The following is a 115,343-nucleotide window of genomic DNA, read 5'->3' as shown; positions in this document are numbered from 1 at the left end:
ATTTTTTAGTATACTCATGTATATAGTATTAAGACTCCCTGATTATTTTTAGCAATCAAGATATTGTTATGATTCAATTTTAGTTTGTATTGCTTGAAGCCATACTTGTGGTTCGTTAACAACAAATTTAAATTTCATTTTCCCTTTCGTTTGAATGATTATTCCATAATCAAACCAACCCAAAAAACGATAAACACGAACCTCTTCTACCGCTTTCCAATCAACCATCCACTGATTTTCAACAAAATTCTTTGTTTTAGGTTCAAAGATCAATTGTTTATCTGTGGCATATAATACCCCTATATGAGAAAGTGTCTTTATGGCTTGATAAGCAACTCCATAAAAGGCAACTGACTCTAGATTTTCTTTTGAAAAGGTAACTTTCTGCTTTCGCTGCAACAGTTTAAAACAAATTAAATACCAACAAATGGTAAAAATGAGCGCGCGAAAAACAAAAGGAACTACCTGTATATCTTCTCCAAGCAAGAAATAAAAACAACTAAGAATCAAGCTATACACAAATCCAGCACAAAGGCTAAAATAGAATTGGTACTTAAATTTTATCTGTACTGTTTCTCCTCCTATTTTCATATGAATACGGTCGATTTATAAAGATACCAAAAATATCATCGTTGCAAAATACTCTTAGTTCTGTTTCTTCATTTTAGCCTTAATAAATTCGAAAATAATAGGTAAAATGGAAATAAAAATAATAAGTAAGGCTATTTTTGAGAAGTTATTTTTAACGATAGGTAAATTTCCTAAGAAGTATCCTGCCAAAGTTAATCCCACTACCCAAACAATACCGCCAATTACATTATATGTCATGAATATTCTATAACGCATGTTTCCCACTCCAGCAACAAAAGGAGCCAAGGTGCGAACAATAGGAATAAATCGCGCAATCACAATCGTGCGTTCTCCATATTTTTCATAGAAAGCATGGGTTTTATCTAAGTGTTCTTGTTTAATTACCTGCTTGCCAAATAAGCGAATATTGGTCATGCTCATCCCTACTTTTCTTCCGATATAGTAGTTGAGTGAATCACCAGAAATGGCGGCAATCAAAAGCAAGACAATAGCCACAGTAATATCTAATTCTGACGATTGAGCCACAAGCATTCCCGTAGCAAAAAGCAAAGAATCACCAGGTAGAAAAGGCATAATTACTAAGCCTGTTTCCACAAAAATGATCAAAAATAAAATGGCGTAAATCCAAGCCCCGTAGTTCTCGATTAGCGTGTGTAAGTACTGGTCAATGTGAAAGATAAAATCTAGTAACTCCATGTTTTCTTTAAAGTGAGTATAAAATTGAACAATTTAGTTTGTCTCACAAAGATGTAAAGATTATTCTAATTAGAAAGAAAAAAATTGCGTATTTACCTCTTCTATATTTTGATTCCTTTTAATTGATTATTCACTTAACAATCAAGGTAATGCTAAAATAAAATCACTTAAAATAGTATAAAATTCAATCATATATCTAAATAAACTCAGCCTTTAATTTGAGACATGATAAAAAAATCACTTTCTTTATTTCTGTAACACGCTTGTTTTTCAGCACAATGGAGAAAAAAAGTATAGAAACTACTTGCACTGTCCTACAACTTAATGTTTTTATAGCATCTAATCTTCATTCCTATCCTATCCCTTTTTTGATCTAAATTGTCTATCTTCGAAATTTCAATAAAATACTACTTATGTCTCCATTCATCTGGCAATTATTCATCCTCAGCCTACTTGTTTTTATCCTATATAGTTTATATCACGTAGCCCAATCTAACAATACTTGGGATCGAAAAATAATTTATTGTGTACTAATTTTAGTATTCCCTTTATTCGGCAGTTTCGTTTATTTCTTTATGAATCGAACAACAGCCAAGAATAATCAGTAGTTCTAAGACTAAATCGCTATTTTTTCAATATCCATGTGTTTGATTAAAAAAAATTAAATATTTTTATATATTCAATAGCAGATTAAATCGAAACTATTATGCTGTCATACTTGCTGGTACATACAACCCTAGGAACACACCTTGCTTCATTGCAGACCATTACGGTCATGTTGCATCTCTGCTTCTGGGTTGCCTTTTTGATTATTTTCTTGCGCTTCTGCCGAGATTATTTCATTTACAAGCACCGTTTTCAGCAAGCATTCCAAAGACGAAAAGCACCTTTACTCGTATTAGCTATCGTATATGCGGTAACCATGATTGCCATTTACTTTTTATGGTAAAGAGAAATAAGAGGAGAAATCAGGCTATTTTTTAATTTACGATTATCACTGCTTTTATAGAAAAGAAACGAAAAACAGCTATACAAAAAAAAGGAAGGCTTATAAGCCTTCCTTTTTTTGTATTATTATGTGAGATTCTGTCAGTTTACTTCTTGTAAAATGGGTAAAAGCTTTTTTGTAGTTTTGCTTTTTGCCCGTTATTAGATTTTCGTATACTAGAAAATACTACTGTAAACCGTTCACCGTAAACTGCCCACAGTAAACCAATTAATCTTCTTCCTCTTCGTCGTCGTAGAAATCAAGCCATTCTACATCCTCGGCCATCGTTTTATCCACAAACATATCTAACGCCTCTACATAGTCTTTACCAAAGTAAATACGTTGTGTTTTTCCAATACTTTCAGATAATCGATACAAACGCGGTTCGTGTCTGTTTCTCAATTGTTGATCTATATCGTCAATAATATACATTTTCAATTGATTCACATCGAATCCAGCACCGCTAAACATTAAGTTTAATCGCTCTGCTGTTCCAATCAAAATATCGTTTCCTAATGACATTTGATTCTTGTCATCATCTAAATCGGTATAATCGTGAACCCCATATACTCGGATATTCATTTTATCGCCAATGCGATCAAACTCTTCCATTAGGCGTTCCACTTCAAATTTATCTTTTACAACAATCAATACACGTGTAGAGATCATATCATCCACAGGTGCTTCTGCGCGTTGTAAAGCAGCAATAATTAATGCTGTCGTTTTTCCTTCTTCTTTAGGTGCAATCAAGACAAAATCCTGTCCGCTTTTAATACGGCCAAAAGTAGATTTTTGTAATATAGTTGGTTCTTCAAATCCTAATTGACTTAAATTGTTCTGTAGAACCGGGTGTATTTTTTTTAATTTCATATTATTTTGTAGCAAATAGCTTTACGTCTTCTAATGTTACTTCGTTTCCTCCTAAGATAATCAGTCGTTCAATGACATTGCGCAACTCTCGTATATTTCCACTCCAATCATATTGCTGTAATAGCGCTATGGCCTCCGCAGTAAATTTCTTAGGCGTTGTTCCTTGCTCTGCCGCAATTTGTTTGACAAAGTGTTCCAGCAGCAAAGGTATGTCATCTCTGCGGTCATTCAAAGCAGGTACTTTGATTAAAATAACCGCTAGGCGATGATATAAATCTTCTCTAAAGCGTCCTTCTTCAATTTCCTTGCGCAAATCTTTGTTGGTCGCAGCTAATACGCGGACATCTATTTTTTGATCTTTCTCTGCTCCAACGCGTGTAATTACGTTTTCTTGTAAAGCGCGTAATACCTTTGCTTGAGCAGGCAAGCTCATATCGCCAATTTCATCCAAGAAAATGGTTCCCTTATCCGCTAGTTCAAACTTTCCAGGTCGATCCTTAACTGCTGAAGTAAAAGCGCCTTTCACGTGACCAAATAGTTCACTTTCGATTAATTCTGCCGGAATAGCCGCACAATTCACCTCAATCAACGGTTTTATGGATCGTGGGCTTTGCGCGTGAATCTGATGCGCCACTAATTCCTTTCCTGTTCCATTAGGTCCAGTAATTAATACACGAGCTTCAGTAGGTGCTACTTTCTCTATCATCGCTGTAATCTGCTCAATAGATTCGCTTTTTCCTATAATCTCGTATTTCTTGGAAACTTTTTTCTTTAAAATGGTATTTTCAACAACCAAATGACTCTTATCTAACGCATTGCGAACCGTAGTCAAAAGGCGATTCAAATCTGGTGGTTTTGAGATATAATCGAAAGCCCCTAATTTCATTGTATTGATAGCTGTCTCCAAATCACCATGTCCTGAAATCATCACGAAAACAATCTCTGGTTTGATTTTTTTAGCTTCTACCAAAAGTTCATCCCCACTCATTTTAGGCATTTTGATATCCGAGATAACCAAGTCGTAGTCTTCTTGGGTAATCATTTTCAATCCTTCTTCGCCATTCTCAGCAGTGTCTACTTTATAAGAGGGAGATTCATCTTCTAATATACGAGTTAGAACGCGGCGAATTGCTGCTTCATCCTCTACAATTAATATTCTAGATTCTTTACTCATAACCTTTTTATTTTAGCACCTAGGCTTAATATTTTAACCACTTATATAGTTCTTTCCATGATGGGCGTTTCCCATACATCAAGATACCAATTCGATATATTTTTGCCGCTAACCATACCGTCAAGATAAAAGTAGCAAATAATAATACGATAGATACAATAATTTGCCAAATAGGCACACCAAAAGGAATACGCATTAGCATTACAATTGGAGAAGTAAATGGAATCATTGAAAATACTGTAGCTACTGTTCCATGAGGATCTTTAATTACAGTAAAGAAACCAATATAAACCCCTAACATCAACGGTAACATTACAGGAAATAAGAATTGTTGTGTATCTGTTTCATTATCTACAGCAGCACCAATTGCCGCATACAAAGAGCTATATAAAAAGTACCCACCGATGAAGAAAATAATAAAATAAACAAACCAAGACAACAAAGGTAAACTCATAATCTCAGTTATGTAATTTTGGATATTACTCATCACACTTGGATCCATAGTCGTAGCCATTTGAGCCGCTTCCATATTAGCAGCACTTCCTGCATTTAATCCAAAAACGGAAGTAGCAACCAACATCAAAATTCCTCCTACAACGCCCCAAATTAAAAACTGTAATAACCCAGCCATAGAAGTACCAATGATTTTTCCCATCATCAATTGGAAAGGTTTCACAGAAGAGATAATCACTTCGATAATTCGATTGGTTTTTTCTTCAATCACAGAGCGCATCACCATATTTCCATAGATAATAATAAACATCATGATGCAGTATCCAAATAAAGATCCGATGAATATTTTAATCTCATTCAACCCTTTTACCGTTTGTTCTCCAGAAGCTTTTTCCAAATGAAGGTTTACTTCGGCTTGATTTTCCTTGATAATCTGCGGGTCAATTCCCTTCTCTATTAAATTTAAGCTAGAAACTTTATTTTCGATCGTCGATTCGATTTTACTGATAAATGCAATTCCTGGGCTTTCATTTGAAATATAGTAAATCGAATTTTCATAGGCCGTCATTTGCTCCTGTTTAGGAATGTACAACAAACCATCGTATTTTTCAGCTAAGACGCTGTCTTTTAAAATAGCAATAGGTACAGCGGATAAATTTTGATATTCATATTCTTCTGAATTCTCAAAATCCCCACTAAAGATGCCGCTTTCATCGTGAATAGCAATTACTTTAGTTGTCGATTTCATTGTACTTAAATACCCGATAAGTACAGCAATAGCTACGAAAAAAAGAGGAGCTAAAAAAGTCATGACAATAAAAGCTTTATTACGAGCTTTAGCGATAAATTCTCTTTTTATAATTAGTTTTAAAACACCCATACTTATTGACTTACAGTTTGAATAAAAATATCATTTGCCGTTGGTAATTTTTCGACGAAATGCGTTACTTGTCCATTATTTGATAAAATATGCAACAGCTCATTTGGCATTGCTTCTCCCAAATCAATCTCCAATTGCAATTCATCATTTAGAGATTTGAACGACGTAGGTTGAACAGTAAATTTCTGAGATAATTCAAACATTAATCGGTGTACATCGCTAGATAGGATTCCCACTTGGTATAAATTGGTACGAAAATCGCGTTTCACATCTACTAGGCGTCCTTCGATCAGCTTATTCGATTTGTGAATCAAGGCAATATAATCGCACATTTCTTCCACACTTTCCATGCGGTGCGTTGAAAAGATAATCGTTGCTCCTTTTTCTTTAAGTTCTAGAATTTCGTCTTTAATGATATTGGCATTCACCGGGTCAAAACCAGAAAACGGTTCATCAAAAATCAGCAATTTAGGTTTGTGTAAAACCGTTACCACAAATTGGATTTTCTGTGCCATTCCTTTTGAAAGCTCTTGAATCTTTTTATCCCACCATCCTTTGATGTCCAATTTATCAAACCAATAGTCCAATTGTTCTTTGGCTTCCACTTTACTCAATCCTTTTAATTGAGCTAAGTAAAGGGCTTGTTCTCCCACTTTCATGGTTTTATACAATCCTCTTTCCTCTGGCATATAACCAATATCTTTAATATGATGGGGGCTTAGCGCCTGCCCATCGAGGATGATTTGCCCTTGATCAGGATATGTGATTTGATTTATAATTCGGATTAGGGATGTTTTTCCAGCCCCATTAGGACCTAATAAACCGTAGATAGATCCTTTCGGCACGGTTAGAGAAACATTATTTAAAGCTATTTTATCAGAATATCTTTTTTCTACATTCTTAACTTCTAAGATAGGTTGCATCAATCGATCTTTTATATTTCTTGTAAAAATAAATCATTTATTTCAACTTGCGAAGAACAAGGTATATTTTGATTGCGAATAGGCATAAAAAAACCCAACCTTATATTGCTATAAGGTTGGGAAAAATTGCTATGAAAAAGAAAATCCACTGTTTAATAAGTGTGCATCAAATGTATGACTTCTTTTCTAATTATGAAAACATTTCTTTGACTTTTTCAAAAAAAGATTTATCTCCCTTGCCAGGAGTAGGTTTGAAGTTGCCATCTTCTTGCATTTTCTCGAAAAATTCCTTTTGTTCTTTTGTCAGTTTTTTAGGTGTCCACACGTTGATATGAACGAGTAAATCACCACTGCCATAACTATTTAAATGCGGCAATCCTTTTCCTCTTAGGCGAAGTATTTTTCCAGATTGGATTCCTTCTTCTAATTTGATGCGCACATTTCCTGTTACGGTATAAATTTCTTTACTTCCTCCTAATGCAGCTTCAGAAAAGCTGATATAAAGGTCATAATGTAGGTTATCCCCTTCTCTTTTTAGCGTCTCGTGTTCTAATTCTTCCACAACCACCAATAAATCTCCTGCTACGCTGTTGTTTCCAGGTGCTTCATTTCCTTTACCTGCAACTTTCAATTGCATGCCTTCTGCTACACCTGCAGGGATTTTAATTGATACGGTTTCTTCTTGTTGAATCATTCCTTCTGCATCTGATCCTGCTGGCTTTTGATCAATCATTTGACCTGTTCCCTGACATGTATGACAAGGAGATGCCGTTTGCATACGACCAAATACAGTATTCGCGATTTTTGTTACTTGTCCTGTTCCATTACAAGTAGCACACGTTTTATAGGTAACACCTGCCGCTTTTATTTTGCGTTTTACTTTTACTTTCTTTTCTACGCCATTAGCAATATCTTCTAAAGTAAGTTTCACTTTAATGCGTAGACTCGTTCCTTTGGCTCTACGTTGGCCTCCGCCAAATCCACCGAAACCACCAAAACCTCCGCCACCAAAAGCACTTCCGAAAATATCTCCAAACTGACTGAAGATGTCGTCCATGTTCATATGACCACCGCCATATCCACCGCCACCTTCAAAAGCAGCATGTCCATATTGATCGTAACGCGCTTTTTTGTCAGCATCACTCAATACTTCATACGCCTCTGCAGCTTCTTTGAATTTTTCTTCCGCTTCTTTATCTCCCGGATTCTTATCAGGGTGAAATTCAATCGCTTTCTTGCGGTATGCCTTCTTTATAGCAGCAGCATCTGCTCCTTTATCAATACCTAATATTTCGTAATAATCTTTCTTCATTTGGATTCTGAGTTTCTATTAATAAATTGGTGCAACTATTTGTCTTATTGACCAATAACAACTTTTGGAAAACGAATAATCTTATCTCCCAATTTATACCCTTTTTCTACTACGTCAACCACTTTTCCTTTTAGTTCATCACCTGCAGGAATTTGTGTAATAGCTTCTGATAAATCCGCATTAAATACATCTCCACTTTGGATTACTACTTCTTCTAATCCTTTAGCCGCCAAAGTGTCAATTAATTTCGTCGAAATTAAACGCACTCCCGTTAGATGCTCACTTTCCCCTTGCTTTTCTAATTCTGATAAAGCACGGCTGAAATCGTCTAAAATCGGTAGCATGGCTGACATAACTTCTTCATTTGCCGTTTTAAACAATTCTAAACGCTCCTTAGAAGTACGGCGTTTGTAGTTTTCAAACTCAGCAAATAAACGCAAATACTTGTCTTTCTCTTCTGCAATTTTAGCATTCAACGTTTCCTCTACTGACGCTGTATCTGCAGCCGTCGTTTCAGTTTCTTGCGTATTTTCTGTGTTTAAATCCACTTCTTCCTTATTTATATCTTTATTTTCCATACTGATCGCATACTATTTATGTTGCTTTCTTTTAATCAAATCCTTTGCCAACTGTGTTTTTGTGTCATATTGACAGAAATAGTGACAGAGGTTTTTTTGGAGGTGAGGGGATGAGAAGGTGAGGGGGTGAGTTTTTTTTGCTTTTTTGCGAGAGGCTTTTTTGCAAATCGTCTTTAATCGATAAATCTTACAACTTCACGAAAAAACAAAAAAGCGACCTACATGTCATATAAGTTATGAGATAATCTTTTTCATAACAGATAATAGAAAACCAATTTACTTAAAAGCAAAAAACATCTTTACAAAAGAGAATTCACCCCAACGTAAGTCAAATAAAGAGTATCAAAAGAAAGGGTTGTACTTCGTGAGGTTTGCTCTTCGTGAGGTTTGCTCTTCGTGAGGTTCGTGCTTTGTGAGAGGCTTTTTGTGTGTGTGGTTATCGTCTCGTAATCCGCCCCCAGTATTTCTCCCCGACGAAGGAGGAACCGCATCTGTCACTCAACGTTAGTTATTCCCGTTCAGTAATAGGTGAGCGCTGGATGCGACCCTTCCTACGTCAGGGAGACATACTATTCGTGAGCGCGATCGGACTGGTAATTCCTTATAAAAAAGGAATGAACTTTCTATCACAGCGAATCTTACGACTTCACAAAAAACAAAAAAGCAACTTCACACTTTGTTAGGTTTGTGCTTTGTTTATCTAGTTACTTGGCAAATTGCCATTTGCCACTACGGGATTGTACCTCTCATCGTCTCATCATCTCATCATCTCATCATCTCATAACCCATCCCCCCTTCATACAGATTTTCAAGCGCTTGAGGCAAAATTGAAAAATGAAAAGTAAAGTCTAATTTCAGCAATTTAGCACAACTAATATATTGTCCTTCAGTGACCAACATTGCTTTTTCGCCTAATACTAGACGCAAGACCCATGCAGGAACAGCAGGCAACAACATTTTTCGTCCTACTGCTCGACTTACTTGTTTTGTAAATTGTTTATTGGTTTCTGGATTGGGTGCAACTGCATTAAATGCACCTTGTAGGTGATTATCCATGACAAAGAGGAAGATTCGTGCCAAATCTTGTAGGTGAATCCACGAATAATACTGCGTTCCTCTCCCTAAAGGTGAGGCGAGATAATATTTTGCCATCTGTTCGATATGGGGTAAAGCACCTCCTGCTCGTGACAAAACTAGACCAATGCGTAAAATCGCTACTGGTATGCCTAAGTTTTCAAAACGCCTGTTTTCTCCTTCCCATTGTTGAACTACTTTTCCCAAGAAATTCGTTGCGGGGGTATACTCTTCTTCTGTTTGGATATCGTCTAAAGTATCGTAAATACCTACTGCAGAAGCACAGATGATTTGCTTCACTTGATGGGGATGTTCACTGAGGAGTTGATAGAGGGTTTGAGAAGCCTCTACCCTACTATTGATAATCATTTTCTTGCCTTCTTTTGACCAAGAACCGTCAATCGAGCTACCAGCCAAATGGATGATGACCTCCACACCTGCTAAACAGGCCGGATCAATTTGACGTGTTTGGGGATTCCAATAAAAACCTTGGCAATTGGGTTGTGCATTAAGCTTATTTTGGGCTGTCGTCAAGAACACCACTTCGTCCCCCTTTGCCTGCAATTGCTTCAGCAATTCACTTCCAACTAATCCTGTGGCTCCTGTAACTAAAACTTTCATACCCTATGCTTTAAAAACTTATTTCTTTACTCGAACTTTTAACGTCCACTCAAAATTGAATACTGAAACTTCATCTCCTTTTTCATCTACTCCAACCGATTTCATCCATACTGTCACTCCTTCTTGTGTTTCAATTGCCTTTTGAATAGCCTCATCTAACAAATGTCCTTCGTTACAAGTAAACGAAATTTTCCCTGTGGCTTTCTTCACAAAAACAGAATTATTCTGTGCCACTAACATGGAAATGCGCTGACCGCTTTCACTGATCTTCTTCATAACTAAAGCGCCAGTAGACAATTCAGCAGCCATTGCTTGTACAGCGAAATACATGGAACGAAATGGATTTTGATTGACCCATTTGTGTCGTACCGTAGTCGTCGCAATCGTATCTGAAATACGTCGCAATCGCACGCCTGTCCAATAGGCCGATGGCAACTTAAAGAATAAAAACTTATTGATGGATGAAACCGAAAATTCCATAGTATGTCTATTTTTTTAATTCCCCTAAATATACAAAATTATACGGTTGATTGTAGTTTCAATGAAAATATAGCCTCCTGTTTTTCTTTTTCTTTCTAACGCACACCCTTAATTCGATTTAACAAATCAAGTTTAAAAACAAACATAAAACACTACAAACAAACCAATTACACCTATTTCAACTATACTATCACAAAACACTAATTGTTAAATTAAAGTTAATAATTAGTACTTTGCAATACATAGTACATGCTTTTAGCCATATCTTTGCATAAGATAAATCATTGAACCTATGAATAGTGAAAATACAAAAGCTCAAATGCGCAAGGGTATCTTGGAGTTCTGTATTCTATCCATTCTAAAAGAGCGCGATTATTATACCTCTGAAATATTAGAGGAGCTTAAAAAAGTAAAGCTTTTAGTGGTAGAAGGAACGGTATACCCTTTATTAACAAGACTCAAAAACGGAGATTTGTTAACCTATAGATGGGAAGAGTCCAATGCGGGACCACCGAGAAAGTATTACAAATTAACCGAAAAAGGGGAATTGTTTTTAGGAGAACTAACAGAAACATGGGAAGAATTAGCAAATGCTGTTCAAGAGATAACCACAAAAAATCAAGACAATGAATAGAACATTAACAATAAATATCGGTGGTTTAGTTTTTCACATTGAAGAGCAAGCCTACCAAAGACTGGATCAATACATCAAAGCGATCCGCAGATCGATTGCTATTGAAGAACAAGATGAAGTAGTGCAAGATATTGAATTGCGTATTGCTGAAATATTCAACTCTAAAATAACGACTACCAAACAAGTAATTACCTCTGAAGATGTAGAAGAAGTTATTCAAATCATGGGGCGTCCAGAAGATTACTCTATTGATGATGAGAACAATTACCAACATACTGAACAAACCTATTACAGAGAGAAGAAGTTATTTCGCGATACAGACAATCGCATTTTAGGTGGTGTTTTAGCAGGATTGGCTCATTACTTCAAAATCGATACGATTTGGGTTCGTCTGATCTTTATCTTCTTGGTTTTCTTCTATGGAACAGGAGTTCTCTTGTATTTTGTCTTGTGGATTATCATTCCCAGTGCAAAAACGGCTAGTGAAAAGCTGGATATGATGGGAGAACCTGTCAATATCGAAACCATTGAGCGCAAAATACGCGAAGGAGTGGACTATACGACAAGTAAGATCGATTCTATTGACTATGGTAAGTTCAAAACGCAAACGCAAAGAGCAACGAATCAAGGAACAAAAGTAATCCGTTATATCTTGGGAATTGGTTTTATCATTGTCTCTGTCATCGGTATGTTGATTAGCTTTTTTGTCAATTTGATGATTATTGTCAATACGAGTTTTATAATGAATGAATTCGATATCCCGTCTGACTTCATTGATCCCAACATCCCAAGATGGATACTGCATACCTTTATCAGCCTTATCACGTTCTTGCCCTTTATCATTATGTTGTTGTTAGGATTAAAATTACTCTACACCAATATGAAATACATTTGGATTACCGCCATCTCTATTTTTGTACTTTGGATTGGTAGTTTAATTGGATTATCCTTTATGATTATTAATGGAAACACAGACAAATTTATACGAAACGAGACGCGTTATGGATACACCTATACCTACTCTTCTGACGATAAAAACAGTACATTTGATGATGCCTTTTTATTTACAACGAGTAAGAATGTTGTTTTAGAATTGGATAACACTGTTCAAAACACAAGTGATTTAATGAATAAAATAGAAATTGTACCTTCATATCAAGAGGAGATTTATGGCAAACTAGGTAATACAGGACATCAGTACAAAAATGTAATACAAACTAAAGAAGAGGATACAACATTCACTATTGTAGTGACAGAAGAGCAATTAAAACTCAATCCTACTTTTACACTATATTTACCTATAGGAAAAAAGATTCAGCTGAACGACAAAGTAAAACCTTATTTATTTCAGGATCTTCAATCCAACATCAAACCAGGTACACACTGGTATGAGATGAAAGATGATTTTAATTTACACTGCACCGATTGCAACTAAAAAAAGGGAGCCAAATGGCTCCCTTTTATATTTTTAACTTAGATTACATCGTAGCTGCTTCATTTTGCGCATCGATAATCATTTGTTCATTCGCTTTAATTGCAAATTCTACACGGCGGTTTTTTGCTCTTCCTGCATCTGTATCATTACTTGCAATTGGATCAGCAATTCCCATTCCTTCTGTAGCTAAACGCTTATTTGAAACTCCATTTTGCATTAAATACGTCTTCACCGCATTTGCACGTTGTCTTGATAATTTCAAATTATACTCTTCTCTACCTGTATTATCTGTATATCCGAAAATACTGATATTTGTATTTGGATTTTCTTTGAATACGACAATCAACTTATCTAAATTTTGTTTCGCCTTGTCTGTCAAAGTAGCTTGATTCAAGTTAAAGTTCACTGAACTCTCCCCTAAGATCAATTTAATTCCTTCTCCTACACGTTCTACTTGAGCACCAGGAACGGTTTGTTCAATTTGACGTGCTTGCTTGTCCATATTGTTTCCAATAACACCACCAGCAGCTCCACCAATAACACCACCTAATACGGCTCCTAAAGCACTATTTCCACCTTTTCCGATATTATTTCCTAATATTCCTCCAATGATAGCGCCTCCAGCAGCTCCAATTGTAGCTCCTTTTTGTGTATTATTCGCATTTTTGACAGACTCACAGCTTGTCAGCGATAAAGAACCTACTAGCAAAGCTCCTGCTAATAAGGTTGTAGTTGTTTTTTTCATAATATTACCTTCTTGTTGATTCTTAATTTTTTACAAAGTGATATGTTACATCATACCCTTGTCCATCTACGTAAAAATAATCAATCAAATCAAAACTAGTAGCGGTTTGATTTTTAACCTTCATTTTATAACCTGTGGTTACGTTTTTTGCTTTTAATCCAGCATCGACAAATTTAAATTCAAATTCACCATTTGGATTAACGAACCACTTAAAGTTACTTTCAAACATAGGACATGAATTCCCTCCCATTAAACTCACCACGCCAGAGTTGTTGTTTGAAACAAATTTCCACTGACTTCCGTTGAAGCAATGAGCATCAGCAATATTAAAAGAAGTAACTTTCACAAATTCACCTCCGATATGAGAAACAGAAGTCAGTGTCCAATCTCCTTTAATTCCGTATTGCGACTGTTTATCCATCGTCGGTTTACAAGAGGCTAATGCCAAGCCTACAAAACTTAATAAAACTAACTTTTTCATAATTCTTCTATTTTTTACAATAATACAAACTTTCTAGGTATTAACAGATTTTACTGCCTAAAAAAGAATCAAATGACAAATTGACATCTATTTTTAGGTTGGTATCTTTTTTGTCTATTTTGTTGTACATAAATTTATTAAAAATAATAATACCAAAATAAATATGACATCTGGAAAAATTAATGTTACTGTAGAGAATATCTTTCCTCTGATTAAAAAGTTCTTGTATAGTGATCACGAGATATTCTTAAGAGAGTTAGTTTCAAATGCAACTGATGCTACATTGAAGTTAAAACACCTAACGAGTATTGGTGAGGCAAATGTAGAATATGGCAATCCTATTATTGAGGTTAAAATCGACAAAGACAACAAAAAACTTCACCTCATCGACCAAGGAATTGGTATGACGAAAGAAGAAGTTGAGAAATACATCAATCAGGTTGCTTTCTCTGGTGCGGAAGAGTTCTTAGAAAAATACAAAGACAGCGCCAAAGATACAGGAATCATCGGGCATTTTGGATTGGGATTCTATTCTGCTTTTATGGTAGCAGACAAAGTAGAAATCATTACTAAATCGTTCAAAGATGCACCAGCTGCACATTGGACGTGTGATGGAAGTCCGGAGTACACCCTAGAAGAATCGGATAAACAAGAAAGAGGAACAGAAATTATTCTGCACATTGCAGAAGATTCGCTTGACTTCTTAGAGGATTACAAAATCCGTGAGCTTTTAACGAAATACAATAAATTCATGCCTGTGCCAATTAAATTTGGAACGCATGAAGAAGGAGAAGGTGATGATAAAGTAGAAGTGGATACCATCATCAATAACCCTACTCCAGCTTGGACAAAACAACCGGCTGATTTAACGGATGAAGACTACAAAAACTTCTACCGTGAATTGTATCCGATGCAGTTTGAAGAGCCTTTATTCCATATTCACTTGAATGTGGACTATCCATTTAACTTAACTGGAATCTTGTATTTCCCTAAGTTAAGTGTGGATATGCAAATGCAAAAAGACAAAATCCAATTGTACCAAAACCAGGTATTTGTAACGGATAATGTAGAAGGAATTGTTCCTGACTTCTTAACGATGTTAAAAGGGGTAATTGATTCACCAGATATTCCGTTAAACGTGTCGCGTTCGTACTTACAAGCGGATGGTAACGTGAAGAAAATCTCCAACTACATCACGCGTAAAGTTGCGGATAAATTAAAATCGCTATTCAACGAGAATAGAGCTGATTTTGAAAGCAAGTGGAACGATATTAAAGTGGTGTTGGAATATGGAATGTTGTCTGAAGAGAAATTTGCTGAGAAAGCAGGTGCTTTTATGTTGTATCCAACAACAGACAATACCTACTATACGATAGAGGAATTAAAAGAAGCAACGAAGGATTTACAAACAGACAAAGACGGTAACCTTGTTGTTTTATATACGTCAAATAAAGATGCGCAACACAGCTACATCAGTGCTGCCAAAGAAAAAGGATACCAAGTAATCGTTATGGACTCTCCTATCGTTTCTCACTTAATTCAAAAATTAGAAAGTGAGAATGAGAAAATGACCTTTGCTCGTGTGGATGCGGATCACATCAATAACTTAATTAAGAAAGAAGAAAACTCAATTTCTAAGTTATCAGAAGAAGAGCAAACTACGTTGCAATCGTTCATTGAACAAGTGGTACCGAAAGAAAAATACACGGTAAAACTAGAATCAATGGACAGTCAGGATGCGCCATTAATCTTGACTCAACCTGAATTCATGCGTCGTATGAAAGAGATGAGTCAATCAGGTGGTGGTGGAATGTTCGGTATGGGTAATTTCCCAGAGATGTACAATTTAGTGGTGAATACCAACTCGGAATTTGCTTCTAAAATCTTGAACAATACCAATGAAGCAGAACGTACAACGGCTTTCAGTCAAGCCTTAGATTTAGCGAAATTATCGCAAGGATTGTTGAAAGGAGAAGAGCTTACGGCATTCGTGAAAAGAAATTTTGAAAAACTGTAAGTAGTTGAAAAAACTATTTTCAAGTATACTTAAAAACCCCGTCTCAAAAAGGCGGGGTTTTATTTTTCTAGGCTTTTTAGACTTATTTATTTTAAAAATCATTTAAAGTTTTGAACTTGCCTTTGATAGAACTTCAATTGCCTCACAGTAAAAACCAATGCAGTCATTTTCATATTCCTCAATTTGAAAATTGACATTCTCCCAACCATTAGCTGAGACATCTAGAATTTCAAACCCAAAAGCGGGTTGCAAGGAATCACCTTCAAAATTCAATTTAACCTGTGTACAATTTTGAAATTGTACTTCAACGGCAACGAATACCTCTTCTCTATTGGGCCATCCCTTTCCTTCTTCCTTTTCTTGACACAAAAACGTAATGATTATATCTTTTTTGGACCAAACAAGAGACTGAATAAAAGCTACAGTTGTTGGTCGCCAATTGTTATTTTTAAATGTTATCATTTTAAATGAACTTAAATCTATATTTATTCTCGATTCCCTGTACTTATATAACTCAAAACTTGATACAAACCTTGAAATGGTTTTCCTTTTTCTACTTGTATGATATAGTCAATGCCAGATTTAACTTTGACTAACATAAATCAATAGGGACTAAACCAACTAAATTAACCATTTCAAACTACAATTTGATAAAAACAGAAGAACAAAAACTACATTTACACTCTTTTTTCTCTTTCCCCCTCCCTAGACATTTGTCCTATACCTCCAAAAAAATAATACCTACCTTTGCGCGGTTAAAAGTAGAGCAATGAAAGAACAAAATTTGATAAAAGGCGTATTTTTAGTAGCCATTGGAGCATCTAGCTTTGGTATGTTGGCTTCCTTTGTAAAATTAGCCTATTCTCACGGTTATACAACAGCCGAGGTAACCCTATCTCAAGTGTTACTAGGGTTAATTGGTATGTTTATCATCAATCTGATTCGCAAGAAACAACCCAATGAAGTAACCGCAACCAAAAAAGACATCCGCAACCTTATTTTAGCAGGTACCTCTATGGGGTTCACTTCGGTATTATACTATATGGCGGTAAGTTATATTGATGCTTCTATCGCTGTAGTATTATTAATGCAATCGGTATGGATTGGCGTAGTCATAGAAAGTGTGGTAACCAAACAATTCCCAAGCTTGCTTAAAATTATAGCTGTTGCGTTAATCTTATTCGGAACAGTACTAGCAACCAATGTATTAGCCAATGAAATTGAATTGGATTACAGAGGAGTTATCTTTGGTTTTCTAGCTTCGTGTTCTTTTGCCACAACCATGTTTGCTTCTAATGTAGTTGCTAATCATTTGGCGGCTCCTAAGCGAAGCTTATTCATGTTATGCGGTGCTACAGCCATCGTTTTAATCTTTTGTTTTATTACGCAAATCGGTCCTAACAACTCCAATGCAATGCTGTCTTTTTATCAGCTATTTACAGATAATACTACAGGAATTCGCGACTTTGATTGGAGTATTTTTTACTCTTGGGGATTATTATTAGCTCTTTTTGGTACCATCCTGCCTCCAATTTTCTTGAATATGGGATTCCCTCATACAGGAGTTGGTTTAGGAAGTATTGTTGCTTCTATTGAATTACCCGTATCCGTAACCGTTGCCTTTATGGTCTTACAAGAACAAGTAGTTTTAATTCAATGGTTGGGGATTTTATTGATTTTAAGCGCTATTTTCTTAATGAATAGTCGTTTAATTTTCAAGAAAAAACAGGCCTTAACCTAGTCTTTATACACCTAAAAAAATATATAGAAGTCTTTGTATCAAATACAAAGACTTTTTTTTATTTATACTATACACTATTTTACATTCACTAAAAGTAGTGATATTGTTTTTCTGTGGTTTTATCTACATTTGTTGTACAATAAAAACACACAGTAAGATGTACAAAAAATTATTACCTATTGCCTTGTTATTCTCTTCTGCTATCTACAGCCAGACAGCAAAAGACACCTTATGGGTAAATGCTTATGATGAAACAACCACAAAAGCATTGGCTTCTTCCTTTAGAGTTTCGAAACCTTTCAAACAAAAAAAGGGATATGAAGAAATTACGACCTACAACAAAGAAACAAAAGCAATTGAAATCAAAGGAATCGGTAGTTTTGATTCCAATAAAACGATTTCTTATGATGGGAAAGTTACCTACTATAATGCAGATGGATCGATTAATTTCGATATGTTTTTTGAAGAAGGAAATGCAATAAAAATTACTTCTACTGATCCTTTTACACAAGAAGAATATACGTTAACCTATGAGAATGGTTACCCATACGATGGAACGATGGTTCAGTTATACAAAAATTCGTATTTCTACTATGTGATTAATGAAGGCGTGTATTTGTCTTACATCTATGTCAACAAGGACAATGCAAATGAGAAGTACTTATTTACATTTGATGACGACAACAATATCATTGATGAGCAATTTATCAATGCAGCAGGAGAAACTATCTTTTCTGCTAATTATGAAGGGGGAGCTGTTCAAGATGGTACCTCTATTATTTTAGATTATGATACATTCCGTCCTCTTGCTACAAATACTTATGTGGATGGTGTTAATACAGCGTCGACGTACTATTTTAAATCAGGAGAAGTAAAATACAAAACAACAGCTACATCTACTCAAACGACTACTGTTTTCTATGATGAGAAAGGCAAAGTAATCGGTACATACAAAGCGGATTTAGATACGTATGGTTCAGAAACGAATCAAGAGGGAATCTATTTGTTCTATAATGAATATACAGAAACTCCAGATACGCCAACAAGCCAATCTGAATACAAGAAAGGAAGTCTAGTAAAGGAAACTATTTTCTATGATCAACCGACTGCTTTCGTTCCTAAATCAACTAAATTCTACAAAGGAGATTACTACCTTGAGAAAATTGAATATTTCAATACGGACGGAAGCAAAAAAGGAGAGTTAATCTACAATGAAGATGGTTACACTCCTCAAAACGGTGTTTTATATGATGATGAGTCAATTACAACCTATAAAGACGGTATTTTAGTGGAGAAAAAATCTTTTTATTCATCTGGAGAAATTTTTGAAGATGCAACAGAATTTACTTCGACTTACTACAACAAAAAAGGAGCAGTCATTGGTAAATTACAATCTAAAAAAGGAACGTATGGCTATACAGAACCTTTCCAAGGGGATTTCATTACATTGAGTAATGACGAAATTGGCACTAAAATTTCGTATGACAAAGGTCGAGTTGTTTATTCAGCTACTTATGAACCTTATCCATCGTATGACAGTAAACCAATACTGAGAGAGGAAGTATACACACCATTAAATGGAACTTCGAAACGTGTATTTTATACCAGACAAGGGAAAAAAAGTAGAGAAGAGTTATTCAATAAGAATGACTATGATGAAACTATTTTAAAAGTGACTTACTTTGATGCTAAAGGTAAAGTAACTGGTGTTTTTGACAACATTGAAAAAGAAGGAACTTATTATACGTTCTTTGACAATGATGCCATTGAATCTACAAGTACATATAGCAAAGGAGAGTTGGTTTACAAAAAAGAATATGCGAACAAAAACGGATCTTATAGTACCGAAATTGATCCTTATTTAGCTTCTGAAATCAACTACAACAAAGAAGGTGTTTTCTATGATATGGAAGGCAATCAAACAGCCAAAGCTTCTTATAAAGCAGGAAAACCATATACAGGAACGGTTAGCGCTTATGATGGTTATGCTACGACAATCACAACTTATGAAAAAGGATTAAAAGAGGGAATTGAAACCTTCAAAAGTGATTATGCAGATTATATAGCAACAAAAACCTACTATAAAGCAGGGGAAATTGTAAAAGAGGAAAACTATGTAGATAGCTACTTACAATCCTCTAAAGTATATAAAGATGGTGAATTACATGGGCCTGCAAAATTTTATGATGAAGAAGGAGAACTAGTTGCTACGTTAGAATACAAAGAGGGTTATGCGCACAACGGAACTTCAATTTCGTATGGTTATGAGGGCAATACGTACACAACATATGAAAATGGATTAATTACCTATGACAAAACGGTTAGTACGTTAACAGGATTAATACTATCTGAAGAAACCGTAGCAGCAGATGGAACGATTCAAAAAAACATATACGATGAAAACGAATCTTTAGTTTACCAATATGGTTTGAAAGATTACGCATTACACGGTACTTGTACGTACTTTGAAAAAGGAAAAGCAAAATACAAAAGTACTTTTAAAGAAGGTCGTTTCGTAGAAGGAACAGTTGCACTAAAAACATGGGGAGATCCATATAGTTACTACGACTATGATGATACTACTTATTTTGTGTGTACTCTTCAAAAAAACAGCATGACTATCCAACGCGTAGCGAAGGATACAAACAAAGTTGTTTTTGAATTAACAAGTAAGCTTAAAAAAGGAAAAATGGAAGACAATCCTGTTTTCCAAAATAAGATTGACAGTACAAATCTTTATCCAGACGATAATAATACTGCGTATTAAAACACAAAGGTCATCCCTAGGGATGACCTTTTTTTATGCTAGTAATTCTTTGATGAATTATAATAATCATAGGTTCTTCTTTCATTCAGTTCTTTTTGTTCTTCAATAAATTCTTGTGGAAGAACTTTCAAGAAAGAAGGATGTTGTTCAATAGCCATTTCAATTTGTTCTACAATTTGATCAATGCTATCATTTTCATAATTAATTTGCAAAGGTTCTTTAATCACCATGGATTGCAATATTCCTTTCTTTTTCAGGTGTAATCCTTTCTTGTCAAACGATCGTCGGAAACCATCAATAACAATCGGTACGACAATCGGCTTATAATTCTTAATAATGTGCGCGGTTCCTTTTCGGATTGGTTTGAATGATTTGGTCGTTCCTTGTGGAAATGTAATCACCCAACCATCATCTAGGGCTATTTTAATATTCTCGACTTGACCTTGATCTACTTCTCTTTTTTCATCAATATCCACCCCTTGACTTCTCCACGTACGATCCACCTTCACTGCGCCTACATAAGCCATAATACGCGGTAAAATACCCGATTTCATTGTCTCTGCTGCCGCTACATAGTACAGGTTTAATTTGGGTTTCCAGATATACATGATGTTTTTAATCGAATTATCTCGCCCCTTTAAACTGGCATTAAACACGTGATACATCGCTACCACGTCAGCAAAATAGGTTTGGTGATTGGATATAAACAATACATTTTTATCGGGTAAACGGCGTAAAATCTCTGAACCTTCGATTTGTAAATCGTTAAACCCTCTATAACGTTGATGGGTTAAAAATCCAAACGTTCTAATGATCCATTTTTTTAGCCATAAAATATGTCCAAATGGATTCCTCTTAAATAATCCCATACTCCTTCATCCTGATTAATGAACAACAAATTTAATGCTTTTCCGTGTTGCTTATGGTTAAAATTTGCTAATTGCATCTTAACGTGGTGTTTTAAGCGCTATTTTCAACGTTTCTTTGAGTTCACTCAACATCATCGCTGTAGCCCCCCAGATGGTATAGTTCTTGTAAATAAAGGCCGGTACATGCGTCCAAGACGCATAGCTTGTTTTCATTTGCACCTCTTGGATTAATTGATCTTGTAACAAGATATCCAAGGGCAGTTCAATAATATTCGCTACTTCAAAGTCATCCGGAGTAAAAGACAGCTCCTTCTGTGAAATACCCAAATATGGTTGTACATAGAAATTACTAGGTGGAATATAAATTTTAGTATACGGTTGAATAATTTGTATATCTCGGTCTACAATCCCTACTTCTTCCTGTGTTTCTCGCAGTGCTGTATGCACTAAATCGACATCTTCTTGTTCGTACTTTCCTCCTGGAAATCCTACTTGCCCTGAATGAACGCCTTTGTAGGTCGCGCGTTCAATGAGAAGCACATGGGTTTTCTGTCCTTTGGGATACAACAACATCATCACAGCAGATTCTCTGGGGTTGCGTTCCTCAAAATCATCTGCATACAAATAAGGGATCCTTTCTACGGGGATCATCAGGCGATGCGCATCAATACCCGCAGGGGTTGCACCTTTAATTTGCTCGATCTTATGCAAAAAAGAATCAAATGTCATAGATTTGCTTTATCAAATAAACATGTACCTAAATTTACGACTTTATCAATCATGTATAGTAAAGAAGATGCTAAAAGAATAAAAAAAGAATTTTGGATTCAATTTGCCGCTGAATATCCAAGAAAGTGGTTGTTGCACAATACCAAAATTAAAGATGTTTCTTTTAAGTTTTATGCAGACAATAAAAAAGCAGAAGTACTCCTTGATATTGAACCAAGAGATGAAGAGAAGAGAACCATTTATTACGAGAAAATAGAATCGCTTCGAACAATCCTATTGGAAGAGCATCTACCTGATGCCCTATTTGAACGCAACTACTACCTCGAAAACGGAAAATTAATCAGTCGCATTTGGGTTTCATTAGACCATGTTTCTATTAATAATCCAAAGACTTGGGAAAATATTTTTGAATTTTTCAACGAAAAAATGACAGCATTCGAAATTTTCTTTTACGAATACGAAGATTATATCCGAGATTTAGAAATAAATACTTAACTTTTCCGTTACAATACTAGTTCGTTCGAAAAAAACTCCATGCTAAGATTTATCTCGTTTTTCGTTTTCATTTGTCTCGCCTTGCAAGTCAGTTTTGCACAGGTTAGACCTGTATTGAAAGTAGATACTGTCATACCGAAAGTGGATAGTCTTCAAATGAAAAAATTACCTTTTCAAGTAGAAAAGGATACAACACAAATTTTTTCTAACTTAAAAGAGAAGAACAAAGGAAGTAAGATTGGTCGTTTATTCAACAGGCTAGTATACAAAAGCAACAAGCGATTGGTTGCACATGCGCCGGAAGTTCAGGTCAATCGACACTTGGATCGTGGAGAGGGAAAAATCATTCGCAACATCAATATTACAACGTTAGATCCTTTTGGCTATTCCGAAAAAGACTCCCTCAAAAAACCAACAAAATCGTTGGAAATATGGGGGAATCGCGCACACTTGAAGACGAAGAAATTTACAATTCGAAACTTTTTACTCTTTACTGAAGGGGATGTTTTTGACTCCTTGAAGGTGAAAGAATCGGAGCGTTTAATTCGTACACAACGCTATGTTCGCCGTGTATTAATTACTGCTGTCCCAACCTCATCACCGGATTCCGTTGATGTATCCATTCGAGAATTGGATTCTTGGACTATTTACCCAAGTGGATCTATCTCTACTTCTTCCATGCGACTTAAATTAACTGATCGAAACTTCGGAGGTTTTGGACATGATGTAACCGTACAATACATTACGCGTTTCAAAGAAAATCGCCAAGGGGCTTATTTTAGTTATTCCGTAAATAACATTCAGAACACCTTTATCCGCTCCAATATTTTATTCAATCAAGATGCTTGGGGTAATTATGTCAAGGGAGTTTCACTCAATCGTCCTTTCTATTCCCCTTATGCCAAATGGGCAGGAGGTGTAAGTGCACAGCAGCGCTTTAGGCGTGATTCACTCCCCGATCAGAATATGAAATACAGCTTGGAGTCTGTCAAATACAATACCTATGACTATTGGGCTGGGTATTCTATTCCGGTAGAAACCAAGAGTCCTATTATAACGAATTTGCGTACTTCCCTTCGTTTTGTCAAGGAAAACTACCACAAAACGCCAGGGAAAGAATACGATCCTTATGATTACTACCGCGATCAACGCTTGTATTTAGCTTCGGTCAGCTTAACCTCCACCAATTATATCCAAGATCGATTCATTTTCAATTACGATATCATTGAAGACGTTCAAGTAGGTAAGATCTTAGCTTTAACAGGTGGGATGCGCGATAAATACAATAAAAGACGCGCTTATTTTGGTGCTCGATTTGCTATGGGTGGGTACACCAAATTAGGCTATTTTGCCGGTAATATCGAATGGGGAGGCCATTTTCACGGCGGAAAAACGGAACAGGCCGCCTTCCGATTGGAAGGAACTTATTTCACTCGACTCTTTGTTTGGGGCGATTGGAGGTTCCGTCATTTCTTTGTTCCTCAATTGGTTGTCGGATCACATCGCTATGATCACATTGGAGATGAACTGAGAATAGAAGGTATTATTCAAGGAATACGCGCACAAAAGATTACAGGAACAAAGCGACTTTCGCTGGCCTATCAATGGCAATCTTACGCTCCTTATGAGTGGAAGGGATTTCGCTTTAACCCCTATTTTAGCTTCGAAGGAGCTTTTATCGGAGATAGTAGTAATCGCTTGCTCGATCCTAAGCTTTACTCTCGCTTTAGTTTAGGTTTGGTAGCGAATAATGATTACCTCGTATTTAGTAAAGTAACGGTGTCGTTGGTGTATTATCCAACCATGCCTGATTCTGGGAATAGTGTATTCCGCGCAAATTCTGTTCAATATAACATGGAACTGCCTAATTTCAATTATGACAGACCGCAAACGGTTTCTTATTATTAGGTTGTGGGTTATGATGAGAGGGTGAGATGATGAGAGGGTGAGTTAAGAGTTAAAGGTTATGATTGAACGTCTCTAAATAGGGATTGACCGTTTTCAAACATTAATTTCATTATTAAATATAAAAACAAATGGTTTGTAGAAAGTACTTTCTACAAACCATTTGTTTTTATATTCAACAGGAGATATTTTTCTTATTGAATTATGTGGTCTTTTATTATAGTATTAATTGGTTACTTTTTTACAGTTTTTTTAATTCCAATAAATTTTACAGGTTTTCGGTATTATAAATAATCATTTGTAATGGTTCTTTTAATACGCTCAGCGTAAACGTTATCTTGAGCAGAAGCAGAAAGAGCCATATTTATTTGATTATTAGTGTTTTTTATGGAGTTAGAGGTCATGGAACTCTTAACCCATAACTCTTAACCCATAACTCTTAACCCTTAACTCTTAACTCTTAACCCTTAACCCATAACCCACAAACTATCTACCCAATTTCGCTTGAAAGCGTTCTAATTTATTTTCTTCAGCCAAATGGCGAATAATTTTTTCTTCTACTGCGGTCCATTCAATATGACGGCGACTCATCACAATTTGCATCGTTTTGATGGCTTTATCAACATCATATACATCGTCTAAGTCTTTGCCTCCCCAAGTAAAGCTTGGTAAAAACGTTTTTGGAAAACCTCCTCCAAAAATACTACAAGCTACTCCAACTACGGTTCCTGTATTGAACATGGTATTGATTCCACTTTTACTGTGGTCCCCCATCATCAATCCACAAAACTGCAAACCTGTATTTTCAACCGCCTGAGTTTCATAGCTCCATAATTTTACTGGTGCATAATTATTCTTCAAGTTTGAATTATTTGTATCTGCTCCTAGGTTACACCACTCTCCAAGTACTGAATTCCCCAAGAAACCATCATGTCCTTTATTTGAATAACCAAACATTACAGAATTGCTCACCTCACCACCTACTCTACACTCGGGTCCGATTGTCGTAGCACCGTAGATTTTAGCTCCCATTTTTACTTGAGCCCCTTCACACAAAGCAAAAGGTCCGCGAATAATAGCCCCTTCCATGATTTCAGTATTCTTTCCAATGTAAATAGGACCTGTAGTTGCATTTAGGGTAACAAAGTTCAATACCGCTCCTTCTTCAATGAATACCTGTTCACGACCAAGTACCTGAACGGTTGCAGGAATAGGTTCTGAAATACGATCTTCAGTCAACAAGGCATAATCTTGACGGATAGCTGCGTCGTTGTATTGAAAAATATCCCAGGTATGTTCAATCTTAATCAATGAACCTGAAAAATCAAGGATTTCATATTCATCAAAATCAATATCCTCTTGTTCTTCTTCTGTAAAGAAAGCTACAATATCTTCCTGGTATCCAATCGCTTGATTAGGCTTTAGTTCTTGAATCAACTCCACCAACTGCTCATTAGGCAAGAACGCGCTATTAATCATAATATTTTGTTCTGTTTCAACCATGGGAAACTTAGCTTCTAAGTATTCCTCCGTTACTGTAGTCGTGGTATATCCCAAATATTTCTCCCATTTCTCGCGAATGGTTAAAATTCCTACGCGGATATCCGCTACGGGTCTTGTAAAAGTGAAAGGCAATAAGGCATTTCTTACCTCTCCATCAAATAAAATATAATTCATAACACTTTGTATCAATTCATAGATTAGTCAAAGTTAATCGAATCTGTTAAAAAAACAGCACTTTTTAATCAGATATAAGCAAAAAAAAACCTTCCAATTACTTGGAAGGTTTTCGTTATCTTAAATAAATTCAGACTATTTGTTGAATTTAGCGTATTTGTTTTTGAATTTATCGATACGTCCTGCAGTATCAATAAGTTTAGATTTACCTGTGTAGAATGGGTGAGATGTACGAGAGATCTCCATTTTGAACACTGGGTATTCTACTCCATCAACTTCAATTGTTTCTTTTGTATCAACTGTTGATTTTGTAATGAATACGTCTTCATTTGACATATCTTTAAATGCTACTAATCTGTAATTTTCTGGGTGAATACCTTTTTTCATGATAAATCTTGTTTAAAAAATTGAGCTATTCTCTATTTCGAAGCTTCCTGTTCTCAAGAAAGGTGTAAACGTTGAATAACTTTTGGGTTATACTTATTTTATTAAGCATGCAAATTTACAATTTAATTTGAAACTACAAATTTTTTTATTGGTTTTTTTGTTGGGTTGGAAGTTAGAAGTTATGGGTTAGAAGTTAGGAATTGGAAGTTATGGGCACTCTTAACCCTTAACTCTTAACTTCTAACCCTTAACTCTCTACAAACTTTCCGCTTTAAATCCTTTTTTCTTAATGATGTTTACCACTTCCTCTGCAGTTAACGAATCATTTTTTATGGTTAGAATTTTATCGCTAACTGTCGTATCTACTGTCCATTGTCCTTCTCCTACTGCTTCGTTTAGATCAGCTGTTACTTTACCTACACAGTTTGAGCAATTTAAATTAGTCTTGAATTGAATATTTGTATTGTCCATTTTTATATCTTTTTAATGATTATTACTAAAGCAAATGTCCTTCTTTTTCTGTTATAATCTGTTATACTATTCTTAGTATATTTTGTGAGATTTATCGTTTTCCTTTTTTTTCATTTCTTATTTACGCCTTAAACAGTAAGGCATTTCGCTGTGTTTTTATTCTTTCTTTACTAAACTTGATTTAGAATTTACTACTCCTTAGCTTGAAGTTTGCTTGGGGTTTGCTTGAAGTTTACTTGGGGGTTCTTCGAGTTTCCTTCGAGTTTCCTTGGAGTTTTACTCGATAAAAGCCCTTTTTGTCGAAGGATAGTCGAAGAAAGGTCGAAGGAAACACCTAGAAAACACCTAGAAAACTCCAAGGAAGGCCAAAGTATCTATTAATCATCCCCTACGAACGTCCGTATAAATACTCTTCTATTCTTTTTATCTTCTATTTCCTTTTTCAGCCTAGTTCTGTCCATCACACCAATAAAAAAAGTGTCTCTTTATACCAGAGACACTTTTTAAAACAAATTATAGATGAATCAAACTGTACTACATTTCTATTTTTTTCCATTTTAAGCGCAAACTATTACTCACCACACTAACACTACTTAATGCCATGGCAGCACCTGCAATCATTGGATTTAATAAGAATCCATTTACCGAATACAAGATTCCTGCGGCAATTGGAATACCAATTAAGTTATAAATAAAGGCCCAAAACAAGTTTTGTTTGATGGTGCTAACCGTTTGTTTAGACAATCGAATCGCTTGAGGAATTTTAGTCAAGTCTGAAGAAATGATTGTCATTTTTGCAACATCCATCGCAATATCACTTCCTTTCCCCATGGCAATACTCACATCTGCTGTTGCTAAGGCCGTACTGTCATTAATTCCATCTCCAACCATAGCAACCACTTTTCCTTGTTGCTGTAATTCTTTTACAAAATCAGCTTTATCCTGTGGCAGTACCTCTGCTTTATAATGTTGAATTCCTGTTTGTTTAGCGATCGCTTGTGCAGTTGCCTCATTATCTCCTGTAAGCATATACAATTGAATCCCCATGGCTTGTAACTCTTGAATAGCCTGAACTGACGTTTGCTTGATTTGATCGGAGATTGCAATAACCGCTAAAGCTTGTTTACTATCTGCAAACCAAACCACCGTTTTAGAGGCTGCCCCCCATTGAACCGCTTGTTCTTGTAAGCTATTCGCAATAGTAATCTGATGCTCTTGTAATAATTTTTTATTTCCGACATAATAGGTTTCCCCCTGATAATCCGCTTTCGCTCCTTTTCCGGTGATACTATCAAAAGCCGTAATTGTCGTTTGTTCTTCTGTTTTAAAATAAGCGACTACCGCTTCTGCCAATGGGTGCTCTGATTGTTTCTCAATACTGAGTAACACCTCTTTTCTCTCATCATTGTCCTCTAGCCATTTCATGCCTGTTACTTGAGGTCTTCCTTCTGTGATAGTTCCTGTTTTATCCAATACAATAGCAGATACATTTTTAGCCAATTCTAAACTCTCTGCATCTTTAATCAAGATTCCATGCTCTGCTCCTTTACCAACTCCTACCATAATAGCTGTTGGCGTAGCTAATCCCAAGGCACATGGACAAGCGATAACCAATACCGTTACAGCAGCCAATAAACCTTGAACAACCCCGTGTTCTCCTCCGAGTAACAACCATAAAACAAAAGTCAATATAGCGATTCCTATTACTACCGGAACGAATATCCCTGCAATCTTATCTACTAATTTTTGTACGGGTGCTTTACTTCCTTGTGCATCTTGCACCATGCGGATGATTTGCGCCAACATCGTTTCTTTCCCTACTTTAACCGCTTCAAACTGAAAACTTCCCTTTTGGTTAATTGTTCCAGCAAAAACCTTTTCTCCTTCTTTTTTCAATACTGGTACAGGTTCCCCACTCAACATACTTTCATCCACATACGAATTTCCAGTCAACACCATCCCATCTACGGCAATCTTTTCTCCTGGTTTAACAAGAAGCACCGCACCAACCTCTACTTCCTCGATTGGTATTTGTTTTTCTGTTCCGTCCGCCTGAATAACGAGTACCGTTTTAGGTTGAAGTCCCATTAATTTTTTAATTGCAGAAGAAGTATTCCCTTTCGCTTTCTCTTCCAATAATTTTCCAAGTAAGATAAAAGCGATGATTACCGCTGCCGCCTCAAAATAAACGTGTGCTTCTAATCCTCTACGCGCCCAGAAATCGGCAAATAGCATATTGAATACACTGAAAATATACGCAATTCCCGTACTCAATGCCACTAATGTATCCATATTGGCTGAGCGGTTTTTCGTTTGTTTCCATGCATTAACGAAGAAATCTTTTCCAAAATACAACAAAACTGGCGTGGAGAATAACCACATGATTTCATTACCATATGGCATATCCATAAAAAACATCCCAATGATCACCACAGGGATAGACAGGATCACTGCCCCAAACGTTTTTCGCTTTAATTGTTTGAATTTTTCAGCGTGAATCGCCTCTAAAGATTCTTGTTGTTTCGTTTCATCTACGAGTAGTAAATCATACCCAGCACCTTGTACGGCCTTTTGAAGTTGTACCGCATTCGTCAAGGTAGGTAAGTACTCTACCGTTAAATTTCCTGTAGCAAAATTCACTGAAGCATCTACAACTCCTTCTTCAAAGCTGACAATGCTCTCCGCACTGCCCGCACAAGAAGCACAAGTCATCCCTAAAACGGGAAAGGTTTGTTTTACGGTTGGTACATCATAACCTAAATCGCGCACCTTTTTTACGGCTTGTCCAATAATTTCAGGATCGGCAATTGAAATCGCTACTCGTTCATTATTCAGCTCAACCTTAGGTGACTCAATGCCTTTCACTTGAGTCAATCCTTTTTCTACAATTAAAGCACAATGTTCGCTGTGAACTTGCTCCAACGGTAGGTATACTATTTTATGTTTACTATTCGTCGTCATAATTCTACTGGTATTTGTATGATACAAATTTGGCAATTATCGACTAATAAACTGTTATGTAATTTCGGGTTTGATTTGTAACTTTTACTTATACCTCGTCTAGTGGTTTTCTTTTATTCTCGCGTATTTTCTTGAAATGACTAGGCGTTAACCCCGTTACTTTCTTAAACTGATTGCTCAAATAAGCCACGCTCGAATAGTTGAGACGTTGTGCAATTTCACTCAAAGACAATTCATCATACACCAATAATTCTTTGATTTTTTCCACTTTCTGTGCAATAAAATACTTCTCTATGGTGTTGCCTTCAATTTCAGAAAACAAGTTGGATAAATAATTGTAGTCGTGTCCTACTTCCTGACTCAAGAAATCAGATAAATTCATTTTTAACTCATTATCTTGGTAATGCACCAACTCCACAATACTCGTTTTAATACGCGCAATGAGTTGACTCTTCTTATCGTCAATAAGATAAAACCCCAAGGCAACCAAAGCTTCACTCAAGGCTTCTTTCTGTTGATTTGTTAGTTCTTCTTCCAATTCAACTTCTCCGAGTTTAATCTCTTTAATGGTCAAACCTAGTTTTTCAACTTCCTTTTGAACCATTAAAGTACAGCGATTACACACCATATTTTTGATAAACAGTACACTCATACTTTATTTTTTTGCGCAAGAATTCACCCTTCTTCTGTTGTTGTAAAAATAGTAAAAACAAGACAAGAAAGAAAGCTATTCCTCTTCCAGTACGAAATAAGCAAGAAGTAAAACGAATGCTATTTTTCTAAAATAGTTACACATTTCGCTATCTTTTACCTTTCTTCCCTTATCACAGCAAACTAAAAGGGTATTTTAGTATATTTGTAACTTACATTTTTTTGAAAACACACTGATGAAGAACCCACTCAATAAAGTAGGCATAACATTCGGGATTGTACTAGCACTTTATTACATCCTATTTAACTGTACCTTATTTTTTACAGACAAAACCCTTTTTGCAAACAAATTCGTAGGCTTTTTTAATATGGCCGTTATCATAATCATTGGCGTATTATGTGTATTTATTGCAAGAAGAAAAGTGGGCGGTTATGTAACATTTCGAGAGGCTTTTACGCCTTATTTAATTACAATTGCCATTGGTGTAACAGTAAATTACCTGATGTACAACATTTTGTTCAACCTTGTTGATCCTTCTGCGAAAGAAGTAATTAATACTGTTTTACACGATATGTTGGTTGATACTTTAAATAATTCAGGATTACCACAAGAGCAAATCAATGAACAGCTAAGTAAATCACAAGAACTCAATCAGTTTGAACCTAAGTCTCAGCTTTTTATGTGGGCAGGTAGTATTTTACGCATGTCTATTTTAGGTTTATTATTGGCTGCTATTTTCAAGAATAAATCGGAGTTCACCAATATGAATAATGACGAAGCTCAGGAAGCATCAACAGCTACTGATCAAAATAGTTAATACATGAGTATCAATATATCGATTGTCATCCCTTTGCTGAATGAGGCAGAATCTTTACCTGAGTTGTATACTTGGATTAGTAAGGTTATGCAGGAACACAACTTTACCTATGAGGTTTTATTTGTGGATGATGGTAGTACAGATAACTCGTGGAACATCATCACAACTTTATCACAGCAACATCCTGTTGTAAAAGGAATCAAGTTTCAGCGCAATTTTGGAAAATCCCAGGCGTTACATGCTGGTTTTGCACAGGCGGAAGGGGACGTTGTCATTACGATGGATGCGGACTTACAAGATAGTCCAGATGAGATTCCGGGGTTATATCACATGATTACCCAAGAGCGCTTTGATATGGTATCAGGTTGGAAGAAAAAGCGATACGATTCTGTACTCGCAAAGAATCTACCTTCTAAACTATTCAATTGGGCGGCTCGTCAAACCTCAGGGGTACAGCTTCACGATTTCAATTGTGGATTAAAAGCATACCGCAAGGAAGTCATCAAAAGTATTGATGTATCTGGTGAAATGCACCGTTATATTCCTGTCCTTGCCAAGAATGAGGGGTTTGATAAAATTGGCGAAAAAGTAGTACAACATCAAGCGAGAAAATACGGTACAACTAAATTTGGAATGAGTCGTTTTATTTATGGCTTTTTAGATTTAATCACCATTTGGTTTTTATCTAAATTTGGTAAAAGACCGATGCATCTTTTTGGTACCTTAGGGGTAATTACTTTTATGATTGGATTTTTAGCTGCTGCTGGAATTGGCGCAAGTAAACTAATCAAATTATATCAAAATAAACCGGCGATTTTGGTTACCCAAGATCCTTGGTTTTACATTGCACTGGCAACTATGATTATGGGAACGCAATTGTTCTTGGCTGGTTTCTTAGGCGAACTTATTTTACAAACGAAATCAAATACAAATAGATATAAAATTGCTGAATACAGTGGTTTAAACGAACGCTAAATTAGAAGGAAATGCAAATAGAAAAAGAAATTTTAGCAAAAGTAGAACAGTGGTTGCAACAACCCTTTGATACTGAAACGCAAGCTATTGTACAACAATTGCTTGACAGTGATCCTGTTCAATTGCAAGATAGTTTTTACAAAGACTTAGAATTTGGAACAGGTGGAATGCGTGGTGTTATGGGTGTAGGTACCAACCGCATCAATAAATACACCCTAGGAAAAAACACCCAAGGTTTATCCAACTTCATCAAACAGTCCTTTCCTAATCAAGAATTAAAAGTCGCAATCAACTATGATTGCCGTCACAATAGTAAGGAATTAGCCAAAGTTGTAGCAGATGTATTTACTGCGAACGGAATCCACGTGTATCTTTTTGGAGATATGCGTCCGACGCCTGAGTTATCTTTTGCTGTGCGCTACTATGGTTGCCAAGCGGGAATTGTTTTAACCGCTTCTCACAACCCCCCAGAATACAACGGATACAAAGTATATTGGTCTGATGGCGGACAAATTGTACCACCAGAAGATGCCGCAGTCATTGATGAAATCAATCAATTGACGTATGAGCAAATAAACTTCACTGGAAATGACACTTTAATCACAACAGTTGGAGAAGAATTAGACCGTGCATTTATTCAATCTACCATTGAAAATGCAAGTTTTAATACGCCTCAAGCCGTTAAAGACGGATTAAAAGTTGCTTATACTTCGCTTCATGGTACTTCAATCAAATTGATTCCAAGAACCTTAAAAGAAGCCGGATATAACCAGGTTTATATTGTAAAAGAACAAGAAGAACCGAATGGGGATTTCCCAACGGTAAAATCGCCAAATCCAGAAGAGCCAGAAGCCTTAACTATGGCAATGGCATTAGCGGACGAAAAAGGAGCGGATATCGTTATTGGTACAGATCCAGATTCTGACCGTATTGGTATTGGTGTTCGCGATTTAGATGGTCAGATGATTTTGCTTAATGGAAATCAAACCATGGTGATGATGACAGCGTTCTTACTAGAACAATGGAAAGTAAACCGCGGTTTTACAGGCAATGAATTTATCGGATCTACGATTGTTTCTACACCAATGATGCTAGATGTAGCAGAGAGTTATGGCGTAGAATGCAAAGTGGGATTAACTGGATTCAAATGGATTGCCAAATTCATCAAAGAATTTCCAAACCAACAATTTATTGGTGGAGGTGAAGAGAGTTTTGGCTATATGGTTGGCGATAATGTACGCGACAAAGATGCCGTAGCTTCTGCCCTACTCGTTTGTGAGATTGCAGCCCTTGCTAAAGCAGCAGGTAGCTCTTTCTACCAGGAGTTGATGAATTTATACATCGATCACCGTTACTACAAAGAGCATTTGATTTCCCTTGTGAAAAAAGGAATTTCAGGTGCACAAGAGATCAAACAAATGATGGTAGAATTACGCGAAAACCCGTTAACTGAGATCATCGGACAACGTGTGGTTTGCGTAGAAGACTATCAAACTAGCCAAGCGAGAAATCTAATCACAGGTGATACAGAATCGATTAATATTCCGAAGTCCAATGTATTGATTTACTACCTAGAAGACGGCACAAAAATAGCGGCACGTCCTAGTGGAACGGAACCAAAGATCAAATTCTATTTCAGTGTCAATGAATGGCTAGATAGCTTGGATGATATCAAAGAAGTAGAACAATTCTTAACCGATAAGATTCAGGCCATCATTGATGAAATGAAACTGAACTAAACAGCATCAAAGGACTGGTTATACCAGTCTTTTTCTTTATTTTTTGCTTTTTATATTGAACAAATATGAACGAATATTTTAAAAAAATAATCTATTTCGCTAAGCCGTATAAATCGTACGCTTATCTCAATGTTTTTTTCAACATTCTATACGCGCTTTTTAGTGCTTTAGGTTTTTTAGCCTTAATTCCCATGCTGACTATTTTGTTTGGCGATGGTAAAAAGGTACTAGTAGAACCTACTTATACGGGTATTGGGCATTTAAAGAATTATTTAGAAGACTATATGTCGTTTTTTCTAACCCAATATACAGCTGAACACGGTGCTCAAGATACATTGATGGTTATGGCTTGTGTCGTAATTTCAATATTTTTACTTAAAAACCTATTCAACTATTGGGCGATGTATTTCATCACCTTTTTGCGCAATGGAGTATTAAAAGACATTCGCAATGCGATGTATAAAAAAGCTGTGGATTTACCCTTGGCTTTTTTCTCTGAAAAACGCAAAGGAGATGTGATTTCGAGAATGACATCCGATGTATTGGAAATCCAACACTCTTTCTTATCTATTTTAGAAGTTGTAGTAAGAGAACCGTTGACCATTGTATTTACCATTATTGCTATGTTTGCCATCAGTACAGAGTTGACTATATTTGTTTTTGTCTTTGTACCAATTGCAGGAATCATCATCTCTCAAGTGGGAAAAACACTAAAGAAAAGTTCACAAAAAGCATCGGAAGAGCAAGGGTATTTTCTTTCTATTATTGAAGAATCCTTGTCTGGATTAAAAGTTATTAAGAGTTTCAATGCGGAGAAGAGATTCAACAAAAAATTTCAAGATTCAACGCAGTCTTTCTACGAATTAAATAATACTATTTTAAACCGTCAAAACTTATCCTCTCCGTTGAGTGAGTTCTTAGGAATTGTTACAATTGCTGTTTTATTGGTTTATGGTGGACACTTAGTATTAGGTGAAGGCACCCTAACAGGGGCATCATTTATTGCTTATATTGGTATGGCTTATAACATTTTAACGCCAGCTAAAGCCATGTCTAAAGCATCTTATGCCTTGAAAAGAGGAAACGCAGCTGCAGAACGTGTATTGGAAGTATTAGAAGAAAACAACCCTATTATGAGTCCGGAGCATGCGATTCAAAAAGAGAGCTTTGACGATAAGATTTCTATTGAAAACATCAGCTTTAAGTATGAGAATGATCTTGTATTAAGAGATTTTAGCTTGACGATTCCCAAAGGAAAATCGGTTGCTTTAGTTGGACAATCTGGAAGTGGTAAAAGTACATTGGCAAACTTATTGACTCGTTTTTGGGATATCAATGAGGGATCAATCAAGATTGACAATGAAGATATCCGCAATATGGACTTACACAGCTTGCGCAATTTAATTGGTTTAGTTACACAAGATAGTATCTTATTTAATGATTCCATCAAAGCCAATATGCTATTGGGCAATGAAAATGCAACCGATGAAGACATCATTGCAGCCTTGAAAGTAGCGAATGCCTATGAGTTTGTTCAGGATTTACCGCAAGGTATTGACACGAATATTGGTGATTCGGGGAGTAAGTTATCTGGTGGACAAAAACAGCGTTTATCGATTGCTCGAGCGGTATTGAAAAACCCGCCAATCATGGTATTGGATGAGGCGACTTCTGCTTTAGATACAGAAAGCGAGAAACTGGTACAAGACGCATTGGAAAACATGATGAAGAACCGTACTTCTGTCGTGATTGCCCACCGTTTATCTACCATTCAAAATGCGGACTTAATCGTTGTGATGCAAAAAGGAAAAATTGTAGAACAAGGAACGCATGAAGAATTAATGAAACAAAATGGAACGTATATGAAACTCGTTTCTTTACAATCCTTTGAATAAACAATCAAAATTCAACCCGCTTTTATCTCATTTAACAGCGGGTTTGTTTTTTTTATCTCTAATTTAAGATATATCCTTACGACTTTTCGTACCTTGTATGTTTGCGCTTTAATCTGATGTACAAGTCGATCGATTAACCCAATAAAGCTATGGAAACAACAAACACTCCTCAAGTCATTCCTTCTATTTTAGATAATGACTTCTATAAATTCACCATGCAACATGCTGTGGTAAAGCAATTTCCCTATGCAAAAGCATCGTATATTTTTATTAACCGCGGGCAACATAAATACCCTCCTGGATTTGCAGAAGCGCTACGAGCAGCCGTAGATGAAATGGCGAAGCTCAAGTTGACCAAACAAGAGAAATTATTTCTTCAAGTGACTTGTCCCTATTTAGATCCGACTTATTTGGATTTCTTACAAGGATATCACTTTGATCCGTCGGAAGTGGAAATCACACAAGAAGGAGAAGATTTAGAAGTAGCCATTAAAGGTTATTGGTATCGAACGATTCTTTGGGAGGTACCGTTGATGTCTATGATTTGTGAATTGTATTACAAATTGACTGGATCTGAGAGAGAATCAGATGACATCATTCGAGCAAAGACGAAAGAGAAAATTGAAAATTATAAAAAATTAGGAATTACCATTGCTGAATTTGGTACGAGACGAAGACATTCGTATGCGGTTCATCAAGTTGTAGTGGAAACCTTACAACAGTATGGCGGAGGAACGTTCATCGGAACGAGTAATGTTCATTTAGCGATGAAATACTGCACGAAACCTATTGGAACGCATGCACATGAATGGTTTATGTTTCACGCGGCTAAATATGGCTTTAAAATGGCGAATTCCATGGGATTAGAACATTGGGTTGACACGTATAGAGGAGATTTAGGAATCGCCTTAACGGATACGTATACAAGCAAGGTGTTCTTTGAATCCTTTGACAAAAAATTTGCTAAGCTTTTTGATGGGGTACGCCATGACAGTGGGGATCCTATTGAATTTGCCAATCAAACCATCGCTCATTACAAGATGATGAATATCGATCCGCTATCCAAAACCATTATTTTTTCGGACGGATTAAACCCTGAAAAAGTGGAACGCATTGCGACATATTGTAAAAATCGCATTGGCATGTCCTTTGGTATTGGTACCGATTTCACGAATGACGCAGGATTACCTGCCTTGAATATTGTCATCAAAATGTCGCAAGCCTTCCCAGAAGGTGGGCCTTGGACCGATGTAGTGAAACTTTCAGATGAGCCTAAAAAACATACTGGGACGCCTGAAATGATCGATTTAGCACAGCGTTTATTGGATATTCCAACGACGTAATACAATTACTTCACGTTGAACGTGAATATTTTGAATTAAAACATATTATATTAGACATAAAAGTCTATTTTTGCAAAAAATTTAATTTTAGAACAAATGGCAACGAACAGAACTTTTACAATGATTAAACCAGATGCAGTAGAGGCTGGTCATATCGGTGGAATCCTTAACATGATTACAGAAGCAGGATTTAAAATTGTTTCTATGAAGTTAACTCAATTAACAGTTAGAGACGCACAAAAATTCTACGAAGTACACGCTGAAAGACCTTTCTATGGTGAATTAGTTGAATTCATGTCAAGAGGTCCAATCGTAGCAGCTATTTTAGAAAAAGATAACGCTGTTGAAGATTTCAGAAAATTAATCGGAGCAACTAACCCTGCTGAGGCAGCGGAAGGAACAATCCGTAAAAAATACGCTAAATCAATTGGAGAAAATGCTGTTCACGGATCTGACAGCGATGAAAATGCAGCAATCGAAGGTGCATTCCATTTCTCAGGTAGAGAGCAATTCTAATTCATTTAGAAGCTAAAAATTACGAAACCACGAACTATGTTCGTGGTTTTTTTGTGTTTTTATTTTTGAAATCAAAACAACAAAATGCATAAACAATTCAAACAAAACAATAAAATTTAACATTTAAATACAAAAATACATAGAAAAATAATCATAAATTAGGTTTATTATCAATTTTAAACCTATACCCTAATGAAAAAAAAATTATTATTTTTAGTTGTATTGAGCTCCTTAATAGGCTGTTCAAATGATTTCTCTTCTTCCAAAGTTAAATTCGAAAATGATAAGTAAAAAATCCTTTGATGAAAACAGTACATCTCAAACTTTTCTTTCCAAGAAATTGGTATCACGCTCGAAAGCTCAAGATTTATGCTAATAATAAAAAACTAGCTTGGATTATGCATAATCAAACGATTGAGATTCAAATTCCAAAAGAGACTCAATCCTTAGAGTGGAAACTTGATTATTTTAAGAATACTATTTCTCTACCGAATAAGAAGCAGCCTCTCTACATTCTTTTATCTATGAATGTCGGAAGAGGGACGCTACAGCTGTATTTAAAAACACTCAAACGAAAATGTATCCAAGGTAAAATTGTAACTCAAGAAGAATTTGAAAATAGTACGAGTACTACCATTTATCAAAATGACCAAGAATGGTTTCCTCGCATTCAACTAGATAAATCCATTCTTTTCATTGGGCTTCTAATAGGTATTATCAGCTTAGTGTATGCCGTTTTCATGCAAACCGAATGGAGAGACATTGTATTTCTATTAGGAGGTGGAACCATCCTATCGCTTTTGATTTTAATCTTTGAAAAGAACAAGATTGCTCTCGGCGAATATAAAAATCGAATGTGGGCTTCCATTGGTAGCTTTATCTTAACCATCTTTCTGATTCCTACCCATGATTTTGCTATTCAAATGCTACTAATTATCCTAACGATTGGTTTTATTCTGCGTTTTTTACTTCACATAAAAAAACTACAAGCTAAATAATGGACTACTTCCATTATACTAAAAGCGCCAATACATAGGTCGTATTGGCGCTTTTAGCTTATCTGTTTTTACTTAATAATTGTGATACGATCATCGTGATGCGATTGATCCCACATTACTACATCGTTATAGAACAGTTTATCTTTAACAAAACTATTTTTTCCTCTCTTTGCATGAACTTCAATTTTATCTGTATCTCCATTTGGTAAAGCAATATAGACGATACTCTTTGTTCTATCATTTGAAAAATAGTTATAAATAAACCAGATAAAATACTTCTTTTGTCCCCTCTCCTCCATCATAGTTACAAAATGACTGGTTTTCTCATCTGCAATCGAAATGGAATTTCCATCTTCATCCATAGTGAAAATTGTAATTTCGTCCGTTTTCCATGCTTCTGGTGTCAAAGGGTTTAGCAAATCCTCTCCCCTTTTATTTTTGTATTCAATTTTAAAACCCAAATCTACATTGGTACTAGAATTAGTATTTACATCCTCACTACCGCATGAAATCAACCCTATGGTACTCAAAAAAACAAATAAAATAAATAGTTTTTCTTTCATATTGAAATATTTTTAAAAGATTAATAATCAATACATTAAAATCAAAAACTATACCGTATTTAACATTATTTTATATAAACAGGCTAATCTGTATATCTTTTTATAAAAATACCTTTACAAGGTTCTTCTCATTTTATTCAAATCCAAACGATCCTTCCCTCAAGAAAAATACAGCAATACACATACTCAAAGAAAAAACCCATTTTAAATACAATAAGTAAAGTATTTTAACAATAATATTTTTCATATACCAAACCCAATACGTATATTAGACTGATTTATCATTTTTACAATTCATTATAATGAAACAAAAATATTCTTACTGCATGTATTTTATTTCAAAGTTCAGATAGGCTTTACCTCTATGCGCTCTAATTGAGTGGGTGTAGCTGTTTTTTTGATGAAGGCGTTGCAGTACATTTTTATTCTACTCTACGTTTAATCAAAATTTTCTATTATGAAAACGGTACACCTCAAACTCTTCTTTCCCAAAAACTGGAATCGAACCAAGCAGCTAGAAATTTATCATCAGCAGGAACTACTTGCTTCCGTCAGGCCAAATGAATCTATTGTTATTCAACTCCCCCAGGAAGCAACCTCCATCCATTGGAAACTCAGTCATTTTAAAAACTCCATTGCTCTTCCCGAAGAAGATAGTGTCTATTTACTTTTATCCATGGACTTAGGAGAAGGTTTTATACAACCTTATTTCAAAACCTGGCAATCCAAGTGCATTCAAGGTAGGATTGTTTCGCAAGTGGAGTTTGAACAAAGTAATCAAGCGACCTGTTATCCAAATAAACAAACCTCGCTTCCTATTGCCAAACTAGATCGACCGATTCTTTACATTGGCCTCCTAATTGGCGTAATCAGCTTACTCTATGCCATCTATGCGCAAACGACTTGGAGCGCCTTATTGTTTTTATTGAGTGGTGGAACCATCGTCTCCTTATTGATTTTGATTTTTGAAAAAAACAACGTTGCCTTAGGAGATTATAAAGGGCGTATGTGGGCTTCGATTGGTAGTTTTATTCTTATTATCTTAATGATTCCCAAGCAAGATTACTCCATTCAGATTCTATTATTTATCCTAACGATGGGTTTCGTCCTGCGTTTTTTATATCATATTCGAAAATTACATGCAACCAAACAACTACACTAAACCACTATAAAAAGCCCCAATAAACACATTCATTTATTGGGGCTTTTGTTTTGTATTACCGTTTCCTTTTTCAAGGTTTTTTTCTTTCCACTAAAAGAGACTCAACTCTAATTGATTCACGAAATCATAGAGGATGCGATACCCTACTACTGAGTTTCCATGTTGATCTAACGCTGGATTGAATACTCCAATTCCCATTTTATTGGGTACACTTACAGCGATTCCTCCTCCTACACCAGATTTACTCGGTAAACCCACTGTTCTGGCATATTCTCCACTAAAATCATACATTCCTGCGATTAGCATTTGCGCTTGAATTAATCGGGCTAAATCGCGGTTATAATATGTTTTATCCCCGTCAAAACGCGTGCAGCCATTGGCATAGAAATAACCAATTTTAGCTAAATCTTCTGCAGTTACCTCAATAGAACATTGCTTGAAATAATTGTCTAATTTATTTTCTTCTCCTTCGATTAAACCATTGTTTTTCAATAAATAGAAAATCCCTCTGTTGCGGTGTCCTGTTTCTTTTTCAGATAGATAAACCGCTTCATTCATCACAATCGATTCATTTTTCGTAATATAACGAAGCATGTTTAGTATTTTTTGATAGGCAACCTCCCCTTCTCCTTCAATGAAAGCCGTAGTTAATATAGCCCCTGCATTCATCATGGGATTTAAGGGTTTACCTGCTGTTTCTAAATTCGCATAGTGATTGAACGCCTTTTCAGTTCCATAATATCCAATGCGATCATATAATGCTTTCTCTCCCTTTTCTTGTACTGCAATCATCAAAGCAATTACTTTCGAAATACTTTGGATGGTAAACTTTGCCTTTACATCTCCTACATTGATGATTTCACCATTGGATTTTACAACAGAAAAAGCCACGGCCTGTGGGTTTGCTTTTCCGAGTTCAGGAATATAATCTGCTACTTTTCCTTCTTTGTAATAGGCTTTATCTTGATTTACTATTTGTTGCATCAGCTCCATTGTAATTTGCTGATCTAATTTCGTTTGACTTTTCTGTGCTACACTTTGATTCACCTGACTGATTCCTACCAACATAACCAATAGTACTATTTTTTGTATTCTTACTATATTCATCTTTCTTAAAAGCATTTATTAGTTTATATTTTTACTTCTAATAACCTTGCCTGATTCTGTTTCAATAAATTGATCTACAAATTGAATTTCTTTGGGTCTTTCGTATTTGGTTAATCCATCAAAAACATCCTCTGCCAAGGCATACGGTTGACTTTCAATAACTAATACAACAATAGTACCAAAATAATCATCTGCTTTACCTCCAACAAAAAAACGCGCCTTTATTTTAGTTGCTAATTTTTCTTCTATTTGTTCTGGAAATAACTTGACTCCACCGCTATTAATCACGTGATCAAAACGCCCTAACCACTCAAATTGCTTGGCATTAATCAATCGAACCAAATCATTCGTCACAACGGGATGAGGATTAACCGTTGGTGCATCAATCACCAAACAACCGCGTTCATCCGTTTGAATCGCTGCATGTGGTAAAACGTCAAAATAAGGCGTTCCGATTTTCTTTGCTGCAATATGGGTAATCGTTTCCGTCATCCCATAGGTCTCATATACTTGTGTACTTTTCTCTTGTAATTTTTGTGCCAAAATAGGAGATACTTTTGCCCCGCCAATAATAAGCGTTTCAATTTGATCCATTTCTGCTAAGCTATTTTCCACTTGCATCGGTACCATCGCAACAAAGTTATACGATGTTTTTGTATCAGCTAATGGTCGTGCAGTGGGTCTACAAACGTCTAATTCCCATCCAAATAAAAGGGAACGAATAAACATCAACTTCCCACCAACAAATTGCGTTGACATACACAAAAGCGCTTTACTTCCTTCTTGTACGTCAAAAAAACGAACCGTTGCTTCTGCTGAGGCACGCATTGCTGCTTTTTCTAAGTGGATTTCTTTTGGTGGCCCCGTAGTACCCGATGTACGCTGTATCATATAAGCTTTATCATCGAACCAAGCGCAAATCAATTGTCCCAAATCGCGAAGATAATCTTCTGGTGATTGCAGCATGATTAAGGCTTCTTGTTCAAGAGAATCCACCGTATGTGTCACTCCGTTTAATTTAAATTGGGGGTGAATATAGTTGTTATTCATAAACTAAAACATCATAAAATTTAAGCGACTCTACCCAATAAACGATTTTTCCAATCTTTCCATTGGTATCTTTTGGCGAAAATCACCAATAAAATGGGGTAGAAAATAAATACTTGCCAAATAAATTCCCAAACAGATACTTGTTCTTGTTCAGCAATATTTAAAAATAAGGAATTTGTTTGGAAAACAGTCCAACTGGAAGTCACTAATAGTGCACCGATCAAATTATTAGCTGCATGGAACCCCAATGCTAGTTCTAATCCATCATCCATCAACGTCATAATTCCCAAGAAAAAACCAGTCCCGATATAGTAAACCATAATTCCACCTCCTAATGTTTCCACTTCGGGATTCGCTAAGTGCAATAAACCAAAGATAACAGAGGTAACAATCAGAGCAATTCCTCTATTTCTGGTTGCTAATCCAACTCCTTGCATCAAATATCCTCTAAAAAAATACTCTTCAAAACTGGTTTGAATCGGAATAAAAATTAGCGCAATAACAAAGAATCCGAGAAAAGCGGGTAGATTAAAATTAAAAACAAAGTTCGTTGGGTTTAAAAAATAACTGATAATAAAACTCGTAAGAATCAATATTGTTTGGCAAGCAAAGGCAAATCCAAAGCGCTTCAAATCAATTTTTGTTCGGGATGTAGTTAAGCTAACGAGTGATTGTTTGTGAACAAATAAAACCCACAAAGCCAATAATAGCAAAAAAATAGAAAATGGAACGATTAATTGAAAAAACGCCATATTTTTTCCTAAAATCTCAACTTGGGAATTCAGTAATTCTTTCGTGGAAATCGAAGAATATTTTGTAACTAACCAGTTTACAAACATAATCATCAAATAAAAGAAGGTAAACGGAACATAATACAGTATTTGCCTCTTACTTACTTGATGATGTAGTTGATCGATGTATTTCATTTTTCAAAAAAATTGCTATATTTGAGAACAAACCCTAACACTTATGATTACAATTTATCACAATCCTCGTTGCAGTAAATCAAGAGAAAGTATTGCGTTTATGGAACAACAAGGTGTAGCCTACAAAATTATAAAATATTTGGATGCAAACCTCAGTTATGACGATATTAAAGCGTTACTCCAAAAGTTAAACTACTCCCCTATTGAGCTGGTACGAACCAAAGATGCGTTCTGGCAAGAAAACTTTGCAGCTAAAACACTTTCTGATGATGAAATTATCCAAGCGATGGTTGATTATCCACAGATTATAGAACGACCTGTAGTTGTAAATGGATCCAAAGCAATCGTAGCAAGACCAACAGAAAAAATTTACCAGATTCTTTAATTAACGTTATTTTAACAAATAAGTTATTAAACCAAAGGATCAAATTATAGTCTAAGTTTAAGAAAAGTAAACTAAACGACTATAAATGAAAAAACAAACGCCTTCATCAGTTCTTCTGCTGTTGTTCGTATTTTTAACGGCACTAACAACAGCAGCTCAGAACCGCGCTCAAAGTACTGTCACCGGTACTGTCATTGAAGCAGCGACTAACACCCCTTTAGAATACGCTAGTATTTATGCTCAAAATGAGAGCAATTCCAATATTGTTTCCGGAGCAATGACGGACGAAAAAGGTCATTTTTCTTTTGATGTTCCCGACGGAAACTACTATATCAAAATCGATTTTCTAGGTTTTAAAACACTCGAATTAAAAAATATTTCGGTACAAGGAGATACCTCAATTGGGGTTCAAAAAGTACAGGATGACACTCAAATGTTAGAGGAAGTAACCGTTATTGCGGAACGCTCTACGGTTGATATTAAACTCGACAAGAAAATATACAATGTCGGACAAGATATGATTGTCAAAGGAGGAACAGCAGCAGATGTATTAGACAACGTACCCTCTGTAGTTGTGGATAGTGAAGGGACAATCAGTTTAAGAGGAAATGAAAATGTAAAGGTATTGATTGACGGTAAACCAACAGGATTAGCGAACAACATCCAAGAGGCCATGCGTATTTTACCAGCTGAATCAATCGATCGCGTGGAAGTAATTACCAATCCATCTGCTCGTTATGAGGCTGAAGGTGGTGCTGGGATTATCAATATTATCTTGCGCAAAGGAAAAGCATTGGGTATTAACGGAAGTGTTACGGGTACAATTGGAGACCCACGCAACTATGAATTGAATACAATGTTCAATTTTAGAAGTGAGAAATTCAATTTCTTCACCTCTTTGGGGTATCGAGATTCTAAATCAGAAGGGTACAATTTAAATGACAACCGCTACATTGATCCAACGACAGGAGAACCTACGCAACGCATTTACGAATACAAAGACAACAATAGAGAAAGACAAGGCTACAACGGTACTTTTGGTTTAGAGTGGTACTTAACACCTTCCATCACTTGGACGAATACGGTAACGGCACGTCGCAATACAGGTTACAATCCCAATCGAGTAAGATACGATTACTATGACGCTTCTGATTCTTTTTTATACAATCGATATAGAAATGAAGAGAAAGATGGTACGCGAAACAACGTAGATTACACGACTACTTTTGAGAAAAAATTCGATAAAGAAGGGCATGTATTAACTATCGAGGGAAATATTGCTCAAGATAAAGACAATGAAAATGCAGGGATTGATGATATCAATGAACATTTAAATCAAACTTCTTTTGAGCGTACGTTCAATAAAGAAAAAGAAAAGAGCGGGTTAGCGAAAGTAGATTATACCTTACCTATTGGGGAAAATGGAAATTTTGAGGCTGGGTATTTGGGAACTTTCAAATCAACCAACACGGCTTTTAATCTTCAACGTTTAAATAACAACAGCTGGAATGTAGATTCGCGCTTATCTAATACATTAGAATACAAAGAGAATATTCATGCGCTTTATGCCCAATATGGGGATCGTATTACGTCTCAATTGAGCTTTATGGTTGGATTGCGTTGGGAGGATTCCTCTATCGATGTGAATCAAATTGACACTAAAAGTTACAACAACAAAAAGTACAATGATTTCTTTCCTAGTGCATTCTTAAACTACGAGTGGAATGAAAGTACGAGTACGAGTATTAGCTATAGTAGACGTGTAAATAGACCGCGTGGTTTCTTCTTGAATCCTTTTTCAAATTACACGAGTGATATCAACTTCTTCCAAGGGAATCCAGACTTAAATCCAGCAAAAACACATGCGGTTGATTTAGGTTTTATGAAGCGTTGGACTGGTTTTACGTTGAATGCATCAGCTTACTACAACAAAACGGATGATACTTTCCAATTTGTGCGTAGAATTGCTGGAGAGACTGAAAATGGAACACCGATTTCAATTAGTTCACCTATTAACCTTGCAACAGAACACCGTTATGGGCTAGATATTACCTTAAACTACTCTCCTTTCAAATGGTGGAGATTGAATGGTAACTTCAACTTTTACCGAACAGAAACTAGAGGAGATTATACTTTTACTCATTTAGATGGCACACTAGAAACGCAGAATTTTGATCAGGATGCTTACGCTTGGTTTACGCGTATTTCATCTAAAATCACATTGCCTTATAAAATTGATTGGCAGTTAAACGGAATGTACCGCGCGCCTTATAACACAGCACAGGGAAAAGTTCTGGGTAATTTATCTGGAAACGTAGCGTTGAGCAAAGACATCTTAAAAGATAAAGGAACGATTACTTTCAATATCAGTGATATCTTTAATTCAAGAAAAAGAGAACAGGATTTAGTTTTACCTCAATCTATTTCACATAGTGAAATGCAATGGAGAGGAAGACAAATTAATCTTTCGTTCACCTACCGATTCAATCAAACGAAAAAAATGGATCGCAAGAATATGACTGGTAGCCCAGAAGGCGCTGGTGATATGGAAGGCATGGAGATGCTTTAGTAGAGGGGGTGAGAAGATGAGGTGGTGAGAAGATGAGGTGGTGAGACGATGAGAAAGTAAGGTGGTGAGAGGTTGAGAAGGTGAGGTGATGAGAAGGTGAGGTGATGAGAAGGTGAGGTGATGAAAGGGTGAGATGATGAGGCGATGAAAAAAACCTGTAGTGGCAAATGGCAATTTGCCAAATAACTGGATGATTCTGACAAACCTCACAAATAACAAACCTCACAAATAACAAACCTCACAAATAACAAACCTCACAAATAACAAACCTCACAAATAACAAACCTCACAAATAACAAACCTTACAAAGAGCAAAAAACAGCCCTCACAAAGGGCTATAAATACAAGGAAACAACAACAAAAGACAAAGGCTGAGCATCTGCTCAGCCTTTGTTGATTATTCGAAAATAAACGCTTTCTAAGGGTGATATAGTATAAAAAAAGGCTTGGGATATCCAAGCCTTTTTTTATACTATATTTCTTCTAAACGCTCTTATTTTCTCAAGATTTTCACATCTTGACCTGCGCTATTTGCTTTCATTTCTGGTGCATAAACACTTTGTAAAGAGGTTATTCCGTTTGAGAAGTATCCTGCGTTATTTGCGCGAACATCATATTCAAAAACATACGTTCCTTTGTGCAAATGAGTGATAAAGAAGTTTGTTGCAGCATCGCGTGTTTCTTCGTAATACCCAAATTCTCCTTTTCTCTTGTATCCTGAACGAACATTAATTGGTTCAAATCCACTTGCACGCATATCTTTTAACTGTACATAGTCCATATCGCGATCTATGTTGATCTCTAAGCGAACGGTTACTACATCGCCTACTTTGATTGGCGATTCATTCGTGATTTCACGCAATACTTGTCCTTTATCTGTATTGGCTTTGATAAACAATTGTTTATTAAACGTAATACCCGAACCTGATTTTGACACTTTATTCAAGTCTTCAAAATACTGCCAGTACATTGCTCCATACGCAACTCCCGTGGATTTTTTATCTAATTCAACAATTCCCATTTTTTCTTGAATAGCTGATCCATCCCATACTTTTTTGTAGTATCCGGTATTGAACTGTTCTGATTTAGTAAAGGTCACAGGGTATCCTCCTACTTTCACTTCTACTCCTTGATCGGTATTCATCCAATTTTTACCTAAATACAACAAAGCATATACTGCGCGTGTTGTTGCTTTAGTTGAATTCCATGCTACTGTTTGTTTGTTTTTCAACAACCATACTTTCATATCCTCAATAGCATTGGCATATTTTACTGGATCTACTTCATGCGCTGCTTCAATCAACATCACTTGGGTTTCGATTGGTGCATTATACCACAACCATCCTGCTGCATTTTCTTTCCAGTACATGCCCATTTCGTCGCTCTTCACTGCCAATTCCATCACTGCTTTTACCAGGTTATTGGCTGCTTTACTATCACCAAAACGCTGTAAAGTAACAGCCTTCATTGCTGTTACGTATAAATTGTCAATTGCTTTTTGATTGGCTAATTCTTTGCGGTAATCCGCAATCATTTTCGCGTATTTATCTTGTATTTTCAGTTCATCTTTAAACAAACTACGCACGTATAAATAGTGCATATCTAATGCTGGTAAAGTTGTGCTGTTTTTGTCTTTTTGATAGCTTGCATAATGTTGTTCATCTAAATAAGCTACTGCTTTTTTCAACATCGCCATTGCTGCTGGATGTAACGATCCTGCTTGCTTCATTTGACCAAATCCTTCTAGAATCGTCTGTGTAATGTACACATTCGATTGATCTCCACTAAACCAAGGGAAACCTCCATCGCTATTTTGTTGGTTGCTCAAACGCTCCAATTCAGCTTCTAGCTCCATCTTCATTTTATTCAGATCAAACAAAACAGCTAAGCGCTTCATTTGTTCTGTTTCATCTGCTGCTTGACGAACCCAAGGTGTTTCTTCAATTAGAACTTGTTTCAATTCTTCATTTTGTTCTAATTTTGATTGGATTGCTCCTTGTTTAGACCAATATTCAAACACCGATTGAATACGGAGATTGCTGTTTAATAATTGGCTGGCAATTGTATTCGCGAAAACTTTACTAAACGTTTGTTCCGTTCCGTTATACGGGTATTCTTTCAAATATGGCAAGGCTAAAAGAGCCGTCCACATTGGATTTGCAGTTACCTCTAGCGTTAACTTATAATTGTCGCGTAGTGCTGATCCTGGATGCTCTAATGATTCAAAAGTAAAGATTTTGTTTTGTCCTTCTTTGATGTACAATGGCATGGTTTCAGTCACTAACGTACGGTTTGACAATACTGGAATTGCCGATTCTTCTCCATCACTAAATGTTCCTGCTTTAGCCAATACTCTGTAACCTAAAGCAACGATGTTTTTAGGAACATTAATCGTCCAAGCTACTTCTGTATTTCCTTTTACCTCAACATTAAAGTTTTGTTTAGCCTGACTATTGTTATCTAAAATAGTTGTAATTGGCGTTGAAGTTAATGCATCAAAGAATTGAATTTCTACTTCTCCACTTAACGCTTTATCGTTTAGATTGGCAATTTTCGTTGATACAATAATTTGATCCTCTTCACGCACAAAACGCGGCATATTTGGTTGAACCATTAATTCTTTTTGGGTGCGAACCACTTGCTCTACATAGCTACTTTCTAAGTTTTTTGTATGGGCAAATGCCATAAACTTCCATTGTGTCAATGCTTCTGGTGAAGTAAATGAAAAACTCACATTTCCTTTGTCATCTGTATTTAACACAGGGTAGAAGAAGGCTGTTTCTTTTAGGTTGGTTCTGATTTGAACGTCACCTTGTTTTTTATCACTTCCGCCTTTTGCATCTTGTTTACTTGTTGAAATGACTTCCTCATTCAAGGCATCCGCGCTTTCTTCCATTACATTGTTGGCTGAAAGTCCCATAGCTTTACCTTCTACAGCTGCATTTACACTTCTTTTTGCCATACTAGGAGCTGCTCCGAACGTTGCTCTTACATTTCCATACATAGAAGTACTAAATCCAAATAGATTCAATTCAATTGGTGAATTATATGAAACTAAATTTGGGTATGCGCTGCTATAAAGAATATTTTGAGCATAGCTCTTTCTGCTTAGATTATACGTATTGAAATCTGAATCTTGACCATAGCTAAAGTTATAATCAAAACTCGTTTGGAAAGACGTATTGCTTCTAAATTGATCCAAAGAGGCGTCATACATTGCGGCTACTACCTCAGCAGCAAATTTATCTTTCGACATTCCCGATACTTTTAAACGCCAAGTTTCTTCTTGACCTGGAGTTAATTTATCACGGAATGTAACAAGTTCTAATTTCAAATCTTCTTGTGAAGCATCTAGTACCAACTGTGCTGATTTTTGTGTTGCATAGTTGTGTTTAATGGCGGTAAAACTAACTCTTACATCCCCCATTTCCCCGCTCATTGGGTATTCAAAATAGCTTGCTTTTCGGTTTACTTCAAGCGTTTTCTTTTGTTTCAAGTGTCCATTTACAAAAACAGAAGCAATTACCGTTGTTTGGTTTTCACCACTTTGTAATCGGATTTTTGCTAAGTCACCTACTTTGTATTTTTCTTTATCTGCTTTTACAGAAAGCAATTGGTAAATGATTCCTGGTTCTTCTTTGGTATTGTCATAATAGAAATACTGTTCAACCTCTGTTTTTTCATCTTTCTCCCAAACAAATCCTTTCAATAAGTAAAATCCTGAATTTAGAATTTTAGCATTTGGAAAGGCAATTGTATTCTCTTTCGCTGTATCAAATGCTTTGGTGAATACTACTTTTCCTTGCTTCCACTTGGTGTGATCATTTTCGTTTCCATATGCAACATAAGGGAATTTTGTTGTAAATTCTTCATAAGAATACAACTCATAATCCTCTCTTTTATAGTTATCATAAGGCAGTAGCATTCTACGTGCGTAAGGGGCTTCTAATTCAACGATGCTCACTTCTCCTTTCGCGGCAAAAGTTTCGCCATTCAGGTTATTTGTAGTTACCTTGATTGCTTCCAATTCTTTCGTTGACACCATTTCATTGGTGATAATTGGCAATTGCAAGCTGATATTTTTATCTCCTACATAAATCGTTTGTGTGCTGCTGTGGGTTTCTCCTTTGATATCCATTACATCTACATAAACGGTATAAGAGTCCACGCGTAGTGCATCGGCTTTGTATTCTTTGCGTTCTGGGATAGCTGTAAAATCAATAGCAAATTTTCCTTCCGCATCTGTTTCCACTTCGCCTTGAGCGATTGTCACTGCTTGATCTGGGCGTGGCCATCCATAATACCCACGTACATCATAACGATACCCCGAATTGCGAACAACGCGATAGCTTACCTTACTTTGTGCAACTGTTGCCCCTGAGTAATCTATTGCTTTTCCTTTTGCTTCTACTTTTTCATTGAAGTAATACACGCCTTTTACCGCATCCATTGTCACCTCAAATTTTGGGCGTTTGTATTCTTCTACTGAAATAGAGGCATATTCTTCAATATTGCTGTCTTTTAAAAGTACTTCGAAATTAAAGTTCCCCAATAATCCTGCTGTAGGCAAAATAAATTCTCCTTGAACGGATCCAAACGCATTGGTTTTCAAGGTTAAATTCCCTACCTCTTGTTGGGTTTCTTGGTTCATCAACTTAACCGTTACCAATTGATTTGCCCCTACTTGTCTTGTTTTTCCTTTTTGGCGGAATACAATCGACTTGAAGTACACGACTTGACCTGGACGATAAATGGCGCGATCTGTTAACACCTTCGCATTCCAATTGATCGCTTCTACTCCTTCTTCCGTTCCTTTGTTTTTAGGATAAGCATACGTTGAATAGTAAATCCCTTCTCCCTTTACACCATAAAATAAATTGGTATTTTCTTTGACGAAATCAGTTGAGAACTCTCCATTTGCATCTGTATTTACAAAGGTTTCCCAATACGCTTTACTCAAATCTTTCTGTGGGCCATTTGCCAAAAATACAGGTTGATTTGCTTTCGGTTGTCCCGTTTTACGATCGTATAGTCTAAACTTATTACCGCTAGTTAAAAAAGCATTGGATGTAACATTAATCAAAGCCATGCTCACCACATCTTGTTCTTCTGTTAGGTAATCGAAATCGCGATTAGACAACAAAACAATATAGCGACCTGGAGCTAGAGGTTTCAACTCTACATTGGTGGTATGCGATCGATAATCCTCAAACGGTTTAAGGGAAATCGTATAATCGGTCACCTTTTCGTAATCGGATGCAATCTTTTTATAGCCTGCCAATGTATTCGGTTGGTTTACCTCGAATATCTTAGCATCCCCTTCATATTTTAAAACTTTAAAATGTAGGGTATTTAAATTTTTATGTGTCACTGCCAAAATAGAACTTAAGTCAGGTAATTCATACGAATTATAACTCACTTCTAATCCTGGAGCTTCTACTACTTTCTTTAATTCTAACAAGCGTTTTGCTGTTTCTGTCTCTGGGAATTTCTCAGCCGTTTGATTGATAAAAGCCAATAACGTTGCCCCTGCAGTTTTTTCTAATTCTTTGTCTTGGGTATCGCGATATGTATAGTACATAAATTGGGCAACAGCCTCGTGTACCAAAACAGATTTAGGGTTTTGTTTCAGCAGTTCTTGATAAATTTTATTCAATTCTGCTTCTCCTCGTTGCTCTTCAAAACTATTTAACGTGTAGATACGAACATACGCGGCCAATTCAGCCTGTCCTTTTTTCGTCAAGTCTTGGATAACCTGATTCATTAACTCTTTGGCTTGCGTTCTTTTTAGCTCTCTTTGCTCAGCAGAAGCGCGATATGAAAATCCATTGCTCAGGAAAAGAGCATGATCTATACGCAAAGCATCATACACAGAAAATTTTGAAAAGTCTAAATTAAACGATTCAGTTGTTTGGAAAACTTCATTCCATCCTCCAACTGTAGTTGAAGCTTGTTTCTTAGCCGTTTCTAAAGCTGCTTCCCAATATTGAGTACTTTCTCTTTCAAAATCTTCTTTTGTCCAATAGCGAACATCCGTTCCTTTTTGTTGTTCTACAGCAGTTCTATTGCTAATTTTATACGCATTTTCCTCATAGTATAATTGGTATAAATGAGCAATATAAGCTTGAACAATCGCTTTGTATTCTCCTGTTGCTGTGTTTAATTCTTTTTCAAAAGCTTGGAGTACTTGATTGATATCGTAGTCTTTATCTTCTTGGATTGTAATATTGATTTTTGCTTCATAAAACATTCCTTTTAAGAGGCTCGCATACGCCTTTGATTGACGAGAAAGCGAAATCACCTCTTGTACTTCAGGCAACAGACTTCTCACTTCTTGTTGTTGCTCTTTATGTTCGATACTCTTCCATAACTCCTGTATCTTTTTATTGGGTTGCTGAGCAAAACCTAAGATAGGAGCAAGTATCATTAAATACATATTTAATTTTTTCATAAGAAATAATAAATTGGGTGTATAAATATATGACTATTCGCAATGATATCTGTCGTTTCCTTGCTAAAAAACACAACGTTATAAAAAAGCGAATTGATCCCTTAACACCATTTTATATTATAGCGCATAAAAAAGGCTTTTACTATGTGTAAAAGCCTTGCTCTATTAATACTGATCTGAATTTCGTTGTGGTTCTTTGGACACTGGCCATTGCTGTTGTTCTCCTTTGTCATTTGTTGGTAGAACAATTTTTTCTCTTGAAACCAATTCTGGTTCTTCACTTGCTTTATACACCATGATTGCCAAAAGAATTGCATTGCTTTGTACATCGTCAAAGACAATTTTATCTGCTGTATCGCGGTTGGTATGCCATGTATAATTTCCATATCCCCAGCTGAGTGAACTCATCATGAAACCTGGAATATCATGACTCACAAAAGAGACATGGTCAGATCCTCCTCCTGATGGCGAACCTGGATAATGTGTTTTTAAGTCTTTTTTGTACGCATCAGGAACTGCAGACAGCCATCGTCCTAAAAAGTCATAAGCATGTAAAAATCCTTGACCTGTTATATTGGCAATGCGTCCTGTTCCGTTATCTTGATTAAAAACAACTTGTATTTTTTCTAGCAATTCTGGGTGGTCAGCAACAAAAGCACGAGATCCGTTTAATCCTTGTTCTTCACTTCCCCAATTTCCGATTAAGATGGTTCGTTTTGGATTTGGCAATACTTGTTTTAAGATGCGGGCAGCTTCCATCATAGTGATAATTCCTGTTCCGTTATCTGTTGCTCCTGTTCCACCATCCCAGCTATCTAAGTGAGCAGATAAAATCACATATTCATCTGCTTTTTCTGTTCCTTTTAATTCAGCAATGGTATTATACGTTTGTGCCGTTCCCAGATTCTTCGATTGTACATTCACATTAATTCGCGGTGCTTTTCCTCCTTCTGCCAAACGATATAATAGACCGTAATCTTCCAAAGCGATATCAATGGTTGGCACTTGTGTTGTTTGTGCGCCAAAGATTCTATTCGCCCCCATAATACCCGTCCAAAAAGACATTACTACACCTGCCGCTCCTGCTTTTTCTAGTACTTTAGGCAATTCTTTTACTGTATATCCGGTATTGGCCATGCGTTGATTCCACGCTTGTTCAATCGCTTCTCTTTCTTTTTTCATTTTCTCGTACGACTCTGGAGTGGCGTACTCTTTCCATTGGTAGTCTGGTCGTCCACTAGGAGGCAGTTGAGAAATCATAACATATTTTCCTTTTACCGTTGGTAGCCAAGCTTCGAAATCAGCTTTCGATTGCGCATCAACGAGTACAACTACTTCTCCTTCTACTCCATTTTTCTTTGTTGCTGGACTCCAAGCTAATTGGGTTCCCTCTAAAGATTTCAGGCGAGGAGCAGTCATCGTGATTTGAGAGGTTCCTCTTTCCCAAGCTTTCCATGTTCCATACGCTTCATTACGCGCTTCTAACCCCATCTTTTGATAGGTGTCTTTTACCCAATTGTGTGCTTGCATCATCTGAGGAGTTCCCACCAAGCGTGGGCCTATTCCATCTAACAATTCAAACGCATAGGCTTTGAGTTGTGAATTTGAGGTTCCTTCTTTGATAATGGCATCGACAATAGGATCTTGACTTTGCCCCATCGTTAAACTACTCGAAATAAGAGCAATTCCTATAAAACTATGCTTTAGCGCTTGATTGAGCGAGGTGGTAAACTTCATGGTTATTTGGTTTTCATTTGTTTCTGGCAAAATACTCGAATATCTGCTGTCATACAACTATTTTTTCACCTCCTTTATCAACAAAAAAATAGGCGAGAAAAATCTCGCCTATCTTAACCAAATTAACACATTCACTTCATGAAATTACTTTCACTTCACTTTTTACTTTATTTATTTACTTGAAACTTATTGTTTAGCGCGAGCTTCTACTCTAAATGTCTTAACTGTAGAAAATACACGTTGAAACATATCTTTGGTTCGAACCTCCACTTGGTGTATTCCTACACTTAAATTAGATGGGATTCTCGCACTCCATAAATGCGGACTGTCCACTGGATTGGAAGGTCTTTTTCCATCCACTAAGGTTGGAGATAGATCGTATTTTTGCACTTTAGCATACAAAGCAGGATCCATCGTTACCGCTCGATTCATTTTTTTCCATTCTTGTCCATCGATGCGATAGTCGACCTCATCAAATTCAGTTCCCATAAATATATTGGCGTATACAAAAGAATTCCCTCCTTTTTTATCCGCAACGACCTGAGGCAAGAACACTTCCATTCGATAGTCTTCTGGTTTTCCTGCCACTTTATAATCTAACTCGTACTTATTGTCTTTTACAGTTAAGATTGCGTATCCCTTTGGCGTACCATCACGCATGGTTGAAACAGGTACATTTTCTTCGTTGTATTCTCCAGAGTACCAATCACCTGAAGTAGTCCCAACATTATACTCATGGAGTAATTTTGGTTTATTCCATCCTTGTTCTTTCCCATAAAACTGATGGGTTTGCGTATGCATATGAGCAGATAACAACAAGACATGATCAAATTCTGACAAAGCGTCTAATAGCTCTTGTCTAGCCTGAGCATCAAAGTGTTTTTCATCTCCTACATATAGTGGAATATGGAAGGAAACAACGATTAAGCGATCTTTATCCACTACTTTTAAATTATTTCGAACAAAATCCAATTGGTCTTTTCGAAACCCGCCCCAGTATCCTTTTTTGGTAATAGGATGAGGATAAAGTACATCATCCAATACAATGAAATGTGCTTTTCCGTAATTAAAAGCATAATTAGCCGGACCAAAATTGCGTTCAAAGGTTTCATCAGCAAAACGATCTTCTTCCGCATCATAATTCATATCGTGATTTCCCAATACGTTATACCAAGGCAAGCCCATAGCTTTCATCACCTCTTTATACGGTTGATGTAGACTTAAGTCATCACCTACAATATCTCCCAAACTAATTCCAAAAGAGATTCCCGTTGTTAGTTGTTTCGCTTCATCTACAATGGCTCTTTTATAGTATTCCATTTCTTCCATTGTATAGGGCTGTGGATCACCAAAAACAAAGGCTTTAAACTCGTCATTTTCTACTTGTGGAAGCAAGCCAAAATTGACTTCTTTGGGTAATTTTCCCGTGGGCTCTACTCCTTTATACTTCAAATGCTTGGGTGACCCATTGGGTTTATGCATATAATAGTATCGGGGTAAATTGTATTCATCTAATAAAAAACCATACCCTGCAGGTTTGATTACAAATATGGGATTGTCCTCTGATACTGGCAGTTCATATTTTCCTTGTGCATCAGTCAACACTACTTCTATTCCATTACTTACTGCCACATTGGCTATTGGTTTTTCTTTGTTCTCTTTTTTTCCATTGGCATTGGTATCTTCAAAAACATAGCCTATTACTTTGTTTTGAGCCCCTACTACCAAGCAAGACAAGAATGCAATACTTACTATAAAATTTCTCATATTATTTTTATAACTTAATTAATCGATCTGATATTTTAGCTGCTGAAACGTAGTTCCACGATACGATAGGTTCACCTAAATCGACCGGAGAATCTCCATACCAAGGCGATTCTTTTCCCGTTAACTTCAATTCGTCCGAGGTGATTTGCACCTGTGCCCATAGTGGCTCTTTGTAGTATCCCATATTGCGCAAATAGGGATACTTCTTATACGCTTCCATAGGAAATGACGTATTATTATAGGGTTCTCCCAACCAACGATACACGGCACTGTTGATTTGCACATAGTGAATCCCATTAATAACATTGGTATAATCCATGTGATGATGTCCAGAAAAAACAACTTTCACCTTAGTATACCCCGCTTTTTTATTACAGTTATCTAATAAAATACGCACAGCTTCTCTGTTGTGCACTCCATTGTGATCTAGTCCTTGATGGATAAACACAATAGTTGGTAGTGGCGAACTATTGATATCGTGCTCCATCCATTCCAATTGCGCTTTATGGAAATAAGATGGATAACGCGCTACGTCATTTCCGGGTATTTTTCCATTGCCATCCAATACCACAAAGTGATATCCCTTACGATCAAAGCTGTAGTAATTTTGCTTTAGTTCAAAGAAATCCATGATTTGCTCCAGTGATTTATTTTCGTCAAACTCATGGTTGCCAATCACGTGAAAGGCATCGCCTTGAAAGGAATTCCAAATATCTAAAATGATTTGATTCTCCTTTTTAGGCACGCAAAAATCCCCCAATTGAATAATAAAATCGACTTGCTTCTGGTTCATGTCATCTACAAAAGCCTGTAATCGTTGTGGTGCATCAAAGGTTAAATCTTGATGTAAATCGGTAATAATTCCAAAACTCAACGTTTCTTTTTCCTTTAGTAAACGGCTAGTATCCGCCTGAACATCGAAAGGAATTGCCGTAGCTAATGTTCCTAAAGCTACCGTTCGTAAAAACTCACTTCTTTTCATCTTATTAATTGATCCACCAAATTTTTGAATTCATATTATCTCCTCCTATGCGCTGACTCGCTTCTGTATAATTCGTCGGATTATATACTTTTTGATCCGAATGATACAACAGTCGATACGGCATTTTCCCCTCATTTAACATGGAAGAAGTTGTCGGCAATATGGGTAATCCTGTACGTCTATATTCTGACCATTGTTGGTAATCTGTAAAATATAACGACACGTATTTTTGCAACATAATTTGCGCTAAACTACCGTCATACTTTGCTTTTTCTTGTTCAAAATAAGAAGAAGGGGCTTCTTTTCCTGTCACAAAAAGAATGGCACTTTTTACTCCATTCATGTAATATTGGGCTGCATTACTACTGTTATAGTATCCGCGTTGTGCCAGTTCTGCTTTGATAAATTCTACTTCTGAATGCATCAGGATGGGAATACTCATTGGCGCTACCACTTGCTTGTTATTCATATAAGACGGGGAGAATTTAAATTGAGAATTATCTCCCACATAAGCACTTGGTATTCCGACATATCCTATTGATTTTCCTTCTAGATCTTTAGCTTCAGTTGCATAAACAGCAAGACGAGGATCTTTCAATTCATTTAAATGGTCTACAAAGAAAGCAGCTGTTGCTTGATTCGTAGAGAAATCCAAGGCTCTAGACCAAGGCGATAAATTAGGCGTGATTCCCGTTACTTTTAACGCTGCACTTTGCGTAAAATCAGTAATAATGGGGTATTTATCTTCTTGACTCAGCATCGTTACCATGATTCCAAAAGCTTCTGGATATACATTGGAAATCCTCAATAACAAACGCAAACGAAGAGAATTTGTGAATCGCTGCCAGTTTTTGGTATTGTTATCAAATAGGATTTCTTTTCCATACAACATGGGATTTTCATGGTTATACAACGCATTAGCATCTTCTAAATCCTGTAACAACGTCATGTAAATCTCTTGTTGTGTATCATACTTCGGCTTTACCCCCCCTTCATCTCCTTTGGATGCTTCCGAAAAAGGAATATCTCCAAAAGAATCGGTCAAGTTGGAATAAATCCAAGCGCGTAAAGTCAATCCAATGGCTTTGTAATTTGCATCATTGGGATTGGCTTCCGAAACCGCTAGCATTTCACGGATATTTTTTGCCCATTTATAACTGGCATTCCACTGTGAGTTTCCAGTATTATCTAGGATTTCATAACGATGTCTACCTCCATAAAAACTTGGGTAAGGCAATTTTACCTGCATCAATTCTGCTGTAATATCGTAGTAATTTCGCACGTTGTTATTTGCCATATTATAGATAATCTCATTCACGAGTGTACCTGGGCTAATTTGATCGATAAGGTTGGGATTGGTATTCACTTCTTCAAAGTTTTCCGTACAAGAAATGAAGAAGAAAACCGAAGCGGCTATATAAATTATTCTTTTCATGAGAGTTAAAGCGTATTAAAATTCTACTTTTAGATTAAAACCATAGGAAGCAGTAGAAGGCATTTGCCCTGTTTCCATACCAGGTACAATGACACTTCCGTTCATTGTTGCTGCTTCTGGGTCATAGATTGGAAAGTCTGTAAACGTTTTTAAATCACGACCGTATACTGTTAGTGTCAAACTTTCTAATCCGATGCGTTTCAATTGTTTTTTAGCAAATAAATACGACAAAGAGAGTTCTCTAATTTTCAAGAAAGAAGCATCAAACGTGTTAGACTCCACATTTTGGTATTCATAGTATTTTCTATAGTAATTGTCTACGCGAATTGGCGTTGTATTGGGCGTATAACTTCCATCTGCATTCAGTACTACTCCTTCTCCTACTAATTCTCCTTCTTCACGTCCTCTTAATGTATGTTTCAACTGTCCTGCTTCGGTTGCTTTGTGGTGAGTATGCGAGTAAATCTTTCCTCCATATGATCCGTCAATCGTCAATCCAAAATTCCAATTCTTGTACTTGAAATTATTGACCAATCCTGCTTTCCATTTAGGAGCAACATCGCCTATATATTCAGGATCAGCACCTAAAACAGGAACTCCATTGCTGTAAACCACTTGTCCTTCTGGACTACGCACAAACTTTCTTCCATATAATGCCGTTGTAGTTCCTCCTACTTTAGCAATTAATCGTCCATTTACGACAGTTGCTAATACTTGTTCTTCCAAATTGTCTTTTAATTCAAGTACTTCATTTTTATTTTTAGACCAATTGGCAGAAACATTCCATGTAAAATCACCTTGTTTAATTGGCGTTCCGTGTAAAACTAACTCCACTCCTTTGTTTCTCACTTTCCCCGCATTGATGACCTGAGAACTGAATCCTTCGGCAATATCCATTGGCAGTACTAAGATTTGATTTTTCGTATCGGAATTATAGAACGTAACATCAAATCCCAATCGATTCTGTAGCATTTTCATTTCTACTCCTGTTTCCCAGCTTGAAGTAATTTCTGGTTTTAGATTGGCATTGTACAATGTACTAGGCATAATAGCTGAACTTGGGAAATTACTTTGTGCATAATACTTCGATACTTGATACGGATCTGTATCACTTCCTACCTTAGCGAAAGACACTCTGTATTTCAAGTAGTCAATTACCGTCGGCATCACAAACATGTCGGATAGAATTGCACTGGCACTCACCGAAGGATAGAAATAAGAATTATTTCCACTCGGCAGTGTACTAGACCAATCATTTCTTGCTGTGACATCTAAGAATAAAAAGTTATTGTATCCAAAAGTCATCATCCCGTAGGTACTGTTTACTTTTTTCAACGCATCGGATGTATTGACAATAGGATTATTCACTCCATTTGACAATTTAAATACACCTGGTACTACTAAAGCATCTACAGAAGTTCTTAAGTTTCTATGGGTATACGACATATGGTTTGCTCCCACCATCACTTGATAATCCAATGCTTCTGAAATTTTGTCTTTATACGTCAATAAGAAATCTGCATTGATCTCTCTACTTGATATATCTTGACGTGCATAAAATCCTTCCGCGTGGCGTTTACTCGAAAATCCGCGTTTCGTTTCTCTGAACTGTGTCAGGTTATTAATAGCTAAACGCCCCATGAAGTCTAACTTATCGGTCAATTTAATATCTGCTTTTACATTTCCGATAAATTGATTGCTATCTAACGTATTTTGATCCACATTCGTGATATAGTATGGATTACTAGACCAAGGAGAGAAAGGGTTCAATTGTTCTCTATCTTCTTTTCCGTTTTTCCAGATGGGTTTATACCAATTGATATCCACGTTAGGCAAAAGGAACATCATGAAATAAGCCAGGGATCCATTATTATACCCTAAGACAGGTAAGTTATCACTCTTGCGGTTGTTGTAATTCATCACCGCAGATAATTTGATGCGATCCGAGATTTGATAATTTCCATTAAAGGAAGCTCCGTATTTTTTGTATCCTGTATTCGGTACAATCCATTTATTATCGGTGTGTGAAATATTCAATCGCATCGATCCTTTGTCATTTCCCCCTTGAAAAGCAATGGCATTATTTACCGTTACCCCCGTATCAAAAAAATCTTTTCTGTTATTTTTATAGGGCCTCCACAGCGTTCGTTCTGGTGTTTGTCCTTGAGTTGTGGGATCATATTGATAAAAATACTGATCCGAAAACTTAGGTCCCCAAGCTTCTGGATGGTTTCCTGTATCTGGTCCATCTGCTGAGTTTCCAAACGAATAGTATGGATTTCCATTCTTGTCAAAGTATCCCCCCGATCCTTGTCCGTACTCATATTGATAATCAGGCCATTTGTTAATCACATCGAAAGCTACGGAACTATTATAGGTAATCCCGAAACGATCGTTTTTCTTTCCTGATTTCGTCGTGATGATCAATGCACCATTCGCTGCTCTAGATCCGTATAATGCAGCTGCAGTAGGTCCCTTTAAAACGGTTACACTTTCGATATCATCTTGATTCAAATCTGAAATTGCGTTTCCGTTATCGACTGGAGAGTCATTTCCAAATGCTGCCGAATTATATCCATTCGAATTAATCTCCTGATCCATAGGTACTCCATCAATAACAATCAATGCATAGTTTTTACTTGCATCTAATGAAGTATTTCCGCGTAATTGGATGCGTTGCGAATTGATAGGTCCTGTTCCTCCAGAAGCTATATTTAGTCCAGCAACCTTTCCTTTTAACCCACTCGACCAATTATTTGCTACAGCAGTGGCTAGTTTTTCTGCATTTACGGTTTCTTGTGCATATCCCAATCGCTTTTCCTCGCGTTTAATTCCCAAGGCAGTTACCACAACCTCATCTAAACTTGTATGATCCTCCTGAAGGATAATAGCTAAATTAGGTGTTGCTCGAACGATTTGAGTTTTATAACCTATAAATGAAATTTCTAAATCATCTACTCCTACATTTGCTGTCAAACTAAAGACTCCATTGCTGTCTGTTGCTACTCCTTTATCCGTTCCTTTAATAGTAACAATCGCTCCTGGAATCGTATAGCCCTCTTTATCTTTTACCACCCCTTTAATTTGTTGGTGGTTTTGTTGTTCTTTTACTGAAATAGTTGTCCCTGAAATTTGGTACGTCAATCCGTATTCATTGGAAACCTCATCGAGTACATCTGTAATTTTTCTGTCTTTTACTGCAATGGCAATCTTCTTATTGGTTTTCAATACTTCATCAGAGGCTACCACAGTATAGTTGGTTTGCTTCTTCACATCTTCAAACACTTCCTCTATCGATAATCCATCAGCATAACCCGGAAGAAACTTTGCTTCTTTTTGTGCGTGTACACCAAGGCTGAACGTGCTGCTCAACGTAACGACATACATCCATTTAGGATAGGATTTTCTCCTACTTTTTACTAATTTTCGGTACATTTTATTATCTTTGGTTTTTAGTTAATCAATATTATTTTGGATAATTAATTGATACACCTGTTTATAGCTGCAACTATAGGCAGGTTTTTTTATTCTTATTTTTGACTTATTACGATTGTGCCATCCGATTTTTTCACATAGTCAATACCATATAAAAAGTTCAAACTGTTTAGTATTTCCTCTATCGAATTGTATTTAAAATCCCCTGATATTGTCAAGGTAGGGACTGCTTCTCCCTGCCAACTCACTTTTGTGTTTAGCCTTCTGTTGAGTATGTGAATAACTTCTTGAATGGTCGCTTTTCTGAATTTCAGATGCCCTTTATGCCATTGATCTAGATCTTGCTTTTCTAATGTATAGGCTACAAATTGGTGTTCTGTGGTGTGAAAATCGACTTTTTCATTGGCTCGTAAAATGACGTTCTTCGTTCCTTGCACATCACTTACTTGTACCTTCCCTTCATGTACACTCACACTGATGGTTTCTCCTTTTACATCATTTACATTGAACTTTGTTCCTAACACTTGTACCTGTAAATTCTCACTTTCCACCCTAAAAGGTTGTTGAGGATGGGTTCGCTTCACTTCAAAGAAAGCTTCTCCTTGTAAATGAACGATTCGTTCTTGTGCCTCAAAATGGGTAGGGTATTGTATTGAACTTCCTCCGCTGAGGTAAACCACGGTAGAATCGCTTAACTGAAAAACGAATTGTTCTCCTTTTTTTGCATATTGGGTTACCCATTGTGGATCTGCCTTTACAGCAAGAAAAAAGTACAACAAGCCCACACCAGCCAAGCAAGCGGCCAATGCTGTATAATGCACTACATGCGTTTTAAAAATAGAGGGTTTGGTTTTAGAAGAAATGGATTGATGTAAACGTTGGTACAACGCTGTATTGCGTTTTACTTCTGCTTCTGTGATGCCACCAACCTGCAGGGCATTAAAAAATTGGTCTACAACAGCTTCCTCTGTAGATGTAGCTGTTCCTTTGTAATATTGCGCTAATAGAGCTTTGAATTTCTTATACATTATAGTCTTGTGATCTAATACTATAATGAAGTACGCCAAAAGAGTGCATTCCCCTATGCTAAAATTCAGGCTTAATCATTCCTTAAAATGGAAAACATTTAGGTAACACTAAACCATAGTAACAGCAAAAGAGCTCCTGCTCCATCAGCCACATAAGGTGTAGATTCTTTTAGAAGTCGCAACGCTTTATTGATTTGATTTTCAACCGTACTTTCTGTAATTCCCAAACATTGGGCAATATCTTTATAGGTGCGTTGTTCATAGAAACGCATTTTAAAGATCAACAAGCATCGATCTGGCAGAATAGCCAAAGCAGTTTTTTCGATTTCATCTAAAAGCATAGCTTTGACCTCATCGTATTGCACCTCTTCTAAATCGGGAATCAGGGTAGCTAGTTTTTCTACCTGAACAGCATCAAAACGACGATTGCATAAAGCCTTTGCACATTGGTTTCTCGTTGCTTGAAACAAATACGCTCGTGGTAGTTCAACCACGACTTGTCTCTTCCAGAAGTCAATAAATACTTCTTGTACAATATCCTCTGCAACGGCTTTGTCCCGCATTACATTATAGGCAAAACTGTATAATTCAGCCCAGTGTTTTTGAAAGATCTGATCAAAATCATGGTTATGGCTTACCATTTGTGTTTGAATTAAAAGATTTATTCAAACAAATGTAGGTGTAATGCGTGCATTGAATTTTAATTCACTGTTAAGTTTTAGTCGTTTCTACTGACCATTTTACTCGTAGTAAACATAATCAAAAACGGTGGTACTATACCCTTGATTGTATTCATCATGCACCTCTTTTTCCAAAATATTCCCTTGAGAATCAAAGGTTTTATTTTTAAAGGTTAGTACCTGAGTATCTCCATAAGGCTGAAGGGTTTGTTGCTTAAATTGAATTTCATATCCTTTTGCATCATATTGATGGAAAGATTTTGTTTCAAATTCAATAGTCTCATCTTCTTTATTTTTGATGATAAGATGTATTTCTTTCACTTGCGCTTGGGGAGTAAACAACAATTGCATTGTTCCTTTATTCTTCGGTTTATTAAAATAAGTGTATGTAAATTCACAAGTCGTAGGCTTGGGCCATTGTTGCATAATTTCAGTTGCCTTTGTTCCATCCGCATTTAAACTTATGCTGTGGCGTTTGTTATTTTGATACTCAAAAAACTGAAGCTCTCCTATTTTGGTATACACCATAGGGGTCTCCTCATCTCCTTCTTGTACACCAACGTAAATCTCCTTCAAAGTAAAAAAACCTCGTTCATCGAAATGTACAATTTGTTTTTTTGCTTCTTTTCCTTCATTGGAATAGTCTATACTTATTAAGGTTTTTACTTTTCCTCTAAGGTTTTCTGTCTGCCAATCCGTCAAAACTTGTGCCTGACTTTGGTTATATCCCAACAATACAAAAAGGAGGAGTAGGTAGTATTTCATCATCGTTTATACGTATATCAAAACTCAAGTTAACCGTTGTTTTTTTTAGCTAACGCCGTAAAAATACGTTTTTTACTAAAAAAAGTAAACAGAAAAAAGAAGTCTTCTATTATCTGATTCGAACTTAATTGCAAAACAAATTAAAGAGTTGTTTTTTATTTGAAGGAATGACTATGGAGATTTTTAAGCAAAGGCATTTGAAATTACGATGTTGGCAATAGTGTCATACGGTTATCGCTCCCCAATCAGAAGCTGTATCTTTGCGCGGAATTTTTATAATTTTTATTTACAATGAAAAACCTGAAAGGAATTTTGTTCGCATTAATTTCCTCTGGTACATTTGGATTGGTTCCGTTGTTTTCGTTACCACTACTTGTACCGAGCTTGCGACCTGAAGGAGTGGCGGCTATCGGCATACCGACCATTCTATTTTATCGATTTTTGTTTTCATCGGCAACCATGGGAGCTGTTTGTATCTACAAGAAAACAAGTTTAAAAATTTCGATTCAGGATTTAGCAGTCGTCTTTTTCTTGGCTTTATTATATGCCGCTACCGCCAAGTTTCTAGTTGACTCTTACGAATATATTGCTAGTGGATTGGCAACAACCGTCCATTTTTTATATCCGCTTTTTGTCAGCATTGTGATGATTGCGTTCTTCAAAGAAAAAAAATCAATGGTATTGCTTATTGCTTCACTGCTTTCTCTTTTAGGAGTGGGGATGATGTGTTGGCATGGCGAAGCTTCTCCTGCATTATTCAGCGGATTGATTTTATCTGCGTTGACCATCTTTACCTATGGGCTTTATATCGTGGGATTAAACAAATCGAGAATTTCCAATATGAACTTTGATTCGTTGACTTTTTATGTTTTGCTCATGGGGTGTTTAATCTTTTTATTTTATGCCTTATTGACTACGGGTATTGATGCAATTACCTTAAAAGCCGATTGGATGAATTTAATTTTACTGGGGTTCTTCGCAACATTTATTTCTGATTTGTGTTTGGTACTTGCTGTGAAACACGCCGGATCGACGATTACGTCCATTTTAGGATCCATGGAACCTGTAGTAGCTGTATTAGTTGGAACTTTATTCTTTGGTGAATACTTTGATTGGATGTCTGCACTCGGCTTGTTCTTTGTGTTGCTCTCCGTCACCTTGGTGATTGCTTTTAGTAAACAAAATGCTACATAAAACAAAAAAGTCTTTGGTTATTGACCAAAGACTTTTTTTATTTCAACAAGAAAGGTATATTATTTTTTTACATCCACATTGTGTTGTCCGTGAGCTCCATGTCTGTGCTCCATCACTTGTAAATTCTCATCAATAAAGTAAGCACTTCCGAATCCATTCACATATGATCCTTTGATTGGTTTTAGGTTGAACATGATAAAGTCTTCTAAGTTTCCTAAAACTTCAATTACTTTTCCATGTCTCTCTCTTAAATCAACCATTGCTTGATCGTATAACGGATTTTCTTTTCCAACCAATTCAGCTTCTGTTTCGATTGTTAAACGGTGTCTTGCATATAATTGTTTTGATGTACTTTCATCTTCCACAAACATAAAAGATACTTTTTTACGATCTCTCAAGTTCTTTGTGTGTTTAGCCATAAACGAAACTAAGATTTGAAAATCATTTCCTACTCTTGAATAAGGCGCTGTACTTACCAAAGGTGAACCATCTTCATTTAACGACGCAATCATCACTGATTTACACTCGTTAATAAGCTCCTCTACTTTCGGTGCTTTTGGTTTTACTTTATGTTGGTCGAAGTTTGGATTGATTGTATCTGTACTCATTGTAATTGTATTTATATTGTTGCGCTAAGATACTAAATTATTTAAACTAAATAAAAATAATAACTCAATCTATTTCTTCTAATTCAAACAAATCTTCGACCCTTACTTTTAGTGTTCGTGCCAGCTTTAAAGCTAATATTGTAGACGGAACATACCGATTCGATTCAATCGAATGAATGGTCTGCCTTGAGACTTCAATAGCATCTGCTAATTCCTGTTGGGTCAGATAGCAACGTACACGTTCTTCCTTTACTTTATTCCGCATCGAAACTCTTTTTTATTTTTCTATATTCTACTTCGTACATCACGTTAACAAAAATCATAATCTTTAGCACAGTCCCCGCTATGTTTTCTTTGAATGCACCAGGTTCAATACAATTCCATATTGCTTCAATAAATATACTGACAATAAGAAGTAATACACCTCCTGCTAAAGTTTTTAGTCGCATTAAAGCGAGCATTTCATCATCTTCTTTTCGCCTAGAAAAGAAATACATGAGCAACCCTAAATTAATTATGTTAATTGAAATTGTACTTGCTTCAACTCGATAATCCCATAAATAGTCTTTCAAAGCAAAACTCAATATTATAGATAATACAATAAGGGCTAAAGCAATCCATTTAAATCGACTTGGTAATAAAGGAAATTGTTTCATGATTTTTAGTTTTTAGTTGACACAAATGTAAAGCACACTTTACAAATATGCAAAGTAAACTTTACATTTATATCTAAAAGCAAATTACCTCTTATCCCTAATCCGTACTTATGAAGACAGTACGGATGCTCAGTACTATGAAGTTCTCAACCATTTAAAATCTAATAACCTAAATAGAGTTCATGCGATAGAGATGACGAATGATTCTTTTCTATTACACTATCTTGCTAAGTTTTAAACAGAATAGATACAAAATCGAAGGTGTTCTTCCTTGTGCAACAATACGTTATCCATACGCTTGTTTCTTGTTTTTATAACGAATAATTGAATAGTGCAATACATCTCTTATATTGTAATCATTTATTATGTTTCTCTATTTATTATCGTTAATTTTGCAAAAATTTAAGCTAACAAAACATGAAAAAATACGCTTTTCTAACCCTTTTACTTTCTCTTGTCTTTTTATCATGTGATAAATCGGATGACAACAATACACCAACCTTCAACAATGATTTTGTAAAACAAATAATCATTAAGACTGAAGATTACCAAAAATTGCCAGAATTCGCTTTCTTTTATGATACCACTATTGACTTTGAATACAACAAGCAAAATAAACCAAGTATCATTCGTTCGGCTATTACTTTTAGAGACAATTGGACTGTAGAAAAGGATGGTATATTTCTAAACAAAATTATCAAAATTCAAGAGCAAAAGATGTTTACTTACGATAAGCAAACAAACTTACTACTAGAAGAAAAAACAACAAGTGAAAGAGGAACTCGTATTAAAACCTTTCAATATGATAATTTTCAAAGAATTAAATCAATAAAAGAAGACGATAAAGAATCTATTTTTACCTATAATCATGGTACTGGACAATTAGCTAGTATACAAACACAATATACAAACGCAGAGAGTCAACACCTGAACTCTATTCGATATTTTGATTTTAAAGCGAATCAAAATTTAAATACACTGTTATACGAGAATAGTAATAAAGAGCAAGAAACTTTCTATTTCACCTATACTAGTACCAAAAGTCTATATGAAAATAATACAATCAATTATACGTTAACTGATGGGCTTGATGGGAATATTTTAACTGGAACAAATGGACAAGTAATAAAAAACCGTTATCCTGATTTTATGTCTAATTTAGAATATAGCTACAAAGGAAATTTCTTGTTGGATAACATCAAAATCCAAGCAAATCTACATTCAGATTTCTTTATGACCCATACCGAAGAAAATTCTTCTAATTCCTATTCAAGAGCTATAAATGGTGAAATATTCACTTTTTCCTCTACTTTTTAAAATACAAAAAAGCCTCAACAGAAGATTGAGGCTTTTTTTATATCAATACCTGTGTGGCTTACTTTTTATCTGAGTTAAAATAATATGCATCAGCAAAGTTCTTGTTCTTCTGGATATAAGCAGTTCCTCCTTTTACATCAATAATCCAATTGAAACGATGAATGAAATCTGCTCCAACATAACTCGTTGTTTGATTCTTTATTTCACCACCAAAGAGATTAACGGGTACTTGCTCAAAGCGAAAGGAATCTACGGTAACAACAGGCATTTCAGCGACGAGATTCGTAAGCTTTTCTCCTGCTGAATTCATCAATGTTTTTTCATCTAACCGCGGTAATACTTCCGCCCATTGATTGTCATCTGCTACTTGATTGTTATATAACAACATCCCAGAGAACCCCGATTGCAAAAGAAACTTTGTTTTTATTTCCTTTTCGTTTACTATACTCGATACTTCAATAAATAATCGTCCTTGTTCATGGGTTAATGGCAAGGCAACAAATCCACGAGTATCAGGTAAATGAGTATAGGTTTCAAATTGTGATTGGTCGTAATTAATCGCAAAAATCTGTCCGTTAAACAACTGAGTTCCTATTTTACCTTCTGCTCCATTTCCGGTATATTCCTTATCCCAGATCCAAATCTTGTCTACAATTGTATTGCCAACCTGAATGCGATTGGACTTACTCAATCCTTCTGGAAAATCAGTTGTATCAAACACTACAGAGGCTACTTCATTTTTGCGATTGGGGGCTAAAGAAGCTTCCCTCATCGCTATTTGAAACATCAACACGACCGAATCTTGTTGGTTGATTAAACCATCAACCAAAATATTATAGTGTTCATTTAATCGAAACGGTATTGTTTCTTGGCTTTTCGCTGTTGAACAAACAAATAGAGAAACCAAAAACAAGATTAAAAACTTAGTTCGCATTACTTTTGTTGAATTAGAAGATACATCGTTTCTTTTTTGAATGAATCATAAAACTAGCGTTGGTACTCAACGGCTAGCACAACACATTACAAGGTAATTTGATAGATATAATCATCCATCACATAGCCGTTTCCAATATCGAACGTTTTAGACTCCATGCATTGAAATCCGTTGCGTTCATAAAACTCAATGGCTTTGGCGTTGTATTTATTCACCGTTAAATATACCGCATCTGCCTTACTTTCTTGCGCAAAGCTGACAACATGCTGTAGCATAATCTTGCCTAATCCTTTTTGTTGCTGATCGGTATCCAAATAAATCTTAGACAAAAACACGCGATTGTCTTCCTTCAATTTATAGTCTAGGTAGCCTAAAACCTGCCCTTCAACCACAAACAATTCCCAAATATATCCTTCCTTTATTTCATTGGTAATGCGTTCCTGACTGTACATCATCGGCAACATATATTCAATTTGTGCCGGATCTAATAATGGTCCGTATGTTTTCTGCCAAATTTTTTCAGCCAAAGGGCGAATGACATGCATATTTTCTATTGTAACTGCCTGATATTCTATTGAGATATTTTCCATGTGTCTTTTTAAATTAAATAATTGAACAACTGAAGACAAACAAAGGTACAGTATTTTTGTTTTTTTATATTGTTGCGCAGCGATGATCTCAAACAAAAAAAGCAGTAAATTTTCATTTACTGCTCTTCTATTTCTATCTCGTAAAGAACTATGCTTTGTAATTAGTTAAGAAATCAACCAATGTACGAATTCCTGTTCCTGTTCCTCCGTTTCCTTTGTAATCTCTTGGAGCATCCATCCATGCTGGACCAGCAATGTCAATATGAACATAAGGTGCTTTTGCAAAATGCTCTAGGAATTTCCCTGCTGTGATGGTTCCTGCGAAACGACCACCGATATTTTTCATATCTGCTACGCTTGATTTCAATAAATCTTTGTAGTCATCCCAGAATGGCAATTGAGCTAAACGTTCGTGTACATTGTATCCTGATGCTACAATCGCTTGAATTGTTTCTTCATCATTCCCCATAATACAAGAAGCGGTATCTCCTGCTACCACTAGAGCTGCTCCTGTTAAAGTAGCTGCATCAATAATAACGGCAGGATCATATTGTGTTGCATAAGCAATCGCATCACCTAAAATCATACGTCCTTCTGCATCGGTATTCAATACTTCAACAGTTGTACCATCATACATTGTAATCACATCCCCAGGTGCGTATGCATCTCCCCCAGGACGGTTATCTGTTGCTGGAATTAATCCAATTACGTGAACGTTCAATTGATTCAAAGCAGCAGCATAAATTGTTCCTGCCATACAAGCAGCTCCTCCCATATCACTCTTCATTGAGTCCATTGATCCAGCTGTTGGTTTTAAACTCAAACCACCGGTATCATAAACCACTCCTTTACCAACCAAAACGATTGGTTTCTTGTTGATTGGATTTGCAGGTTTGTATTCCATGATTGTAAAAGTCGGTTGCTCAATAGACCCTTTATTTACCGCTAATAAACCACCCATTCTCAACGCTTCAATCTCGTTTTTGCCCAATGCTTTTACAGCAAATTTCGCTTCGTTTCCTAAAAGTTCGATTTCTTTCGCTAATTGCGTAGCTGTTAAGAAGCTTACAGGTTCATTCACCATGGTACGCGCCCAATAAACTGCTTTGATTGTGTGATTTAAATCACTGATTTGTTTTGCTTCAAAATTTCCTTTTACAGCAAGGTTCTCTAAAGCGTATTTCATCGTTTCAGCTTCTTTGAAGTACTTCAAAAACTGGTAGTTTGAAAGTGCAATCCCTTCTACCAAAGCTAAAGTAGAATCTCCATTTCCTACAATGGTAAGGTTATCAGCTTTCTTATCTAATTGTTTGCGGACGTTGAATCCAGCCAAACGCATTTTCTCTAAATTCGTGTTCTCTTTTACAAAAAAGAAATATTGATTTCCAATTTTTGCAAAATCTTCTTCTTTTTCTCCTGTTTTAAAAGCTTGTACAAAATCATTTAAAAGAGCAGGAACTCCTACTGTATTATCATTTCCTAAAACGAAAACTATATTTCCGTTGGATTGAACCTCTTGTATAAGTTGTATCATTTCTGTTGTTTTTATACTTACAAATATACGGGTTTTTAGACACAGCTAAAAATTGACATCAAAAAGATTGCCGTATCCCCTGTTATTTTATTTCTTTTTATCCTTCAAGAAGCACTAAGATCCACCAGTAAATGGGGACGCTTTCCACCCAAAACAAACTAAAATACGAGCTGCGCTTCGGTGATGCCAATTGAATAAAAAGCAAAGTAATACTCACTATAATTACATTATTCCACGCTTGGATGGGTTGAAAACCCAATTTAAAAAACTCAATAACAAAAAAGGGAATTAATAAAAGGGCCAGTAAAATCTTTGTTCTACGGGTACCCAGTAATTGGGGAATTGTCTTTAAATATTTCTCATCATATTGTAAATCAACAATTTCAAATATTCCAATTAAAATCAGCACCAAAATAAATCGCTGTAAGAATTTAATCCAAATATCCAAGGACAGATCTATCCCTGCATTGAAAACAGGAATGATTAGTGTCACCGTAGCCCAACACAGACAGACAATGTACACTTTTAGCCCCGACCAATTGCGCAAATTGGGAATTCGCTTGGAAATAGGAACGGCATAGAGTACAGCTAGAACCAGTAAAGAGATAGTGACTAGTTGTGCGGCTGTGGTTAAAAAAAAGAAACTCACCATACCAACGACTAAAGCAATCGTGCTCAATAAGAGGATTGCCTTCATCTTTAGAGATAAGTTTTTGCGGTGGATTACCAAATAATCGGCATACTTAATGAAATTATAGGAAAACAACGTTCCTGAAAATGCTAAAAGGGAAACCGTCCAATCGAAGGGTAAATGACAGAAATAAAACGTCATTTGCACCAATGCAAAAACTGCGAAAGAAACGTGAATACTCGCTTTCAGATAAAAATCAAATACTTTACCTAGGACTTTTCTCATGCTAATTTTTTATACCTAAATCGGCTAGAAATTTACATTAACAAAATTACTAGGAATATACTTAATTTATCTCAGATTTATGGTTATTTTTGTATGCTTATACACAACTTATTATTTTGCCCAAATGAAAACAAATGCATTTGCTTTAAGACACATTGGCCCTCGTGCTGAGGACATGGCACAAATGTTTAAAACTGTGAAAGTTGATAACATTGAACAATTAATCGATGAGACTTTTCCAACTTCAATTCGCTTAAAACAAGATTTAGATCTTGCTCCTGCAATGACGGAATATGAGTATTTATCTTATATTCAGAACTTAGGCAACAAAAACAAAATTTTTCGTTCTTATATTGGATTAGGATACAACGAATCTGTTAGCCCTGCTCCTATTATTCGCAACGTATTTGAAAACGCTGGTTGGTACACAGCTTATACTCCGTACCAAGCTGAGATTGCACAAGGTCGTTTAGAAGCTTTATTAAATTTCCAAACTACAGTAATTGAATTAGCTGGAATGGAAATTGCCAATGCATCTTTATTAGATGAAGGTACTGCAGCAGCAGAAGCAATGATGTTATTATACGATGTTCGTACAAGAGATCAAAAGAAAAACAACGCATTAAAATTCTTCGTTTCTGAAGAAATTTTACCTCAAACACTTTCAGTTTTACAAACTCGTTCGGTTCCTTTCGAAATCGAATTAGTTGTAGGAGATCACCAAACGTTTGATTTCTCAGAAGATTTCTTTGGAGCAATCTTACAATACCCAGGTAAATACGGTCAAGTATATGATTATGCTGACTTCATCAATACAGCTAAGACAAAAGATATTAAAGTTGCCGTTGCAGCAGATATCTTATCCTTAGTAACATTAACTTCTCCAGGAGAAATGGGAGCTGACGTTGTAGTTGGAACAACACAACGTTTTGGTATTCCATTAGGATTTGGAGGACCTCACGCTGGTTTCTTCACGACAAAAGAAGAGTACAAACGCAGTATGCCAGGTCGTATCATTGGAGTTTCTAAAGATGCAGACGGGAACAGAGCGTTGCGTATGGCTTTACAAACACGTGAGCAACACATCAAACGCGAGAAAGCAACTTCAAATATCTGTACAGCTCAAGTATTATTGGCTGTTATGGCTAGTTTCTATGCTGTTTACCACGGACCAAATGGTCTTCGTTTTATTGCAAACCAAGTACATGCAAAAGCAAATACAGTAGCAGAAAATTTAGCTAAATTAGGTATCGAGCAAACAAATACAGCTTACTTTGACACAATCGTAGTAAAAGCTGATGCAGCTAAAGTGAAACCAATCGCTGAAGCAAATAAAGTAAACTTCTTCTATATTGATGCCAATACTATTTCAATCTCTTTAAACGAGACAGTAAATGTAAATGATATCAATACGATTATTGCTATTTTCGCTCAAGCAGTAGGAAAAGAAGCCTTTACCATTACTGCATTAAATGAAGAAGCAGTAAACTACCCAGCTAAATTAAAACGTACTTCTAAATTCTTAGAGCATGACGTGTTTAATAGCTACCACTCTGAAACAGAATTAATGCGTTACATCAAGCGTTTAGAGCGCAAAGATTTAGCGTTAAATCAATCGATGATTTCTTTAGGTTCTTGTACCATGAAGTTGAATGCGGCAGCAGAAATGCTTCCTTTAAGCAACGGTCAATGGAACAACATCCACCCTTTTGCTCCATTAGATCAAGCACAAGGTTATATTGAAATGTTGAAAGATTTAGAACATAAATTAAATGTTATTACTGGATTTGCTGGAACAACTTTACAGCCAAACTCTGGTGCTCAAGGAGAATATGCTGGATTAATGGCTATTCGTGCTTACCACCATTCAAGAGGGGACTTCCAAAGAACTATTGCATTAATCCCTGCTTCTGCTCACGGAACAAATCCTGCTTCTGCAGCAATGGCTGGAATGAAAGTGGTGGTTACAAAAACTACACCTGAAGGAAATATCGATGTGGCTGACTTGAAAGAAAAAGCAGAATTACACAAAGACAACCTTTCTTGTTTAATGGTTACTTATCCTTCTACTCACGGAGTATATGAATCAGCTATCATGGAAATTACACAAATTATCCACGATAACGGAGGACAAGTATATATGGACGGTGCAAATATGAATGCTCAAGTTGGTTTCACTAACCCTGCTTCTATTGGTGCTGACGTATGTCACTTAAACTTACATAAAACATTTGCTATTCCTCACGGTGGTGGTGGACCTGGAGTTGGGCCAATCTGTGTGGCTGAGCATTTAGTAGAGTTTTTACCTTCTAACCCATTGGTACAAGTAGGTGGTAAAAATGCAATTACTTCTATTTCATCTGCTCCTTATGGTTCAGCTTTAGTGTGTTTAATCTCTTATGGTTACATCTCTATGTTAGGAACGGAAGGATTGAAAAAAGTTACGCAAACAGCGATCCTGAACGCAAACTATATGAAAGCTAGATTAGAAGAACACTACGCTATTTTATATACAGGTGAAAAAGGACGTGCTGCACACGAAATGATTGTTGACGTTCGTGAATTCAAAGAAAAAGGAATTGAAGTAACAGATATCGCTAAACGTTTAATCGATTACGGTTTCCACGCACCTACAGTTTCTTTCCCTGTTGCAGGAACTTTAATGATTGAACCTACAGAAAGTGAAAGCTTATCAGAGATTGATCGTTTCTGTGATGCGATGATCGCGATTCGCCAAGAAATTGAAAACGCAACGATTGAGAACCCAGTAAACGAATTAAAGAATGCTCCGCATACTTTAGCTCTATTAACTGCGGATAATTGGGATTTACCTTACTCAAGACAAAAAGCAGCTTATCCGTTAGCATACGTAGCTGAGAATAAATTCTGGCCTACAGTACGTCGTATTGACGATGCTTATGGAGATAGAAACTTAGTTTGTTCTTGTGCTCCAATCGAAGCTTACCTTGAAAATTAATTCATTATAGATAGAATCAAAAACGCCATCGACTTCGATGGCGTTTTTTTTTTCACGTGATGCCGTGATGCAATACAAGTAGGTTTAAAATTTAAATTATAAACCAAAATAGAATCCCCTTCGTTTAAATTTTACAAAAAAACGCTCCATATAACGTATACATCATAACGCATTATAAATAGAAAGATTCATGCAAAATTCACAAGAAGGAGAACTTAACACAGTAAAATACTGGTTATGATACCGATTAAAATCAAGAAATATAGCTTTGTTATACAACGCTTTATCACATTGAACCATGATTTTATACAATTCATTGTAGATAAAAGAAGTAGCAATAGAAAATGTTCCTATTTCCCATACAGGAATGGCATGATCCTTGATCCTTTCTATGTCCCAAAAATGATCAATAAATACAGCTGAAGCAGTGGTATTGAAAACTTTTCTGGCTTCAATACAATTGAGGCAAACCGTTCCTTTACGACTATTCATCAAAGGCCCTAATAAGAGACCATTCTCGTACAATTCTACAAATAAAAAATCAGAAGACGACATTTGTTGCCATGCACTAATATGTCGAATAGTCGTTGTATTGTAGAAATAAGGCCCAACAAGAAGTGTCAATGCTACTGGATGTTCCGAAATTTGAAACTTAGGTTGTTCCTCTAGTGATAAATTATAAATAGTTGATACCTTAATTTGTTCTGGTAAGCCTGCAATAAATGTGTGTAACAAGGTCAAATCCGTTCCAAATTCACCAATAATATCTAAATACAAAGGCGTGTTCAATTTTGTATCAGTGGTTATAAATTGGTGCAGCGTTAACCAAGACCGCAACTCTTCTACTCTATTTTGCTGTAAAATAGAAGTATCTGAAAGAGGTAAATATGGCGGAATAGGCAGTTGTTCTTGTGCTAATCTCAGAACAGTAATTATATCGGAAGTATCTTTACCTGTAATCTTTTTAATAGAATTAGAATCAGACAATAAGATATATTCCGTAGGATGAGTTTGAATAATTTTCCATTTTTTCTGTTTCATAAAAACATAGATTAAAAACTAGTTATACCAAGCGTTTAAAATTTATTTTACTAATTTGAATTACTAACTGTAACAAGCGTAAACATCTATTTCTTGGGACATTGTTATCCCCGAAGATGGAACATCTTTCGCCTCAATTATAAGTTCTACTTGTTTCATTTGTGCTAAAATTTAATTGATTAAATAAAAACCTAGTTTTAAGACATTAGTTATGGGTCTTAGACTGTTCCTTGATCAAGAGACTAGCTAAAGATTAATCTTTTAATTGTTATTTTTGACGATGAACCAACCATACAGCATAATCAATCTAAAACAGAGCAAATACAGTTAATTGGTCGTACTAAATATTCTTTTTTAAGTGTAAGAAAATATCAAAGATTGCTCCGATTGGGAGATTAAATAACTACAACGTGCAAGATATATCCGCAACTTGAGTAGTTGAGCAAGTCTATTTGATATAGAATAGAAAACTGCCTATTGACAGTAACCGCTATGTATATTGGTAAAAATGGGAGAAATTAATTGCTTTTACCGTAGCGATAAAATAAAAATAAGCAAAAAAGAGATACGATTCCCTAGTAATCCTTTGAAATACTTGATATTATAACGAAAAAATATAAAACAAATTGATTCGCGAATGTAATTTTTTTTAAAAATAATGGATATGTAATTAACTAAGTATCCTTATCCATTTGATTCGTCTCTAAATCGATATTTTTTAATCAGAAAATATGCTCCACTTAAAATTAAGAGTGCATAACAAACTAAATCTGCATGACTATAACTAAAAAAATCAAACAAATTCAATACAAGTCCCATAGTGGTTACAAGTATTAATCCTTTAACTAATTTATCCATTTTAATAAAATTTGAAATTAATTTCCCCTTTATCTGAAATAACTTCGATTGCAAGAACTCAGCTAAATTCTTACTGTTCTAGTACTAAAAAACATTCCGTTAATTTTTAATTCTATATCAACAAAAAACATTCCACTTTTAAAAACTTCTTTCAAAACCAATCCCCTGATTAATATAGTTTTACAAAAATTAAAACAAATAACTCGAACAAAATACAACACAAATCAGAAAAACGTTATGATTAAGTAAAAACAACCTATAAAATGAAATTATTTTATTTTATTACTCAAAATAAAACAAGCGATAAAAAATTTTCATTTTCTTTTTTTTTATTATGAAATGAGAAAAAAAGAGTGGTAAACCACAAAGTAAACCTCTCAAATCGTGTAGCTTTCTTATTTAGCTGTTAATTCTGCTCTGATTTCTTCGTTTTATTTGATTTTTGTAATTTTACACGATCAAATGAAGCATCCTATGAGCAAAGATTTAGAAACCATTGCCGATTATTACAAAGAGAGATCTTCGTCTTCGCTCTCTCAGAATTATGCGTTTAGTATCAACGAATACAAGACTGGGACTTCACACTTCAATATTAATATGCGCAAGTATTGTAGTTTTACAACGCCGTATAATCGCCGTGATTTTTATAAAGTAGGGCTAATTATTGGCCGTGGGGAATTACATTATGGTTCACATTCCATTACGATTGACCGACCTGCTTTGTTTTTACCTTGTCCAACAACTCCGTACTCTTGGACGTGTATTGAAAAAAAACAAGAAGGGTATTTTTGCTTATTCAATTACGAATTTTTCACAGAAAACAGAAATCTAGAATCCTTTAAAAAGACGTCTTTATTCAAAGAATGGGGAAAGCCCTTAATCTTTTTAACTCCCGCCCAATTGGATATTGCTCATACCTATTTTCAACAAATGTATATCATGGCACAGTCGGATTACCCCTTAAAATACGAGGTAATTCGAAACCTATTAGCCTTGTTACTTCATCAAGCTTTACAGCTTAAAGTAGAGGATATTTCTCTCGATGAGCAGAGTGCATCCATGCGTCTATTTCGCCTGTTTGACCAGCTATTGAACAAACAATTCCCCCTAGATTCACCTGCTTATCCGCTGGCATTACGCCGTCCTATTGATTATGCCAATAAACTCAATGTACATGTGAATCACTTGAATTCATCCATCAAATCTGCTACAGGAAAAACGACCTCTCAACATATTACAGATCGCATTTTATTAGAAGCGAAAAATCTACTCATCAATACTGATTGGGATATTGCACAAGTGGGCTATACCCTTGGTTTTGATCAACCGTCTCATTTTACGCATTTCTTTAAAAAACACGTGGAACAAACTCCTTTACAATTTAGAAACCACAATTAAAATTCTTTGATTTATACAATTATACCTTTGTCTTTTTTAAGGTAGCTGCTGCGTTGTTCTTTTACTTTTGTGTCCATAAAACAACAATTCACTTTATGCTTAGAGAAGCTACAAACCAAAGAAAAAAGCTAGCCACTATTCTGGCTTTTAGTTCAATTCCCCTATCTGGATTTGTAACGGACATCTACTTACCTTCCTTTCCTTCTATGGCGAATGATCTAGCCATTACAGAAAAGGAAGTACAACTTACTTTAACCTGTTATTTATTGAGTTATGGTATATCACAGCTCTTCGTTGGTAGTGTTCTCGATAGTATTGGACGTTATAAACCCCGTTTAATTGCGCTGCTTTTTATTGCTTTATCCAGTACGTTAATCGCCATTACTAATGATATTTTCTTGATTTGCCTGTTGCGCATTGTGCAAGGAATTGCTATTTCCATTTTAGTTGTGGCAACCCGAGCCATTTTCATGGACATTTATGAAGAAAAACAACGCATTCATTACCTGAGTTATTTCACCGTCGTTTGGTCCTGTGGTCCAATCCTCGCTCCTTTCTTAGGAGGATACCTCGATGCTATGTTTTCTTGGCATGCGAATTTTTATTTTCTTTCAATTTACGCTGTAGTGCTCTTCATTTTAGATCTAGTCATCAGTGGTGAAAGTATTCCAGAAAAGAAAAAATTCAATTTAAGCCAGACCCTTCAAGTGTACAAAACCATGTTGAGCAACCAAAACTTCATTATGGGAATCTTCATTCTTGGAATGAGTTATTCCATCGTGATGATTTTCAATATTGCAGGTCCCTTTTTAATTGAAAACACCTTCAATCAAAATTCCATTGTCATTGGTTACTGTACCTTACTCTTGGGATTTTCTTGGATGTTAGGAGGACTTATTGGAAAAAGAAGGATGCACCTCTCATTTGAGCAACGCACCACACAACCCATCTATATTCAGTTAATTTTATCCCTTGTTTTATTAGGAGTGAGCTATTATATTGAAAACTTATACCTTTTAATGGTTGGTTTATTTTTCATCCACATTTGTTCAGGTACGTTATTCAACAATTTTTTCACCTCTACGATGTTAGCCTTTCCCAATAATTCAGGAACAGCAGGAGGATTGATGGGCGGATTGACCTATGTCATTACCTCTCTAACTAGCTTCATCATTTCATCGTCTGGAGCTATTAATACTCAATTTCAATTAAGTACGCGTTATACGGCACTGATTATTTGTCTTTTATTCTTGATTTTATACATCGTACAACTCAATAAAAAAACACACTAGTCAGACCTAAAAAAAGAAGTCAATTTCCATCGAAATATGTACCTTTGCCGCCGCTTCCCTCAGCTTGAAGGAAGCGGTTTTATCATCTAAATAATTTGTATTACCTATTATGGGACTAAACAATAAGTTTCTAGGTTTTTCAGCAGCTATCTTTGCTGCTGCACTTTGGGGTGTATCAGGAGCATTTGCTCAATTCTTATTCAATGAGAAAAATTTCAACGCCGAATGGCTGGTGACTGTTCGCCTTTTAATTTCAGGTAGCATTATGCTTTCATTAGGCATCCTCAAAGGTGATAAAGATGTATGGCATATCTGGAAAAATAAAAAATATGCCTCTCAATTGGTTGTTTTTAGTTTTTTGGGCATGCTATTAGTTCAATACTCCTATTTTATTACCATTTTTCACTCGAACGCGGCAACAGCCACCGTACTTCAGTATATTGGCCCTGTTTTTATTGCCATTTACTTAGCTCTTCGCTTGAGAAAATGGCCTAAGCCTATTGAAATATTAGCGATTGGTTTAGCGATGTTAGGTACCTTTTTATTGGTTACACATGGAGATATTAATAGTTTAACCATTACCCCTACAGCGTTGATTTGGGGAATTATCTCTGCGATTGCGCTGGCAGCTTATACAATTTTACCCGTGCATTTATTGAAAGAATACAGTCCTATTGTCATCATTGGATGGAGTATGTTAATTGCAGGTACAGGAATGGCCCTTGTCTATCCCCCTACGCATTTTCCTGGAATATGGGATATGGAAACGTTTTGGGCAGTTGCATTTATCATCCTATTTGGTACGTTGATTTCTTTCTATATTTTCTTGGATGCCATCAACAATATTGGTCCACAACGCGCTAGTTTACTCGCTTGTGCAGAACCTTTATCCGCAACGTTAATTGCCGTTTTTTACTTCGGTGTTCAATTTGAATTTCTAGATTGGTTAGGAAGTAGTTGTATTATTTTCACCATCTTACTATTGACGAAAATAAAGAAAAAGGAAATTCCAGAAAATTAACGCCAATAGCGTTTAAGCAACATAATAAAACGCTGTTGGATTAAAAACACCCACGGCGTTTTAAAAATTAAAACCCCACCACAGATCAAGATAAATCCTACGCGAACAACTAAAGTAAGCCAATAGCTGTGATTGAGAACTGGAATATAAAACCCGATCCCCAACACCAATAACATACAAAGGAATAACTTACCAAATTGCACGTCAAAAGGCCATAATTTCATTTTGAGATAGATGTAAATCACCTTTCCTACATTAAATAAGGTTAAACTAAGCAAGGAAGCTAATCCAACACCAAAAATCCCATAATCCGTTTGGGTTAGAAACCAAAGATTCATACCTACATTCAGCACCATTAAAAACAAAATGGAAATTAAATTAAAACGGTAGTATTTGGAATAGGAAATAATCTCTGAATTAAATCCTGTCGACATATTGATTACCCCATTGACGCCTAATAAATAGATAATTGGAATAGAAGGTGCCAATTTATCATAAGTGGGCAATACGCGAAACAAAGGATCAATCCCTACAGCTACACAAGAGAACAATAACATTCCGATAAAAAACATGACACGGGCTACCTCTTTGTATTTCTCATTGAGCTTTTTAAGCTGTACATTTTTAATCAAATCTGAGATAACAGGCGCGTACAACGCAAAGACTCCTGTAGCGGGAATTGCTAAGGTTGAGGCTAAAGTTACCCCAATATTATAGGTTCCATTCGCCTCATAAGAAATAAAATACGGAATCATCAACGAGTCCACGCGAAACGCAAAAAAAGAACCAAAACTACCCGCAAAGGCAAATAAACTATAGGCGTAATAGTCCCTTTTCTTTACCTTATCGAATAAGTCATCGTACTTTTTACTAAGGTGATAAGGATATAACTTATAAATATAGATCCCTATTACAGCGGTGATTAACCCATAACTCACAATATACAAAACCAAACCTTGATCGATTGTCGTTGTTGTATACAATGCTAACAAAAAGATACTGGGTAATGTTGTTTTGGGAATAATCTTCTCAAAGAAGGTCGGAAAGGATATCTTTTGCAAGTTTGTTGCTTGTCTGCGAAATAGCTCAATATAAGCCATTGCAATAGCCAGTGGAAAGGCGAAAGCTACATATTTAAACGAGGCATCTGCATAAAAGAATCGGATAACAACCAGAGAAATTCCAACCCAACCAGCCAATTTTGCTAAAGAAATCAAGCTATAACTAAAGAGTTTATGCTGTAATTTTTCTGTCAATTGAGGATAAAAATTAATCAATGCATGGGTGCTCCCCAAAACAATAATAGGGTACATGATTTGGGCGCAGGCATCCACAAAACGAATAATTCCCAACATTTCTTTGTCTTGCGGATAGATTAAAATCGTTGAAACAACGCCAATCAATACGCCTAAATAATTAATTAACGTAAATAAAAAAGCTTGTTTGGTTGAAATACCATTCCCCATTGTACTTGTTTCCTTGATTCGTATCTACAAATATACTGGCTATTCGATGCTTAACTACATTTTTTTATATTTTTGTGTGATTGCATGCTAAAAGATTTCATTTTAGAAAAAGCTGCAGTTGTAAATATCCTATTTCATGAAGTATATCGTTATTATTCCCGCTTACAATGAAGCCTCTTATATTGCAAAAACCCTGCAAAGTTTAGCGGCTCAAACCTTACTTCCTGAATGGGTGCTTGTGGTCAATGATAACTCCACAGACCAAACAGCATCCCTTGTAGAATCATTTACTACACAATATCCTTGGTTACACTTAAGCACGAAATCATCCGCTGCAATTCATTTACCTGGAAGTAAAGTGGTCCAAGCCTTCAATTATGGTTTATCCCTTCTACCTGAATCGATAGCGTATGATATCATCGTAAAATTGGATGCTGATTTAATTCTTCCGTCTGATTATTTTGCTTCCATTGTATCTGCTTTTATGGGCAATCCCAAACTCGGTATGGCCGGAGGTATCGCATTAATCGAAAAGAACAACAATTGGGTTGTTGAGAATTTAACGGATAAAGACCATATTCGCGGGGCATTCAAAGCCTATCGAAAGGCGTGTTTTCAGCAAATTGGTGGACTCAAACCAGCGATGGGATGGGATACGGTTGATGAATTACTCTGCCGATATTATCATTGGGAAATTCTTGTGCGCCAAGATTTACAAATCAAACACCTCAAACCAACAGGAGCTCAATACGACCAAACGGCTCGTTATAAACAAGGGGAAGCCTTTTACCGCTTACACTATGGTTTATTGATTACACTCATTGCTAGTTTAAAATTGGCTTCCAAAAAGGGAAAACCATTGTTGTTTCTCGATTACATCAAAGGGTATTTTAAAGCAAAAGCAAAGCAAGAACCCTATTTAGTCACAGAAGAACAAGGAAAATTTATTCGTCAATACCGTTGGGCTAAAATAAAGTCCAAGTTGTTTTAGTAGATTTTTGACCTTATAAACCTAAAAACTCATTTGTAATTGGTAATTTAGCCGATATTTATTTTTTATGATAAAAACTGGATTAACAAATATTGGTCAGTACTTTATTATGCTAAAAGAAATTTTTAGCAAAATGACTAAGTGGAAAGTAATGAAGGAGCTCATATTCAAAGAAATAGACGATTTAATCATTGGTTCTTTGGGTATTGTGTGCTTTTTATCTTTTTTCGTTGGAGGTGTTGTTGCCATTCAGACAGCCTTAAACTTAACCAATCCTTTAATTCCTAAATATCTTATTGGATTTGCAACCAGACAATCGGTTATCTTAGAATTTGCCCCTACGTTCATCTCCATCATTATGGCGGGAAAAATGGGATCTTTTATCACATCGAGTATTGGTACCATGCGTGTTACGGAACAAATTGACGCCTTAGAGGTAATGGGAGTTAGTTCATTGAACTACCTCGTTTTCCCTAAAATGGTCGCTGTTTTGTTATATCCTTTCGTTATTGGTATCAGTATGTTCTTAGGTGTTTTAGGTGGATGGTTCGGTGGTGTTATGGGTAACTTTGTGTCTTCGGAGCAATTTATCACTGGATTACAAGATAGTTTTATTCCGTTTCACATTACGTATGCGTTTATCAAAACAACTCTTTTTGGTTTCTTATTAGCGACTATTCCTTCTTACTTCGGATACTACATGAAAGGTGGTGCATTAGAAGTAGGAAAAGCAAGTACCACTGCTTTCGTATGGACGAGTGTGGCGATTATCCTAACAAACTATATATTAACCTCTCTCCTTTTAAGTAATTAGCAAGATGATTGAAGTAACAAACATAGAAAAGTCTTTTAATGGCAATAAGGTTTTGAAGGGAATTACCACGACGTTTGAAACAGGAAAAACCAATTTAATCATAGGACAAAGTGGTTCAGGAAAAACGGTTTTCTTGAAAACACTTTTAGGTATTCACGCACATGACAACGGACAGATTCTATTTGATGGAAGGGATTATGCCGATATGAATAAACATCAACGCCGTGATTTGCGTACGGAAATTGGAATGGTATTTCAAGGAAGTGCTCTTTTTGATTCCATGACAGTGGAAGAAAATATTGCTTTCCCTTTGCGCATGTTTACCAACAAAAGCGATAAAGAAATCATGCATCGTGTAAATGAGGTAATTGATCGCGTCAAATTAATCAATGCCAATAAAAAGAAACCTTCGGAAATATCTGGAGGAATGCAAAAAAGGGTAGCCATTGCACGTGCAATCGTAAACAACCCTAAATATTTATTTTGTGACGAACCAAACTCTGGATTAGATCCAAAAACAGCAATCGTTATTGACAACTTGATCCAAGAAATCACCCACGAATACGATATTACGACTGTAATTAATACACACGATATGAACTCGGTGTTGGAAATTGGAGAACACATCGTATTCTTAAAGAATGGTGTATTGGCTTGGTCTGGAAATAATAAAGAGATTATCCAAACAGACAATGAAGATGTCGTGGATTTCGTTTACTCTTCTGAACTTTTTCAGATGGTTCGAGATGCAATGCGACACATTGGATCTTCTAAATAAGTGAAAAGAAATAAAAATTGGGTGAAGTTTAACCCTAACCTTATTTCTTCCTTGATAAAAAACGAAAGGTTTGCAGCTGCAAGCCTTTCGTTTTTTTATTTTTCATTGGTTCTTCTTCTATCAATAATCCCCTTATACACAAAGGCGAATACCATTTGCCCCTACCCTCATTTTCCCTTTTCCGTTCTTGTTTTAGATTAAGTAATTTTCATTTGTAATGAGGTAACTTTGAGTATAAAATAAAAAGGATATGAAAACAAAAAATATTGAACAAATCGCAGCACCAAGACCTGCACATTTTGTAGGAGATGGTTTTAGAGTACACAATTTTATTCCAGGTGTTCCAGGAATGAGTATGCAACGCATGGATCCCTTCATTATGTTTGACTACAACTCCAAATACCACTTTGGACCGAGTGAAATTCCAAGAGGGGTTGGTGTCCATCCACATAAAGGTTTTGAGACCGTAACAATCGCTTATAAAGGACGTGTTGAACACGGTGATAGCAGCGGTGGTGGTGGAATCATTGGAGAAGGTGATGTACAATGGATGACAGCTGCATCTGGTGTTTTACACAAAGAGTTTCACGAAACAGAATGGAGTAAAACAGGAGGTGAATTTCAGATGGTTCAATTGTGGGTTAATCTTCCTGCTGAAGCAAAAAAAGGACAACCACAATACCAAGCGATAGAAAATGCACAAATGCCCCATTATACACTTGTAGATGAACAAGGATTTATCGAAGTAATCGCAGGTGAATATCAGGGAGTAAAAGGCCCTGCTACAACCTTTACTCCCATCCACATGTCTAACTTAAAAGCAAAAACAGGTGCACAGGTTACTTATGAATTCCCTACTACCTATAACACTTTGTTGTTAGTATTAGAAGGAAGTATTAAAGTAAACGGATCGGATGTACAACAAGATCACGTTGCTGTTATGGCACATGATGGAGAACAATTCACTGTAGAAGTAACAGCAGATGCTGTTGTATTAGTTTTGGCAGGCCTTCCAATCAAAGAACCTATCGCGCATTATGGCCCATTTGTAATGAATACCCAAGAAGAATTACTACAAGCTTTTGACGATTTCAACACAGGGAAATTCGGAACCTGGAATTAATTCATAACGAAAAGGTGTTGCTGAGCAGCACCTTTTTTTGTGTATTTTATTTTCTCATTTTGTGAATTCTCCTAATTTTGCAAATAAAAACTATGCGCAAAAGAATCGCAACAATGAGCCTACTTCTGGGTCTATTTCTTGGTTTATGCTTGGCATGTACTTCCAAAAATACAGTAGAAGCAGAACAGCCCGTTACCCATACAACAAGCGTAGAAAACAAGGAAACAACACAAGTTGAAATCAAAACAGAGGAACAGGAAGAATTGAAACTAAACGGTACGAATCCTGAATTATACGCGGCTTCAGAAGAAACAATGCTGAATATGCTCAATGAACCTGATCAACAGCGTTTGCAAAAAGCAATTCAAATTGTATCAAATAAAATCGCTGAAACTGTTGATTTATATACGGAAGATGATGAAATTAATTTTGATGAATGGCATGCCGTTTATTGTGAAAAAGTAAATGGACTAACCTTTACGGGTATCCTCCAACTAGCGGAACAATTATTGGTAGAAACGAAACAGCGTACACAAGCTAGTTTGAAAGAAGAGATAGCGGATCTGAAAGCCAACCCGACAGACGACCAGGAAGAGTCTTTGTCATTTTTGCAAGAAGAACTTAAAAAAACAAAGAATTTACCTACAACCATTGACACTTATGTGTATAATGAGGAATGCTTTCTCTAAAAACAGAAATCATTTAACTATTTTTTTATAATTTACAATCCATTATAAAAACGATCAAATCAGAATTGATGATTTTTTTCTTTTTTATTTGTTAATAAATTAGTTTTTACTTATATTTGATTTATAGATTTAACCTAAAAAGGTATTTACCTCGTTAAATCTTCCTTCTCGCTGTGTTTTTAACAAGAGAAATAAAGCAAAAAGAAATCCCTTAGGGATAAAAGATAAGTTGAAAAAAGAAAAGTGATGTTGTTAAGTGTAAAAAAGAGTTCCCAATTTTTAGGAACTCTTTTTCATTTTATATCATTTATGCTAATAAACCAGCTCTTCGCAATAAAGCTTCTGGTGTTGGTTCTTGTCCTCTAAACTTTATATATAAGGTCATCGGATGATCTGTTCCTCCTTGTGATAATACATGGTCTTTAAATGCGGTAGCTACTTCTTTATTAAAAATCCCCTTTTCTTTGAAGTACGCAAATGCATCTGCGTCTAAAACTTCTGCCCATTTGTAGCTATAGTATCCCGAAGAATACCCTCCTTGGAAAATATGCGAAAAAGAAGTACTCATTGCATTTTCTGCCACATCTGGGTATTGTTGAGTCGCTTTAAACTGCTCTACTTCGAATGCTTTTAAATTTGTGATTTTAGTCGGATCCTGTCCATGCCATCCCATATCAAGCAAACCAAAACTCAATTGTCGTACCGTTGCCATTCCCTCTAAGAAAGAAGCACTTTCTTTGATTTTCTCTACGAATTCCATCGGAATCAATTCTCCTGTTTGATAATGTTTTGCAAACAAGGCCAAAGTTTCTTTTTCGTAGCACCAGTTCTCTAAAATCTGACTTGGTAATTCTACGAAATCCCAATATACATTTGTTCCTGATAAAGACGGATAGGTTGTATTAGCAAGCATCCCGTGTAACGCATGACCAAATTCATGGAACAAAGTTGTCACTTCATTAAACGTCAATAAAGACGGCTTAGTTGCTGTTGGTTTGGTGAAATTACACACAATGGAAATATGCGGTCTCTCATTGACCCCTTGTTTGATGTACTGATTTTTGAACGACGTCATCCAAGCTCCGTTGCGCTTTCCTTTACGCGGAAAGAAATCAGTATAAAAAACAGCGACAAATTCTCCTTCTTCATTGGTAACTTCAAACGTACGCACCTCATCGTGGTATTTTTCAATATCAAAAACCTCTGTAAAAATAAGTCCATACAGTTTATTGGCTACTTGAAAAGCACCATCTAATACATTTTCTAATTGAAAATAAGGTTTTAAGATTTCATCATCTAAATTAAAACGCTCTTGTTTTAATTTTTCTGCATAATAGCTCCCATCCCATTTTTCTAAATGATCAAGCCCATCTAATTGTTTCGCAAAAGCTGTTAACTCTTCAAATTCTTTATCCGCAGCAGGTTTTGCTTTTAATAATAAGTCTTCTAAAAAAGTATTCACCTTCATTGGCGATTGTGCCATACGCTCCTCTAATACAAAATCAGCATGGGTGGCATACCCTAAAATAGTAGCGCGTTCATGTCTTAATTTTGCGATGGTTAACACATGCGTTTCATTGTTAAATTCATTTGCTTTAAAGGCTTTTGTTCCCGCTGCGATTGCCAATTCTTTACGCAATGCTCTATTTTCTGCATACGTCATAAACGGAATATAACTTGGATAATCCAATGTAAAAATCCATCCAGTTTTATTTTCTTGTTTAGCTAATGCTTGTGCTTCCTCAATCGCTCCTTCTGGCAATCCTTTTAAATCCGCTTCATCTGTAATATGCAACTGATAATTATGCGTCTCTGCCAATACATTTTCTCCAAATTTTAAAGAAGTCGTCGCTAATTCTGCATCAATTGCTCGTACTCTGTTCTTTTCCTCTTCTGAAAGTAGCGCTCCATTGCGTACAAAGTTCTTGTAATTCTTGATCAATAAGGTTTGTTGTTCCGTAGTCAATTCCAACTGATTCAATTGTTCATAAACGGCTTTAACGCGCAAAAACAATTGTTCATTCAACAAAATATCGTTGCCTAATTCAGCAAGTAAAGGCGCTACTTCCTGTGCGATTTGTTGCATCTCATCATTGGTTTCAGCAGAATTTAAGTTGAAGAAGATACTCGCTAAAATATCCAACTCCATACCAGAGAATGCCAATGCTTCTATTGTATTTTCAAATGTTGGGAGTTCCGGATTTGAAGTAATCGCTTCGATATCAGCTTTTGACTGTGCAATAGCTTGATCGAATGCAGGTTTATAATCCGTAATTTTTATCTGTGAAAAAGGTGCTGTACCGTATTTTGTTGTAAATGGTTTACTAAAAATAGTCATCGTAATCTAATTTTTGTTTGTTCTATAAATTTACAAATTAATTAAGTGCTAGAACATAAGAAGTCTAGTCTTAACATCCTCTTACCATAAAAAAAGGGCTCTTATAGTAAGAGCCCTTTTGTATGGAATAAGCTAAAATTATGCTTGTACGTCCTCTTGTGTTGGCTGAACTGGTAAGTCCGCTTTCGTCAAGAATGAAGTTATTTCTGCATCCATTTCAGCAATTGTTTTCTTAAACAATTCGAATGCTTCAAACTTATAAATCAACAAAGGATCTTTTTGTTCGTGAACAGCTAACTGAACAGATTGTTTCAATTCGTCCATTTTTCTAAGGTGTTTCTTCCACGCCTCATCTAAAATTGACAATACAACATTCTTTTCAAAATCGTCAATTAGACTCATTCCTTGTGTGCTGTATGCTGTTTCTAAGTTTGTCACGACGTTCATTGTTTTCATACCATCTGTAAATGGAACAACAATACGCTCGAAATTATTATCTTGATTCTCGTATACGTTTTTAATTACCTTGAATGCTTCAGCAGCACTGCGCTGTCCTTTTTCGCGGTAAGAAGTAAACGCTTTATCGTATAATCTATTTGCTAACGTAACAACATCATCTTTATTGAATTGATCTTCTGTCACAACATCGTTAATACCGAAGTTGCGGATCATATCCATATCTAAGTTTTTGAAGTCATTCGCCAATTTGTTTGTTTCGCTAATACGCTCACATAAATCGTACATCATATTTGCGATATCCACTTTTAGACGATCTCCAAACAACGCGTGTTTTCTACGTTTGTAAATTACCTCACGTTGTGCATTCATCACGTCATCATATTCTAATAAACGCTTACGAATACCGAAGTTGTTCTCTTCTACTTTTTTCTGTGCTCTTTCGATTGATTTGGTCATCATCGAATGTTGGATCACTTCTCCTTCTTCTAATCCCATTCTATCCATAATCTTCGCTACACGCTCTGATCCGAATAAACGCATTAGGTTATCTTCTAATGATACATAGAATTGAGAACTTCCTGGATCTCCTTGACGTCCTGCACGACCTCTTAACTGACGGTCAACACGTCTTGAATCATGACGCTCTGTACCAATAATTGCTAAACCTCCCTTGTCTTTTACTTCTTGAGAAAGTTTAATATCCGTACCACGACCAGCCATGTTAGTTGCAATTGTTACAATACCTGGTTTTCCAGCTTCTTCAACAATTTGAGCCTCTTGTTTGTGTAATTTCGCATTCAATACGTTGTGTTGAATACCACGCATTTTTAACGATCTACTCAATAACTCAGAAATCTCAACTGAAGTAGTACCAATTAATACAGGACGACCTGCTTGTGATAATTCTACTACATCATCAATAACTGCTTTATATTTTTCACGTACTGAACGGAAAATTTTATCTTCTTTATCTTTACGAGCAATTCCTCTGTTTGTTGGAATTTCAACTACGTCTAATTTATAGATTTGCAAGAACTCTCCTGCTTCTGTAATAGCCGTACCAGTCATACCTCCCAATTTCTTGTACATACGGAAGTAGTTCTGTAACGTAATCGTTGCAAATGTTTGTGTAGCTGCTTCGATTTTTACGTTTTCTTTCGCCTCGATCGCTTGGTGTAATCCGTCTGAATAACGACGTCCATCCATGATACGACCAGTTTGCTCATCTACGATTAAAATCTTATTGTCGATTACAACATATTCTGTATCTTTTTCAAACACAGTATAAGCTTTCAACAACTGATTTAACGTGTGAATACGCTCGCTCTTTACTCCAAAGTCTTGGAATAAACGCTCTTTTGCAACGGCTTCTTCTTCTCTTGATAAATTTTGGCTTTCAATACGAGCTACTTCAGTTCCGATATCTGGTAATACGAAGAAATGCTCATCTGTATCTTGTGATAAGAATTTGATTCCATTATCTGTCAATTGCACTTGATTGTTTTTCTCTTCAATCACGAAGTACAAAGCCTCATCCACTTTATGCATTTCTCTATTGTTGTCCTGCATGTAGTGGTTTTCTGTTTTTTGAAGCAATTGTTTTACCCCTTCTTCACTTAAGAATTTAATTAGGGCTTTATTTTTAGGTAAGCTTCGGTATGCTCTTAACAATAAGAATCCACCTTCTTTTGTATTTCCTTCGCGGATTAATTTTTTTGCATCTGCCAAGAAGTTATTCGCTAATTTACGTTGGATTTCAACTAGGTTAGCTACTTTTGGTTTTAGCTCATTAAACTCGTGACGATCACCTTGAGGAACTGGTCCAGAAATAATCAATGGCGTTCTAGCGTCATCCACTAATACTGAATCGACCTCATCGACAATAGCATAGTTGTGAACGCGTTGCACTAATTCTTCTGGCGTATGTGCCATATTATCTCTCAAGTAGTCGAAACCAAATTCATTATTTGTTCCGTACGTGATATCAGCTGCATAAGCCGCTCTTCTTCCTGGAGAGTTTGGTTGGTGGTTATCGATACAATCTACTGTCATACCGTGGAACTCAAATAAAGGTGCTTTCCACTGACTATCCCTTTTAGCAAGGTAGTCATTCACGGTAACTAAGTGTACTCCGTTTCCAGTTAATGCATTTAGGTATAAAGGCAAGGTTGCAACTAATGTTTTACCTTCCCCTGTTTGCATCTCTGCAATTTTACCTTGGTGTAATACGATACCCCCGATTAACTGAACATCGTAGTGAATCATATCCCAAGTTACTTCCTTACCTGCAGCAGACCATTTATTTGCCCAACTTGCTTTTCCGTCAGCAATGCTAACATACGGCTTGTTTTGTGCAAATTCCATGTCTTTTTCTGAAGCTGATACCACAACCGTTTCGTTTTCTTTGAAACGCTTTGCTGTTTCTTTCACAACTGCAAAAGCTTCTGGTAAGATGTCCATCAATACTTTTTCAGTATTGTCGTACGCTTCTTTTTCTAAGCTATCAATACTTGCGTAGATTGCTTCTCTTTTATCGATATCTTGAGTCTTCTCGATTTCTTCTTTGTACGAAGCAATCTTAGCATCTTGACCGGCTCTAGATTGTTGAATTTTCTCTTTAAAATAGATAGTCTTCGCTCTTAATTCGTCATTTGACAAACCAGATAAAGACGATTCATACGTTTTAATTTTTTCAATTAGAGGTTTTATTTCTTTGATATCTCGTTCAGATTTATCGCCGACAAAAACCTTTAATATGGTATTTATAAGACTCATAAGTTTATATATTTTTACTCTTTTTTACTTGCTAAAATAAACAAAAAAAAGCCTTGAAGAAGGCTTTTTTCTATATTAATACTCATCCTCGTTCCAAAGATAATCTTCGTCCGTAGGATAGTCTGGCCAAATTTCTTCCATAGATTCATAGATTTCTCCTTCATCTTCGATGGATTGTAAATTTTCTACTACTTCAAGGGGTGCGCCTGTTCTAATAGCATAATCTATTAACTCATCTTTAGTAGCAGGCCATGGAGCATCACTTAAATAAGATGCCAATTCTAATGTCCAATACATCTCTTAACCTTTTTTAAATTTTATTGCAAAAATAAATTTTATTATGAAATAAGCAAGCTTTTTTCATAGTATTTCACTAATATTAAAGAACGTCCTGCTTAATCACAACAAAAAACGACTGATTTTACTGGGTTATTTCAACTTTTCAGGTATCCATTTAATCTCATCCGCTTGTAAATCAAAAGTCAACTTTCGTGCCAATACAAATAGATAGTCAGAAAGTCGGTTTAAGTACATCAAAACTTCGGGTTCTACGGGTTCTTCTTGATCCAATTGTACTGACAAACGCTCTGATCTACGACAAACACAACGTGCAATATGACAGAATGACACCGTCGTATGTCCGCCAGGCAGAATAAAATGTGTCATAGGAGCTAAATTTTCCTCCATTCGATCAATTTCATCTTCTAAAAAAACGAGGGTATCGGGTGTAATTTTAGGGATATTCAATCGCTCTTTGCCATTTTTCAACATGGCCTTTTCTGGATCTGTCGCTAAAATAGCCCCTACCGTAAACAAGTGATGCTGAATAGCAAGTAAGGTTTGCTTTTCCAGTGCTGGAATTTCCTGATCGCGAATCAATCCGATATAGGAATTTAATTCATCTACCGTTCCATACGCTTCTATTCGCACATGATTTTTGGGTACTCGTGTACCGCCAAATAAAGCTGTAGTACCTTGATCACCCGTTTTAGTATATATTTTCATCGTTGCCTTTGTAATCTGTCTTGTTTTGTTGAAGCAAAGTACAATACTTTAGGCAGAATCCAATCGTTTCTTTTTATTTTATTCGTTCATCACTTTCGATTATCCCATCGCGCAAACGAATAATACGATGCGCGTGTTCGGCAATATCTTCTTCATGCGTAACGAGGATAACAGTATTGCCTTTGCGGTGAATTTCATCAAACAACCCCATGATTTCAATGGATGTTTTAGTATCTAAATTTCCTGTAGGTTCATCCGCTAGAATAATAGAGGGATTATTAACCAATGCACGCGCAACTGCCACACGTTGTCTTTGTCCTCCTGATAATTGATTGGGATGGTGATCCATGCGGTCTCCTAATCCCACCATATGCAATACATCAGAAGCCCTTTGGTTGCGTTCTTCTTTTGATTTTCCAGCATAAATCATAGGTAAAGCTACATTGTCTAAAGCCGTGGTACGTGGCATAAGGTTAAAGGTTTGAAAGACGAAACCAATGTCTTTGTTTCGAATTTCTGCCAATTGATCATCGTCTAATCGACTGACATCCTTCCCATTTAAGCTGTAATACCCAGAAGTTGGGGTATCCAGACAGCCTAAAATATTCATCAAGGTCGATTTACCCGATCCAGAAGGTCCCATCAGCGCGACGTAATCTCCTCTTTCAATTTGCAAATCCACGCCTTTTAAAACCTTTACCGTTTCCGATCCCATTTTAAAATCACGCTTAATTGCTTTAATATCAATAATTAACTCTTTAGACATAATGCTCGTATTTCTTTCTTATAAGTGTCCCAATCAGTCCATTTGTTACACGCGAAGCAAACGGAATACGCGATCTGGTTGTAAACGCAGTTTAAAATGCTGCTTTAACTGCTCTTTACGCTTAAAAGCAACTCCAAAATAATAGAAATCTAAAGTTACAATCATTTCGTTAGATGCTACCACCTCTTGCCAATATTTTTCAATCGATTCAACCTTGCTTCTGCGATCAATTATCCAAATCGAATCATTGTGCATGGCTGACGCAACTTCTTCTAAAGCAGGCCATGAAATCGCTTCCCTTCCTTGAAAGAGTATACAGTCGTAAAGATGTATTGGATGCGCATGATAGGATTCGACCAAAATAGCTGTTCTCATTTCCTTTGGGCGTTCACCATTCAATGTAGCCAATTGTTGTGGGGTATAGTAAGTCAACAACCGATCGATGAACTGATTTTTTCTCGATAGTCCCTTCCAACGAATATCAGCAGGGTAAAGTCCACGAGTCAATAAATTAAACACAAAAGGCGAATGAATGCCGTGTTCATTATAAGCAGAAAACCAGAATTGGAGGTAATCGAAAATCATGTGTACTGTTGTTGTTTGTAGTAGTAGAAAATCTTACCCTACAGGTGTAGGACAAAGGTAATGCTTGTTTTATTATATTGATAAAACAAATCCAATAACTAACATTTTTTGATATAAAATATCCTTCAAAAATTAGTACTGTATTTAATGAGGCTCAAACAGATGATAAGATATTCAAAAACTTTATCATTGAAGGAAGTGCTCCTTGGAGTGTTTCTGTTAAAACTAATTTAGCTAAGACATCATTAACACCTAAAACTTTAAAAGATAAGGAAAGCAGGTATTTTGCTTATTTAAAAGGTAATGAACAAATAGAGAATTTTAATGGAAATGCTCTAGGAATGGGAACTTTCCAAAGTAATAATTCTGATACTTTATTCTTTAAAAAAGTTTCAGAGCTTACAAATGTTGGGAATCAACTATTTAAATTAGATGGAGATCAATCACTTTTAATTAGAAATATAATTGATAAACCTCTATTCGATTTGATGTCAACCTAGTGGACAATTATAATGGGTTCTTTATCCTATCTAGCAGAAACGCTAGAATTGATGGAGGAGAAATACGCGGTTATTATGCGGATATAGAAATGATAAATAATGATGATAAGCCAATTGAATTATTTGCTATTAACTCCAATATCGTAAAAAGTTATGTTTAATGCTCGTGTTTTAAAAAAAGAAGATGACCTAGAATTAGTTTCTTGGTGGACCTGGTGGAGGTTTCCTCCTCCTTTGCAGGAAATGTTGCCTAACAATGGAACCTGCGGAATTATGCTTTCAAAAGAAGGTATTACTATCTGTGCAGGATTCATATACTATACTAATTCAAAAATGTGTTGGATTGAGTTTGTTGTGTCGAATCCAAACTATCGCGAATCGGATAGAAAAGAAGCTTTAGTTTCGCTTATCAATAAACTTGGAGAAATAGCTAAAAGCCAAGGTTACAAAGCAGCTTATACTAAGCTAAAAAACGCATCTTTAATCAATCACTTTGCAGATTTTCAATATATTAAAGGCTCTACAGAAACAACTGAGATGGTTAAGATATTGTAATAAAAAACCCCTTTTTCAAATAAAAGGGGTAAGGGGTTATAGAAAAATAATTTCTTGTATCTCTAAAGTAGGGTTATCACTAGAAGGAAGCTGTAAAAAAGTTTCTCTAATATTAAAGGATTGACCTACCGTATAGTCAGAATATGTATGCATCCAATCTTGACCATTTGCTACTAAAAGACCTACTCCATTAGTTGGTGTAGATCCTTGATTGGCAACCTTAAATCCTCTGAACATAGCACGTGGGCCAAGTGAACTAGGTAGTTGAGGAACTTCATTACATTTAACTGTTTTATATGAAGACACAGGGTACTGATATGTAGGAATACTCCACTGAACATCAGTAGTAGGTAAATAAGGAAACAATGGTGGTAGAGGACCACCAGAAGGATGCAGCCGTTCTGGATTACGTATCATTGTATATTTACTTGATGGAGCAGGACAATAATTAAATTCATTTATATCAGTAGGATGAAAATTACTAAATGTAATAAATTCACCAGGTTTTAATTGAATATAATGACCGACAACAGCATGAAGATAGGGTCCTGGGTTTATAGCTGGGTCAGAAAATATCATCTCTAGTGCGTAAAGATTTTTAATAACAGTAGAAGAATTTCGTATGGTTAAAATTCTAGTTGCAAAACTTGTACTAGTGAATGCAAGAACAAATAATAGTGTTATAATTTTTTTCATAGCTGTTAACTGTTTGTTATTTCTAAATATTTTGTTAATGCATAGGTCATGATATCTTCTTGTGTGGTATATCCTCCCATGCTATACTCTCCTATAGAAAGTAAAAATGCCACAGCAGTATTAAAGCTTTCGGTAGAGTGTAAAAATTGCTTGATATCAATTCTACCATGTATAAAGTCCATATAAAGTTTATCAAAGTCTTTGTATTCTGTACTCTGTCTTATACTAGAATTTGCATTCAATTCAGTTTTATCATGGCTACCATTTAGATTACCATTGTTTTCTGGTTCATTACTGCAACTGACAGTAAAAAATGCACATCCTATAGCTAGGAATAAGATTTTTTTCATAATAAATAATTTTAAAATTGGTTAGCTAAATATAACAAATGTTAATTTAACTTAAAAAACAAATGTAATAATTAACATCAAATACACTTTAACTATACTATATCAAAAAATACCTAACAACTATTCTCACACTATATATTTCAGAAATAAACACCCCCTAAAAGAAAGTTTTGAAGTAAGACGACATCAACCACCAAATGGTTTAAACCCTGATGAAATAGACAAATGGGATAATAATTATGATGAAAATTATGATGACTTTTCGTATGATGAAGGGAAAAATAGAATAACGAAGTATTTTAAAGGAACATTTAAACCAACAAAAAGAATAATTAAACAAAAAGCATCTTTTTTTAAACAACTAAATACAATTGAAGAAATATTTATTTCTGGGCATTCAATGTCGAAGGTAGATCTTCCTTATTTTAAGGAATTAGATAAACATATAAACACTCATGTTAAATGGACAGTATCATATTATAATAATGAAGAATATAACAGACATGAAGAAACACTTAATAGTATGGGGATATCAAGTACTACTATAAATTTTGTTAAACTTGATAATTTAAAAATAAACAATTAAGTTTATTTACACCTTAGATAAAAAACATTTGACAAGATAAATTCTTCTAATTTTTCCAAACCCAAAGCACTTTCACTGTTTTGGGTTTTTCTTTTTTCAGCTTTTCAATAATTTATGCCTTAATCAAATCGCTTTTAGAAGCTTCTTTTGGATTATATAATTCAACTGGTAATCTACTCTCCCAACAGCATTTCGCGCATTTCTTAGCAAATTTGACATGCTTTTGCTGTCATGGTATAAAGATGCTCATTTTTATTTTCATCTTTAGCTGCATGCGATATATATCCCATTCGAATTAAACAATCCATGTTCTAATAGGTATATCGTAGATAGAGGAGAAATATATGGTATTATACAGATAGAAACGATAAATAATGATGATAAGCAAGTTGAATTATTTGCTCTTAACTCCAATATCATAAAAGTTATGTTTAATGCTCGTGTTTTAAAAGAAGAAGATTACCTAGAATTAGTTTCTTGGTGGACTTAGTGGAGATTCCCTCCTCCCCAACAAGAAATGTTGCCTAACAATGGAACCTGCGGAATTATGCTTGCAAAAGAAGGTATTAATATCTGTACAGGATTCATATACTATACTAATTCAAAAATGTGTTGGATTGAGTTTGTTGTGTCGAATCCAAACTATCGCGAATCGGATAGAAAAGAAGCTTTAGTTTCGCTTATCAATGAACTTGGCAAAATAGCTAAAAGCCAAGGTTACAAAGTAGCTTATACCAATCTTAAAAACGCTTCTTTAATCAACCACTTTTTAGATTGTCAATATATTAAAGGGTCTATTCAAACAATAGAGATGGTTAAGATATTGTAATAAAAAACCCCTTTTTCAAATAAAAGGGGTAAGGGGTTATAGAAAAATAATTTCTTGTATCTCTAAAGTAGGGTTAGCACTAGAAGGAAGCTGTAAAAAAGTTTCTCTAATTTGAAACATTCTACCACCCCCTTCTACTGTATTGTCATAGTATCTATGCATATAATCTTGGCCTTTTGCTATTAAATAATCTACTCCTTCCTTTGGTGCAGATCCTTGATTAGCAACTTTAAATCCTCTGAACATAGCACGTGGTCCAAGTGAACTAGGTAGTTGAGGCACTTCATTACATTTAACTGCTTTAAATTCAATTATAGGCCATATGTCATTATTAGGAATATGCCACTGAAAAGTAGAAGTAGGTAAATAAGGAAATATTGGTATTAGAGGTGTTAGAGGATGCCGAGGTTCTGGATTACGGATCATTTTATATTCACTTGATGGAGCAGGACAATAATTAAATTCATTGATATCAGTAGAATGAAAATTACTAAATGTAATAAATTCTCCAGGATTTAATTGAACATAATGACCGACAATAGCATGAAGATAGGGTCCTGGAGGGGTGGTTGTAACTGGGTCAGAAAATATCATCTCTAATGCATAAAAATTTTTAGTGTAAGGAGAAGAATTTCGTATTGTTAAAATTCTAGTTGCAAAACTTGTACTAGTGAATGCAAGAACAAATAATAGTGTTATAATTTTTTTCATAGCTGTTAACTGTTTGTTATTTCTAAATATTTTGTTAATGCGTAGGTCATGATATCTTCTTGTGTGGTATATCCTCCCATGCTATACTCTCCTATAGAAAGTAAAAATGCCACAGCAGTATTAAAGCTTTCAGTAGTGTATAAAAATTGCTTGATATCAATTCTACCATGTATAAAGTCCATATAAAGTTTGTCAAAGTCTTTATATTCTGTACTCTGTCTTATACTAGAATTTGTATTCAATTCAGTTTTATTATGGCTATCATTTAGATTGCCAATGTTTTCAGTTTCATTACTACAACTAATAGTAAAAAACGCGCATCCTATAGCTAGGAATAAGATTTTTTTCATAATATATAATTTTAAAATTGGTTAGTTAAATATAATAAATGTTAATTTAACTTAAAAAAATAAATATAATAATTAACATTTAATACAATTTAGCTACACTACATCAAAAAAATACCTAACAACTATTCTCACACTATATATTTCAGAAACAAGCCTAAGCCTATTAGTTTAATTAGATAGAATATCCAAATCTTAAATCATTTAATGTCCATAAAGCCTTTATGCGGATTACGAATTATTGCAGCTATACTACAAACTACACTATTATAATGACAGTAGAGCCAATACCTCTACTGGATCTTTTCATGCTAAAATTAAATACATTAGAATGATGTACAGAGGAGTTAGAGATAAAGCATTCTTTCTCTTGAGATTGACTAAACTTTTTACCTAAGAAAATATAAATGGAATAGGGTGTATAGGATGCGCCCCTTCTCCTTCCTTCGTCAGGATGACAAAAATGGAAGAGGTTTTTTTATTTTTCAGGATATACGAATCGGAAAAGCTTACTTAAAAAAACGCTCTTTTTTATGCTATCCCCAAGTTTTGTACTTGATCACGTTTTGCACTTGATCCATTTTATACAATTAGGCTAAATAGCATAAAAAAACCCTACACAAATGTGTAGGGTTTTCCTTTTTGTGACGATGACAGGATTCAAACCTGTAACCTTCTGAGCCGTAATCAGATGCGCTATTCAGTTGCGCCACATCGCCTTAATTTTGTGACCAAGTCAGGATTACTTTTAATTTTCATACTGCAATGGAAAACAATTAGCTATCATACTTTTACCTGTGTTTTACACAACTATTATACAGCAAATCGTTTGTTTAACTGGGTGCAAATATAGGTAAATAGATACAACTAGCAAAACTATATTGTAATTTTTATAGGTCTTACAAAACAAATTAAAGCATACTTACTAATTTACAGACACTTAAAATCAAATATTTTTTTTAGATTATCTGTTACTTCTATCAAAATTGCATTGCAAAAATTCAAAAAACAAATTCCAGACCTACAGAAATTAGTTTCTTTCCTTTAATTACATCATTCCCTTTTAAATACAAAACATAGAGAGTGACCTTGTTGGACTCCCCACTTTGTTTTTATCCTTTTTAGAAAATTTATTCTTTTTACTATGCAATTAATATTAATCAGCAATTACCAATCACTTAACAAAAGTACGAAATACCATATATTTTAGCACTTAAACGTATATTATCATCCATAAAACACCCACATTACGCATATATATTAAATATTTTTTAACAAACTGTTGTTAATTAACTTTATTTAACTAAATTTACAATACTGTAATGTCTTTTGAAAATTAGTCCGGAATATTTTATGAGATATAATAGCTGATTTTACTTATTGAAAAGTAGAATTGAAAGAAGAATTAAAAATAATTACCAATTTAAATTTTAAATTATGAAGAAAATTTTATTTATGTTATTGACTTTGTCATTAACGCTTGCTTCTTGTAGTTCGGATTCAGTTAATACTGACAGTGAAAATCCAAATTTAAACACAACATTAAGAGTTAATGATAACCTAAGAAATCTTAGAAAAAATGCTTTGGTTGACCTTAACCGAGGAGGTAGAATTTATTATTATGCAGAAAGAGGTGCTATTTTTCATGCAGACAATAATTCTAATATTGTAATTCCACCTTATTCAATTAAAACAAGAAACGGTGAAGATATTAATGGTATTTTAGATATAGATTATATAGAGATTTTTGAGAAAAGTAAAATGGTAGTAGCTAATACACCAACAATGGCTTTAATCAATGGAGAAAAAGACCTATTGGTTACAGGTGGCGAGTTTTATATAGATATTAGATATGAAAGAGAACAAGTAGAAATAGTTCGCCCTATTAAAGTAAATATCGATGCACAGAATTCAGATGCAGATCCTCGAGGTATGGTTTTATGGAATGGAGATATTGATGATAATGGTGATTTAACCTGGCTACCAGCAAATCCAAATGATTTAATTTTCGAAAATGATGGAAAAGTCTTTAATGGAAGAGAAAAGGAGCCGGTATATGATATATTAATTAATAACTCTCGTAGTTTAGGATGGTGTAATGTTGATAAATTAATTAATTTCCCAGGAGACAAAACCAATGTAAAAGTAATTGTACCATCAAATTTTGATCAAACAAATTCTTCTGTATATGTAGCGGTTGAAGGGCAAAATAATATGATTTTTCAATTGGATACATTTAATTCAGGAACAAATTCATTTAAATTTTCTTCAGATATAGCATCTGTAGGTTTAAACGTTCATCTTATTTTTGTAGCTGAAATGAATGGAAATTATGTTTATAGTATTTTCTCTACAACTCTTGGAAATAATTCAAGTTATGTAATACCGAATAATAGTTTGATTTCTACAACAAACTATCAACAATTAGAAGCAGCAATAATGGCTTTACCTTAAAATACTAAATTAAAAATAAAACAAAATCCTACTTTGATTAATCTGAGTAGGATTTTGTTGTATTACGAACTAACGAATAATGTTTCGTATATATTGATTCAAATTGTTTTGTACTTGATTCGATATAATGAGGCTTTCTAAAAAAAGTAAAACCCCATCTAAAAAAGACGGGGTTTTGTTTTAGGCTTTTTAATAGCCTCTTGCTTTTTGTGACCACGGCAGGATTCAAACCTGCAACCTTCTGAGCCGTAATCAGATGCGCTATTCAGTTGCGCCACGTGGCCTTGTTGCTTATTGCGAGTGCAAATATAAGACGATATTCTGTAAAACCAAACTAGAATAAGGAAAAAATAGATGTTTTTTTAAAGCTATTTATTAATTGTTTAATTGAGAGAGGCTTAGCGCAAAAGTTTTTTTTCTTATGAATCAAAGTACATAGTATAATCAATACATATAAAAGTTTCTAGCCTGTTTACTTAGAAGTATTCGCCCTCTACTTTAATCTAGACATAAAAAAAGTTCATCGTATGATGAACTTTTTCTTACTTTATTTTATTCAATACTTATTTCAATCACATGAACATCAGTACCACCAAGAATTAAAGCAACTTCTGATACTAACATTTGTTCTCCATAATGTGACATTAGCCCCACGGGTACACGAGTAATTTCACCTATATTAATGATGTGACGATTCGCATTACGCGCTACAGGATCATATCCCCCACTCAAACCAGTTGGATTTTCTGTATTTGCATAAAAGAAATCAGTTTTAAACAAAGGCATGTACATAAAGTTAGTTATTGCAGCAACATTAGAAAGACTTGGAACATCGCTACAAGCAATATTAAGTACATGAGGAAGAGGATGATGATAATTATGCCATGCTACAGTATGTGTCGGAGAACAAAATGGAAAATCAAACCTATTATTAATCTGCTGTAACGCAAATGAGTGATAAGGAGCAATCTTTATAGGATCAACAATATGTAAATAATCAAACATGGTACTATTATCCGTCATCACAGTAATTAAGGCTGGGATTTGCAAATCATGCTGTGTATTATTGATAATTTCAATTGATCGAGCAATCCCATTTTTTCCAGAAGAAGAAGACACTGAATTCATTTCATAATAGTTAGCAAAAGCCAGCCCTACAGCTTCCTCTTTATCTAATGGAGGGGTTATATCTAAAGCTTTCAAATAATCATAAGCGTATTGATATAGTTTTCCTACAAAATCTTCTTTTGTCATAGGATCTTTACCAAACATAAACATACGATAGTACTCTTCAAAATCTGCTCGAGTCTTTTCTATTTCCACGTTTAATGTTGTGTTTACATTGGAATAGTCCATGCTTTCTTTTGATTCTGAAATCGAATCACTACTACAGCTAAATAGCATCAATGATACTATTAATACTAACATTTTTTTCATAAAATTAAATTTTAATTGGTTAATTAAACTTAATTAAAAAAAACAATGTTAAAAAATTTACAAAACACATTTAACAAATTATACAGTTAAACTACATCATTGTTATATTTAACACCTTTTCCCATAAAAAAACAGCCATTACCTTATCATCTACATATAATTCCACTTACTTTTAAGTATAGAAAAACTGTATATTTTTATAAAATAGAAATCTGATCTTCAATACATATACAAAATTCAATAACTTTAGAAGAACCAATTTAAATACATTGTATTATGAAAAGAATTTTATTATTTGGATTAGCATTAATCCTATTTTCTTGTTCTCAAGATGAAAAAGACATTCAATCTACATTATTAGAAACAAAAACAATTGATCCCGCTATTGGATATAGCTCTCCTTATTATGCAGATGCTTCAGGTTATATGGATATGGGAGTCCTCCCCAATGGTTATATTAATTACAAATTAATAAATGCAACCGATTTATACTTTACATTTACTCCTTATTTTGGCTATGGAGGTTTTGATTTCGATCCAAATATTACAGACATTTTATGGCCCAATTCACCCAGCAATTCAAGTAATTTAAAGATATTTGATCCATCTAGCATTTATTACTCACCTAACCTTATTACCAACGGGAAAAAATTTGGAAACTTCATTCCCGCAGAAGCTATTACTCTAAACCCTAATCAGCAAAAAACATATACTTCATACAGTGCGGTTCCTTTTCAAGTTCCGGGGTATCCAAACACCAACGCATTCAATTTCAATTATACGGGAAGTATTGTTAGAAATGTTGAAAGGGATATCATCGGAAAAATGGGGAAGCTATTTTTCATCAAATTTGACGTAAAAAATAAAACAACTCCTGTTTCTAGTTCTACTGTAAAAATGAATTTCCCTCACAACTTACTACAAAATGGTCTGCCAACTCCCTGGGTTAATGTTGGGTACATTGACTCATATTTTGGGGAAAGATTAGTTTATCACAAAGAATCACGCGAGATATGTATCACCATTGAACGTAAAAGTCAGTATAAAGATACCCATCATTTTTCTCATAATGGGCGTAATTATGAAGTAGGTATACAAACGAATGCTACGGACGTAATAGTTTATCTAAAACAAATTCCATAAGATTAATAAAAAAATCACAACCCTAAGAAGCTAAGTTGACAAATGTAACGAGAAAATAATTTTCTCTATTTTAAACACAACTAAACAAATTAAGGAGAACTATTTAAAAAACTCCATCCAAAAAGATGGAGTTTTTATTATTTATCCTCAAAAAATAATTGTCAAAGTTAATATGGATATAAACAATAATGTTAGATAAATCATATTCAAAACTGAAAGCTCAATCATACACAAAAACTACACATTATCTTAAAAAAACAGATTTCCTAGTCTGTTCGCTTTATTTTTCTTAACTTAGAACTAGAAGTTTGTCTTATTTCACTTCATTAAAAATCACAAAGAAGCTAACTAATCAATTACATATCGTATAGGGAAGTATCCTTATAATTTGTACTTAAAAAGCTTATCGGAAAGGGAATTAACTATTGATTCTTTCTTACTGATAGGCTTTTTTTTCTGGTTTTAACTAAATGGAGATAGCATTATTTAAAATGATATTCATCCCCAATTTCAATTTATTTTGATGTGAATTTAATTCGACTTTGCCTAAAAATAGAGACTGTTTATTGTATTTTAGTGTAATACACATAAACCAACGTCGTAATCAGAAAGATGATAAGGTAAAAGTATAACGGATTCCCAGTAAACAATCCTACTATTAAAAACAAGAGAGTAGCAATAGCCCCAGCGAGTAAGAAATTAAAGGTGTCTTTATCTATAAAATCGTCAAAATCATCCTCTTCTTCCTTAATTTCTCGTTCTAGTTGCTTGGTCTTTTCTTCCAGTTGTGCTCGTTTTTCTGACCACGTTTTTTGGAGGGATCTTCTTTTAAATTTAATGCTTTTACGTTGCATAGCTATCTGGGACTTCCCATAGCGATAACTTAGGTAGTCCAATAATAAAACTAACAATAGGAATATAAACTTGATCATTTAGAATATTCGATTCAACGTAATTGATGGCGCAAAAATAGTAAACTATCCAGTTACTCCTTTAAAAAAATAAAAAAAGAGATAGTCCCCTACGGCACTATCTCTTTTTGCTTATATTCAAAATCACTAATTATCCTTGAATTTCTGCAAAGAACTCTTCGTTATTTTTTGTATTTTTAATTGAATCAATAATAGAAGTCATCGCTTCGATTGAATTCATATCATCCATTACCTTACGAACAGTCCACGTGCGTTGTAAAGCATCTCTGTCTAATAACTCATCATCGCGACGTGTACTTGAAGAAGTGATGTCAATCGCAGGGTAAATGCGTTTATTCGCCAATTTACGATCCAATTGAAGTTCCATGTTCCCTGTTCCTTTGAACTCTTCGAAAATAACTTCGTCCATTTTAGATCCTGTATCTACTAATGCCGTAGCAATAATACTCAACGACCCTCCATTTTCAATATTACGAGCAGCTCCAAAGAAACGTTTTGGTTTTTGTAATGCATTCGCATCCACTCCACCACTCAATACTTTTCCTGAAGCTGGTTGTACTGTGTTATAAGCACGAGCTAAACGCGTAATGGAATCCAATAAGATAACCACATCGTGTCCACACTCTACCAAGCGTTTTGCTTTTTCTAAAACGATATTAGCCACTTTTACGTGACGTTCTGCTGGTTCATCAAAAGTAGAAGCAATTACTTCTGCTCTAACGCTACGTTGCATATCTGTAACCTCCTCTGGACGCTCATCGATCAATAAAACAATCAAATAAACCTCTGGGTGATTCGCAGCAATAGCATTAGCAACATCTTTCAACAACATCGTTTTTCCCGTTTTTGGTTGAGCAACGATCATTCCACGTTGTCCCTTACCAATTGGAGCAAACATGTCCATAATACGCGTTGACGTTGTACTTCTATGCCCATCTAATTTGAATTTCTCTGTAGGGAAAATCGGTGTTAAATGTTCAAAAGATACACGGTCTCTCACACTTTGAGGATCATGACCATTGATTTTTAATACGCGTACCAAAGGGAAGAATTTTTCTCCTTCTTTTGGAGGGCGTACAACTCCTTTTACTGTATCTCCAGTTTTCAATCCAAAAAGGCGGATTTGTGATTGAGATAAATAAATATCATCTGGAGAGGATAAATAATTGTAATCGGCAGAACGCAAGAAACCATAACCGTCAGGCATCATCTCCAACACACCTTCACTTTCAATAATACCATCGAACTCATAATCAGGTTCTCTGAAATTATTTTTTTGTTGGGCGTTATTGTTGTTGGATTGGTTTTGATTTCGTTGTTGATTTTTATTGCCTTGTTGATTGTGGTGTTGTTTCTTGTTTTCTTGTTCAACCACAGGCTGGTCGCTTACAACTGAAGATTCAGTTTCGCTTTTTGTAGTATCTTGGGCAACTCCTTGACGTTGATCTTCTCCTTGTTGCTTTCTATTATTTTTAAAGTCGCGTTTTTGAAAATCGCGCTTTGTATTGTCATTTTTCTTCTTTGCGGTAAACTCTTTTCGATTATCACGAGGTTGAGCAGGTTGGTCGGCTTTGCTTGCTTCTGCATCTGCTTGTTCTCCTCTTGAAGGTTTTGTCGATTGATTTGTTGTTTCAGTTACCTTCTGTTGTTTCCCTTCCACCGGAGTTGCTTCAACTTCCGTCGCTTGTTTAGCTAGCCTTGGGCGTTTAGGTTTTTCTACTGCAGTAGCTTCTGCTGGCACAGCTTGAACCGTTTCAGCTTCAACCGCTTTTTCTTTTTTCGCAACAGGCTTTGGCGCTTTAGCTTCTGTCGGAGTCTGAAGCGCTATAATTCGCTCAATTAACTCTCCTTTTTTTAAAGTCGACACCTTAGTCAGCTTAGCCTTCTTCGCGATCTCCTGAAGGTCAGAAACCTTCATTTTTTCTAATTGGGAAATGTCAAACATATAAATGTTTATAGATTATAAATAAATGAGTTGTGTCTTAAAAAATAAGAATGGAATTTTTGTTAGTAGAAGTGTCGTATTATGAAGTACTTACGACATAACTGTTGCAATAATACGAATTATTTTTAATATTTAATAGGTTTTTATAAAAAAGAAACCTTACTTTTGTGTGAGTTACAGAAATCTAATCATCATGCTACAGCGAATTCAAACCGTATATATGACCCTAGCTCTTATTGTGCTTGGCGTATTACCCTTTGTTTTTCCATTATGGTACAATGCTAAACAAGAAGAAATTTACTTTATGTTCATTCCTAGTTACACCATTCTTTTTGGTGTATGTACAGCATTAACACTTGTTAGTATCATGAATTATAAAAATAGACAACGACAGTTTGTTTGCAACAGACTGACTATGATATTAAACGTTATACTATTAGGATTATTTGTTTATCGAACACTAACTGTATCTGGAGAAGCGTCAGAAATCGTTTCTGAGAAAGGTATTGGGATGTTCCTCCCTATTGTTTCTATCGTGTTGCTTGTATTAGCAAACAAAGCCATCAAGAAGGATGAAGATCTTGTAAAATCTGTGGATCGCTTACGATAAACCTAACATCTTAGTTTATTAGTGCGTAAAAAAAACCGAACAATTTAGAATTGTTCGGTTTTTTTGTTTTTAGGCCACTCGATGAGCTCCATATCTTTAATATTACCTTGGTCTAACACAAAGCGCAACATCGTTCGAACTTGGTGAAAACCACTAATCCCCGCTGCCCCAGGATTTAAGTGTAACACGCTATACTGTGGATCATATTGTATTTTTAAAATATGGGAATGTCCACAGATATACAGCCCTGGTTTTTCGCGCAACAATTGATTTTTTACTTGGGTTCGGTATTTACCGGGATATCCGCCTATATGAATCATATATACCTTCATTCCTTCACAAACAAAGACTTGTTCTTCTGGAAATTCTAACCGCGCCTCCGCATCATCTATATTGCCATATACTGCACGCAAGGGTTTATACTTCTTTATTTCATCTGTCACTTGAAGGTTTCCAATATCACCAGCATGCCAAACTTCATCGGCTTGTTTGACATATTTCAAGATGGATTCATCGATACAACTATGGGTATCTGATAGTAATAATATTTTTTTCAATGCATTGAGTTTTCGTTTGTTTTACAACAATTAATCAATATAAAAGTGAATTAAATTTTCTATTGCATGCTGACATACCACACAAAATTTATCGTGTTGATTGGTACGCATACGACATTCCAATTCTCCTTTGTAAATGCCATTCCCTGGCAATCCTTCATAAACACCTATTGGATATTTTTTAGCTTGATTCAAGGGAGTCGGCACTGGAGTTCCTTTCTTTAATTGACTTTTCCACTTAGAGTCAAAATCTTTTAACGTAGTGATATTTTGCTCCCAAGGTTCCGTTTGATTGGAAATGAAATCACTCAATACATCTTGTTCATAAAAATACTCATCGGCTAACCCTGCAAAACTATGTCCAAATTCATGCACAACCACGGGTTTAAAATCTTTATGTCCAGTCGTTGTCAACGTATAGGAATTGTAAATACCTCCTCCTCCATATACATTTGTATTTGCTAAAATAATAATATGTTCATACGGAATTCCTGCAAGTAAATCGTGTAGTTGTTTCAGTCGATTTGTTGTCAAATAACGCTCGGAATAAAACGTATCAAAATTAGAAGCTACAGCTGTTTTTTTCCATTCTCCTTTTCTTGGTACACTTACGCCTGAATCTGTTGATGGACTTTTTACAGCAATGAAATTAAAATAATCGCCAAATTGCCCAAAAGGTTGATGTTTCAATATTTCATCTACAGAAACTTTAGCTGCTTCCACAAATTGATTCATTTCAGCCGCTGTATAACCTTCTGCAACAAAAACAACGTTAATTGCCTTCCTATTGTCTTTAGCTTGATGTATATATTCATGAGGGGTTACTCCAGCGATTCCCTTATCGTGAATCAGGATATCCTCAGGTTGAATCCAATGTGTTAACGTACTTTTTTCTTGTCCATTTACATCGAATAAAACGACTTCAACTTTGGTTTTTTGCTTGGGAAATGGAACGAGAAAAACATTTTCAAAACTCTTCGTTGCTCTTTCAGCCTCTTCTGTAGAAAGCCACTCCTGAAAGAGGGTACTAAAACTTGTGGTGTAAATTAATTGATTAGTAGCTTCGTCATACAAACGCACCTGCCCATTTCCTCTCAGTGTATTTTCACTCAAGTGATGGGTTCTTCCTGCCCATTCTGGATAGCGAGCCAATTCATCTAGTACGATAAACTGCTCTTGGGCATTTCCTCCAAAAATATAATCCAAGCGCAACGTCTTGTTTTCAAAATATTGATTAAAATCTTGTGCTTGTACCACTGTGAATAACCCACTACACAGCAAAGCTAAAACAATCTTCTTTATTTTTCTCATCGTCTTTATCGTTTTCAAAAAGTAAAAATAGGACTATTTCATTACTTTTTTTGTCTTTTCGTTTTTTTGTGGTGCTGTGATGTTTCTTAGACTCTTTTGAGAAGAAAATAAATCTTTATGCAAAAGATAAATTTTTCAACTGATTGATGCATGGAACAAAAAAGGAAAAACAAAAAAGCCTTCCTTGTTTTTTCAATTGATTCTCTTGTAAATAAGTAATAGTGTATGCTTATCATCTCCCATTTCCAATATCCAATCTCCCATTTTTCACATTTTTAAAGTATATTTGTAAGCTTAAAAACGAATTTAATTTTGAGATATTTTATCGAATTTGCGTATAATGGCACAGCGTATCATGGATGGCAATTACAGCCCAACGCACCTACTGTACAGCAAACATTAACTGAGGCTATTTCAACTTTACTGCGTCAACCCATTGAACTAGTTGGTGCAGGTAGAACTGATGCGGGTGTGCATGCAAAACAAATGTTTGCTCATTTTGATTATGATCTACCTTTTGATTCTGCAGCTTTAATTCAAAAGATGAATTCTTTTTTACCTCCCGATATTGTTGTCTATCAATTTCACAGCGTAGATGCAGAAGCACATGCGCGATTTGATGCAACACATCGGACCTATGAATATCACATGCACTTATTCAAAGATGCTTTTGTCCATCCTTTGAGCTATTACCATCATCGCCCTTTAGATATTGCTTTGATGAATCAAGCGGCACAAATACTATTTGAATATGAAGATTTTGAATGTTTTTCTAAAACGCATACAGACGTTTTTACGTTTAACTGCACCATTTACAAAGCAGTTTGGACCCAAACAAATGACAATCAGCTGATATTCACGGTAAGTGCCAATCGCTTTTTGCGCAATATGGTACGTGCCATTGTTGGGACTTTAATCAATGTGGGGTTACACAAAATTACCCTTGATGATTTCAGAGCCATCATTGAAAGCAAAGACCGAGGAAAAGCTGGTTTTTCAGTTCCCGGAAAAGGCTTATTTTTAACGAAAGTAGGTTACCCTTATTTATGAAAAAATTAAATTCTATATCCTTGCGTAAAACCTTAGCGTACGCCAAACCGTACCAAAGTAGATTCCGCTGGGTCGTATTCTTCGCCATTGCGCTATCCATCTTTGCTGCGGCACGTCCGTATATGGTCAAAGAAACAGTGAATAGCTATGTACAACCACAAGACCAAAATGGATTATTGCTCTATGTCGGTTTAATGGGTATTGTGCTCTTTCTTGAAGTCTTATTCCAATTTCTATTTACCTATTGGGCAAGTTGGTTAGGACAAGACATTGTCAAAGATATTCGCGAACAATTGTTTAAGAAAATTATTTCTTTTCGCATGCGTTATTTTGACAATGAACCTGTAGGGAAATTAGTCACGCGTTCTGTTTCAGATATCGAATCGATTGCCAGCATCTTCAGTCAGGGATTATTTATGATTGTCAGTGACTTGTTGAAAATGGTTGTTGTATTGGGGATTATGTTTTACATGAACTGGAAATTAAGCTGTATTGTTTTATTAGCCATGCCTATTTTACTTTATGCAACGCGAATCTTCCAAATTAAAATGAAAGACGCCTTCCAAGAAGTTCGTACACAAATTGCCAACCTCAATACATTCGTACAAGAGCGTATTTCAGGGATGAAGATTGTTCAACTATTCACACGTGAAGAAATTGAATATGAAAAATTCAAAGAAATCAATGAAAAGCACAACCAAGCTTGGTTAAAAAATATTTTATATAACTCTATTTTCTTTCCAATTGCCGATATCGTTTCATCCTTAACCTTGGGAATGGTGATTTGGTATGGAGGGATGTCTATTGTTCAAGGAGATAACCTCACTACTTTTGGGGATTTATTTGCTTATACCATGTTAATCAGCATGTTGTTTAACCCTTTACGTCAAATTGCGGATAAATTTAACGTGATGCAAATGGGAATTATTGCAGCAGAACGCGTATTTGAAGTATTGGAAATGGATGAAACCATTGAAAATACAGGTACCATTCAAGCACCAGCTTTCAAAGGAGATATTTCTTTACACAACGTTCATTTCAGTTATATTCCTGGTGTAGAAGTATTAAAAGGAATTAACTTAGAGATTAAAGCAGGACAAACTGTTGCAATTGTAGGATCCTCTGGCGCAGGTAAATCGACCATCATCAATTTATTGAATCGCTTTTATGATATCAATGCAGGAACAATTAAAATTGACCATATTGATATTCACGATTTTGAATTAGCGTCCTTGCGCAAACAAATTGCCATTGTTTTACAAGATGTTTTCTTGTTTAGCGATAGTATTCTGAATAATATCACCCTACATAATCCTGATATCACGAGAGAGTTTGTCATTGAATCTGCAAAGAAGATAGGCATTCACGAATTCATTGTAAATTTACCTGGTGGATATGATTATGACGTAAAAGAACGCGGTGTGATGTTGTCTTCAGGACAACGCCAGTTGATTGCCTTCTTACGTGCCTATGTAAGTAGACCGAGTATTTTAATTCTCGATGAAGCAACCTCTTCGATTGATTCACATTCAGAAGAACTCCTTCAAAAAGCGACGGACTACTTGACGCACAATCAAACATCCATTATCATTGCACACCGTTTGGCAACCATCGTCAATGCGGATGTAATCATTGTCATGGATAAAGGTAAAATTGTGGAAAAAGGAACGCATCAAGAGTTATTGACCTATGATAACGGATACTATAGAAACTTATATGAATCGCAATTTAAAGTGGTAGAATCAGCTTAAATTTATCTATTCATTTCTAATAAAAAAATCCTCCAACAAGAAGAGTCTTGCTGTAGGATTTTTTTATTTTCCTTATTAAAATGATGGCAACGAACTTTTTTTACTTGTAAATCCAAGTAAATAATTAACGCTCCATTTATTCCTATTCAGGGGAATATACCTCGACAACAAATGTACTCAATTTCTGTAAAATATTGCTGTAATAGACGTGTCACTTCTGATATCTCTATAGGATTATCTGTAGCAATGTATGCAACATGATATGGAAGATCAGGGTTCTGATGTATAGCATTATTAATACGATTTATAGAAGATGCTAATGTATCTCTACGTCGCACTCTTGTTATTGGGTCTAACACATCAAGAAGCGGGGCACTTATTATTTGTTCTGGTATTCTGTGTCCACTTGGATAATTAACCCTTGCGTTACCTAAATTTATTTCTCCTTTAAGCAAAGCCTCTGCGTCCAAAAATAATGTTTGACTTTCTTCAGCATGAAAACCAACTGGCCGTATGGAAGTAAACGTCCCATTATTCTCCACAATATTATCTCCATGTCCTATTACAACAACTTTGTTAGGTTGTTCCATATTATAGTTATCTCCTGCTACAATTCTTATGATGCTCCCCTCCCCAGTAGCAGGAGAGTTCACATTAAGAGGAGGATATTCTTGATAAAAACGTGTTTCTATTGGAATACTGCTCGCACTACTTTGTATGCCTATTTTATTGGATAGCTTAGTAGGTTTTGAGTAAAATCCTGTTCCCATCCCCGCAATTCCCAATCCCAGTGAAGCCCAACCTAATTTAGCTGATAACTCTGGGTTGTTATTTCCTGCAGCAATACTAGCAATTCCCGTTGCCTCAGCAGCTAAACTAAGGGTCAGGGATATACTCGCCATCGCGACTCCCATTGCAGCAGCAGAAGCACCAAAGGTTGCAACAGCACTAACAATTCCAATAATCCCTAAGGCAATTCCTCCGCCTGCACCTAATCGGCCTAATCCCTGTGCAATTACCCCTCCAGAGAGCAACCCCGCTGTCCCCATAGCACTGTGCCCCGAAGGATCAATGAGGTTAATTGGATCGCCTGCACAATAGGCATAGGCATTGATTCCACCCGCTCCAAACGAACTCATACTATCGGGACAAGTAAAACGCATCAAGACGGGGCTATACGAACGATATCCATTGCCCAAGTGGTAATGCCCACTGATTGGGTCTTTTCGCTCCCCATTAAAAGCAGGTAGATATTCTTCTGCTTCTCCCTGTCCATACGCTCCATATTGGTGTAGTTCTCCTTGAGAATCACTGTTTTTCACCGACCACAACAAGCTTTCATTCTGCCCATTTGCCGTTAAGATAACATCCTGATCATCGTTGACCGCCAAGCACGTTGCTCCACTTTTAATCCAACGCACTTTCTTATCCTCTTCCACCAGTACTTGATTGACCAGTTCCCCTGCGCGGTAATACAGCTGGCAATTCTGATCTCCCGCTACGGTTTGATTGACCAGTTGATTATTCGCGTTGTATTGGTAGGTGCTATCTTGCGCCCCTTCTAGTTCAACAAGTCGTCCAAAAGCGTCATAGCTCAGGTTTCTACCTGCTTCATCCACTGTCATGCGCCCACAAGTGTCGTATTCCAATTCAATAGTTGCAGGATAAAATCCATGGGAATGCGTCACGCTGGTCAGCTGGGTCGGATCAGCACGATTCTCATAGTTATATTCCGCCACATCTACCTGATAATTTTCCAGCGTGGTCTCCACCGTTAGTAAATTATTCAACGCATCGTATTCATACACCTGTTTGCGAAAAGCCTGCCCATAGCCATCCTTTGGAAATTCACTCCCACTAATGCTATATTCCACCAAGCGATTGCGCACATCATAGGTATAATCTTCTTCTTTAATGCTGTTGCCATTTAACTTGGTTACTTGTCTGTTTAGCAACCCATTTCTAAGCCAACTTCGCTCTAAACGCAATTGTGTGCCTTTGCTGTCCTTGATGATTTCCACCAACGGCTGATTGAATTCATTATATTCAAATTCCGTTTCGATTTTAGTGTATGAATGGTTGTCTTCTACTATTTTCTTGTCTAGGCGTCCCAAAGCATCATAGAATAAATCAGCCGTTACATCCTGATCGACAATGCGACTCACCCTGCCATGCCCATCGCGCTCATACTGCGTTTGTGCGCCTGTAATATCGCTATGCGAAATAGGTTTTCCTCTCAAAGTCCACTGGTAATCCACATCATAAGCATCGCCATTGACTGTTAGCGTTTCTGTTTCAAGCAACCCATAGTCGTTCCAATAGTTCTGATTGGTGGCCATTCCCTCTGCCGATTCGATTAATGCGCCCGTTGTGCTATCGTATTCAAAAGCCTGGATTAAATCATCCGCCTCAATTTGAGCAATGGCATTGCCTAGCTCTGCAATATAGGCGTAATCGATAGCTGTCCCATCGGGCTGAATCACCGTGGAAGGAACAGGAGAAGCATCCTCATAGTGATACTCG

Annotated in this window: 100 protein-coding genes and 2 tRNA genes (1 of these 102 running past the window's edge); 40 read left to right on the top strand and 62 right to left on the bottom strand. The window is 35.7% G+C overall.

What is annotated here, in order from left to right; translation table 11 throughout:
• The 3 genes in view from ACUTSE_RS07095 to ACUTSE_RS07085 are tightly spaced (at most 54 nt apart) and all read right to left on the bottom strand, a layout consistent with a single transcriptional unit that may run on beyond the window.
• Positions 1-18 carry the 5' portion of a DUF695 domain-containing protein gene (locus ACUTSE_RS07095; RefSeq protein ID WP_445639695.1) on the bottom strand. It extends 1,071 nt beyond the left edge of the window, so only the first 18 of its 1,089 coding nucleotides appear in the window; the start codon lies at positions 16-18; the stop codon falls past the left edge of the window.
• Between the two features lie 48 nt (positions 19-66).
• Entirely contained in the window at positions 67-591 is a 525-nt protein-coding gene (locus ACUTSE_RS07090) for a hypothetical protein (RefSeq protein ID WP_445639694.1), read from the bottom strand.
• A gap of 54 nt (positions 592-645) precedes the next feature.
• The gene (locus tag ACUTSE_RS07085; RefSeq protein WP_445639693.1) at positions 646-1,287 is read right to left on the bottom strand and encodes a DedA family protein; all 642 of its coding nucleotides are present in this window, start codon (positions 1,285-1,287) and stop codon (positions 646-648) included.
• A gap of 413 nt (positions 1,288-1,700) precedes the next feature.
• Here ACUTSE_RS07085 and ACUTSE_RS07080 point away from each other — a divergent pair, with 413 nt between their 5' ends.
• The gene (locus ACUTSE_RS07080; RefSeq protein WP_445639692.1) at positions 1,701-1,895 is read left to right on the top strand and encodes a PLDc N-terminal domain-containing protein; all 195 of its coding nucleotides are present in this window, start codon (positions 1,701-1,703) and stop codon (positions 1,893-1,895) included.
• A 98-nt stretch (positions 1,896-1,993) separates the two neighbouring features.
• A complete protein-coding gene (locus ACUTSE_RS07075) occupies positions 1,994-2,236 on the top strand; it encodes a hypothetical protein (RefSeq protein WP_002986770.1) in 243 nt (80 codons plus the stop codon).
• Positions 2,237-2,503: 267 nt separating this feature from the next.
• Here ACUTSE_RS07075 and ACUTSE_RS07070 read toward each other — a convergent pair whose 3' ends face one another.
• The 8 genes from ACUTSE_RS07070 to ACUTSE_RS07035 all read right to left on the bottom strand — a co-directional run bounded on the left by ACUTSE_RS07070 (position 2,504) and on the right by ACUTSE_RS07035 (position 10,640).
• Positions 2,504-3,145 (bottom strand): DEAD/DEAH box helicase, encoded by a 642-nt coding sequence (locus tag ACUTSE_RS07070; RefSeq protein ID WP_445639691.1) that lies wholly within the window; start codon positions 3,143-3,145, stop codon positions 2,504-2,506.
• A 1-nt stretch (position 3,146) separates the two neighbouring features.
• Positions 3,147-4,319 carry a sigma-54-dependent transcriptional regulator gene (locus ACUTSE_RS07065; protein WP_445639690.1) on the bottom strand — a complete coding sequence of 391 codons (1,173 nt, stop codon included), beginning with the start codon at positions 4,317-4,319 and terminating at the stop codon, positions 3,147-3,149.
• A gap of 25 nt (positions 4,320-4,344) precedes the next feature.
• Positions 4,345-5,652: an ABC transporter permease gene (locus ACUTSE_RS07060; protein ID WP_445639689.1), complete on the bottom strand. Its 1,308-nt coding sequence runs from the start codon at positions 5,650-5,652 to the stop codon at positions 4,345-4,347.
• Positions 5,653-5,654: 2 nt separating this feature from the next.
• The gene (locus tag ACUTSE_RS07055) at positions 5,655-6,575 is read right to left on the bottom strand and encodes an ABC transporter ATP-binding protein (RefSeq protein WP_115091158.1); all 921 of its coding nucleotides are present in this window, start codon (positions 6,573-6,575) and stop codon (positions 5,655-5,657) included.
• 190 nt (positions 6,576-6,765) lie between these two features.
• Entirely contained in the window at positions 6,766-7,887 is a 1,122-nt protein-coding gene (gene dnaJ, locus ACUTSE_RS07050; protein WP_002986780.1) for a molecular chaperone DnaJ, read from the bottom strand.
• A gap of 44 nt (positions 7,888-7,931) precedes the next feature.
• Positions 7,932-8,465 (bottom strand): nucleotide exchange factor GrpE, encoded by a 534-nt coding sequence (locus tag ACUTSE_RS07045; protein WP_445639688.1) that lies wholly within the window; start codon positions 8,463-8,465, stop codon positions 7,932-7,934.
• A gap of 765 nt (positions 8,466-9,230) precedes the next feature.
• Complete coding sequence (locus ACUTSE_RS07040) at positions 9,231-10,160, bottom strand: TIGR01777 family oxidoreductase (protein WP_445639687.1); 930 nt, start codon at positions 10,158-10,160, stop codon at positions 9,231-9,233.
• 18 nt (positions 10,161-10,178) lie between these two features.
• Positions 10,179-10,640, bottom strand: a complete 462-nt coding sequence (locus ACUTSE_RS07035) for a DUF4442 domain-containing protein (RefSeq protein WP_445639686.1) — start codon at positions 10,638-10,640, stop codon at positions 10,179-10,181.
• A 292-nt stretch (positions 10,641-10,932) separates the two neighbouring features.
• On the opposite strand from ACUTSE_RS07035, the gene ACUTSE_RS07030 reads away from it, so the two are divergent.
• Positions 10,933-11,274, top strand: a complete 342-nt coding sequence (locus ACUTSE_RS07030) for a PadR family transcriptional regulator (RefSeq protein WP_002986792.1) — start codon at positions 10,933-10,935, stop codon at positions 11,272-11,274.
• Positions 11,267-12,709, top strand: coding sequence for a PspC domain-containing protein (locus ACUTSE_RS07025; protein WP_445639685.1), 1,443 nt, complete (start codon positions 11,267-11,269; stop codon positions 12,707-12,709). Before ACUTSE_RS07030 ends, ACUTSE_RS07025 begins: the two co-directional genes overlap by 8 nt.
• A 43-nt stretch (positions 12,710-12,752) precedes the next feature.
• Here ACUTSE_RS07025 and ACUTSE_RS07020 read toward each other — a convergent pair whose 3' ends face one another.
• Both ACUTSE_RS07020 and ACUTSE_RS07015 read right to left on the bottom strand, forming a co-directional pair.
• Complete coding sequence (locus ACUTSE_RS07020; protein ID WP_060873752.1) at positions 12,753-13,454, bottom strand: OmpA family protein; 702 nt, start codon at positions 13,452-13,454, stop codon at positions 12,753-12,755.
• A gap of 22 nt (positions 13,455-13,476) precedes the next feature.
• Positions 13,477-13,935, bottom strand: a complete 459-nt coding sequence (locus tag ACUTSE_RS07015; protein WP_002986797.1) for a lipocalin family protein — start codon at positions 13,933-13,935, stop codon at positions 13,477-13,479.
• Between the two features lie 163 nt (positions 13,936-14,098).
• Here ACUTSE_RS07015 and htpG point away from each other — a divergent pair, with 163 nt between their 5' ends.
• The gene (htpG, locus tag ACUTSE_RS07010; RefSeq protein ID WP_002986798.1) at positions 14,099-15,952 is read left to right on the top strand and encodes a molecular chaperone HtpG; all 1,854 of its coding nucleotides are present in this window, start codon (positions 14,099-14,101) and stop codon (positions 15,950-15,952) included.
• A gap of 102 nt (positions 15,953-16,054) precedes the next feature.
• Here htpG and ACUTSE_RS07005 read toward each other — a convergent pair whose 3' ends face one another.
• Positions 16,055-16,414, bottom strand: coding sequence for a hypothetical protein (locus ACUTSE_RS07005; protein WP_445639684.1), 360 nt, complete (start codon positions 16,412-16,414; stop codon positions 16,055-16,057).
• 307 nt (positions 16,415-16,721) lie between these two features.
• On the opposite strand from ACUTSE_RS07005, the gene ACUTSE_RS07000 reads away from it, so the two are divergent.
• The gene (locus tag ACUTSE_RS07000) at positions 16,722-17,693 is read left to right on the top strand and encodes an EamA family transporter (RefSeq protein ID WP_445639683.1); all 972 of its coding nucleotides are present in this window, start codon (positions 16,722-16,724) and stop codon (positions 17,691-17,693) included.
• A gap of 157 nt (positions 17,694-17,850) precedes the next feature.
• Positions 17,851-20,460, top strand: coding sequence for a hypothetical protein (locus ACUTSE_RS06995; RefSeq protein WP_445639682.1), 2,610 nt, complete (start codon positions 17,851-17,853; stop codon positions 20,458-20,460).
• A 38-nt stretch (positions 20,461-20,498) separates the two neighbouring features.
• Here ACUTSE_RS06995 and ACUTSE_RS06990 read toward each other — a convergent pair whose 3' ends face one another.
• Both ACUTSE_RS06990 and ACUTSE_RS06985 read right to left on the bottom strand, forming a co-directional pair.
• Positions 20,499-21,329, bottom strand: coding sequence for a lysophospholipid acyltransferase family protein (locus tag ACUTSE_RS06990; protein ID WP_445639681.1), 831 nt, complete (start codon positions 21,327-21,329; stop codon positions 20,499-20,501).
• A gap of 78 nt (positions 21,330-21,407) precedes the next feature.
• Complete coding sequence (locus ACUTSE_RS06985) at positions 21,408-22,058, bottom strand: NUDIX hydrolase (protein ID WP_445639680.1); 651 nt, start codon at positions 22,056-22,058, stop codon at positions 21,408-21,410.
• Between the two features lie 51 nt (positions 22,059-22,109).
• Here ACUTSE_RS06985 and ACUTSE_RS06980 point away from each other — a divergent pair, with 51 nt between their 5' ends.
• Positions 22,110-22,553 (top strand): DUF4268 domain-containing protein, encoded by a 444-nt coding sequence (locus ACUTSE_RS06980; RefSeq protein WP_002986812.1) that lies wholly within the window; start codon positions 22,110-22,112, stop codon positions 22,551-22,553.
• A 39-nt stretch (positions 22,554-22,592) separates the two neighbouring features.
• Positions 22,593-24,461: a hypothetical protein gene (locus ACUTSE_RS06975; protein WP_445639679.1), complete on the top strand. Its 1,869-nt coding sequence runs from the start codon at positions 22,593-22,595 to the stop codon at positions 24,459-24,461.
• 483 nt (positions 24,462-24,944) lie between these two features.
• On the opposite strand, the gene ACUTSE_RS06970 is transcribed toward ACUTSE_RS06975, so the two are convergent.
• The 5 genes from ACUTSE_RS06970 to ACUTSE_RS06950 all read right to left on the bottom strand — a co-directional run bounded on the left by ACUTSE_RS06970 (position 24,945) and on the right by ACUTSE_RS06950 (position 30,606).
• Positions 24,945-26,135 (bottom strand): GlmU family protein, encoded by a 1,191-nt coding sequence (locus ACUTSE_RS06970; protein WP_445639678.1) that lies wholly within the window; start codon positions 26,133-26,135, stop codon positions 24,945-24,947.
• Positions 26,136-26,270: 135 nt separating this feature from the next.
• Positions 26,271-26,522 (bottom strand): type B 50S ribosomal protein L31, encoded by a 252-nt coding sequence (locus ACUTSE_RS06965; RefSeq protein ID WP_115091190.1) that lies wholly within the window; start codon positions 26,520-26,522, stop codon positions 26,271-26,273.
• Positions 26,523-26,777: 255 nt separating this feature from the next.
• Entirely contained in the window at positions 26,778-26,993 is a 216-nt protein-coding gene (locus ACUTSE_RS06960) for a hypothetical protein (RefSeq protein WP_445639677.1), read from the bottom strand.
• Positions 26,994-27,527: 534 nt separating this feature from the next.
• Positions 27,528-29,954: a heavy metal translocating P-type ATPase gene (locus ACUTSE_RS06955; protein WP_445639676.1), complete on the bottom strand. Its 2,427-nt coding sequence runs from the start codon at positions 29,952-29,954 to the stop codon at positions 27,528-27,530.
• An 88-nt stretch (positions 29,955-30,042) separates the two neighbouring features.
• Complete coding sequence (locus ACUTSE_RS06950) at positions 30,043-30,606, bottom strand: helix-turn-helix domain-containing protein (protein ID WP_445639675.1); 564 nt, start codon at positions 30,604-30,606, stop codon at positions 30,043-30,045.
• Between the two features lie 235 nt (positions 30,607-30,841).
• Here ACUTSE_RS06950 and ACUTSE_RS06945 point away from each other — a divergent pair, with 235 nt between their 5' ends.
• The 7 genes from ACUTSE_RS06945 to ACUTSE_RS06915 all read left to right on the top strand — a co-directional run bounded on the left by ACUTSE_RS06945 (position 30,842) and on the right by ACUTSE_RS06915 (position 38,889).
• A complete protein-coding gene (locus ACUTSE_RS06945; protein ID WP_115091195.1) occupies positions 30,842-31,423 on the top strand; it encodes a DUF4199 domain-containing protein in 582 nt (193 codons plus the stop codon).
• 9 nt (positions 31,424-31,432) lie between these two features.
• Positions 31,433-32,398 (top strand): glycosyltransferase family 2 protein, encoded by a 966-nt coding sequence (locus ACUTSE_RS06940; protein WP_445639765.1) that lies wholly within the window; start codon positions 31,433-31,435, stop codon positions 32,396-32,398.
• Positions 32,399-32,409: 11 nt separating this feature from the next.
• Positions 32,410-34,137 carry a phospho-sugar mutase gene (locus tag ACUTSE_RS06935; protein WP_445639674.1) on the top strand — a complete coding sequence of 576 codons (1,728 nt, stop codon included), beginning with the start codon at positions 32,410-32,412 and terminating at the stop codon, positions 34,135-34,137.
• 65 nt (positions 34,138-34,202) lie between these two features.
• Positions 34,203-36,032, top strand: a complete 1,830-nt coding sequence (locus ACUTSE_RS06930; RefSeq protein ID WP_445639673.1) for an ABC transporter ATP-binding protein — start codon at positions 34,203-34,205, stop codon at positions 36,030-36,032.
• A 149-nt stretch (positions 36,033-36,181) separates the two neighbouring features.
• Positions 36,182-37,375 (top strand): nicotinate phosphoribosyltransferase, encoded by a 1,194-nt coding sequence (gene pncB / locus ACUTSE_RS06925; protein WP_115091203.1) that lies wholly within the window; start codon positions 36,182-36,184, stop codon positions 37,373-37,375.
• Positions 37,376-37,471: 96 nt separating this feature from the next.
• Entirely contained in the window at positions 37,472-37,891 is a 420-nt protein-coding gene (locus tag ACUTSE_RS06920; protein ID WP_002986848.1) for a nucleoside-diphosphate kinase, read from the top strand.
• Positions 37,892-38,193: 302 nt separating this feature from the next.
• Positions 38,194-38,889: a hypothetical protein gene (locus tag ACUTSE_RS06915; RefSeq protein WP_445639672.1), complete on the top strand. Its 696-nt coding sequence runs from the start codon at positions 38,194-38,196 to the stop codon at positions 38,887-38,889.
• A gap of 68 nt (positions 38,890-38,957) precedes the next feature.
• On the opposite strand, the gene ACUTSE_RS06910 is transcribed toward ACUTSE_RS06915, so the two are convergent.
• Positions 38,958-39,452, bottom strand: coding sequence for a hypothetical protein (locus tag ACUTSE_RS06910; RefSeq protein WP_445639671.1), 495 nt, complete (start codon positions 39,450-39,452; stop codon positions 38,958-38,960).
• Between the two features lie 457 nt (positions 39,453-39,909).
• Between ACUTSE_RS06910 and ACUTSE_RS06905 the strand changes: the two genes are divergently transcribed.
• Complete coding sequence (locus tag ACUTSE_RS06905) at positions 39,910-40,614, top strand: hypothetical protein (protein ID WP_445639670.1); 705 nt, start codon at positions 39,910-39,912, stop codon at positions 40,612-40,614.
• A 90-nt stretch (positions 40,615-40,704) separates the two neighbouring features.
• Here ACUTSE_RS06905 and glsA read toward each other — a convergent pair whose 3' ends face one another.
• Genes glsA through ACUTSE_RS06890 form a run of 3 tightly spaced genes read right to left on the bottom strand, consistent with a single transcriptional unit; the run spans position 40,705 to position 43,697 of the window.
• Complete coding sequence (glsA, locus tag ACUTSE_RS06900; protein ID WP_445639669.1) at positions 40,705-41,736, bottom strand: glutaminase A; 1,032 nt, start codon at positions 41,734-41,736, stop codon at positions 40,705-40,707.
• A 3-nt stretch (positions 41,737-41,739) separates the two neighbouring features.
• Positions 41,740-42,771 carry an AMP-binding protein gene (locus ACUTSE_RS06895; RefSeq protein WP_445639668.1) on the bottom strand — a complete coding sequence of 344 codons (1,032 nt, stop codon included), beginning with the start codon at positions 42,769-42,771 and terminating at the stop codon, positions 41,740-41,742.
• A 20-nt stretch (positions 42,772-42,791) separates the two neighbouring features.
• Positions 42,792-43,697, bottom strand: a complete 906-nt coding sequence (locus ACUTSE_RS06890) for a lysostaphin resistance A-like protein (RefSeq protein WP_445639667.1) — start codon at positions 43,695-43,697, stop codon at positions 42,792-42,794.
• Positions 43,698-43,740: 43 nt separating this feature from the next.
• Here ACUTSE_RS06890 and arsC point away from each other — a divergent pair, with 43 nt between their 5' ends.
• Together arsC and ACUTSE_RS06880 are read left to right on the top strand one after the other, a co-directional pair.
• Positions 43,741-44,082 (top strand): arsenate reductase (glutaredoxin), encoded by a 342-nt coding sequence (gene arsC, locus ACUTSE_RS06885; protein WP_002986868.1) that lies wholly within the window; start codon positions 43,741-43,743, stop codon positions 44,080-44,082.
• Between the two features lie 85 nt (positions 44,083-44,167).
• Positions 44,168-46,651 carry a TonB-dependent receptor domain-containing protein gene (locus ACUTSE_RS06880; protein ID WP_445639666.1) on the top strand — a complete coding sequence of 828 codons (2,484 nt, stop codon included), beginning with the start codon at positions 44,168-44,170 and terminating at the stop codon, positions 46,649-46,651.
• A gap of 493 nt (positions 46,652-47,144) precedes the next feature.
• Here ACUTSE_RS06880 and ACUTSE_RS06875 read toward each other — a convergent pair whose 3' ends face one another.
• The 9 genes from ACUTSE_RS06875 to ACUTSE_RS06835 all read right to left on the bottom strand — a co-directional run bounded on the left by ACUTSE_RS06875 (position 47,145) and on the right by ACUTSE_RS06835 (position 64,934).
• Entirely contained in the window at positions 47,145-53,102 is a 5,958-nt protein-coding gene (locus ACUTSE_RS06875; protein ID WP_445639665.1) for an alpha-2-macroglobulin family protein, read from the bottom strand.
• Positions 53,103-53,267: 165 nt separating this feature from the next.
• Complete coding sequence (locus ACUTSE_RS06870) at positions 53,268-54,839, bottom strand: M20/M25/M40 family metallo-hydrolase (RefSeq protein WP_445639664.1); 1,572 nt, start codon at positions 54,837-54,839, stop codon at positions 53,268-53,270.
• A gap of 186 nt (positions 54,840-55,025) precedes the next feature.
• Entirely contained in the window at positions 55,026-56,606 is a 1,581-nt protein-coding gene (locus ACUTSE_RS06865) for a calcineurin-like phosphoesterase C-terminal domain-containing protein (protein WP_445639663.1), read from the bottom strand.
• 7 nt (positions 56,607-56,613) lie between these two features.
• Positions 56,614-57,588, bottom strand: coding sequence for a metallophosphoesterase family protein (locus ACUTSE_RS06860; protein WP_445639662.1), 975 nt, complete (start codon positions 57,586-57,588; stop codon positions 56,614-56,616).
• A 4-nt stretch (positions 57,589-57,592) separates the two neighbouring features.
• Positions 57,593-59,023, bottom strand: coding sequence for a SusD/RagB family nutrient-binding outer membrane lipoprotein (locus ACUTSE_RS06855; protein WP_445639661.1), 1,431 nt, complete (start codon positions 59,021-59,023; stop codon positions 57,593-57,595).
• A 15-nt stretch (positions 59,024-59,038) separates the two neighbouring features.
• A complete protein-coding gene (locus ACUTSE_RS06850) occupies positions 59,039-62,458 on the bottom strand; it encodes a SusC/RagA family TonB-linked outer membrane protein (RefSeq protein ID WP_445639660.1) in 3,420 nt (1,139 codons plus the stop codon).
• A gap of 95 nt (positions 62,459-62,553) precedes the next feature.
• A complete protein-coding gene (locus ACUTSE_RS06845) occupies positions 62,554-63,486 on the bottom strand; it encodes a FecR family protein (protein ID WP_445639659.1) in 933 nt (310 codons plus the stop codon).
• 98 nt (positions 63,487-63,584) lie between these two features.
• Positions 63,585-64,127, bottom strand: a complete 543-nt coding sequence (locus ACUTSE_RS06840; protein WP_002986886.1) for a sigma-70 family RNA polymerase sigma factor — start codon at positions 64,125-64,127, stop codon at positions 63,585-63,587.
• Positions 64,128-64,226: 99 nt separating this feature from the next.
• Entirely contained in the window at positions 64,227-64,934 is a 708-nt protein-coding gene (locus ACUTSE_RS06835) for a hypothetical protein (RefSeq protein ID WP_445639658.1), read from the bottom strand.
• 288 nt (positions 64,935-65,222) lie between these two features.
• On the opposite strand from ACUTSE_RS06835, the gene ACUTSE_RS06830 reads away from it, so the two are divergent.
• Positions 65,223-66,125 (top strand): DMT family transporter, encoded by a 903-nt coding sequence (locus ACUTSE_RS06830; protein ID WP_445639657.1) that lies wholly within the window; start codon positions 65,223-65,225, stop codon positions 66,123-66,125.
• Between the two features lie 59 nt (positions 66,126-66,184).
• On the opposite strand, the gene ACUTSE_RS06825 is transcribed toward ACUTSE_RS06830, so the two are convergent.
• From ACUTSE_RS06825 to ACUTSE_RS06815, 3 genes are all read right to left on the bottom strand, one after another.
• Positions 66,185-66,733, bottom strand: a complete 549-nt coding sequence (locus ACUTSE_RS06825) for a HugZ family pyridoxamine 5'-phosphate oxidase (RefSeq protein ID WP_002986901.1) — start codon at positions 66,731-66,733, stop codon at positions 66,185-66,187.
• A gap of 64 nt (positions 66,734-66,797) precedes the next feature.
• Entirely contained in the window at positions 66,798-66,998 is a 201-nt protein-coding gene (locus ACUTSE_RS06820; RefSeq protein WP_353100930.1) for a helix-turn-helix transcriptional regulator, read from the bottom strand.
• Positions 66,988-67,389, bottom strand: coding sequence for a hypothetical protein (locus tag ACUTSE_RS06815; RefSeq protein ID WP_445639656.1), 402 nt, complete (start codon positions 67,387-67,389; stop codon positions 66,988-66,990). The genes ACUTSE_RS06820 and ACUTSE_RS06815 overlap by 11 nt, the downstream gene beginning before the upstream one ends.
• 417 nt (positions 67,390-67,806) lie before the next feature.
• Between ACUTSE_RS06815 and ACUTSE_RS06810 the strand changes: the two genes are divergently transcribed.
• Entirely contained in the window at positions 67,807-68,706 is a 900-nt protein-coding gene (locus ACUTSE_RS06810; RefSeq protein ID WP_445639655.1) for a hypothetical protein, read from the top strand.
• Between the two features lie 58 nt (positions 68,707-68,764).
• On the opposite strand, the gene ACUTSE_RS06805 is transcribed toward ACUTSE_RS06810, so the two are convergent.
• From ACUTSE_RS06805 to ACUTSE_RS06790, 4 genes are all read right to left on the bottom strand, one after another.
• A complete protein-coding gene (locus ACUTSE_RS06805; RefSeq protein ID WP_445639654.1) occupies positions 68,765-69,640 on the bottom strand; it encodes a hypothetical protein in 876 nt (291 codons plus the stop codon).
• A gap of 86 nt (positions 69,641-69,726) precedes the next feature.
• A complete protein-coding gene (locus ACUTSE_RS06800) occupies positions 69,727-70,230 on the bottom strand; it encodes a GNAT family N-acetyltransferase (RefSeq protein WP_445639653.1) in 504 nt (167 codons plus the stop codon).
• A 148-nt stretch (positions 70,231-70,378) separates the two neighbouring features.
• Entirely contained in the window at positions 70,379-71,764 is a 1,386-nt protein-coding gene (locus ACUTSE_RS06795; RefSeq protein WP_445639652.1) for a leucyl aminopeptidase family protein, read from the bottom strand.
• A 97-nt stretch (positions 71,765-71,861) separates the two neighbouring features.
• A complete protein-coding gene (locus ACUTSE_RS06790; protein ID WP_445639651.1) occupies positions 71,862-72,680 on the bottom strand; it encodes a hypothetical protein in 819 nt (272 codons plus the stop codon).
• 124 nt (positions 72,681-72,804) lie between these two features.
• Here ACUTSE_RS06790 and gcvP point away from each other — a divergent pair, with 124 nt between their 5' ends.
• On the top strand, positions 72,805-75,657 hold the full coding sequence (gene gcvP / locus ACUTSE_RS06785) for an aminomethyl-transferring glycine dehydrogenase (protein ID WP_036462573.1): 2,853 nt from the start codon (positions 72,805-72,807) through the stop codon (positions 75,655-75,657).
• A gap of 162 nt (positions 75,658-75,819) precedes the next feature.
• On the opposite strand, the gene ACUTSE_RS06780 is transcribed toward gcvP, so the two are convergent.
• Together ACUTSE_RS06780 and ACUTSE_RS06775 are read right to left on the bottom strand one after the other, a co-directional pair.
• The gene (locus ACUTSE_RS06780) at positions 75,820-76,698 is read right to left on the bottom strand and encodes a hypothetical protein (protein WP_445639650.1); all 879 of its coding nucleotides are present in this window, start codon (positions 76,696-76,698) and stop codon (positions 75,820-75,822) included.
• Between the two features lie 684 nt (positions 76,699-77,382).
• Positions 77,383-77,556 carry a hypothetical protein gene (locus ACUTSE_RS06775; RefSeq protein ID WP_445639649.1) on the bottom strand — a complete coding sequence of 58 codons (174 nt, stop codon included), beginning with the start codon at positions 77,554-77,556 and terminating at the stop codon, positions 77,383-77,385.
• 474 nt (positions 77,557-78,030) lie between these two features.
• Between ACUTSE_RS06775 and ACUTSE_RS06770 the strand changes: the two genes are divergently transcribed.
• From ACUTSE_RS06770 to ACUTSE_RS06760, 3 genes are all read left to right on the top strand, one after another.
• Positions 78,031-78,954, top strand: a complete 924-nt coding sequence (locus tag ACUTSE_RS06770) for a helix-turn-helix domain-containing protein (RefSeq protein WP_259189128.1) — start codon at positions 78,031-78,033, stop codon at positions 78,952-78,954.
• 95 nt (positions 78,955-79,049) lie between these two features.
• Positions 79,050-80,246, top strand: a complete 1,197-nt coding sequence (locus ACUTSE_RS06765; RefSeq protein WP_445639648.1) for an MFS transporter — start codon at positions 79,050-79,052, stop codon at positions 80,244-80,246.
• A 109-nt stretch (positions 80,247-80,355) separates the two neighbouring features.
• The gene (locus ACUTSE_RS06760) at positions 80,356-81,267 is read left to right on the top strand and encodes a DMT family transporter (RefSeq protein ID WP_002986925.1); all 912 of its coding nucleotides are present in this window, start codon (positions 80,356-80,358) and stop codon (positions 81,265-81,267) included.
• Here ACUTSE_RS06760 and ACUTSE_RS06755 read toward each other — a convergent pair.
• Entirely contained in the window at positions 81,264-82,733 is a 1,470-nt protein-coding gene (locus ACUTSE_RS06755; protein WP_445639647.1) for a lipopolysaccharide biosynthesis protein, read from the bottom strand. The genes ACUTSE_RS06760 and ACUTSE_RS06755 overlap by 4 nt on opposite strands.
• A 136-nt stretch (positions 82,734-82,869) precedes the next feature.
• On the opposite strand from ACUTSE_RS06755, the gene ACUTSE_RS06750 reads away from it, so the two are divergent.
• The 5 genes from ACUTSE_RS06750 (at position 82,870) to ACUTSE_RS06730 (ending at position 87,128) form a co-directional block, all read left to right on the top strand.
• On the top strand, positions 82,870-83,724 hold the full coding sequence (locus tag ACUTSE_RS06750) for a glycosyltransferase family 2 protein (protein ID WP_445639646.1): 855 nt from the start codon (positions 82,870-82,872) through the stop codon (positions 83,722-83,724).
• Between the two features lie 67 nt (positions 83,725-83,791).
• The gene (locus ACUTSE_RS06745) at positions 83,792-84,538 is read left to right on the top strand and encodes an MlaE family ABC transporter permease (RefSeq protein ID WP_002986928.1); all 747 of its coding nucleotides are present in this window, start codon (positions 83,792-83,794) and stop codon (positions 84,536-84,538) included.
• A gap of 4 nt (positions 84,539-84,542) precedes the next feature.
• Positions 84,543-85,316 carry an ABC transporter ATP-binding protein gene (locus ACUTSE_RS06740; RefSeq protein WP_445639645.1) on the top strand — a complete coding sequence of 258 codons (774 nt, stop codon included), beginning with the start codon at positions 84,543-84,545 and terminating at the stop codon, positions 85,314-85,316.
• A 250-nt stretch (positions 85,317-85,566) separates the two neighbouring features.
• A complete protein-coding gene (locus ACUTSE_RS06735; RefSeq protein ID WP_445639644.1) occupies positions 85,567-86,439 on the top strand; it encodes a pirin family protein in 873 nt (290 codons plus the stop codon).
• 92 nt (positions 86,440-86,531) lie between these two features.
• Entirely contained in the window at positions 86,532-87,128 is a 597-nt protein-coding gene (locus tag ACUTSE_RS06730; protein ID WP_445639643.1) for a hypothetical protein, read from the top strand.
• A gap of 307 nt (positions 87,129-87,435) precedes the next feature.
• Here the strand turns inward: ACUTSE_RS06730 and ACUTSE_RS06725 are convergent, their stop codons facing one another.
• The 6 genes from ACUTSE_RS06725 to ACUTSE_RS06700 form a co-directional block, all read right to left on the bottom strand.
• A complete protein-coding gene (locus ACUTSE_RS06725; protein ID WP_445639642.1) occupies positions 87,436-89,466 on the bottom strand; it encodes a M3 family metallopeptidase in 2,031 nt (676 codons plus the stop codon).
• A 138-nt stretch (positions 89,467-89,604) separates the two neighbouring features.
• Positions 89,605-92,700, bottom strand: coding sequence for a preprotein translocase subunit SecA (gene secA / locus ACUTSE_RS06720; protein WP_445639641.1), 3,096 nt, complete (start codon positions 92,698-92,700; stop codon positions 89,605-89,607).
• A 75-nt stretch (positions 92,701-92,775) separates the two neighbouring features.
• Positions 92,776-92,997, bottom strand: a complete 222-nt coding sequence (locus ACUTSE_RS06715; RefSeq protein WP_002986941.1) for a DUF2795 domain-containing protein — start codon at positions 92,995-92,997, stop codon at positions 92,776-92,778.
• Between the two features lie 132 nt (positions 92,998-93,129).
• On the bottom strand, positions 93,130-93,705 hold the full coding sequence (locus ACUTSE_RS06710; protein WP_445639640.1) for a cob(I)yrinic acid a,c-diamide adenosyltransferase: 576 nt from the start codon (positions 93,703-93,705) through the stop codon (positions 93,130-93,132).
• 73 nt (positions 93,706-93,778) lie between these two features.
• On the bottom strand, positions 93,779-94,471 hold the full coding sequence (locus ACUTSE_RS06705) for an ABC transporter ATP-binding protein (protein ID WP_002986945.1): 693 nt from the start codon (positions 94,469-94,471) through the stop codon (positions 93,779-93,781).
• Between the two features lie 45 nt (positions 94,472-94,516).
• Positions 94,517-95,056 (bottom strand): hypothetical protein, encoded by a 540-nt coding sequence (locus ACUTSE_RS06700; protein ID WP_445639639.1) that lies wholly within the window; start codon positions 95,054-95,056, stop codon positions 94,517-94,519.
• A gap of 113 nt (positions 95,057-95,169) precedes the next feature.
• On the opposite strand from ACUTSE_RS06700, the gene ACUTSE_RS06695 reads away from it, so the two are divergent.
• Genes ACUTSE_RS06695 through ACUTSE_RS06685 form a run of 3 tightly spaced genes read left to right on the top strand, consistent with a single transcriptional unit; the run spans position 95,170 to position 96,111 of the window.
• Positions 95,170-95,556, top strand: coding sequence for a hypothetical protein (locus tag ACUTSE_RS06695; protein ID WP_445639764.1), 387 nt, complete (start codon positions 95,170-95,172; stop codon positions 95,554-95,556).
• Entirely contained in the window at positions 95,556-95,717 is a 162-nt protein-coding gene (locus ACUTSE_RS06690) for a hypothetical protein (protein WP_445639638.1), read from the top strand. The genes ACUTSE_RS06695 and ACUTSE_RS06690 overlap by 1 nt, the downstream gene beginning before the upstream one ends.
• Positions 95,710-96,111, top strand: a complete 402-nt coding sequence (locus ACUTSE_RS06685) for a hypothetical protein (protein ID WP_445639637.1) — start codon at positions 95,710-95,712, stop codon at positions 96,109-96,111. The genes ACUTSE_RS06690 and ACUTSE_RS06685 overlap by 8 nt, the downstream gene beginning before the upstream one ends.
• A 36-nt stretch (positions 96,112-96,147) precedes the next feature.
• On the opposite strand, the gene ACUTSE_RS06680 is transcribed toward ACUTSE_RS06685, so the two are convergent.
• Complete coding sequence (locus ACUTSE_RS06680) at positions 96,148-96,807, bottom strand: hypothetical protein (RefSeq protein WP_445639636.1); 660 nt, start codon at positions 96,805-96,807, stop codon at positions 96,148-96,150.
• A gap of 5 nt (positions 96,808-96,812) precedes the next feature.
• Positions 96,813-97,157, bottom strand: coding sequence for a hypothetical protein (locus ACUTSE_RS06675; protein ID WP_445639635.1), 345 nt, complete (start codon positions 97,155-97,157; stop codon positions 96,813-96,815).
• Positions 97,158-97,224: 67 nt separating this feature from the next.
• Between ACUTSE_RS06675 and ACUTSE_RS06670 the strand changes: the two genes are divergently transcribed.
• Together ACUTSE_RS06670 and ACUTSE_RS06665 are read left to right on the top strand one after the other, a co-directional pair.
• Positions 97,225-97,743, top strand: a complete 519-nt coding sequence (locus ACUTSE_RS06670; RefSeq protein WP_445639763.1) for an AbiH family protein — start codon at positions 97,225-97,227, stop codon at positions 97,741-97,743.
• A 547-nt stretch (positions 97,744-98,290) separates the two neighbouring features.
• On the top strand, positions 98,291-98,572 hold the full coding sequence (locus ACUTSE_RS06665) for a hypothetical protein (protein WP_445639634.1): 282 nt from the start codon (positions 98,291-98,293) through the stop codon (positions 98,570-98,572).
• Positions 98,573-98,608: 36 nt separating this feature from the next.
• Here the strand turns inward: ACUTSE_RS06665 and ACUTSE_RS06660 are convergent, their stop codons facing one another.
• The 3 genes from ACUTSE_RS06660 to ACUTSE_RS06650 all read right to left on the bottom strand — a co-directional run bounded on the left by ACUTSE_RS06660 (position 98,609) and on the right by ACUTSE_RS06650 (position 100,349).
• On the bottom strand, positions 98,609-99,283 hold the full coding sequence (locus ACUTSE_RS06660) for a hypothetical protein (protein WP_445639633.1): 675 nt from the start codon (positions 99,281-99,283) through the stop codon (positions 98,609-98,611).
• Between the two features lie 5 nt (positions 99,284-99,288).
• A complete protein-coding gene (locus ACUTSE_RS06655; RefSeq protein ID WP_445639632.1) occupies positions 99,289-99,633 on the bottom strand; it encodes a hypothetical protein in 345 nt (114 codons plus the stop codon).
• Between the two features lie 642 nt (positions 99,634-100,275).
• Positions 100,276-100,349 (bottom strand) — tRNA-Arg (locus ACUTSE_RS06650).
• 718 nt (positions 100,350-101,067) lie between these two features.
• On the opposite strand from ACUTSE_RS06650, the gene ACUTSE_RS06645 reads away from it, so the two are divergent.
• Complete coding sequence (locus tag ACUTSE_RS06645) at positions 101,068-102,084, top strand: hypothetical protein (protein WP_445639631.1); 1,017 nt, start codon at positions 101,068-101,070, stop codon at positions 102,082-102,084.
• 210 nt (positions 102,085-102,294) lie between these two features.
• Here the strand turns inward: ACUTSE_RS06645 and ACUTSE_RS06640 are convergent.
• Both ACUTSE_RS06640 and ACUTSE_RS06635 read right to left on the bottom strand, forming a co-directional pair.
• A tRNA-Arg gene (locus ACUTSE_RS06640) sits at positions 102,295-102,368 on the bottom strand.
• Positions 102,369-102,636: 268 nt separating this feature from the next.
• On the bottom strand, positions 102,637-103,512 hold the full coding sequence (locus tag ACUTSE_RS06635) for a hypothetical protein (protein ID WP_445639630.1): 876 nt from the start codon (positions 103,510-103,512) through the stop codon (positions 102,637-102,639).
• 285 nt (positions 103,513-103,797) lie between these two features.
• Between ACUTSE_RS06635 and ACUTSE_RS06630 the strand changes: the two genes are divergently transcribed.
• Positions 103,798-104,664, top strand: coding sequence for a hypothetical protein (locus tag ACUTSE_RS06630; RefSeq protein WP_445639629.1), 867 nt, complete (start codon positions 103,798-103,800; stop codon positions 104,662-104,664).
• Positions 104,665-105,227: 563 nt separating this feature from the next.
• On the opposite strand, the gene ACUTSE_RS06625 is transcribed toward ACUTSE_RS06630, so the two are convergent.
• Positions 105,228-105,596 (bottom strand): hypothetical protein, encoded by a 369-nt coding sequence (locus tag ACUTSE_RS06625; RefSeq protein WP_259189151.1) that lies wholly within the window; start codon positions 105,594-105,596, stop codon positions 105,228-105,230.
• A gap of 130 nt (positions 105,597-105,726) precedes the next feature.
• Positions 105,727-107,541, bottom strand: a complete 1,815-nt coding sequence (rho, locus tag ACUTSE_RS06620) for a transcription termination factor Rho (protein ID WP_445639628.1) — start codon at positions 107,539-107,541, stop codon at positions 105,727-105,729.
• A 193-nt stretch (positions 107,542-107,734) separates the two neighbouring features.
• Here rho and ACUTSE_RS06615 point away from each other — a divergent pair, with 193 nt between their 5' ends.
• Entirely contained in the window at positions 107,735-108,151 is a 417-nt protein-coding gene (locus tag ACUTSE_RS06615; RefSeq protein WP_036462561.1) for a DUF4293 domain-containing protein, read from the top strand.
• A gap of 44 nt (positions 108,152-108,195) precedes the next feature.
• Here ACUTSE_RS06615 and ACUTSE_RS06610 read toward each other — a convergent pair whose 3' ends face one another.
• Positions 108,196-108,708, bottom strand: coding sequence for a metallophosphoesterase family protein (locus tag ACUTSE_RS06610; RefSeq protein ID WP_115091363.1), 513 nt, complete (start codon positions 108,706-108,708; stop codon positions 108,196-108,198).
• 30 nt (positions 108,709-108,738) lie between these two features.
• On the bottom strand, positions 108,739-110,019 hold the full coding sequence (locus ACUTSE_RS06605) for a M64 family metallopeptidase (protein ID WP_445639627.1): 1,281 nt from the start codon (positions 110,017-110,019) through the stop codon (positions 108,739-108,741).
• A 312-nt stretch (positions 110,020-110,331) separates the two neighbouring features.
• Here ACUTSE_RS06605 and truA point away from each other — a divergent pair, with 312 nt between their 5' ends.
• A complete protein-coding gene (gene truA, locus ACUTSE_RS06600; protein WP_445639626.1) occupies positions 110,332-111,069 on the top strand; it encodes a tRNA pseudouridine(38-40) synthase TruA in 738 nt (245 codons plus the stop codon).
• The gene (locus ACUTSE_RS06595) at positions 111,066-112,820 is read left to right on the top strand and encodes an ABC transporter ATP-binding protein (protein WP_002986991.1); all 1,755 of its coding nucleotides are present in this window, start codon (positions 111,066-111,068) and stop codon (positions 112,818-112,820) included. The genes truA and ACUTSE_RS06595 overlap by 4 nt, the downstream gene beginning before the upstream one ends.
• A 146-nt stretch (positions 112,821-112,966) precedes the next feature.
• Here ACUTSE_RS06595 and ACUTSE_RS06590 read toward each other — a convergent pair.
• On the bottom strand, positions 112,967-115,343 hold a 2,377-nt coding region (locus ACUTSE_RS06590), incomplete at its 5' end, for an RHS repeat domain-containing protein (RefSeq protein ID WP_445639625.1).

It is taken from the genome of Myroides sp. TSA_177.3 (genome assembly GCF_052691955.1).
The sequence above is the reverse complement of the archived record's forward strand: the minus strand, read 5'-3'. Positions and strand labels throughout refer to the sequence as shown.

Bases quoted from the DNA above. Each gene is read 5' to 3' on its own strand.
- ACUTSE_RS07090 (WP_445639694.1), bottom strand. From the start codon at position 591: ATGAAAATAGGAGGAGAAACAGTACAGATAAAATTTAAGTACCAATTC.
- ACUTSE_RS07085 (WP_445639693.1), bottom strand. From the start codon at position 1,287: ATGGAGTTACTAGATTTTATCTTTCACATTGACCAGTACTTACACACG.
- ACUTSE_RS07080 (WP_445639692.1), top strand. From the start codon at position 1,701: ATGTCTCCATTCATCTGGCAATTATTCATCCTCAGCCTACTTGTTTTT.
- ACUTSE_RS07075 (WP_002986770.1), top strand. From the start codon at position 1,994: ATGCTGTCATACTTGCTGGTACATACAACCCTAGGAACACACCTTGCT.
- ACUTSE_RS07070 (WP_445639691.1), bottom strand. From the start codon at position 3,145: ATGAAATTAAAAAAAATACACCCGGTTCTACAGAACAATTTAAGTCAA.
- ACUTSE_RS07065 (WP_445639690.1), bottom strand. From the start codon at position 4,319: ATGAGTAAAGAATCTAGAATATTAATTGTAGAGGATGAAGCAGCAATT.
- ACUTSE_RS07060 (WP_445639689.1), bottom strand. From the start codon at position 5,652: ATGGGTGTTTTAAAACTAATTATAAAAAGAGAATTTATCGCTAAAGCT.
- ACUTSE_RS07055 (WP_115091158.1), bottom strand. From the start codon at position 6,575: ATGCAACCTATCTTAGAAGTTAAGAATGTAGAAAAAAGATATTCTGAT.
- dnaJ (WP_002986780.1), bottom strand. From the start codon at position 7,887: ATGAAGAAAGATTATTACGAAATATTAGGTATTGATAAAGGAGCAGAT.
- ACUTSE_RS07045 (WP_445639688.1), bottom strand. From the start codon at position 8,465: ATGGAAAATAAAGATATAAATAAGGAAGAAGTGGATTTAAACACAGAA.
- ACUTSE_RS07040 (WP_445639687.1), bottom strand. From the start codon at position 10,160: ATGAAAGTTTTAGTTACAGGAGCCACAGGATTAGTTGGAAGTGAATTG.
- ACUTSE_RS07035 (WP_445639686.1), bottom strand. From the start codon at position 10,640: ATGGAATTTTCGGTTTCATCCATCAATAAGTTTTTATTCTTTAAGTTG.
- ACUTSE_RS07030 (WP_002986792.1), top strand. From the start codon at position 10,933: ATGAATAGTGAAAATACAAAAGCTCAAATGCGCAAGGGTATCTTGGAG.
- ACUTSE_RS07025 (WP_445639685.1), top strand. From the start codon at position 11,267: ATGAATAGAACATTAACAATAAATATCGGTGGTTTAGTTTTTCACATT.
- ACUTSE_RS07020 (WP_060873752.1), bottom strand. From the start codon at position 13,454: ATGAAAAAAACAACTACAACCTTATTAGCAGGAGCTTTGCTAGTAGGT.
- ACUTSE_RS07015 (WP_002986797.1), bottom strand. From the start codon at position 13,935: ATGAAAAAGTTAGTTTTATTAAGTTTTGTAGGCTTGGCATTAGCCTCT.
- htpG (WP_002986798.1), top strand. From the start codon at position 14,099: ATGACATCTGGAAAAATTAATGTTACTGTAGAGAATATCTTTCCTCTG.
- ACUTSE_RS07005 (WP_445639684.1), bottom strand. From the start codon at position 16,414: ATGATAACATTTAAAAATAACAATTGGCGACCAACAACTGTAGCTTTT.
- ACUTSE_RS07000 (WP_445639683.1), top strand. From the start codon at position 16,722: ATGAAAGAACAAAATTTGATAAAAGGCGTATTTTTAGTAGCCATTGGA.
- ACUTSE_RS06995 (WP_445639682.1), top strand. From the start codon at position 17,851: ATGTACAAAAAATTATTACCTATTGCCTTGTTATTCTCTTCTGCTATC.
- ACUTSE_RS06990 (WP_445639681.1), bottom strand. From the start codon at position 21,329: ATGGGATTATTTAAGAGGAATCCATTTGGACATATTTTATGGCTAAAA.
- ACUTSE_RS06985 (WP_445639680.1), bottom strand. From the start codon at position 22,058: ATGACATTTGATTCTTTTTTGCATAAGATCGAGCAAATTAAAGGTGCA.
- ACUTSE_RS06980 (WP_002986812.1), top strand. From the start codon at position 22,110: ATGTATAGTAAAGAAGATGCTAAAAGAATAAAAAAAGAATTTTGGATT.
- ACUTSE_RS06975 (WP_445639679.1), top strand. From the start codon at position 22,593: ATGCTAAGATTTATCTCGTTTTTCGTTTTCATTTGTCTCGCCTTGCAA.
- ACUTSE_RS06970 (WP_445639678.1), bottom strand. From the start codon at position 26,135: ATGAATTATATTTTATTTGATGGAGAGGTAAGAAATGCCTTATTGCCT.
- ACUTSE_RS06965 (WP_115091190.1), bottom strand. From the start codon at position 26,522: ATGAAAAAAGGTATTCACCCAGAAAATTACAGATTAGTAGCATTTAAA.
- ACUTSE_RS06960 (WP_445639677.1), bottom strand. From the start codon at position 26,993: ATGGACAATACAAATATTCAATTCAAGACTAATTTAAATTGCTCAAAC.
- ACUTSE_RS06955 (WP_445639676.1), bottom strand. From the start codon at position 29,954: ATGACGACGAATAGTAAACATAAAATAGTATACCTACCGTTGGAGCAA.
- ACUTSE_RS06950 (WP_445639675.1), bottom strand. From the start codon at position 30,606: ATGAGTGTACTGTTTATCAAAAATATGGTGTGTAATCGCTGTACTTTA.
- ACUTSE_RS06945 (WP_115091195.1), top strand. From the start codon at position 30,842: ATGAAGAACCCACTCAATAAAGTAGGCATAACATTCGGGATTGTACTA.
- ACUTSE_RS06935 (WP_445639674.1), top strand. From the start codon at position 32,410: ATGCAAATAGAAAAAGAAATTTTAGCAAAAGTAGAACAGTGGTTGCAA.
- ACUTSE_RS06930 (WP_445639673.1), top strand. From the start codon at position 34,203: ATGAACGAATATTTTAAAAAAATAATCTATTTCGCTAAGCCGTATAAA.
- pncB (WP_115091203.1), top strand. From the start codon at position 36,182: ATGGAAACAACAAACACTCCTCAAGTCATTCCTTCTATTTTAGATAAT.
- ACUTSE_RS06920 (WP_002986848.1), top strand. From the start codon at position 37,472: ATGGCAACGAACAGAACTTTTACAATGATTAAACCAGATGCAGTAGAG.
- ACUTSE_RS06915 (WP_445639672.1), top strand. From the start codon at position 38,194: ATGAAAACAGTACATCTCAAACTTTTCTTTCCAAGAAATTGGTATCAC.
- ACUTSE_RS06910 (WP_445639671.1), bottom strand. From the start codon at position 39,452: ATGAAAGAAAAACTATTTATTTTATTTGTTTTTTTGAGTACCATAGGG.
- ACUTSE_RS06905 (WP_445639670.1), top strand. From the start codon at position 39,910: ATGAAAACGGTACACCTCAAACTCTTCTTTCCCAAAAACTGGAATCGA.
- glsA (WP_445639669.1), bottom strand. From the start codon at position 41,736: ATGCTTTTAAGAAAGATGAATATAGTAAGAATACAAAAAATAGTACTA.
- ACUTSE_RS06895 (WP_445639668.1), bottom strand. From the start codon at position 42,771: ATGAATAACAACTATATTCACCCCCAATTTAAATTAAACGGAGTGACA.
- ACUTSE_RS06890 (WP_445639667.1), bottom strand. From the start codon at position 43,697: ATGAAATACATCGATCAACTACATCATCAAGTAAGTAAGAGGCAAATA.
- arsC (WP_002986868.1), top strand. From the start codon at position 43,741: ATGATTACAATTTATCACAATCCTCGTTGCAGTAAATCAAGAGAAAGT.
- ACUTSE_RS06880 (WP_445639666.1), top strand. From the start codon at position 44,168: ATGAAAAAACAAACGCCTTCATCAGTTCTTCTGCTGTTGTTCGTATTT.
- ACUTSE_RS06875 (WP_445639665.1), bottom strand. From the start codon at position 53,102: ATGAAAAAATTAAATATGTATTTAATGATACTTGCTCCTATCTTAGGT.
- ACUTSE_RS06870 (WP_445639664.1), bottom strand. From the start codon at position 54,839: ATGAAGTTTACCACCTCGCTCAATCAAGCGCTAAAGCATAGTTTTATA.
- ACUTSE_RS06865 (WP_445639663.1), bottom strand. From the start codon at position 56,606: ATGAGAAATTTTATAGTAAGTATTGCATTCTTGTCTTGCTTGGTAGTA.
- ACUTSE_RS06860 (WP_445639662.1), bottom strand. From the start codon at position 57,588: ATGAAAAGAAGTGAGTTTTTACGAACGGTAGCTTTAGGAACATTAGCT.
- ACUTSE_RS06855 (WP_445639661.1), bottom strand. From the start codon at position 59,023: ATGAAAAGAATAATTTATATAGCCGCTTCGGTTTTCTTCTTCATTTCT.
- ACUTSE_RS06850 (WP_445639660.1), bottom strand. From the start codon at position 62,458: ATGTACCGAAAATTAGTAAAAAGTAGGAGAAAATCCTATCCTAAATGG.
- ACUTSE_RS06845 (WP_445639659.1), bottom strand. From the start codon at position 63,486: ATGTATAAGAAATTCAAAGCTCTATTAGCGCAATATTACAAAGGAACA.
- ACUTSE_RS06840 (WP_002986886.1), bottom strand. From the start codon at position 64,127: ATGGTAAGCCATAACCATGATTTTGATCAGATCTTTCAAAAACACTGG.
- ACUTSE_RS06835 (WP_445639658.1), bottom strand. From the start codon at position 64,934: ATGATGAAATACTACCTACTCCTCCTTTTTGTATTGTTGGGATATAAC.
- ACUTSE_RS06830 (WP_445639657.1), top strand. From the start codon at position 65,223: ATGAAAAACCTGAAAGGAATTTTGTTCGCATTAATTTCCTCTGGTACA.
- ACUTSE_RS06825 (WP_002986901.1), bottom strand. From the start codon at position 66,733: ATGAGTACAGATACAATCAATCCAAACTTCGACCAACATAAAGTAAAA.
- ACUTSE_RS06820 (WP_353100930.1), bottom strand. From the start codon at position 66,998: ATGCGGAATAAAGTAAAGGAAGAACGTGTACGTTGCTATCTGACCCAA.
- ACUTSE_RS06815 (WP_445639656.1), bottom strand. From the start codon at position 67,389: ATGAAACAATTTCCTTTATTACCAAGTCGATTTAAATGGATTGCTTTA.
- ACUTSE_RS06810 (WP_445639655.1), top strand. From the start codon at position 67,807: ATGAAAAAATACGCTTTTCTAACCCTTTTACTTTCTCTTGTCTTTTTA.
- ACUTSE_RS06805 (WP_445639654.1), bottom strand. From the start codon at position 69,640: ATGCGAACTAAGTTTTTAATCTTGTTTTTGGTTTCTCTATTTGTTTGT.
- ACUTSE_RS06800 (WP_445639653.1), bottom strand. From the start codon at position 70,230: ATGGAAAATATCTCAATAGAATATCAGGCAGTTACAATAGAAAATATG.
- ACUTSE_RS06795 (WP_445639652.1), bottom strand. From the start codon at position 71,764: ATGATACAACTTATACAAGAGGTTCAATCCAACGGAAATATAGTTTTC.
- ACUTSE_RS06790 (WP_445639651.1), bottom strand. From the start codon at position 72,680: ATGAGAAAAGTCCTAGGTAAAGTATTTGATTTTTATCTGAAAGCGAGT.
- gcvP (WP_036462573.1), top strand. From the start codon at position 72,805: ATGAAAACAAATGCATTTGCTTTAAGACACATTGGCCCTCGTGCTGAG.
- ACUTSE_RS06780 (WP_445639650.1), bottom strand. From the start codon at position 76,698: ATGAAACAGAAAAAATGGAAAATTATTCAAACTCATCCTACGGAATAT.
- ACUTSE_RS06775 (WP_445639649.1), bottom strand. From the start codon at position 77,556: ATGGATAAATTAGTTAAAGGATTAATACTTGTAACCACTATGGGACTT.
- ACUTSE_RS06770 (WP_259189128.1), top strand. From the start codon at position 78,031: ATGAGCAAAGATTTAGAAACCATTGCCGATTATTACAAAGAGAGATCT.
- ACUTSE_RS06765 (WP_445639648.1), top strand. From the start codon at position 79,050: ATGCTTAGAGAAGCTACAAACCAAAGAAAAAAGCTAGCCACTATTCTG.
- ACUTSE_RS06760 (WP_002986925.1), top strand. From the start codon at position 80,356: ATGGGACTAAACAATAAGTTTCTAGGTTTTTCAGCAGCTATCTTTGCT.
- ACUTSE_RS06755 (WP_445639647.1), bottom strand. From the start codon at position 82,733: ATGGGGAATGGTATTTCAACCAAACAAGCTTTTTTATTTACGTTAATT.
- ACUTSE_RS06750 (WP_445639646.1), top strand. From the start codon at position 82,870: ATGAAGTATATCGTTATTATTCCCGCTTACAATGAAGCCTCTTATATT.
- ACUTSE_RS06745 (WP_002986928.1), top strand. From the start codon at position 83,792: ATGATAAAAACTGGATTAACAAATATTGGTCAGTACTTTATTATGCTA.
- ACUTSE_RS06740 (WP_445639645.1), top strand. From the start codon at position 84,543: ATGATTGAAGTAACAAACATAGAAAAGTCTTTTAATGGCAATAAGGTT.
- ACUTSE_RS06735 (WP_445639644.1), top strand. From the start codon at position 85,567: ATGAAAACAAAAAATATTGAACAAATCGCAGCACCAAGACCTGCACAT.
- ACUTSE_RS06730 (WP_445639643.1), top strand. From the start codon at position 86,532: ATGCGCAAAAGAATCGCAACAATGAGCCTACTTCTGGGTCTATTTCTT.
- ACUTSE_RS06725 (WP_445639642.1), bottom strand. From the start codon at position 89,466: ATGACTATTTTTAGTAAACCATTTACAACAAAATACGGTACAGCACCT.
- secA (WP_445639641.1), bottom strand. From the start codon at position 92,700: ATGAGTCTTATAAATACCATATTAAAGGTTTTTGTCGGCGATAAATCT.
- ACUTSE_RS06715 (WP_002986941.1), bottom strand. From the start codon at position 92,997: ATGTATTGGACATTAGAATTGGCATCTTATTTAAGTGATGCTCCATGG.
- ACUTSE_RS06710 (WP_445639640.1), bottom strand. From the start codon at position 93,705: ATGAAAATATATACTAAAACGGGTGATCAAGGTACTACAGCTTTATTT.
- ACUTSE_RS06705 (WP_002986945.1), bottom strand. From the start codon at position 94,471: ATGTCTAAAGAGTTAATTATTGATATTAAAGCAATTAAGCGTGATTTT.
- ACUTSE_RS06700 (WP_445639639.1), bottom strand. From the start codon at position 95,056: ATGATTTTCGATTACCTCCAATTCTGGTTTTCTGCTTATAATGAACAC.
- ACUTSE_RS06685 (WP_445639637.1), top strand. From the start codon at position 95,710: ATGTTTAATGCTCGTGTTTTAAAAAAAGAAGATGACCTAGAATTAGTT.
- ACUTSE_RS06680 (WP_445639636.1), bottom strand. From the start codon at position 96,807: ATGAAAAAAATTATAACACTATTATTTGTTCTTGCATTCACTAGTACA.
- ACUTSE_RS06675 (WP_445639635.1), bottom strand. From the start codon at position 97,157: ATGAAAAAAATCTTATTCCTAGCTATAGGATGTGCATTTTTTACTGTC.
- ACUTSE_RS06665 (WP_445639634.1), top strand. From the start codon at position 98,291: ATGCTTGCAAAAGAAGGTATTAATATCTGTACAGGATTCATATACTAT.
- ACUTSE_RS06660 (WP_445639633.1), bottom strand. From the start codon at position 99,283: ATGAAAAAAATTATAACACTATTATTTGTTCTTGCATTCACTAGTACA.
- ACUTSE_RS06655 (WP_445639632.1), bottom strand. From the start codon at position 99,633: ATGAAAAAAATCTTATTCCTAGCTATAGGATGCGCGTTTTTTACTATT.
- ACUTSE_RS06645 (WP_445639631.1), top strand. From the start codon at position 101,068: ATGAAGAAAATTTTATTTATGTTATTGACTTTGTCATTAACGCTTGCT.
- ACUTSE_RS06635 (WP_445639630.1), bottom strand. From the start codon at position 103,512: ATGTTAGTATTAATAGTATCATTGATGCTATTTAGCTGTAGTAGTGAT.
- ACUTSE_RS06630 (WP_445639629.1), top strand. From the start codon at position 103,798: ATGAAAAGAATTTTATTATTTGGATTAGCATTAATCCTATTTTCTTGT.
- ACUTSE_RS06625 (WP_259189151.1), bottom strand. From the start codon at position 105,596: ATGATCAAGTTTATATTCCTATTGTTAGTTTTATTATTGGACTACCTA.
- rho (WP_445639628.1), bottom strand. From the start codon at position 107,541: ATGTTTGACATTTCCCAATTAGAAAAAATGAAGGTTTCTGACCTTCAG.
- ACUTSE_RS06615 (WP_036462561.1), top strand. From the start codon at position 107,735: ATGCTACAGCGAATTCAAACCGTATATATGACCCTAGCTCTTATTGTG.
- ACUTSE_RS06605 (WP_445639627.1), bottom strand. From the start codon at position 110,019: ATGAGAAAAATAAAGAAGATTGTTTTAGCTTTGCTGTGTAGTGGGTTA.
- ACUTSE_RS06595 (WP_002986991.1), top strand. From the start codon at position 111,066: ATGAAAAAATTAAATTCTATATCCTTGCGTAAAACCTTAGCGTACGCC.